This is a genomic window from Peribacillus simplex, from assembly GCF_001542915.1.
GTDB lineage: Bacteria > Bacillota > Bacilli > Bacillales > DSM-1321 > Peribacillus > Peribacillus simplex_B.
Genome location: NZ_LNNH01000012.1, coordinates 57,672 through 173,014, shown reverse-complemented (window position 1 = coordinate 173,014; position 115,343 = coordinate 57,672). Strand labels below are relative to the sequence as shown.

The following is a 115,343-nucleotide window of genomic DNA, read 5'->3' as shown; positions in this document are numbered from 1 at the left end:
ATCATCGCCATTCGCCCTTTGAAAGATGGAGTCATTGCCGATTTTGATGTAACAGAATCGATGCTTAAGCATTTTATCAATACATTGAATGTCAAGGGCTTCCTTTCCAAGCCGAGGATTCTGATTTGCTGCCCGACAAACATAACGAGTGTCGAACAAAAGGCAATCAAAGAAGCTGCTGAAAAAAGCGGCGGGAAAAAAGTATTTCTTGAAGAAGAACCGAAAGTGGCTGCAATCGGCGCCGGCATGGATATTTTTCAACCGAGCGGCAATATGGTCGTGGACATAGGCGGAGGTACGACGGATATTGCCGTACTGTCAATGGGTGACATCGTTACATCTTCTTCCATTAAAATGGCCGGTGACAAATTCGACAACGAAATCCTGCATTATATCAAGCGGAAGTACAAGCTTCTGATTGGTGAGCGTACAGCGGAAAACATCAAGATCCAGGTTGCGACGGTATTCCCAGGTTCACGCAATGAAGTCATCGACATTCGTGGCCGTGATATGGTGTCGGGCCTGCCTAGGACCATATCTGTCAACTCCGAAGAAATCGAGGAAGCTCTTCGCGAGCAGGTTTCCGTCATTGTACAAGCTGCCAAAAGCGTGCTTGAGCGGACACCGCCTGAACTTTCGGCTGACATCATCGACCGCGGCGTCATCTTAACGGGCGGGGGAGCCTTGCTTCATGGCATCGATTTACTGCTTGCCGAAGAACTTAAAGTCCCTGTACTGGTTGCAGAGCATCCAATGGATTGTGTAGCAATAGGAACTGGGATCATGCTCGATAATATGGACAAGTTGCCAAGGCACAAATTCAACTAAAAAGCGGATGGAAATCTGCATCATAAGATAAGGGTCTAAGGTTCAGACAAACATGGGGCATAGTGAAAGTGCGTGCGGTTCTAGTACTGATGAGCAATAGGCCCTCTTCTTTTATATCGGGTATTTAACACCATTCCTTTAAATCTGACCTAACCAATATTATTTCTGCCTAAAGCTTTTCATTTTCCTTAAGATACCGATGTTCATGTCCGATAAGAAAGATATGAGGAAATGAACGGCAGGAGTCTTTAAAGAATGAGGAGTGAAGAAGATGCTAAGAGGATTTTATACAGCTGCTTCCGGGATGATTGCCCAGCAAAGGCGCACTGAATTACTCACAAACAATATGTCCAATGCCAATACAACAGGGTATAAAGCCGATCAAACGAGTGTAAGGTCTTTTCCAGAATTGCTCATCAGCAATATGGGGAGCAAGACGGTTCCTACTGAAAATAAATTGGCCATCCCTGGATTCTCCAAGGTCGGGGGGCTTAGCACCGGCGTTTACGTACAGGAGGCTAACCCGTTATTCACCCAGGGTACATTGGAGGAAACGGGACTCCATACCGATATGGCCCTGGCTGATGAGAACCTGCCGATCAATGCAGATCGACGGAAAGGTTCCGTGCTTTTTACTGTCCAGAATGAGGATGGCGGGCTCCGTTATACGCGTAACGGCAGTTTTACCCTGGATGGGCAAGGCTATTTAACCACTCCTTCAGGTCAATATGTCCTGAATGAAAATAAGGAACGGATCAAGCTTGAGAGCGACCGTTTCAGCGTTACGGATGACGGTGTCATTTTAGAGGGGAATGTTCAAACCGCACGACTGGGCATCGGTTATTCAAATGATCCATCTTCACAGCTGATGAAGGATGGGGAAGGCCTGTATAAGGCTGTGGATAATGAGGAATTACCTAGCGCATATGCGGCCGTAGATGGCGGTTTTTCTACCAAGCAAGGCTTCCTGGAGGGCTCGAATGTCGATCAATCGAGGACGATGACGGAAATGATGTCCGCATATCGCTCATTTGAATCCAGTCAGAAGATCCTTCAAGCCTATGATAAAAGCTTGGATAAAGCGGTCAATGAAGTTGGCCGGCTTTAAGTGAACATAAGAAGAAAAACGTCACTGGAAAATTGACCATGTAAGGGGAATAGTCATGAATCGGACCATGATGACAGCGGCAAATACGCTGAACCAACTTCAAAGCAAAATCGATCAAATAAGCAATAATATCGCCAATGTTGATACGACTGCCTACAAAAAGACCCAAACAAGCTTCAATGACTTATTGATACAGAGTTTCAATAATCAACCGAATGAGTCCAAGGAAAAAGGCAGGCTGACGACACCGGGCCTTCGGCAGGGAACAGGCGCTATGCTGAGCCAATCCCAATTGGTGCTTTCACAGGGAGCGATAAAGACGACAGACCGTAACCTTGATGCCGCATTGACCAAGGAAGACCAATTCTTCACTGTGAGCGTTCAGGACGGTAAGGGGGTCAATACAAGGCTAACACGGGATGGGGCATTTTACTTATCTCCTAACGCGAATGATCCGGACCAAATGATGCTTGTTACATCTGCGGGGCATCAAGTGCTTGATGAAAATGGTGATCCCATCCAGATTGACGGGAATATTACAGACATTAAGATTTCGGAAGATGGAGTTCTGACGGTGAATACTGAAGAATATGGAAGGGAAAGCTTCGGACTTGGCGTCGTCTCGGTCACGAAACCGCAATTCCTTGACCGTCTAGGCGGAAATTTACTTGGCCTGCCCGAAAACATCGATGGCCTTGATGTAACCGTCGACGATATCATGACTGCACTGACAGGTGATTCCCGAAATCAAATAGCCGTCCGCCAAGGTGCCCTCGAGTCCTCCAATGTCGATTTATCAAAGGAAATGTCGGATTTGATCAATGTTCAGCGATCTTATCAATTTCAATCCCGGTCCATCACGATGGCAGATCAAATGAACGGATTGATCAATGGTATCCGTTAAGATATCTGGAAATTAAAATGCCTTCCTGCGGATTTACAGCAAATCGGTTATAATGGATTCATGACAATGAGAATCGTTTGGGGCTATCATTTTGCATAGTTGCCGAATTCCTGGAGTAAAGGGAAAATAAATCGGCGAGTTTTCTTAGGTAAAGGAGCTTTCACATTCTATATGGAACAAAATCGTGTAATGAGACAACAAATTGAAGAAGAGATAAATGAAGTCGAGACGAAACCGCATCGCAGGATCAAGGTCCGTCTTTTGCCAATTTGGCTTCGTTTACTAATTGTTATTGGATTGATATTCATTGCTGTATTATCAGGGGCGCTTTTAGGCTATAGTGTCATTGGGGGAGGGCATGCCCTGGATGTTTTCCAAAAATCGACATGGACCCATATTATTGACATAGTGAACAAGGACGCGTAATTTTCCCTTTCTTGGGGTGGGAATTACGCGTTAACCGATTTAATTACTGGGTCACTGCACCGCCTTCAAGGGCATGGGCGAGCCTTGTCATGTTTATAAAATGAATTCGCAGGAGGAACGAATATGCTTGATATCACACAAATTAAAGAAATCATTCCGCATCGCTATCCATTTTTATTGGTGGATCGGATTATCGAAATAGATGAAGGGAAACGGGCGGTAGGATTGAAGAATGTCTCTGCCAATGAAGAATTCTTCAATGGCCATTTTCCTGATTATCCAGTTATGCCTGGGGTTTTAATCGTTGAAGCTTTGGCACAGGTCGGTGCTGTAGCCGTTTTGAAACAAGAAGAATATAAAGGACGGCTTGCATTTTTTGCCGGAATCGATAGCTGTCGCTTTAAAAAGCAAGTGAAACCGGGCGATCAACTGCGTCTTGAAGTTGAAATAGTGCGGATGAGAGGATCGATGGGCAAGGGGAAAGCGGTCGCAACTGTAGATGGCGAAGTAGCATGTGAAGCCGAAATCATGTTTGCCTTTGGTGACAAATAAATCATCCACCGTTTTTTAAAAAGATGGTTTAAGCGGCCACTAGGCGGTGTATATAATAAAGAGCACTGCTTGCTTTTGAACGCAAACTGAATTTCAGACCCTTTTTTTATTCTCCCTTTGAAGGCTGGACATTTTATGTCCGGCTTTTTTTTGATCGATTTCGGATGTGGCACATTTTCTTTTTAAATTTTAAATAGGACGCAAGTTATTTTCACATTCGGGCAAAATAGCTAATGATTAAGAAAGAAGGGAGGTTGCCAAAAATGATGAAGAGCAGAATTTTAGCACTAATTGGGGGATCTTTATTATCCATAATGTTCCTTGCCGGATGTGGAACGAATGATAATGATAACAATCCCGCGCCAGAAGATGACAACAACATCATGGAAGATGATAACAATGGCGTAAATGATAATGACGGCGGCACAGATGATACCGACATGAATGATAATGATGTGAACGATCTGGATAAAGATGATGACGGTATGATGGAAAACGATGATACCGACATGAATAACGACGACGATGACTTAATTAAAGATGATAAAAAAGATAACAATAAGTAATAGCAAAAAATGATAAAAGACTGGCTAGTGAAGAAGGATGTATATCCTTTCATCTATGTCAGTCTTTTTTATGTGTATATTCGGTTAGGGGGTTAAGGGGCAAATTCTTTATTTATTCGTTGCCAATTTAGGCTTCGAGCGGATTTTTTGTTTGAATTCATTTATCAATTCATCACCGACAAGACCTTTTTCGACCAAATCTTCAAGCAGGAGTTCTGCATATTTGCTGCGCGTCTTCTGGATATGACCGACGAATAAGAGGCTATAATGGTTACCTACCTTTCTAATCGTACGCAAGGCGGTGTGAAATAAAGCCGGTTCATTATCTTTTTTTGTAATGACGGCCTGGATATAGACCTCACCGTCTATATTTGGAAGCGATGGCTCAAGCTCCTTGAAGTGATTTTCATCCACAAAGGCTTCCAGCAGCCAGGTCCTGGCATCGTTTTCCTTATTTATTATCAGCCCGTCTGTTAATGCAATATCAATCAAGTGTAAATTCTCCGTAACAATTTGCAGCGAGATCAATTTAAACGATTTCATCTAATTCCTCCGTTTCTTGCCAAAAGAGCGGAATATACCCCTCTCATACGTGATTTTTAATCTATCCAAAATGACCTTTGTCGATTAATCCTTATAAAGGTAATTATATCATACTAAAAGACGGCCCCTTAATGAAATGAAAACCCAGCAATTGTCTAAATTATGAAGGATAGGATAAAAATTTGCAAAATATTTAATTTTGTTAACTATTTGGTTATTAACTTATTTTAAGCAGGATAATTAGATTTTTAATCGATTTACATCCTTTTCAAGAAGGTTAAGGCTGAAATTAGACCGTTTCCGCCATTTTTTTATTGAATGAAGAACGAGTATGATTAAAGCATCTTAAAGGGAGGGAGAGAAAAAGACAAGATGATTAACCAAGTAACCCTTGTCGGCAGGCTTACGAAGGATCCCGTGTTAAGGTATACCCCCGACGGCAAGGCTGTTTCCAACGTCACTTTAGCGATCAACCGTAACTTCCGTAATACGGTTGGTGATTACGAAGCGGACTTCGTACAATGTATCATATGGAAAAAGTCGGCTGAAAATACTGCCCAGTATTGTAAAAAGGGGACACTGATCGGCATCACGGGCAGGATACAAACGAGGAGATACGAAAACAAGGATGGCAAGAACATATACGTAACGGAAGTGGTTGCAGAGATGGTTCAATTCCTAGGGCCTAAACAGCAAGAAGTGAAGCTAAAAGATTTCGAGCATATTGGCTTATAGACTTGGAGGTTGAGCAATTGAGCGAAGAGTGCAAGGTGTGCCATGGAAAAAAAGCTTCATTATATAAAATTGTGCAGAACAATAAGCGGTTGGAAGAACGCGTTAGCATTTTAATTGGCCATGTGGCAAGGGCGCAGGTGAGAAACTGGGATAATGAAAATGAATGACGAAAGGTCAAAGTGTCGCTTACTGGAATGAATTACAAAACAAGTATTTATATGACCATAATGAAAAATTAGCGGAAAGGATTTCGGCCCTCGAAAAAGGTGAAGGATTTTTAGGTGACAGAAAGAAACTTCGCAACGCTTGAGGGTGATGGCAAGCTCTCTCCCCCCATGATGATCCCCCTATAGCTAATACAGTTTCCCCGCTTGATACTCCGTTTTACCTCATCCTGGAATCAAGTTAGTTGATTCCCCCTCTTTTAGTGACTGCGAAAAGCAGTCTTTTTTTTATGCCAAAATACGCATTTTTCACGAAAATAAAAATATTATTCTGTTAAATTAGAATTTTTAGAAAACATGTTGTAAAATTTTAATTTTGATGCAATAATAAACCAAATAATATAATGGTAAAAAAGTTATATATAGGAAGTGATATGATGGTCGAACCGATTATAAAGGTGAATGGGCTGCGAACCAGTTTTCGTACGGACGATGGTGTCATTCCTGTTGTGAATTCAATCGATTTTCACGTCAATCCCGGTGAGGTGTTAGGGATTGTAGGGGAATCGGGATGCGGGAAAAGCGTAACTTCTTTGTCCATCATGGGACTGGTTTCTTCGCCGACTGGCAAGGTCGAAGGAGAAATCCTGTTTAAAGGGGAGAATATCGCGAATGCCTCTGAAGCGAAAATGAGGAAGATTCGCGGGAATGACATAGCGATGATATTCCAGGAACCGATGACAAGCCTGAATCCTGTGTTCACGATTGGCGACCAGCTGGTGGAGACGCTCCGGATACATAAAAAGTGGAGCAAAAAACAGGCCAGGCTTAGGGCTGTTGACATGCTGAAGCTGGTTGGGCTTGGCCGTGCCGAAGAATTGATCAATGAATATCCCCATCAGCTTTCGGGCGGGATGAGACAGAGGGTCATGATCGCCATGGCCATGATCTGTGAGCCGAAACTCCTTATCGCGGATGAGCCGACAACGGCCTTGGACGTGACGATTCAAGCACAAATCCTTGAGTTAATGAAGAACTTGAATAAAGAAACCGATACGGCCATCATGATGATCACCCATGACCTTGGGGTTGTGGCGCAGATGTGTGAACGTGTCATTGTCATGTATGCCGGCAAGGTCATAGAGGAAGGGAATGTGCAAACGATTTTCCAAAATCCAAAGCACCCTTATACCGTCGGACTGCTTCAGTCGATACCGGACATGCGAATAAAGAAAGAGCGCCTTTACTCGATTCCCGGCAATGTCCCAAAACCTGGGACAAGCAATCTTGGATGCCAGTTTGCGCCGCGCTGCTCCCATGCCATGGAGCAATGTGTGAATGAGACCCCGTCTCTATTGGATTTTGGCGATGGTCAGCAAGTCCGTTGCTGGTTGTATGAAGATGGGAAAGGAGCAGCCATGCATGAATCAAACATTGGTTAAGGTGGAAAACCTTAAGAAGCATTTTCCGATTAAAGGCGGTGTTTTAGGAAAGACGGTTGGCGAGGTCAAGGCAGTCGATGGCCTGTCGTTTTCCATTTATAAAGGGGAAACCTTGGGACTTGTAGGTGAAAGCGGTTGCGGGAAGTCGACGACGGGAAGGCTATTGCTTCGATTGCTCGAGCCGAGTGAGGGGAATGTCTACTTCGAAGGGAAGGACCTGACTTCCTTATCCTCACGGGAAATGAGAAAAATGCGCCGTGAAATGCAGATGGTGTTCCAGGATCCATTCGCTTCCCTCAATCCTAGACACACCGTTGAAAAGATCTTGGAAGAACCGCTTATCGTTCATGGCGTAAAAGATAAAAAGGTCCGTAAGGCGCGTGTTCAGGAGCTGCTCAAGGTTGTCGGCTTAAGCGGTTACCATGCGAAAAGGTACCCGCACCAATTCAGTGGGGGCCAGCGGCAGCGCATCGGGATTGCCAGGGCACTTGCCGTTAACCCAAAGCTGATCATCGCCGATGAGCCGGTATCCGCACTGGACGTGTCCATTCAGGCGCAGGTCTTGAACCTCCTGCAGGATTTGCAGGAAGATTTTGATTTGACGTATCTTTTCATTGCCCATGATCTTGGCGTCGTGAGGCATATCTCTGACCGTGTCGGTGTCATGTATCTGGGACATATAGTCGAATTGACGGAGAGCGAGGAATTGTATGAGGATCCTCTTCACCCGTATACACAGGCTTTATTATCGGCGGTGCCGATTCCCGATGTGGAGTACAAGGGAGATAGGGTGATCCTGCAGGGCGATGTTCCAAGTCCTTCTAACCCTCCAAGCGGCTGTCCGTTCCATACGAGGTGCCCCAAAGCGATGCTGGAATGCAAATCGGAAAAGCCAATCTTGCATGAACATAAACCTGGTCACTACGTTGCTTGTCATTTATATAACTGACATGACGGCGTATACATAAATTCTCGAAAATAAGGGGGAAGAAAATGAAGAGAACATTAGCTTTATTGTTGACTTGTATCCTGGCCCTTTCACTGGCGCTTGCTGGATGCTCCTCGTCCACATCAAAAGAGGACGGCAAAGGGGGATCGGATGAAGCGAAAGGCGGTACATTGATTTATGGTAAAGGCGGGGATGCGGTCGGTCTTGACCCAGCTATCGTAACCGATGGCGAGTCATTCATCGTCACTCAGCAAATCTTTGAAACGCTCGTAAAATACGGGGAAGACAATACAGAGATAAAACCTGGTCTTGCCGAATCTTGGGAGGTGTCTGATGACGCAAAGACCTATACATTCAAATTGAAAACCGGCATCAAGTTTCATGATGGTACGGATTTCAATGCAGATGCGGTCGTGAAAAACTTTCAACGTTGGTCACAAAGCAAGGATGAAGGGAAATTTGCTTACTATGCCTCCATGTTCGGAGGATTTGAAGGTGATGAAGGTCATGTCATCAAGGAAGTGAAGGCCGTCGATGCCAATACGGTGGAATTCACATTGAACCGCCCACAGGCGCCTTTCCTGAAAAACCTGGCGATGCCTACATTTGCCATTGCCAGTCCGGCTGGATTGGAAAAAGAGGGCGACAGCTTCACGAAGAACCCTTCTGGAACAGGTCCTTTCAAATTTAAGTCTTGGAAGCCAGGCGATACGATCGAAGTGGTGAAAAACGATGACTATTGGCAAAAAGGTCTGCCAAAGCTTGATGGAATCACGTTTAAGGTCATTAAAGATAACTCTGCGCGTTTAAATGCTGTAATCAAAGGTGAAATCGATCTAATGGACGGCTTGAACCCAAGCGATATCAGCAAAGTTACAGGAGATGACAAACTGCAGTTATTCGAACGCCCATCCATGAATGTCGGTTACTTTGGATTCAATGTAGAGAAAAAGCCTTTCGACAAGAAAGAAGTACGTCAGGCCATCTCTCATTTGATCAACAAAAAGGAAATCATCGATAACTTTTTCGAAGGCACAGCGGAGCCTGCAAAGAATCCAATGCCGCCATCCGTTTCTGGGTATAATGACAACATTGAAGACTATGATTACAATGTCGAAAAAGCGAAAGAACTTCTGAAAAAGGCCGGTTATGAAAAAGGATTCAAAATGGATCTATGGGCAATGCCAGTACCACGCCCGTATATGCCAGATGGCCAAAAAGTGGCCGAGGCCATTCAAGCGAGCTTAAAGCAGGTTGGCATCGAAGCAAATATCGTTTCATACGAATGGGCTGCCTATTTAGAGAAAGTGCAGGCTGGTGAGGCTCAATCCTTCATGCTAGGCTGGACAGGCGATAATGGCGATGCAGATAACTTCCTTTATGCCTTATTGGATAAAGATAATATCGGCTCGAACAATTATTCCCGTTATGCAAATGATGAAGTGCATGATCTATTGATCGAGGCACAGTCCACGGCAGATGAAGCCAAGCGAAATGAGTTATATGGCAAAGCCCAGGAAATCATCCATGATGATGCCCCGTGGGTTCCGCTAGTCCACTCATTACCGCAGCTAGCCGGATCGAAAACAGTCAAAGGGTTTGTTCCACATCCAACTGGTTCTCAATCCCTTATTAACGTTTCTTTAGAAAATTAACCGTAAGAACCGGGTAGTATGTAGTTTTGCATGCTTCCCGGTTTTGTTATGGAATGCATTTCAAAAGAATTGAGGGTGCTCAAAGGACCCTTATGCTAAAGGAGGGAGATTGTCATGTTTTCCTATACCGTACGACGTTTAGGATCTCTCATTCCAGTACTGCTCGGAATGGCATTTATTGTATTCATGATGATTCGGGCGATTCCAGGTAATCCGGCACAAGTGATTCTTGGGCAGCAAGCAACAGAAGAGGCTGTTACGGCCATGACCAAGCAACTTGGACTGGATAAACCTTGGTTCGTTCAATTTTGGGATTATTTATCGGGGTTGGTCCAGGGGGATCTCGGTATATCGCTAAAAACGAATAGTCCCGTTTCCGAGGAAATTGGGCCCTATTTAATGGCTACGATAGAGTTGGCATTGATTGCGATGATCATCGCTGTCGTCATTGGGGTGAATGCCGGAATCATCTCGGCTTGGTTCCAAAATTCATGGTTTGACTATGTGGCAATGGTGATTGCGTTGGTTGGCTTGTCCATGCCGATCTTCTGGCTTGGATTGATGGAGCAATACATCATTTCCATTCAATGGGACTTGCTTCCGACGACAGGGCGGGATAATATCAGGGATCCCGTCGAGGCCATAACCGGCCTTTACTTGATTGATACACTCATGAATGGCAGGATTGATCAGTTTTTTGAAGTGATCAGGCATCTTATTTTGCCGGGATTGGCGCTTGCAACGATTCCAATGGCGATCATTGCAAGGATGACACGTTCATCCATGCTTGAAGTCATGAGGTCGGATTTCATCCGTACCGCCCGTGCCAAGGGAATGAGGATGTTTTGGGTCGTTTACAAGCACTCCTTGAAAAATGCCTTGATTCCTGTAGTGACGGTCATCGGGCTGCAGACAGGATTGCTGTTGGGCGGAGCCATTTTAACGGAAAATATTTTTGGCTGGCCAGGTATCGGTACATATATTTATGATGCAATCCTATCCCGGGATTATCCGGTCATCCAGTCCGGGATTCTTGTCATCGCCTTTTTGTTTGTCATGATCAATCTAATTGTGGACTTGTTGTATGCAGCGATCGATCCTAGGATCAAGTATAAATAGGGAGGGAAACTCATGCCTGAAATAGCAACGAATACATCGCCAATCCTTCCTCATAAAGAGGTAGAGGATAAAGTCATCTCTCCCTGGAAGGAAGGGTGGAAGAGCTTTAAGAAGAACAAGGTGGCCCTGGTCGGTTTGGGTATCGTTTTATTTTTCATCTTGATCGCCATCTTCGCTCCCCTCATTGCACCATATTCATTTGAGGGGCAAAAGCTAAGTGATAAGCATTTGGCGCCATCTGCAGAACATTGGTTTGGAACGGATGAATTCGGGCGTGATATTTTAAGCAGGGTCATTTATGGCTCCCGGATATCAATCGGAGTCGGCTTTTTATCTGTAGCCGGATCCGTCGTGGTCGGATCCTTCCTTGGAATCATCGCCGGCTATTATGGAAAATGGCTGGATACGATCATTTCAAGGATCTTTGATATCATATTGGCGTTTCCCAGTATCTTGCTTGCCATTGCCGTAGTAGCGGTTTTGGGACCTTCCCTTCGTAATGCCTTAATTGCCATTGCCATCGTCAATGTCCCGATATTCGGGCGGCTTTTACGTTCACGGGTGTTAACGGTGAAAGAAGAAGAGTACGTTACGGCTGCAAAGGCCATTGGGATGGGGGATGGCCGGATTCTCCTTCATCATGTCCTACCGAATAGCCTTGCGCCGATCATCGTGCAAGGGACCTTGGCGATTGCCACGGCCATCATTGAGTGTGCAGCACTCGGCTTCCTCGGTCTAGGGGCACAGCCGCCAGCGCCAGAGTGGGGGAAAATGCTGGCCGATTCTAGATCCTTCATCATTCAGGCCCCGTGGACGGTCCTTTTTCCCGGATTGGCGATCATGCTTACGGTCCTCGGCTTCAATCTAATGGGCGATGGCCTTCGCGATGCTTTGGATCCACGAATGAAAAATTAGCGATGAAAGGGTGATGTTAGTTCCAACATCACCATCTTTTTGTCGTTCATAGTGTAAATCTATTAAAATATGAAAAATTAATGACAATATACTAGTTTCAAATAGGAAAATAGTGACTATTATCTCTTAAAATCACCCCAAAAGTTGTGATATTTTTATATACAGTAAGAAAATTCCAAATATTGATGATTTTAGAGGAGGAAAAGTTCATTGATTAAACGCAGCTTGTCCATTCTAGCAATCTTTCTATTAGTATTTACTGCAAGCGTTTCCGCAGCCAAGCTTCCGAACTCACCGAGCGGCTCTGGTGAAGGGAAGAAGAATCAGCAAAGTATCCTGAAGTTGAAGAAAGATGATATCGGAAAGAATTATAAAAGTGACGAGAAGGTCAGGGTCATCGTAGAGATGAAGGAAGCGCCCGCGATTGAGATAGCTTCCAAGGAAGGCAAGCTGTTTAAACAGTTATCGAAAAGCAAGAAACAACAATTAAAATCCGAAAAGCTGGCTAACCAGAAGAAATTGAAAAACAAGGTGAAAGAGAAGAAAATCGCGTTCAAGGAACTTGAGAGCTTTACGACAGTAGTCAACGGGTTCAGCGGTGAAATTCAATATGGTGAAATCAAAAAGGTCGAGGCCATGCCAGAAGTTGCTGAAGTACATATTGCGAACGAATATGAGCGGCCGATGGAAAAGCCCGATATGATTTATAGTAAAGAACTTGTCCAAGCCCAGGAAGCTTGGCGGGAATATGGTTATAAAGGAGAAGGAATGGTCATCGGGATCATCGATACGGGAATTGATCCATCACACCGCGATATGGTCCTGAACGATGATAATAAGGCAGAGCTGAGTGAAAGTGAAGTAAAGGGGATGAAAAAGACAAGCCATCTATTAGGCAACTACTTTACTCCTAAAGTTCCATATGGATATAACTACATGGATGAAAATGAAGAAATCCTTGATCTTGGTGAAGGTGCCTCGATGCATGGGATGCATGTCGCAGGAACGGCTGGCGCCAATGGAGATGAAGAGCACGGCGGAATTAAAGGGGTTGCTCCAGAAGCCCAGCTGCTTGCTTTGAAGGTATTCGGAAATGATCCTGCCATGAAGACGACATGGGGCGATATTTATATCAAGGCAATCGACGATGCCATCATTTTAGGGGCGGATGTACTGAATATGAGCCTTGGCTCGACTGCAGGCTTTGTATCAGAGGACGATCCCGAGCAGCAGGCGGTATCGAGAGCTGTAGATAACGGGATTCTCATGTCGATCTCGGCAGGAAACTCGGCTCACTTCGGTAATGGATTTGCCAATCCATCAGCCTCCAACCCCGATATTGGCGTATCAGGTTCACCTGGTGTTGCTTATGACTCGGTCCAAGTGGCATCCGTCGAGAATAACTTTATGGATTTGGATGCGGTGACCTTTAATATTAACGGACAAGAAGGCAAGGCTCCGTTCATGTCGGCATCAAGCGTACATCCGAATGCGTTAAAGGAAAAAACGTATGACTTGGTTGCTGCAGGAATCGGGTCGCCAGAGGAGCTTGCGAAAGTTGATGTGAAAGGCAAGTTTGCCCTCATAGAGCGCGGCACGCTTTCTTTTATCGATAAGGCTAAGAATGCCCAGGCAGCAGGGGCTGCCGGCGTAATTATTTTTAATAATGCCGATGGGTACATTTCGATGCAGACGGATGCAAGCATAACGATTCCCCAGCTGTTCATGCTGAAATCAGATGGAGCTAAGCTGAAAACGGCCATAACTGCTGGAGAAGAGGTTAAGGTCAGCTTCAATGGCGATAAAACAAAATCGGCAAACCCGGAAGCGGGAAAAATGAGTGCCTTCAGTTCGTGGGGCGTTGCGCCGAATTTGGACTTCAAACCAGAAATCACTGCTCCAGGCGGGCAGATATACTCGACGTTGAACAATGATGAATATGGGATGATGAGTGGTACCTCGATGGCGGCACCACATGTTTCCGGCGGCTCTGCCCTTGTTCTGGAAAGAGTGGATAAAGACTTTAAATTAACAGGACATGCACGAACCAATTTGGCTAAAAACCTGATGATGAACACGTCAAGACCAGTGAAGGATCAAGGGGTCGTCAACAAGGCACTTGGTTGGGAAAATCCTTATTCGCCACGCAGGCAGGGAGCTGGAGTCATGCAGCTTCATTCAGCATTGTCCACGCCAGCCGTCGTGACGGAGGCATTCACGAAAGAAGCGAAGGTAGCCATGAAAGAGGTTGGCAATACGTTTGCTTTTAGCTTGAAGGTCGAGAATTTCAGCAACAAAGCAGTCAAATATGATGTAAAAGGAAATATTCAAACGGACTACGCCATCCAAGGTCAACTCGGCTATTCCGCTCATCAGTTGGAAGCCCAGGAAATTAAGGACGCTTCAATCAAAATCAATAATAAAGATACAAACAAAATAACCGTACCGGCGAAAAAGTCGGTAACCTTTGAAGTGAAAGTCGACATATCCAAAGCAAAAGTGCTTGGCGATGATCTTCAGACGCTTGTCGACATTGACAAGGTTTTCCCGAATGGATATTTTGTGGAGGGGTTCGTTACTTTGAAGGATCCAGCAGACACCAACCCGGAGCTGCATGTACCGTATGTAGGGTTCAAGGGAGAGTGGGATAAGGCACCGATCCTTGATGGGACGGTATATGATAAAAAGTCTTTCTATGGCGCGGCGGGCGCAGTAACGACAACAGGTAAAGATTTCGATTACCTTGGCCGTGACCGTGTAGCAGATTCATTCGACAGCAAACGCATTGCGATTTCCCCGAATGGTGATGGCGCACAAGATGACTTCGTGCCGCTTCTATCATTCTTGAGGAACGCAAAAAAGGTAGAGTACAGCATCCTGAATGGTGAAAACAAACAAGTAAGGAAACTTCGCACCGAGAATAATGTGAGCAAGAACTATTATGATAGCGGGGAAGGAACTGCTTATACACTTGATCCAGCCCGGAAATGGGATGGGAAGGTCAATAATGCATTGGCCAAAGATGGTGTCTATTATTTTGAAATTAAAGCGATGATAGATTACGAGGGTGCAAAATGGCAGACATATAAAATGCCGATCAGAATCGATACGGTAAAGCCAACTGTCAGGATTTCGAAAAAGGGTAATGTGTTGACGATCCAAGGTAAAGATAATCTGAATGGTTCGGGAATAGCTTATTATGATGTACAGGTCGACGGAAAATCAATCGTGGAAAAGCCGCTTCCGGCGACTTCGAAACAATTCACCCTGCCTGATCTACGAGGGGAAAAGGTACAGGTGGTGGCGATTGACAATGCAGGCAATGAAAAAGCGGCCGAAACGGAATTAGCCAAGGATTCGGCGCCAATCGATAACTATGCACCGGCTGTGAAAATTAAAAGTCCTGAAACCTTAAGCATGAACAATAAAAGTAAAATCAAAATAACGGGGGAAATCGAGGAAGCATCGAAAATCAAGGAATTTAAAATCGATAACCAAACGGTCCCTGTAACGTATAACAAAACGAATAAGAAATATGAATTCTCTTATGAAAAGAAATATGCAGATGGCGTCCAAAGCATGACGGTCAAAGCGACAGACAATTGGGATAACACGGTATCGTTTAAAAAGGTGTTCATGGTCGATACGACAAAACCAGGCTTGAAGGTTAAAGGCGTGCCGGCAACTGTGGGAGCAAAAGCGAAAAATCCGAAGGTGGACGTGACGGTGGAGGATAATTTCGATGAAATCCGCCTTTACTTGAACGGAAGTGAAGTTTTCTATAATGAGTTCAAGGAACCATACAAAATGAGGGCTTTTAAGAAAGAGATAAAGAAATTGGAACTGCCGCTCAAATCGGGCAACAACAAGATCGTGTTTAAAGTGACCGATCTTGCCGGCAATGAATCGAAGAAGGAATACAACATAGTCAAAGCAAAGAAATAAATCCCATACTGTAGACAAACTCGGGTATTAATGGAGTTTGTCTACAGTTTTTTTGGTTTTGATACGTGAAAGTTGGAGGAATGATCCCTATGAGCGTTCCATTGCCCTGCCGGCGCTCCGGGAATGTCCTACCCTGGAGGGAATCCCGATGATCCTATTTGTAGCTGGCGGGAAACGGTACAAAAAGCATGTAAAAGTGGAAAACCTGCCTCAAATTCGATGCAAAGACTGAACTCGCTAGTAAAAGCTCGAAAATCACGAGTAAAGTCGTTAAATTCGCGAGTTACTTTCCTTAGACCCTCTCATTACACTGCTGGAACTCGGCTTATCGTGGCGGTCCTTGAGCCATCTTGATAGGCGACTGCGGTGTCTTCCCTGGACACGAATTCCAGCAGGAGTTTCGCACCCTTCGTTCCAATCAGGTAACGATTCGTGCATAAATCGGAGAGAGGATTCAATTGCTGACAAACTTTTTTGTTTGGAGCAGTTTTTAAAACCGTTTATTGGGTTATATGAAAATATTTTTATAATTTAGCAGGTAAATGGAACGAGAGAAAAGAATTAGGTATAAAGAACCAATGAAAGGAGGGAGTTTATGAATTATAAGAAGGACTCGAGCAATAAGGAGGGTGTTCGTGGAATTACAGTGAAAATTGAAAGAAGGAACAGGGCCCCGGCTTCCCTGGCAAAACCGAGTTTTTTTGATGCGCTTCAACATGTCAGTTCTCCATTTGAAAGAAAGCCCCTCTCGGATTCAACTTATCAAAATTTTCCACTATGTCAATTAGTAACTCTTTCTTTCTTCGAAAAGGGCGCCAAGACATCCATTAAATATGACCCACATAAAGAAATGATCACGATTGAAGAGATTCCGGAAGAATATCAGGTGAATAAAGGCAGCGCGCTAACTGCAATTCTGGAGCATATCATGATCGATCATGGAAAACACCATTCCTTTTTCATCACCAATTTGAGTGAGAAAATCATAAAAAGGTGAGCAGCTTCTCCGTAGGGTCATCTTTAGTTTAATTAGGAGAGGGCTGCCATGGCAGCCCCTAAGTCATGTCTAAGCAGATTTTCCTGGGCTCAAATCAATCGCCGGATGATGTTCGAGAGGGTTTGAATCCCATAAGCCAGTTGATCCTCGGAGGCATATGAGTACGAGAGCCGAAGATGTGTATGGTTATTTGGTTCATATATGTACCCAGGATTGATGAGCAGGTGCTCTTTTATCGCTAGCTTGAAAAGGGTCGGGTTCACAATTGGTTTGCCTAATTCTACCCATATATAAAATCCGCCTTGAGGTGTTTGCCATTTGGCAATCCCTTCAAAATATTGATTGAGTAGAGCCAGTGTGAAGTCCCTGCGTGCCAGCAATTCACGGCGCAGCCAATCTAAATGTTTCGAATAAAGGCCCTGTGATAACCATGTGGCTACAAGGTGCTGCGAAAGTGCACTCGAGCCGTAGTCCATTTGCATTTTTATATCTGCCAGACGTTCAATAACAGGCATCGGACCAGCAATCCACCCGATGCGCAACCCTGGGCTCAATGTTTTCGACATACTGCCGATGTGCAAGACCAGGCCATCGGCATCAAAGGATTTTAAGGGTGGCGGTGGTTCTTTTTCCAACCATAAATCACTATAAACGTCATCTTCAATAATGGGGATTTGCTCCTTTTTGCATATGGATAGAAGATCCAACCTTTCTTCTTTTGTCCAAGTCGCATTGGTTGGGTTGTTAAACGTTGGGACCGTATACAATAGAGACGCTTTCCGCTTCCTGTTGATCCGCTTTATTTGATTCGGGATAGTTCCCCGGCCTTGTTTGGATAGGCCGGCCAAATGCATGCCCGCAGATTGAAAGGGGTGAACCGAATTCAAGTAAGAAGGTGATTCATGTAAGATCAACGATCCTTTTGGAAGCAAGCCAACTGCGATCAATTGGAGTGCCTGAAGCCCTCCGGAGACGATCATGAGCGAGCCGGGACTTACGTTTACTCCTTTTTCCTTTAAATGATCACTTATGCTTTGCCGCAGTCTTTTATCGCCCTTCGGTTCGGAATAGCCTAATGAATATGCATCAAAAGCGGTGGATTGCAGCGTCTGCTCGATTTTTTTAACAGGCAAAAGCGAGGGGGAAAGCTCGCCGGTTCCCAATCGGATCATGGCAGTGTCCGCTTCATGAAGGTTAATGTCTTGAATCGTCTGTATATTGGGTTCATGCAGTCCGTTCCGGACATATTTTCTCCAGTCGGGCTGCTTACTTGCGGCTAGCACGTTCCAAGTGTTATTGGAAACGAATGTACCGGATCCCACCTTCGTTTCCAATAGTCCGTCTGCAATCAGCTCATCGATAGCTGTAATGATCGTACTTCGGTTTACTCCAAAAGAATCCGCCAATGAGCGCTGCGATGGAAGCTTGGTGGCCACTGGCCATTCCCCGCTTGTTATTTGCTGTTTCATCCAATCCACTATTTGCTGGTGAAGGGATAGGCTTGAGTTCCGGTTTGGTCTCCATTCGATAACGATAAGGAAAACACTCCTTTCATATACGATTCATTATTGATTGGTTGGGTGAAAGCACTCCCGAATGGATGGTCAATTCCTTTGCCTTTTTCATTATACTGAAAGTGAAGGAGGAAGGTATTCGTATGGGACCATTTTTTCATGGATTGCTATTGGCATTAGGCCTGATCCTGCCATTAGGCGTGCAGAATGTATTTATTTTCAATCAGGGAGCAATCCAGCCGACCATAAAAAGGGCTTTGCCTGCAACGATCACTGCTGCCATTTGTGATTCGGCACTCATTCTGTTGGCCATCTTCGGCGTTTCGTTGATTGTCATGCAATATGATTGGCTGCATCTGGCATTGATCATTATGGGAATCACATTTTTATTGTATATGGGTTTTCAGATTTGGTCTTCCGGTGCCACTCCACAAGCAGATGCGGAAACTAAGCAAATGTCAGCAAAAAAACAGATAATTTTTGCTTTATCGGTATCATTGCTCAATCCACATGCAATCTTGGATACGATCGGTGTAATCGGATCGAGCTCGCTTGTATATTCAGGAACGGATAAAGTGATTTTCACGGTTACGTGCATCGCAGTGTCATGGTGCTGGTTCCATGGACTATGTTTGGCGGGACGATTGCTGAAAAAGGTTGATACTACTGGTAAGTTCCTTGGTATGTTAAATAAAGTATCGGCCATCATCATCTGGATTACGGCTCTTTATTTATTGAGTTCGATTTTTTAGAATCGATTTTCACTCCATCAAACGGAAAAAGGAGAATGCCGATTCGATAGGCATTCTCCTTTTGTTCCTTATTGAAGAGCGACCAGGTCCTTGATTTCCTCTGTGGAAAGTTCGGTGATCCAGTTGTCACTGCTGATGATTTCGTCGTTCAATGCTTGTTTTTTATCGAGCATTTGATCAATCTTTTCTTCCAGTGTCCCTGTACAGATTAGCTTATGAACATGAACGAATCGCTGCTGTCCAATTCGGTAGGCACGATCCGTGGCTTGATTCTCGACAGCCGGGTTCCACCAGCGATCATAATGGATCACGTGGTTTGCTTCCGTTAGGTTAAGACCGGTGCCGCCAGCCTTTAATGAAAGAATGAAGATGGGGAATTCGCCATCTTGGAAGCGTGTAATCATATCATCGCGCTGCTTCTTGTTTGCACTCCCGTTCAGGAATGGAACTTCGATGTTATACCGTTTTTCCAGCAATTCTTTCATCATGTTGCCCATCCCGATATATTGGGTGAAAATGAGACAGCTTTCATCTTGTTCGCGGACGGCATCAACAAGCTCGGTAAGCTTCTCGAGTTTGCCAGATCGGTTAGCCGCCTTCAGGATGTTTTCCTTATCCATTTCTTTTAAATAAAGAGCTGGGTGATTGCAAAGCTGCTTCAGCTTGTTCAGCATCTGCAGGATGATGCCTTTTCGTTCAAAGGCTGATAGTTGTTCGATATCTGTGAAGGTATCCTTGATCAGCTGTTCATACAACGATGCTTGTTCGGTAGTAAGCGGGACGAACTCCTTCTGCTCCTGCTTATCGGGAAGGTTGAGTGCGACATCTTTATCCCTTTTTGTACGACGGAGCAAGAACGGCTGTATTAAACGCTGCAATTCCTTGATTTTATCTTTTTGTTCATCCCGTTCGATGGTGGCCACATATTTTTCCTGGAATTGGCCCAGCGTTCCAAGATATCCTTTGTTAATGAAATCGAAAATCGCCCATAGCTCACTTAAGCGGTTTTCCATGGGGGTACCCGATAAAGCGATATGATGCTGGCCATTGAGCTTACGGACTGCCTTGGATTGCTTGGTTTGGGCATTCTTGATGTTCTGTGCTTCATCGAGGATGACGCTGCTCCATTGGATGGAGGAGAGCTCGGCGACATCTTGGTGCGTCAGGCCATATGAGGTTAACACAATATCGTGCTGTGCCGCATTTTTGGCGAAGGCCTCGCCTTTTGAACGATTCGATCCGTAATGAAGGTGGACTTTAAGTGTCGGCGCGAATTTTTCCAATTCCTTCTGCCAGTTGCCAAGGACCGACGTAGGGCAGACGATGAGCGCAGATTGTACGGATATAGGTTCAGGAGTGGGGACAAGGGGATCTTCTGCATCACTGACCCCTGGGCCGACTTCCTCTTCGACGATGATCGTTTCACTCTTTTGTTCGTCACTTGATGTGACGGGCAGCTCTTTACCGGCTCCTTCTTTGTTTTTGACATGAAGCAGGTAGGCAATCATCTGGACCGTTTTCCCCAGCCCCATATCGTCGGCTAGGCAAGCGCCAAAGCCATGCTCCCTTAAAAAAAGCAGCCAGCTCATGCCCAGCTTTTGATAGGGGCGCAGGTCGCCTTGAAGTTCGGTAGGGACGGGAAGGAGGGATATGTTTTTGGCTTCCCTGAGCCTTCCGATCATCTTACGGAGCTCCTGATTCAATTCAAATTGAATTCGGAGCATATCTTCATTTTCCGCATCGATATCTCCACCTTCATCTTCTCCATTCAATAATTCCTGCTGCAGCAGGTCTGACAGCTGTATTCCTTTTTCGTTGGCTGTTTCCATCAGTACCTGAATTTGTTTAATGAAAGCCGGATCAAGCTTGACCCATTGACCGCGAATGAAGACGAGCCGCCTTTTTTGGTCGACGAGCTCCTCGAACTCCGCCTCGGTGAGCTCCTTGCCATTCAATGAGAAACGCCAATCAAAATCCATTAAAGCCTTCAGCCCTACGTAAGAAGGACCGCGGTTGGATTGGCTCTTTACTTTGGCCTTCACCTTCAAGGAGGACTCCTTCAAGGCTAACCACCAGGAGGGAAGGAGGATTTCAACGCCAAGGAAAAGAAGTTTTTCACTTGCATCGGTCAAGAACTCCCAGGCGTCCGTTTCCGAAATCTCCCTTTTCAACCTTCCGTTTTCTCCAAGCCAAGGCACGACGAGCTGCCAGCGTTTCGTGGCCCGCACCACTTCGCTAGCATATTTGTTCCAGCCGCGCGGCAGTTTTTTTCCGGTATAGGTTTCAACGATATTTTCATCCCTTTTGGAACGGAGGGTTACGTCGAGCACCCAGGGCCCATTGCCGTCAGGTGGCTCCGTTAACCGGAGTCCAATAGTGAAAGGCTTCGGATCCGGCTTTGTCCCTAGCCATTCCTGCCAGCTCTCTTTGTCAAAAAAGGCCTGCAATTCTTCCGGAGATAGTCTTGAATCCTTTAATGCGCCGACGGCTTCGCTCCATTTATGGTGCATGGGTGAATAGTTCTTTAAATACATGTTAGCGGCACCGTTATACCACTTCTCGATGAATGTCCGATTCGTTTCCGCTTCTGGAGAAGGTAGATCCAATGCAATGCTTTCTTCCCAAAAGGAAGGGACGAATTCCTCCTCGACTTCTTCCGGCAGCTTCCAGCCGATGGAGTCCAGCTGCAGATTGGTGAAATCGGGCACTGGGATGCCCGCCTCGATGGATTCATGAAGGACGGGAGCCGCTGCCAGGCAAAGCGATGATATCTCGGACCATTCCCATTCGATGAAGGAGTTGAAGCTCTCCTTCGCAAAAAAATTGAGAAGTCCCCACGCATCAAGAATGAATACAGGATTTCCATCCATGGTATCGGTAGCCATTTTCGTGCCATAAAAGCTTGCGTCATCCCAATTGAAGAGCAGCCTGCGTATATGATTCGTGTTGAGGAAGGCATTGTCCTCATTGACGGCACCAAGGGCGTAGGATCCGTTTTCGAGAGCCGCTATTTTGATTTTTAATTTCCCTGGATTAAACATCGATAAGCTTACCCCTTTTTAATTCTTCTTGGAAAGCGCGAAGCCGTTTAGTTGAATCGGCTACATATAAAATATAGCGTTCGAAGGTGTCTTCCTTTTTCGTCTTTTTATAGATGGTGCGCATCTTTTTTAAATAACGGACGGCTTGCTTATAGGCAGGCCTGTTTTTTAACGACACCTTTTCCTGTACCGCATGATAGTACAGGGGCAGGATTAGCTCTGGCTCTTTAGAGACCACTTCTTTGATGGACTCACTGCTGATTAAGTCAATGCTGATTTCAGAGTATATATGCATCTCCACCCATTTTTTGTAATGTCCTTGTTCAAAAAGGAAATTTGCATAGTTCCAATAGCTGTGCGGAAGGGTGGCTCTGTAAAACTTCTCGAGTAAATCCGTTCGCTTCAATTTATAGCAGCAACTGCTGATTAAAGTCGTAAACGTCCTTACGAAATCCACCCGCTGATAATAATCGGATAAATCTGCGAGGAACTCCTGGACATTCGCGATGATGAATTCAATGAATGGGATGCCGCGTGACCGGTTGTCTGATTCAGACAGGAGATTCAGCCAATAGAAAATGTACGGACAGGCATCCTTCTTCAGTTCATGAAGAAGCTCAATGGCCTGTTTATCTTGATTCTCCAGAAGGGACAGGTGAATGGCTGCGAGGGAGTAGGACGTCCTCTCCGTCGTGCCCGTATACTTGTCTGGAAGTTCTTCCTTGATTCGTTCAAGCTCCTCTTTGCGCCACGAGGAGTTGGAGAATAAGTAGCTCCATATTTCCCGGTAGAGATCGATTTTTTCATATTCAAGACCGAATCCGCCGTCCAGCAGCTTAGCTACATCCTCCTTGATGCTGAAAACGAAGGGGTCAAAGGCAAATGGCCGCGCTTGCCGGCTAAGCGGCTGCACGGTTTCATGCAGTTCTTCCGCAAGGTCGACAGCAAGTGCATAAAAGACCCTGATCGTCTGGGTCTGGCTTTTATGTAGCTGAATCATTCTCAGTGTCAGCTGCATCGTGCAAAATTGCGTAACGAATTGGTAGAGCAGTTTCCATTCCCTTTCCATCGGAGCTTTGGAACTAAGGCGTTTAAAGTATGTTTGTATATGGTTTTCAATCATATAGTTTGGCTCGCCAATATGGGGCTCGACATGTTCCGAGAAGGTGACGTCCACGAACTGCTTCCAAGATGGATAGCTTTTATCCAGAATGATGGGAGTTTCCTCCGCTTGTTTCAGTAATTCACTTGCCCGTTTTACTTGCTGCAGAGCCTGGGCGGCTGATTCGATCTTTGGTGCTTTCCATTCGTTAAGCCAGTCGGAAACGCTAGCGTGTTCGGAGTACACTGCAAAGAAAACGGCCATTTGATGCCTGCAAATGAATCTTGAATCACATGTACAGCTGCCCTCTTGAGGGAAGAGGAGATTCAACCTGGCCTTATGGCGCGTTTCGTCCTGTACCTCGGCCGCTACCGTATCTGCCGCTTCTTCTTTAATTACAACAAGCCCCTGACGGTATAACTGGAGTCCTTGATTCACCACGTCCGAATCTTCTGGATTCCCGGCCTCCAACAATTCCGCCAGCCGCTCCCCAACTAACAACAACTCCCGCTCCATACTCTCCTCCTTTTAGGGTCCATCCCTGTTTGCCAATATTATATTTTTGCTGATCATGATGATCAGTGCGTTAACAATCGTATTATGCCTCGTTGAATCGAGGGTTTGGCATCTTGGCCTCATTTAGGCTGCCTTTTTCATGACCATTCCCTTACCGGATTATTCCTTAAGGATGAACGAATCATTCACATCGGCAAGCCGTACTTTCGTTTAACTCCCGTAAAAGTCAATATCGTCAAAAAAGCCCTTGAATATAAGTGGTCTCGATATATGGACTTCGGCCGGGAATGCCCCGGATCCATTTTCCCCATGCCATAAAAACTAAAGCGGCGGGTGCTGGGGCCCTTTTTTATAAGATGATTTTTGAAGCATCTCTTTATTATACTTCATTTTGACGTGAAATTTGAAATGTAGATACAGGTTTTGAAGCTGAAGGGCGAGAGCCAATTGTGAAGTGAAGGGAAAGAGCCATTCCCGCGGGAATGGCTTTGAAATGAAGAATCAGTTTATTTTCATTTCATTTTTCCAGCTTTCCAACTTTTTGTTGATGAAGGTAACAAAGGCATGATTTTTTTGCAACGAGAAGAGGAAGGCTGACTTCTCCAAGTAGTCTTTACCTTCTTTAAAATTGCCCACCAGTTCGTAATTGTAGCCTAAATGATAATGTAGATCGGCCAAAGCATATAATTGATCATGTTCAAGGCACCATTTGATGGAATCCTGACAGCAGGCAATCGACTCTTCAAAGCGGCCAAGGCGTGTTAAAACCCTGCAAAAATTGTAGGACAGGCGGGTCTTTAACGTCTTATCCGTCATGAAGGGGATTGCCTTCAAGTGATCCAAAGCTTTCTTTAGCAGGGCATAAGCATTTTCGTATCGTTCCTCGGCCACATACATGACACCAAGGCTGCTTAAAATTTCAAGCTCGCGTTCCGAATAGATTTTATCCGTAGTATGAGTAATGGCGATGGCCTTGGAAATAAATTCAATGGCTTTTTCCAAGTCTTTATTTTTTTCGTATTCGTAGATCCCTTTGTGCCAAAGAATCAGCTGATGGTTCTTTTTATTCTGAAGAAAAAGGGGATTGTTTTCCTCCGCCTTGACTATTTGCTGCATTTCCTCATAATTTCGTGTCCGTCTGGCTATCTTTAATTGATAAATCACTTCTTCCACGTAATCCAGCCTAGGTGTCATTCCGATATCGAAAAAATAGTTTACATCAACACCTAACCGTTGGGAAATCAAGTAAAGGGTGGAGGCATATGGATAGACATCGCCTTTTTCGATCTTGCTGATCTGTGCTTGTGTACATATACCGGATGCTAACTCTTCTTGGGAAAGTCCGATTTGCTTACGTAGCTCTTTGATCTTTTGTCCAACTGCAAAAAAATCCATTATGATTCTCCTTAAAATATGCCTAGAGTTATATTTTATCATGAAAAATCGGTGAAAACTGTATGTACATGCCCTTAGCGGTTTAAATAGATTATTTAGTCGGAATATCCAGTTTTATGAAGTGTGGTTAAATATAACTATAGAATTAATTTCTATTTTAACCAATATTTTTTAATAAGAAAAGGAGGTTTGACCTATGAAAAAAAGTACTAAAGCATTAGTCGTATCTTTTCTTCTCATCGCTGCGATCGTAATCGTTCCTACTGAATTGCCAGGCCTTTACGCAGAACTTCCAGGTTTATATAAATAATAAGAATTGAAGCTTTCATTCAGACCTTTGAGCATCTTCTTATGAAGATGTTTTTTTTATTCCGTTGACGATTATTCTTTTGCGCATATTCCTCTAGTTATAATTATCCATGCATGGGGGATATAAGGTCCATTTAGAAGGTGTGGAAGAAATGGGAGTGTAGTTTGGAACACCTATTTCCCTTTCTGAATTTTGTTATAGTGTATTTAACAAAAGGGAGAGAGGTGTAAGGTTAATGATTGATATTAATATGAAAGTTCAACCCTCTTTTTACGATGATGAATGTGCCATTGTGTTTTCTTTTTATTTTGATAGGGCGACCAGGAAAATCGGTGAAGCTGTGGTGTACACATGCGAAAAATCAAATGAAAAAGAATGCGATCAAGATCATATAGATACAAATGTCCAGGAAAAAATCGCTTATATTAAAGAGTTCTCGATTGTTGATGAATATCAGGCAACCTCCATGAAGAAAATTAAACATTTTTTGAATGTAATCGGTATCAAAAAATGTGTAAAGTACAATCTGCAGGGAAATGAAATCAAATTTTAATCGCAAAAACTCATGACCTTCTATTGTGTCATGAGTTTTTGCCATTTAAATGGGAGTTCCGCCCGTTCATCTTCATTTTTTTGATGAATTCACTCATTTGTTTCCTCTCGGTAGGTTTTGAATGATTTGCTTTTTGGAAAAACTTCAAGGGTTGTTTATTGCTATCGGATTTCATGATGTTCTCTCCTTTTCTTTTTTTTATTTACCCTTTCCCGCCCTTATAAAACATGGTTCCTAAAGTGACTGAGCAGACGCTTTTCATTATTCCTACAGTTATAAATTCATTTGCCAGTCTCTGTCTATGAGGATTTATTGGCCGTTAATACGGTGTGAAGGCCGAATATGAAGGAATTCGGTGTTTTATCATCTTCGCATTACATGCTAAAATGGTCCGAATATCGGATTTTTCATTAGAAACATCAGTTTCTAGTACCCTAAAGTGAAGAGGGTTGAAGAACCCTTTTCGATGGCCCCCGAGCAAAAGCTCGGGGGATCTTTTTTTTTCTGTTTTCAATTGTCCATTTTATTTCTATAATATGTTCCGTTTTGTTTACGTATACTTGGGTAAAGATAAGGAACAAGATGGTTCGTAACTTGAACACCGCAGTTTAATCGGAGGAATATAATTATGGAAGTGAAGCTAGAAAAAAATGATTCAACGAAGCGAAGTTTCCAACAGTATCTATTTCCGTTCACGCTCGAAGGGAATAAAATTGAAACATTTGTGCAAACGTTGCTGGAAGACCATTTCGTTTTCTTGAACTTGAGAGATATGGAACAGCAAGGCCAATTTTACGGTGAGCATAAGATTTCACACCGCAATTTGGAAAAGTATTTCATGCCCTATATCGAACCGATCCTATTTCCAGCGAATTTGAAAGAAAAAGAAGGATTGCGGCGTTTTACGAAAAAGCTCGATATTGATTGTACCTTCGAATCCCCCTTTTTAACTACCTCATTCATCATTAATTCTGTTGATATCTTCATATGCCCATTTCATATTGGCATGATGAACCTGCGTGTTACATTACCTGAAGGGCTTTCGTACGATGACGTGCTATATTTTGCCGATACTTTTCGAATTCTCGAACCGATTGCTGAAGATGAACAGAAGACAAAAGTCGGCTGCAGGAAAAACGAGTATGAACAAGTAAAGGATTTCATCTTCAACGAACTAATGCCGCCAATGGAGGAATTTATCGATGAGGAGCAGACAGATCCCACTTATTTCGGAAGTTTGCCCTTCTTTATCGATGAACGAATGTATGTCGTCAGTTATATTGAATTGCCTGAGGATCATGTCATCAGTAAAAATGATTTATTTCGGGCAAGTGAGCTGAATGGATACGACAGTGATGGGGAGCCATACATCGGCGCATTGAACCCCGCTTATATTGATAAGTATTACAAGGAGCGGGTGTATGACAGGTGGGGGGAAGAAACTTTCTATGTTACGAGCATGTACCATTTTGCTTGTGTCACGAAAGCGAAAGGGAAGCTGCAGTTGCAATTGGCAAATGAAATGTACGGCCAAAACTTCTATTCGATATTGCTTTTCTTCTACTATAAAATTGTGCTGCTAAAGCTGGTTCATGAGCATTCCCAGATAGATATCGAAAAAGATCAATCCAATACGGAGCAACTGATCTTCATGATCACGGAGTTTACTACGAAGTATTTATTTACTGAAGTTAATAGCACGGCGTCAGGCAAAGAGCTATTCAAAATAACGGATGAAACCTTCAGGATTGCGCCGCTCTATAAGGAGGTAAAAGAAACGCTTTCTTACCTCTATCAGAATCAGGATAAACTCTCTGGTAAGAGCAGTAATTATCTCTTACAGATCCTGACGATTTATACGGTCGTCTCAGGAATATTCGGGATGAATCTTTACATTGAAGATTGGAAAAAGAGATTGCCTTGGAAGGCGTATATGGATTATACCTTATATGAATGGGTAGCTGTATTCGTTACGACAAGCGGTCTTATCATTTCATCCATCTTAGGCTTCTTCTTCTTGAAGAAATGGCTGCATGAGAAAAAAAGCCGAAAAAAAAGAATGCTATAGTCCATATTCAAAAAATTAGGCCGTAGGCAGCTCGATAATGGAGCTGTCTGCGGTTTTTTTGTTTGTAAGATCCGGCTGTTTCGTATCATTCCACTTAGCGTGATACAAATATGATGGTTGTTGTTTACCATGTTTTGGATTTGCGCTTTATCAGTTCGGTTTCACGGCAGGGGCTTAGCTTTCCGCGGGCGGTGGACATGTGGATAGCCCCGTTTTTTTCTACAATCTGGTTCCTGTATCCAGGACTTATGCTTTAGTAAAACTATGATAAAGTAGCAAAAAGAAGAAATTGGTCATACAAATTCCCCCATTCCCCTAATATTTTGATAAACTATACGTATATCATTCTAACTATTCATTAGGAGGAAATCATGAAGAAACTGGCTTTAGTTTCCAGCTTATTGTTGATGAGCGTACTGTTCCTGGCCGGCTGCTCGGATGAGCCAAGTCCGGAAGAGCGCTTTGCGGCATACACCAAACTTTGGAATAAACAGGATTTTACGAAGATGTATGACTACCTGTCACCTGAAACAAAGAAAGAAATCAGCGCGGATGAATTTGCGGAGCGTTATGAAAAAATCTATAAGGGCATAGAAGTCGACCAGTTAAAGGTGAATTATAAACAGCCCAAAGAAGAAAAAAAGCATAAAGATGGAGAAGAAGTAAATCTTGCTTATACCGTTGATATGTCAACGCTGGCAGGGGCGGTCAATTCCGATCATCAGGCGACCCTTATCAAGGGAGGGGAGGGTGACCAGGAGAATTGGTACATTAAGTGGGATGAAAGCTATATATTCCCCCAGCTAAAAGCTGGTGAAAAGATATCGGTTCAAACCTATCCAGCCATTCGCGGTGAAATTGTCGACCGGAATGAGCGCGGACTTGCCATGAATGGAGCAGTCTCCGAAGTGGGGATCGTGCCAGAGAAAATGACCAACGAAACCGAAACGGTCAAAAAGGTCGCTGGGATGCTTAATATGTCCACTGACGAGATAGATAAGAAGTTAACGCAATCTTGGGTGAAGCCAGGTTATTTCGTGCCCATCAAGAAAATGTCCAGTGATGATACGGCAGCATTGGAAAAGCTATTGGCCGTTCCTGGGGTATCGGTCAATAATACGGAAGCCCGGATCTATCCATACAAAGAAGCTACGGCCCATCTCATCGGATATGTCGGTGCGGCATCTGCCGAAGATTTGGAGAAATTGCAAGGTAAAGGGTATACCGCAAGCGATGATATAGGCAAGCGCGGTCTTGAGGAAGTGTTGGAAGGTCGCTTGAAAGGAAAGCCAGGAGGCAAGATCTATATTAGAACAGAAGCTGGCGAAGAAAAAGTGATTGCTGAAAAGCCTGCTGAAGAGGGAGAAACGATTACATTAACCATCGATGCGGAGCTTCAAAAGGATATCTTCAAGCAATATAAGAACGAAGCTGGATCAGCAACGGCTCTTGATCCGGTAACGGGCGAAACGCTTGCACTTGTATCAAGTCCCTCCTTTGACCCCAATAAATATATTTTTGGGATAACAAAGGAGGAGCAGAAAGCGCTGGAGGAAGATTCCCGGAAGCCATTGCTTAATCGCTTCAGTTCGACCTTCGCACCGGGCTCGACGATAAAGGCCCTCACGGCGGCAATCGCCTTGAAAAATGGAGTCGATCCGAACGAGGCGATCAAGATCCAAGGGAAAACGTGGGCTAAATCGACATGGAAAGACCATTCCATCACAAGGGTCTCTGACCCGGGTGTCCCCATCGATATGGAGAAAGCATTAATTTATTCGGATAATATTTATTTTGCCCAGAGAGCATTGGGGCTTGGTAAGGAAAAATTCACAAGCGGACTCAAAGCATTTGGTTTCGATGAACCATTGAACTACGATTATCCGATTAAAGCATCCAGCATCGGTAAAATCGACAGTGAAGGTCGTTTGGCTGATGCCGGTTACGGCCAGGCGCAGGTCCAAATGAGCACGCTTCACTTGGCCATGGCCTATTCAGCCTTCTTGAATGAAGGAAACATCATGAAGCCGACCTTGCTGACAAGAGAGAAAAATGAAACGGAAATATGGAAGAAAAATGCCGTTTCTGCCGAGCAGGCGAATGCGATCACCAAAATGCTGACACAGGTGGTGGAACACCCTAAGGGGAGCGGCCATGGAATAAATGATCTTGGCATCAAAATCGCAGCCAAGACGGGAACGGCTGAAATCAAGGCATCCAAAAATTCTGATGGAACGGAAAATGGCTGGTTTGTAGCCATGGACACGGAAGATCCGGAGCTTCTTATGGCCTGGATGATAGAAGATGTTAAGGGAAGGGGCGGCAGCCATTTGGTTGTCGATCATATGAAGCCCGTTTTGAAGAAGTATTTGAAGTGAACGGTATAAGCCTAATCATCATCATAAAAAAGCTGGACGTGGTTTTTTCCATGTCCAGTTTTTTTCATGCGAGTACGGCTTGGAAGTTGTGATCGTGAATGAAGGATTATAAGGAAGATATCCAGAATGTATAAACGAGGTTTATTTATAATGAGGAAAAATAAGGATTCAATCATGGAAGCTATTGAAAATTCTTTAAAAGATATAGGATAGGAAAGAGGTTGAAAGGGATGGGAAATTTAAAGGGTTTATTTCTGGCTTTCTTTATCATTTTCGCTATATTTCCCTCTCTAGAGGCAAACGCAGCTAAAGAAAATGCAACGATGGAAGTGAAATTGAAGAATTACTTGGGAAATCGAACGAGTGTCAAAATTACGGCAACAGGGGACTATCAGACTTCCGGAGGAGAGATATTCATCAAGGCAGGAGAAGAGATGAAATTGAACGTGGAATCAGGAAAACTTGCCGTGTATAAAGATTCGGATAAAGTAGGAACATGGGCTTCATTAACAATCACTCCGGTTAAGGGTGATGCCCTGTTATCCCTAAATGGCCGGCCGTATCATGGCTCATTCTTATTTACGGTGGCGGGAGGTTACATTCGACCCATCAATCATGTGCATATCGATGATTATGTAAAGGGTGTGGTCCCGAAGGAAATGCCTGCCCTTTGGCATCCTGAAGCATTGAAAGCTCAAGCAGTCGCCGCCCGTACATATGCTGCTCACCATCAATCGAAATTGATCGATGATACGATTTCCTATCAAGTGTATGGAGGAGCGGAAGGGGACAGCCGTACGGATTCAGCCATCGAACAGACAGCAGGCTTGGTTCTCAAGCATGATGGTGAAATAATCGAGGCGTTCTTTTCCTCAAGCAACGGGGGTGTGACCGAATTGAATTCCAATGTTTGGTCAGTCGGAAATCCTCTAGGCTATTTATCTATCCAACAAGATTCCTATGATCCGAAAACCAAATGGGCGATCAAGCTTGATAAGCAACAAATCGACCTGTCAAACAAAGACTTATCCAAGCCGGATGAGTGGTGGACGAGTGTGCAGGAAAAAGATAAAACGGTTGTACCTCATCTTAAGGCTTGGCTGAAGAGGAATGGCTATGCGAACAGGGATATTAAAATAACGAAGGTTCCCGTTTTAAGCTTTGCTGGTAAAAAAACGGGCGGACGAGCTACGAAGGGGTCCATTAAACTGAATTTCTTTGTAAGGGGTCTTGTTGATAAAAGCGGAAAACTTTCCGAGCAACAAATCGAGCTTACTGATGTACCGGCTTCGAAAATCAGGGGCATGGTCGGTAGCGATGTGATGAAAAGCTATTTGGTGGACGATTCGGCTTCCGATTCTTCCAGAATTGATGTTGAAGGGTCAGGTTACGGACATGGAGTCGGTTTAAGTCAGTTTGGCGCGAAGACAAGAGCGGAGGCAGGTCAAACATATCAGGAGATCTTGGCATTTTATTATCCTAACACGACTATCGCCAGGGAATATGGCGAAGCATCAGGGATAATAGAAGAGGTTCACATCAATAATGCGGCATCCATTGATATGAAAGCGGATCTTGATTATGTGAATGATAAAGTCACGATCACCTACTCACTTAAAGAAGATGCAGCGGTATCACTCCTGATTAAAGATGGTGAAGGCAAAACGGTGGCTACGCCAATCAGTGACCAATCATTGAAAAAGGGAAGTCACACGGCGGTCTGGAAGGCGAATGATGTGCGCACTGGTACGTATGCAGCGGTAGTTTCTGCAAGGGACCGAAGCGGGAATGAAGCAAGGGGAACACTGGGAATCAACATAAGTAAGGGGTCAGCACCCATGATTACCGATATCGAAACAATGGGAGACTACAGTACAGAAAAAGTGAATATAGCATTTACGATAAATGAAGACTCGAAAGTGGCAGTGGAAATCAAGAACAGCCAAGGCAAAATGGTGGGGGTCCTTGCCGAAAGGCAGTTCACCCAAGGGAGCCAATCAGTTAATTGGGATTTTGGCAATATATCCAACGGATTGTTCACGGTGTCGATATCCGCCAAGGATGGGGGAGGCAACCGGAAAACCGTCTCTGCACAAGTCCAGATCAGGAAGACGACGGGCATCGTGACAGCAAGAGAATTACGTATAAAAGAAAAGGCAAATTCAGCTGCTAACACCATCGGGACGCTTTATGAGGATCAGGCACTAACGATATTGGCTCAACAAGGGAAGTGGTATAAGGTGAAAAAGGGAAGCCAAGTCGGGTTTGTGCCCAAAAAACATGTAAAGAAATGAATAGGAAAGGTACTGCCTTTGGTGTCATCCATGAATGGAGTAGATGCAGGCGCTTTGCCTTCCGGAAGCGGTTGGGGAGCCTCCTCGGCGCTTGCGCCTGTCTTTACCGCAATTCCCGCAGAAGTCTCGCACCTTCCGTTACATTTCACTCTGCGTAAAAACGCCGATATAGCTGCCCATGCCTGCATTTTGGCGGCCATCATAAGCGAGGGATGTATTCATTCCTCGTTTTTTTCTTTATGCAATCCGGGTGTGAAGGGGACACCGGCAGCTTTTGTGATGATTTTTGAAATATCGGTATTTTCAAGGACGCCGTCAATGGCTTCACTGCCTGGGCCTGCCGCAAACACGGGAATCATATTGGCCGTATGGCCTCCCGTCGAACTGGCAGCCCGGATGCTCCTTTCAGCGACACCGGCTTTATGGTGCCTGGCGATGGTGCTGCCGATTTCCCAATCGATCCGATGCTGCGGGTAGACGAGCGTCCGGTTCTTTCTAACATTGTCGATGAATTGAACCACTTCCTGGTCTGTAAGGGATATATGGGCATATTTCTTGAATGCGGAAGCGACACTTTCCGGATTGATTTCGTTATTTCCATTGAATGTAAGCTGTTTGGACATATATTCAGTCGATACCCTGATCTTTTTCAATGCCGCGATATCCATCGTTTCCGAAGCGGAAATTCCCATGGTTTCATGGTCAGCCAGCACAACGATCAATGTATCATTTCTGTTTTTGGCCCAATTCACAACCTCTTTCACGGTTTGATCGAATTCGATCGTTTCCTTCCATATTCCTGTGAAATCGGCTGCATGCTCCATCGAGTCGATCCGTGCGCCCTCTGACATCAAGAAGAAGCCCTTATCACCTTGTGATAAAATTTGGATCGCTTTGGCGGTCATTTCGGGCAGTGATGGTTCTTGGGAATTCAATACTTCCTTATCAAGCTTGAAATTCATATAAGTGGGGTGAAATAGCCCTAATAGTTTTTTTGTTTTATCCATGGAACTGAGTTCGTCTTTAGTCGTCGCAATCCCATAGCCCGCATTTTTGAATTTCTTGATTAAGTCCTCGCCGTTCTGCTTATCTTCGCCAAAATAGCTGGCACCTCCGCCGAGAATGACATCAATTCGGTTGTCGAAGAGCTGCCTCGCGATATGGGCGCCGCCTGTCCAACGGTTCGGTACACTTGCACCAAAGGCCGCTGGGGTCGCATCGACGACCATATTGGTCGAAATGATCCCGACTTTTTTGCCATCGTTCTGAAATGCATCCAATACACTATCCACCTCATTGCCATTCACATCGACGCCGATTGACTCATTGTTGGTTTTAACGCCAGTCGCAATCGCGGACCCGCCTGCAGCGGAGTCGGTCACGTGATTATTGGCGGAATAAGTGCGCATCAAGGCTACGTGCTCCAGTTTTTCCAAATGTAATGCACCTGTTTTCCCGTACTCCAATTGCCGGGCAATTTCGATTGCACCCAACCCCATGCCATCGCCGATTAGCAAGATGACATTTTTCGGTGTGTTTTTCGTTTCAGCCTGAATGGGGTGGGAGATGCCGATTAAGCAGGAAAGAATGAGTAACCCAATGCGCTCGGGCTGGAAAAGTTTTTGAAGTACTGATTTTTTAGATATTTCCATTATCTGTAACCCTCCGTTCGATAGGTGTCTCCCTATTATTTGTAAAAGTCCATAAAAAATCCCCTCCTGATATTCAGGAGGGGATGGGCGTTATGCTTCCATATGTGCTTGTTGCGAAGTGCGCCTTGCCTTGAACCAGATCGCTGTTAGCGAAAGAAGCGTAAACACGAGAAGGAAAGCGCCAAGAACGCTTACACTTGACCAAAATAAATCATGATTGTTTAAGGATATGATTGATTTAAAGCCATTGATTGAATGCGTAAGCGGAAGAAAATGACTCATTCTTTCCAGGTTTTCAGGAAGCATTTGCACAGGCAAGCTTGAACCAGTTGTGGATAGTTGTAAAACCAGGAATACAAAAGCAATGAATCTGCCTATATTGCCTGCCAGTACGACTAGGAAAAACACGATCGCCAGGAAGGTTAAGCTGACGAATATCGAGAATAAAACCAGCATGAGGCCATTTGTAAACGTTGATTTCAAATAAAAAGACGCGAAAATGGAGGCGATTAGCGCCTGTGCCGCGGCAAACGCCGCCATCGTTCCTAGCTTATTGGCATACCATCTGAAGGCCGAGATTTCTGTAATGGCCGGCTTTTGTAAGTCGAAAAGACATGCCATGACCAAAACACCTACAAATAGCGCTAATGAAAGGATATATGGCGCATTAGCATAGCGATATTTAGGGAATGCATGGATGGCCTTCCCGCTCAATTGGACGGGTGCGGCGAACATGTCGATATTCGGTTGGTCCGCGTGGATGTTACTCAATTTACCGGCGCCGCCTGAAAGTCCAGCCGCCAGCTCCTTGCTGCCATCTTTGATGGCACCTAAACCGCCATCCACTCGATGGACACCATCAGCTAAAGGGCCCTAACCAGTTTTTACGGTGTTCGTACCGTCACTTACCTGGATCATCCCCTCATTTAGCTTGTTTGCACCCGCTGTTAACTGATTCCAGCCAGCCATTACGGTTTGGTTACCGGCAGCTACGGCTCCGGTTCCGGCTGCAAGCTCACCTGTTCCGTCAGCCAATTTGCCTGAACCACTTGCTAGTTCATTACTTCCGGAAGCTGCCGAACCGATCCCATCGGAAAGTGCTGCCGAGCCTTCGGCCAGTGTGCTCGTGCCTTCAGCCAATGCTTTATTGCCATCAGCCACCGAACGGGTACCGTCGGCAACCGCGCCTGAGCCAGCAGTCAAGGCTTCACTTCCTTCAGCTACTGAACGGGTGCCATCGGCAAGTGCTCTCGAGCCGTTTGCCACAGCGCCTGAACCATCAGCCAATTTCTTATTTCCTGAAGCCACACTGCTTGTCCCATCGGCAACCTTTTCGGCACCATCTGATAGTTGGTTTGCCCCTTGGACGACATCTTGGGTTCCTCCATATACCCGTTTTTGCCCTTCCAGCAACCCATTCAGTCCCGCCTCTAAATCAGTCGAGCCCTTTAAAGCGTCTTTTAGTCCCTGTGAAATTTGGTCCGTTCCCCCAGCCAAGGTTGGGGTTTGGCCAGCCAAATCGCTCAAACCTCCCGCGACCCTTTCACTTCCAGCTACTAACTGCTGATAATCAGGGCTGTCTTTTAGGCCTGGAACTTGTTCTCCAAGCTTTTTGATACCTTGCACTACATCCTTTGAACCCGGGGCCAACTGGCCAACTGCTGCATCCACGGCAGCCGCTCCTTTGGCAGCATTGCTACTGCCAACTTCCAGTTGTGATAAACCGGTCTTCAGTTCATTGCTGCCTGATTCAGCATGTTCCAAGCCATCCAATACTTGCTTTGCTCCTCCATTCAGGGATGTTGCCCCAGTGGCTAAATCTTTCACGCCTTTATTTAACTTTTGTGCGCCATCATTCACTTGATTGGCGCCCCCGGATAATTCCTTTGCCCCGGTATAAAGGGAGCCTGCCCCATCCTTTAGGTTTTGTGCGCCATCATTGACTTGATTGACGCCTCCGGTTAACTTCCTTGCCCCTGCATAAACGGCATGAGCGCCATCATCCACCTGACTGGCCCCGCCGCTAAGCTTTTGCGCTCCCGTATTGGCATCATTAAGGCCGCCGTTGAGCCTTTGGGCACCGGAATTCAATTCGGTCATGCCGATATTCAATTTTTGGATGCCTGCATCTAATTTCCGGGCGCCGCCGTTTACCTGCTGCATACCGGTATCGACTTGGTTAGCCCCATCCGCCAATTTACCGATATCCGCTTGCTTACCTGCCAATGAGTTATACATGGTTCCCGTTCCGACCTTTAATTGGGCTGCCCCCCCTGCTAGCTTGTCGATATCAGGCGCTTTTTGCTGCAAGGATTCGAGGATTTGGGCCGTACCGCTTTTTAGTTTCCCAGCTCCGTCATTGATTTTTTGTGAGCCGCCAGCTCCGTCGTTGAAACCGTTTTCAATTCCGGCCATTTGCGAGAGAAGGGCCGTCGTATAACTGGCCGTCACTTTATTCGACAGATTTTCACGAATGCGTTCAGTGGCGCTTTTTGTGACTTGAGCCGCCATGTAATGCAGCCCTTCGTTCTGAATATATGTTAATTCAGGTTTAACGGGATTTTCGTCTAAGACCGTCGTTACATTTTGAGAGAAGTTTTCCGGAATTTCGATGACCATGTAATAGTCTGTATTCTGAAGGCCTTTCTTTGCCGTTTTATCATCGACAAAATCCCAGCCAAGGGTATCACTTTTCCTTAGCTCCGCTACTAAATCTTTACCGACATTAACCGGTTTATCTCCCAACGTACTACCTGCATCCTTATTGACTACGGCAACCGGCAAATTAGACAAATGATCGTACGGACCCCACTTAGCAGTTAGAATGAGTGCTGCGTAAATGAATGGAATGAATAAGACTGCTAGTATGGCAATGATCCAACCAGCCCTATTTGTGGAGCCGCCAAACCGTAACCCTGAACCTTTCATACATTACCCCCTATATGCTTTGATAGTCATGAATGGGGTGGGAAATGTCCCGCCTAATTCATAACACAGTATATTCTGACTAGATTTGCTAAATCCTCCTTCGATTTTACAAATATTTTCAAGTTTTTTCGGCCTAATTAGTTAGAAAGTTTCAAAGAATAATGATTCGTTTGTCTAATAAACGCTTCTTTAGTCGGATGTGAAAATGAAAAGTCAATATGAATGGGTGTTCATTCATTATTGTTCTACGAAAGTAAGGAAGAAATATTATACTGTTTTTGAAAATCGAATAGTAATTTTTATTTTGAAAAAAGGCTGTTTCGTTAAGGTTGTAGTTTTTAAAACGAGACGATTTAAGGTTGGTTGGAGCGGAGCAGCGGACTCCTGCCCGCCGTTGAATGCCCCAACAACCTATACGAAATCAGTCTAAAAAAAGAAAGAATGCACATCTTGGACCCGATAGCGGGGGAAACGGAAAAAAAGATTTACTATTGATTGCAATATATAGATGATTTTTAATAAACAGTAAATATATAACTGATATACTTTCAGTAGAGTTCAATTGAAATAGTAGAAGAGGGGACCATATGCTAACGGGTATGAAAAAGTTCTTCAAGGAAAGCTCCAAAGATCTAAAGCGAATATATAAATTGGCAGATGCTGTGAACCGGCTTGAAGGTGAATATGAAAGATGCTCAGATCAAGAGTTAAAGCGAATGAAGGATAAATTCAAATGCGAATTGGATGCCGGAAAAAATATGAGCGAGATTCAGACCGATGCTTTCGCGGTCGTTCGGGAGGCCTCTAAACGGGTGTTGAAGCTAAGGCACCATGACGTTCAGCTAATGGGCGGCTTCATCCTGAACGAAGGGGGCATAGCCCAGATGAATACGGGTGAGGGAAAGACGCTTGCAGCAACTTTACCTAGCTATTTGCAGGCGCTGGAGGGAAACGGTGTCCATATCATTACGGCCAATCAATATTTGGCCAGACGAGATAAAGAGCTGATGGGTCAAATCCATGAATTTTTAGGGCTGACCGTTGGTTTGAATATATCCGGCATGGAGGCCGCTGAAAAACGTGAAGCCTATGTGGCAGATATCACGTATGGAACCGCAACCGAATTCGGCTTCGATTATTTGCGTGATCAGATGGTTTTACGGAGAGCGGAAAAGGTGCAAAGAGGCCACAACTTTGTCATTGTCGATGAGATTGACAGCATCTTGATTGATGAAGCACGGACACCATTGATCATTGCGGGTCATTCCGGTGAAGGGACCGCGCTTCACGAAATCACGGCACAATTCATGAAGTCCTTTATAAAAGACGAAGATTATGAGGTCTCGGTGGAATCAAGTGCCGCCTATTTTACCAATCAAGGTGCATCCAAGATTGAGCGGGCCTTTGGCATCGACAATCTGTATGACCTGGAACATCGGGAGCTATTACACAATATATCACAGGCGCTTAAAGCCCATGCGATCATGAAACGGGATGTAGACTACATCATCATCGACCGTCGGATTTCCTTGATCGATAAGTTCACGGGCAGGGTGATGGAGGGACGAAGCTTCAGCGATGGTCTTCAGCAAGCCATTGAAGCAAAAGAGAACCTCGAGATTTCCGCAGAGAATGAAACGCAGGCTGCGATAACGCTACAAAACTATTTCCGTTTATATCAATCAATGTCCGGGATGACAGGCAGTGCCATGCCATCCAAGGCGGAATTCTGGGAAACCTATCAGCTTCCTGTGATTGAAATCCCCACCAATAAGCCGATGATTCGCTCGGATGAGCCGGATTTGATTTATAAGGATGAAATCGGCAAAATCAATCAAATCGTCACGGCTGTAAAACGAATTCATGAAGAAGGAAGGCCGATCCTAATCGGGACGACCTCAATCGAGCAATCTGAAAAAATATCGGTTCATTTAAAGCGTGTGGAAGTTAAGCATCAGATCCTTCATGCGAAGACGGAAAAGGATGAGGCTGAAATCATCGCCAAGGCCGGGAGAAAAAACGAGGTGATGCTGGCAACGAACATGGCTGGAAGAGGGACCGATATATTACTCGATGAAGCTGTAAAGAATCTGGGAGGTCTTCACATCATCGGTACGGAGCGGCACGAAAGCAATCGGATCGATATGCAGCTTAGAGGACGTGCAGGCAGGCAGGGTGAACCAGGGTCCACTCAATTCATCATTTCCTTGGAGGATGAGTTGTTTGATTACTACGATGAAGAAGAAATGGAACGGTACTTAAAGAAAATCAAAACGGATGAGACAGGGTTGGTGGTTAGCCCTGCACCTGATAAATTCGTGAGGAAGGTTCAGGAAACGATCGAGCAGCAGCATCAAGCAAGCCGTACCCATTTATTCAAGCTGGAGCAAGCCCTGAATGAACAAAGTACAATCATTTACGCAATGAGAGATCGAATTCTTGATTTGGAGACGGAACGGCTGCATACTGCTTTACTTGAATATATCGAAAAATACATTCGCAGGCTCGTAGTGAAATATTATCCTGAGCATACGGATGAGCCTGGGCCTTCCGCCTTGATTGAAGAGCTTTCCTTTGTTTTTCCTTCCTTGGACTGGCAGGTAAGTGATTTTGGCAAATTGGATGTTCATCTAGTTGAAGCCAAGGCGATGGGGGCTTTAGCTGAAATGAAACAGAGGCTGGAAATCTTTCAGGACGCTAAAGACTGTGGAAACCAGCTGCGTACTTTCATCCTGCACCATATTGATGCAAATTGGAGGAATCATTTAGACGAAATGAATGGTTTGAAGGAAGGGGTTGGCTTGAGCGGATATGGTCAACAGGATCCGTATATGTTGTTTGAGAAGGAAGCGCTTAGTCGATTCAACATGATGCTAAGAACTATCGAGGAGGAAATCAGTATTCATTTTTTGGAATATATGGAGAGCGGCCATGAGGAGAGTGGTGATGGATGAGTTTATTTAATAAAGGAATCAATGAAAGGAAAGTTTGGTTAGCTTCGAATGAAGATGACGTAATCAAGGAGGCTGACGCTGTTCAAACTGCGCTGCTATTTCATGAGGACTGGCACATTTCAAAGCAAGAGGAATACGTCTATAGGTTTCACCATCAGCAGCTGCCCTTGTTGAAGCCCAATCAAATTTCGATATCCGGGGTGAAACTTGTAAGGGAAGAGGAAGATGTCATTGCCATCGCTTTTTTACGAAATTCATTGGAACAACCGATCCGGTTTGAAGTCGTGAATATATTGTTAGTGGATGGGAGCGGAAGAGCATTGGCAAAAAAGGCATTTGATCTTTCGGTGCTCGGTGAGGTGCCTGCACGTTCAAGCATAGCGTGGCAATTCCTTTTCGAGGAACATGATAGGCTGACGGAATTGATTCCTGATGATTGGCAGATTGTGTTTGAATGGACATGAACGTAGGAAAACCTGCACATGTTCTGGACAAAGGGGTTCTCCTTTTTTTGCCTGCCTGTGAAATGCGAGAATGAAGAAGGAGTTTAGCAACAAGGAAAGCCCTCATCCATTGATGGAGGCTTTTTTTTATGCCAATTATTTATCCTGTTTTATGTTTTCTGTCTGCAAAGTTTCATAAATGGCAACGCTAAGTAATATTTATAAGAATCTTCCGTAACCAGGCCTGACCCTGGAAATCATGAAGAGGAAAGTGGCAGGAGCATGAAGGATAACGTTAACCAGCGATTGAAGGAGAGGCTATTAGAGATTTTGTCGGTTTCAATCGTGACCATGCTTTTCATATATACGAATGCCAAGATGGGCAATCATCTCTCTATAGGAATAATCACGATCATCGTAGGCATTGCCGGCTTTATTGTTTATCTGAAGGAGTGGGTATCGAACAGGGTCGTGAAAGGAGCGTTTTTTTCACTGTCCTTACTATCGATCATGGCCTTTTTCCTTGCCGATATTTGGTTTTACCGTTATTACGCGACACCCATGAATTCTTATTTGTGGATGCAAAAAAGTAATCTGAATGGGCTGGGTGAGAGTATATTCAGCATGATGGAAATCAAGGATGCCCTCTTTCTTCTGGTGGGCATTCCAATCGCCGAGTCGTTCGTGAAAAAGAAATATCCCCTCAAGCACATGGCGCTTATACCGGCACTGCTATTTCTGATGGTCGCGGGGCTTAAGCCGGTAAAAAATATTTTCATCGACAAAGTCGATATCACCCGGCGCTATGAGGCGAATACGTTTTTGCGGAACTGGGGTCCGATTGGACATCATGTATTGGATACGTATGCCTACTTTGCGGATTCAGGAAAGCATGTGATGTCTGCGGATGATAAAAAAGCCGTTTCCGATTACTTCAATAAAAAGACCAAGCCGTTTCATGCCTTATCTGGCTCGCTGAAGGGGAAGAACCTCATCCTTATCCAGGTGGAGTCATTACAGGCATTTCCGCTATTTCAGAAGAGTGCCGGACAGGAAGTCACGCCCTTCATGAATGAACTTGCCAAAGAAGGATTGTATTTTCCGCATGTATATCCCCAGACAGTATTCGGGAATTCGTCTGATGGTGAGCTGATTACGAATACGGGTGTATATCCTTTGAAGCAAGGTGCGACATTTTTTCGGTTCCCTTATAATGACTTTCCTGGCCTTGCCAAAGAGTTAAAAAAATCGGATTATCAAAGCTTTGCTTTTCATGGAGATGAGGAGGACTTTTGGAATCGTCAGCATGCGTATCCTTCATTGGGGTTTTCCGAATATTATTCGATAGAGGATATGCAGCAGGATGAAATCATATCAATGGGGTTGGGAGACCGCAGTTTCTTCAATCAAAGCTATAAGATCTTAAAAGATAAACAAGATCCGTATTATGCTTTTTTTGTGACATTGACCAGTCATGTTCCCTTTTCGCTGCCAAAGGAAAGAATAACGTTGAAACCTGAAGCAGGAAAGGAAGAAAGTTACCTGACTAAATATTTTGAGGCCATGCATTATACGGATTCGGCGATCGGCGGATTCGTTAAGAAGCTGGAGGATGCTGGCAAGCTGAAGGACAGCGTGATCGTCCTTTACGGTGATCATGATGGGCTTTTTTTAAAAGATAAACCCACGGTTGAAGCGTACTATGGACGTAAGATTAGCGATGACGAGTGGATGGCCAAGTATATGCCCATCCCGGTCATCATGTATCAGCAGGATATGGAAGGAAAAACGATTGATAAGGTAGCGGGGCAGGTAGATATTTTACCGACCCTTTATGATTTGTTTGGTATTAAGAGCTCTACATACTTTGGCGAAAGCATGCTGAATGGGAAGGAGGGGCGTGCCTTGATATTGAAAGGAGATTATGGCTCCCAAATGAAAATAAATGCAGAAGGCAAGGTCGAAGAATTCTCACCAAAAGACCAAAGGGAAATTGATCTGAGTGATCAAGTGATCATTACCGACTATTTTAAACAATCGGGGGATTGAAGAAAGGATGTAGACAAACTCGGGTAACAATGGGAGTTTGTCTACAATCTTTGTGGGACTGGATTTCCAACATATGTTTAATTGCATTCTGTGTGAAAACAGAGCTAGGATATCAATTGCCTACAGTATTGGGGGGATTTGTAAGTAGACCGTTTCATTTCCTGCAGGCGCTCGCTTATCCAGAGGCGGTCCGTGAGCCAGCCTTTGCTTTCCGCCTGTGGGGTCTCACGTAGACACGCAATTCCCGCAGGAGTCTCGCTGCCTTGCGTTCCCTTGCCCTATGCGTGGGGATTGAAATGGAGCTTCAGCCCACAGTTTTGGAGGGTTTGTAAATTGGATGTTTCGTTTCCTTTAGATGTAGCACAGAGATGGCTTGCCCATTGCTCAACAGGAAGGCTTAGGAAAGAAAACGGATTCGGTTCCAGGGACAGTTGGTTGCCGATGATGATCTAGATAAGTATCTGCTTAAATGAAAAGGGCTTCGGAATGAGATCATTCCGAAACCCTTTTTTTGTCTGAAGTCTGAGAGGATGGCAATTAAGTCATCCTCTTTCGGTTATAATCCCAAATGTGTTTTGATCCGGTTTTGGGCTTCGAGTTTTTTATCGTCGGGGACAATGTTGTAAAAGATGCCATTCACCCTTTGATTGTCACCTTGAAGTGTATATTGTTCAATGTTCTTCAGTGAAGATTTATAGTTATTCTGGATGCTGAGCATTTCGTTGAAGGTTAAATTGGTTTCAACGTTTTTCCCTAATGCTTTGAAGATATCATCATAATTGGTGAGTGTCGAAAGGCTTGAACCCTTTTTCATGACAGCTTGGATAACCTGGCGTTGCCGCATTTGGCGTCCATAATCACCGCGAGGATCTTCCTTACGGATACGGGAATAAATCAAGGCTTCTTTACCATTTAAGTCAATCGTGCCTTTTTTGAAGGTATAGCCTTTATAGGCAAGGTCCATATCATTATCGACGGTGACACCGCCTACCGCATTCACGATATCTTGGAAACCTTCCATATTCATTTTGACGTAATAATCGATTGGAATGTCTAGATACGCTTCGACTGTGTTGATCGACATGGAAACTCCGCCGAATGCATAGGCATGGTTCATTTTATCAGTCGTACCTTTACCGATGATTTCGGTGCGTGTGTCTCTTGGCAAACTCAACAATTCAATGGATTCTTTTTTAGGATTGACTGTCATGACAATCATCGTATCTGATCGGCCTTTGTCATTTTTTCTTTCATCCACACCAAGGATAAGGATTGAAAAGGGATCTTTGCTTTTGAATTTAATATCATCTACACGCTTATCCGTTTTATGCTCCGTTCCCTGCATCGTGTGAATTGCGCCTGCAAGGGATTGATAAACGGAGGCTGCATAAACGCCTGCGCCTATGAAAAGGATAAGTAGGGTAAAGCCGATTATTTTAAACGTTTTGCGTTTCTTTTTTTTCTTTTTATGTTCAGATCTCATCTAAATTCCTCCCTGAACCATCCAACAAAAATGGAAGGTATGAAAAAGTGCCTAGCCCTAACTATACCTTTTTTCTGTTAAAAATAGAATAGTATCTTTTTGTAGGTAGAGTGCATTTTTACCTATTTTCACTTAAAAAAACGAAGGATGTCAGGTTGTACTGATCCCTTCGCCGCCGATTTTTTTATTCTAAGGAATGAGGATGTGTCGTTTTGACATGAAAATGTCCAGGCCATAAGTGAAAGCCTGGACATGGCAATTTATAAACTTTTATAACCGATGATCCTGCTCTGGAAATAAGAGTTTGAAGTAGAAGTGATTGTTACGCCCTTACTTGACGAGGCGTGGATGAACTGACCTCCGCCCAAGTAGATGCCCATATGGCTAACTACGTGTTTATTTGAACCGGTTGCAAAAAAGATAAGATCACCGCTTTTAGGTGAGGTCACCTTTTTGCCCATATCATAGTATGTGGAGGATGAAAGCCTGGAAACCTCATATCCGGCCTTCTTAAATGTATAGTAAATGAAACCGCTGCAATCGAATCCTGATGGCGAGGCGCCTGCCCACGAATAAGGCGTTCCTATCAATTTCTTCGCTTCGGAAACGAGCTTGGTTACTTTACTTCCTGAATTCGGTGCTTCTATCTTGTCATCATTTTTCCCTGGATTGGCAGAAGTGGATGTTTTGCTTAATTTCAGTTTTTGACCCACTATGATTAAGTCCGAGTTTAACGAGTTGGCCGCTTTAAGCTGCGCTACTGATACATTGGTCTTTCTGGAAATCCCTGAGAGCGTGTCGCCTTTCACCACAATGTATGTAGCCGAATTCACCGGGGGCTGTGTATCATTGGATGGCTTGGAGCTGTTGGGTAATTCAACGGTAGTGGTTGTAGTTGATTTGGATACGATAAGTTTGGCGCCTGCATAAATTCTGTCGGATTTAAGGTTGTTCATTTTCATCAATTCAGCTAGTGTCAGGTTATGCTTGTTCGCTATCCGGGTTAACGTATCGCCAGAGACTATGGTATATGTGGTATTCTTTGTTTTTTTCATGGAAACCGAAGAATGGTTTGATGTTGTTTTGGAGTTTGATGTCAATAACTTTTGATTGATTTTCAAAAAGTCGGTTTTTAAATGATTTAGCTGTTTTAAGTCTTGTACCGTCGTATTATGTTTCTGTGCGATCTTGCTTAGCGTATCGCCGCTTTTCACTGTATATGTACCGGCAAGGGCAGGAGAAACGAAAGTTGAAGATAAAATGGCTATTGTCGAAAATGCGACTACACTTTTTTTCACGATTTTCCACCTCTAATATGTCTTTTTCCCTATTCTAACAAAATAATCCTGCGAAAAAATATTACATTTTTGTTACAAGGGGAAAATAGTAGTATTATACTGGTTTATATTGGTTTGGAAATGGTGATTAAACCAACAATATTTTCTATATTATGAGTCTTTTTTCATATATGTCTGAAAAATCAAAAAGTTTGTCACACGCTGTTAAAATACCCTTTTTTTACAAAAAAAATGACGGTTATACGAACAAAACCCCCTTCATTCATGAAGGGGGTTTTTGTTATTTAAAAAGATAATCAACTACATTTCGGCTTGAGGCTCCTGCCGAGTATTGGTTCCATTTTTGGTTAAAGGGAGCGATCTTCACTAATGAGCGATCGGAGAAACGGATTTCCCTCAGCAGCTCCTTCGTGGTGGATACCACCGGTCCGGGCATGGATGTTGTATAATCCTCCCAAAATCCCCGCTCTTGTTCATACTCGGCTAAATCATAGGCAAAGAAAATCATCGGTCTATTTAAAAAGGAGAATTCAAACGGAATGGAAGAGTAGTCAGTTATTAAAAGGTCTGTACTTATAAGCAGTTGATTGACATGAAATTCACTCGTTACAGAATAAACGAACCCAGGGAATTTAATCTGAAGATCATGATCTGCTTTAACAGCGGGATGCAGTTTAAGCAGGATGGCATAATTTTCATCGTGCAGTTCTTTATACAGTAATTCCAAATCGAGTGCAATCTTCCCATCATCCAATCCATCATTACGGAACGTAGGGGCATATAGCATGATTTTTTTGTGCTCCAGTTCCGGAAACTTGGCAAGAAACGCACGGCGTGCCGTTTTTTTTGAATCTTCATCGAAAAAGAAATCGGTTCGAGGTATCCCGGTCCTTAGGATGCGTGATGCTGGCAATTGAAAACTTTCTTGATAAATTTCTGCCATTCTGTCTGAACCTGCCGTAACATAATCGAATGTATCATAGACCTTTAAAAACCTTTTACGGGCAGCGGCAGAACGGTTTTGAATGGAAGGGTCTTTTGCGCCGAATTGTTTAACGGCACCTGCCGCATGCCAAACTTGAACACACTTTACTTGCTTCTTGAATGAAATCGCAGAAAGAAAGCCAAAATAATTATCAATGATGATCCATTTGGAAGTAGCGATATGGTAAATCGATTGGAATAAGGCCATGATATTTTTAGATTCAAACGGAAGGACGATGGATTTCCCACCGTCCTTCACATGTATAAGACTGCTCGGCTTCATTAGAAACACTTTTTGAACAGGTATGTCCTGCTTGTCCATTTCATCTGCAATATATTGGCAATTATCCCCGAATGATGTGACAAAGGTCGTTTTGTCTTGTAAAGGGAAGAGTTTAAAGATAGAGAATAAAATCTTGAAGCATAAAAGATAAATCCCTATCGCGAATTCTTTAGCCATTGGTAACTTGTAAAAGGTCATCTTTAATTTGGGAAGTCGAAATGCCGATCGTTCTTGGAAGGTAGACCACTTCACAAACTTCGGATAATTCATCGAATTTGCCTTTCCAATCATCGCCCATTACGAAGATATCCACGCCTTCACGAATGATATCTTCCTTCTTTTGTTCCCATTTATCTTCAGGTATGACTTCGTCCACATAGCGGATCGATTCAAGAATCATTTTTCTATTTTCAAAGCTATGATAAGCCTTTTTATCTTTTATAGCATTAAATTCATCAGTGGAAATGGCAACGATAAGATAATCTCCTAAATCTTTTGCGCGTTTCAATAGATTGATATGTCCCCAATGAAGCAAATCAAAGGTACCATAAGTGATTACTTTCTTCATTTTTATTCCTCCTGTAAGACCCTTTATTTCTCTTTACATATGATGAGTCATAATAATATATAGTTGGACCATTAGAATACTATATGAAATGTTTGCCTCTGCGGCAAAACCAAAAATGTCTTACCTCACTAATTATAACTTAATAGCTTTACAAATAAACAACAATTTATTTACAATTAAACCACATTTTTTTACATCGATGTTCCTTATAGATAACACTATTAAGTTAAGGTTACATGTCGACTACATTGTATTCTTCTTTAGGGAACGTTAATTATAATGTACCTATGGAGAGAGAAGTATATTAAAAAGTATACAAATATAATATCAAACTCCAATCACTCTTATCTTATGGTCTCGAGAGATCATATATGAATCACATTTTATCATGTTTAGGAGGGAACAACTAGAGTAACTCCAGGAGGGCTTACCCGTTAGGAATGGAGGGGGACAGAGGGGCATCATGTATAGGCTCCAAATCTGTCGGTTACCATTGTAAGACACCTTTATTAAATGGAAGGAACCTGCTTTGAAATCGAACATCTATCATTCGATATGGCCATTCATGAATGGGGTGATGGGCCACCCAACCGATTTCAGCCAGTCAACGGACATTCTGCTGAGCAATAAGGATTGGGTGGTAATATATGGGCGGTTCAATTATCGGTTCCATGATATTGAGTCTACAACCAAAAAAGATTATGATTTTAACGTACAATATAGATTCATCTTATTTAAATAATTTGTTATAGGTGGTTTAAAATGATAAAGAAGCTTCTTGGAAAAAGAAAAGCAACAAAAACTCCTAAAATTAAGCTTAAACAAGTTCTGACCATTGGGCAAAAAGACAATATGTTGTTTATAAAAGGTGCATTTTCAAAAGAACATTATTTTGCAAAAGAAATATGGATATTTTCTAGAGACCATGAAGATAAAAAAATAAAAATTGCTGAAATTGCCGGTTCAGCCAATTTTGAGTTTGGCATAAATCTCGCGGATTTAATACGGAAATTAGAAGGCAGCGACCCTTCTGTTTATGACTGTTATATGAAGATTTCCGTTCCAGTTGAGAAGCTAAGTAAAAAAACAATCCTTAATATCGAGCATAAAGCTGAATATGTAGAAGGATCTGAACAGATCCATATAGAATATCCGATTCGTCTAGGCCGCTTTCAGGAAACGCACATTGAAAATCTGAATTTCTACTCCTTTGAAGATAATCAAATGATTTTTTCGATAACTAATAAAGGGAATTTATCTCTATATGTCAATAATCCCCCTAAAGTAATGATTAAGTCTCAAATTGAAAAAATAACCAATAAATCGAAAATGTTGCATATTAATGGGCAAATTTTCACCAAGCACTCAAAGGTCATAAAAGGTGAGGGCATCATCAGAGGAAGGCAAAGCGGCAAGGAATACAAAGCGAATATGTCTTTTATCCATAATCGTGAAATGCATATCATAAAGTATGGGCTGAATCGTTACATATATAAGATGATGCTGGATTTGGAACAACTGGTCAGTGCCGATTTGCAAGATGATATATATGATATTTACATGAAATTACATTTGCATGATCAGGAAGTGCCGAAATTGGTACGCGTAGGGCGTCCGACGACCAGAGCTAAGCTATTCACTAAAAAGACCGACGTCAGGTCGGATCAAACGGTGGCTATCGTCAACCCGTACTATACCTTTAAAGCATCCAACTTGTCTTTGGAAGTGTTCAATTTCCCTAAAGAAAGTTATCGATATTTAAAAAGGATGATGGGGTGGAGGCGAATTCTCGGTTCATTTAAAAAGAAAAAAGATGTCTGGTTGGTTGGAGAAAGAACGTATAAAGCCCAGGATACCGGCTATCATTTTTTTAAATATATGAGGGAAGAACATCCTGAAAGGGAAGTTTATTATGTAATAGAAGAAAATTCCGTCGAAGCCAAGAACGTCGAGCCCTTTGGAAATGTACTATATTTCAAATCAAAGGATCATATTAAAAAGACATTGGAGTCCACACGCATCATTGCTTCACATCATCCAGACTATTTATATCCTTTAAGAACATCTGAATTTAAAAATCGGGTTAAGGGTGTTAAGGTGTTTCTTCAACATGGTGTTATGGGTACGAAAAACATGGTGGCGAACTATGGAAAAAAGGCCACTTCCGGTTTTAATACGGATGTGTTCCTAGTAAGTTCAGAATTCGAAAAGGATATGATCGTAACCGATTTTGGATATAACGAAAAAGAAGTATTCGCAACAGGACTATCTAGGTTCGACTCACTGTTCAAGGACGACGTTTTAATGAAACGGCAGCTGTTGATCATCCCGACCTGGAGAGATTGGATCACTTCCGATGAAATATTTTTGGAAAGCGAGTATTTTGAAAGGTATCAGAAATTGGTGAATCATCCGGTTTTACATGAATTATCTGAAGAAAATGGGTTTGAAATCATTTTTTGCCTTCACCCTAATATGCAGAAATTCACTGCTTATTTTAAAGATGCGCCAGTTAGGGTAATAAGTCAGGGTGAGGTGGATGTCCAAAGATTGATCAAGGAAAGTGCGATCATGATCACGGATTATTCAAGTGTCGCTTTTGACTTTAGTTTCCTGCATAAACCGGTGATTTACTATCAATTCGATAGGAATCGTTTCATAGGCAAAAGGCCATCACATTTGGATTTGGATAACGACCTTCCCGGTGAAATCGTTAATGAATTGGATGAATTGCTGGATAGGTTAGCCGAATATGCCAAAAATGATTTTGTCATGAAGCAAAAGTATATCGACAAGGCTGACCGCTTCATAAAATATCGCGATGTACATTCCAATTCGAGAATATTCGAAGTGATTCAGCATGCAAAAAAGGATCAAGATACGTTCATTAAAGTGTATAACCATCCGTTCCTTAAACTTGTTATGACTCGATTTAGAAAAAGTGAATATTATTTCCCTGTGATGAAAAAAGCATATAAAATGATGTCTAGACTTCTCCCTGTCGATAAGAACCTCATTCTGTTTGAAAGTGGAATAGGCAAGCAATTCGCAGACAGTCCGAAGTATATTTATGAAGAGTTAATTAAAAGGGACAATAAACATAAAAAAGTTTGGGTCTATAATGGCAATTTACCTGTAAAAGGGAAGAATACGAAGCTGATAAAGCGCCTAAGCCCGGAATACTATTATTATTTAGCCAGAGCAGGATACTGGATAAATAATCAAAATTTCCCTACCTATATAAGCAAAAGGAAGGAAACGACTTATATCCAGACTTGGCATGGCACCCCCCTGAAAAAAATGCTATTCGATATAGAACAGATACAGGGAAGGGACGAAGGTTACTTAAATCGGGTGCATGCGGCGACCAAAACATGGGATTACTTAATATCACCGAGCGAATACGCATCCACGGCCTTCAGAAGTGCCTTTAAATATGAGGGGGAAATATTGGAAACGGGGTACCCGAGAAATGATCTGTTTTATAAGGAAGACGCTTCCATCATTGCCGAATCCGTTTCGGACAAGCTGAAGATTCCAAAAGGGAAGAAAGTCATCTTATACGCCCCTACATTCCGGGATAATCAAACATCGAAAAATAATAAATTCGTTTTCGAGTTGAAATTCGATTTGGAAAGAATGAAGCAAGCGCTTGGCGATGAATATGTCCTATTGTTGAGGATGCATGTGGTCATAAGTAATAACCTCAGCATACCGAGCGAATTCGGGGATTTCGTCATGAATGTATCCAATTATTCAGATATACAGGAACTATACCTGATTTCTGACATATTGATCACGGATTATTCTTCAGTCATGTTCGACTATGCGAATACTGCCCGGCCGATTCTGTACTATACTTATGATCTGGAGGATTACCGAGATAACATCCGCGGATTCTATATGGATTTTGATAAAGAAGCACCAGGTCCATTTTTGAAAACGACCGAGGAGCTTATCGATGCCATTACCAATATCAATGGAATAAACAGTGAATATAAAGAAAGATATCGTCTATTCAGGGAAAAATATTGCGGCATAGAGGACGGTAAAGCTACAAAGCGAATCGTGGATAAATTTTTCGAAGATTGATGACTTAAAGGGTATTGTTCTTTTAGTATCTGGTGAACGGGCTGCCTAATCGAAACATGCACCTCTACACATAGAAGGAGAGGATTTCGAATGAATATCTTGGTACGTCAAAAAGCGAGGGAACTTTTAAAGGGCAGTGCTGTAAAAATTAAAAATAATCCGTCAAGCTTAAGAAATAAGTTTTTAGGAAAAGAAAAAAAAGTCACGATAGTTACTGCTGCTTATAACTCTGGAAAATTCATCAGGAAAACGATTGAGTCCGTCATAAATCAATCCATCGGGATCGATGAGATCGAATATATAATCATTGACGACTGTTCGACTGATGATACTTATACAATCATTCAAGAGTATGCGGCTAAATATAAAAACATTTGTTCAGTGTCCCTTCAAGAAAATAACGGGTCCCCAGGGACCCCCAGAAACATCGGAATTGAATTGGGAACAAGCAAATATATAACCTTTTTAGATGCAGATGACTGGCTTGCGCCTGATGGACTGGAAAGCCTCTATAACATCCTGGAGGAAACTGGTGATGATTATGCAGTGGGCAAAACGGTTAAAGTCGAATCCGAGTCAGAAAGTGTTATCGGTGAGTTCGCTTCGGTTAAAGAAAGAAGAAGCATTACCCCACTGGATGTCCCGCACTTTTTCTATCACATGGGTCCTACGGCGAGAATGATGAATCTGTCGATGGTTAAAGAAAATGAAATTGGTTTTCCCAATATGAAATTCGGTGAAGATAAATGGTTCTTCACGGATGTTTTCTTTACGGTCGGAGCGGTTTCGACTACTAAAAAACCTATTTATTATGTCAATAGGACTTCAGAAAATCCAGCTTCTTTAACGCGCGTTACAAGTGTGCTGGACAAAAGAAAAGCGGATATTGAAATCATAAAGCATATTCAATCCAAAGACATTGCCCCTGAATTGAAAAAGATCGCTCTTAACCGGATTTATGAGTACGATTTAGTCAAATCGTTCGACAGCCAAATTTTCGTTAAATCCAACAACAAAGAAGATTTCATTGAAATATTAAGGGAAGCTGTTGAAACTGCGAAAAACTTGCCATATGATTTTCAGGATGAATTCAAAGTGCCTATTTATAAATTGGCGCTTGAACTATTCATGGAGGATCGGATTGATGATTTCGTAAGGGTATTTCAATGGTTAAAACAAGATGCCAATAAAAAATATCATATCGAAGATGGGTTGCCTTATTATGAACTTCCATTTTTGGAAGGGACATATCGCTTCGTCAGGATCCCGATGCTTGCTCGTGCAATAGATTCCTATATCATCGATAATGTCTACCACCAAAGCTTTGAAATATACGGTGATGATATAAACAGCATCGAGTCTGTATTAATACGGGATAGAAAAAGGATCGATAATGAAATCACATGTGACGTACAAATAGAAGGCAATCGAGGGCATTTCACTGTTTCGCTGGATGACATCGATAAAATGGAAAAGTCCCTATTTACAGTGTTTATTCGATATAATGAATATCAACTGATCAATATTAAAAGAATCCTCAAAAATAAGATGACGTATAATAAGAAGAATGTGGAGTTTTATACAACGGTGGCAAATAATTTGGGGCTGGCAATTAAGTCTTTGGAGTAGCTGTTCGAAGTACGCCAAAAAAGCTCCGCCTTTTGTTGGGCGAGCTTATTTTTGGTGTATGTGAGGTCGGGGATGTGTCTCGATAAGCGGGAATGACGGTGCTCCATGGTTCATTTATATCAGCAGTCACCATTATTAATTAATAAAAGGGAGATCGGATATGTCAAACGAAAAAACGGAAACCTCAAAGAGACCTTCCTTTCTATCGCTATTTAAACGCATCGCCAAAGCCATTATATTAAGAGGATATCAAATGTTCTTCGCAATGGCAGGCAGGGTATTGCCGGTGGACCAAAAGCTGGTCATGTTCGAGAGCTTTTTGGGCAAGCAGTATAGCTGTAATCCACGAGGGATTTATGAATACTTGCAGAGTCACCATCCTGAATATAAAATGTATTGGAGCGTGGATAAAAGGTATAAGGCTCATTTCGAAGAGGCAGGCATTCCATATCTCCATCGTTTTTCGTTAAGTTGGCTGCTTAAAATGACCAGAGCCCGCTATTGGGTAACGAACAGCAGGCTCCCGCTTTGGATTCCGAAGCCGAAGCACACGATCTATTTGCAAACGTGGCATGGGACGCCACTAAAGAAGCTTGCGGCCGACATGGAGGAAGTTCATATGCCGGGGACGACGTCGGAAAAATATAAAGAAAATTTCCATGCCGAATCAAGCAAATGGGATTATTTACTATCGCCGAATGCTTATTCAACGGAAATATTCGCCCGCGCCTTCAACGTCGATCCTACTAAAATTCTGGAAACTGGTTATCCCCGTAATGATTTACTTTACAATGGGAATAATCGTGATACAATCGACTCATTGAAACAGAAGTTGGGTATTCCCTTAGAGAAAAAAATCATTTTATATGCTCCCACTTGGAGGGACGATGAGTTCTATGATAGGGGAAAATATAAGTTTGAACTAAAGTTGGATCTGAATCGAATGCAACGGGAATTGGGAAACGAGTATGTCATCTTGCTCCGACTTCATTATTTGGTTTCCGAGAACATGGATTTATCGGCGTATCAAGGGTTTGCCTATGATTTATCCAGTTACGAAGATATAAGCCATTTGTATCTTATTTCGGATTTATTGATTACCGATTATTCATCCGTATTCTTTGATTACGCAAATCTGCAGCGTCCGATGCTCTTTTTTGTATATGATATCGAAAAATACAGGGACAAGCTTCGCGGGTTTTACTTTGATTTCGAAAACAATGCACCTGGTTCGTTAGTAAAAACATCCGATGCGGTCATTGATAGTATCAAGAAGATTAAATTTGAAAATACGAATGATATCAATCATTTTCACGAACGGTTTTGTGCACTTGAAGATGGCCAGGCTTCACGCCGTGTCGTAGAAAAAGTGTTTTTAGGAAGGTCTGTGTAATATATGAGTTCAGCTTTGACCGTTTTAAAAGAACAAATCAACAATTTTTATTTAGTCAGGCGCTTATCCGTCTATGAGGTAAAAAGCGCCAATAGCAATAACTATCTTGGAATCCTATGGGAAATCATCAATCCGATGATCCAAATCTCAATTTATTGGTTTGTGTTCGGTTTCATCATCTTAAATCGCGGTGACAACTTCCTTCCATGGCTGATGGCGGGAATCGTGGTCTGGTTTTTTGTGAATCCGGCTACAACCCAAACATCCAAATCGGTCTATTCCCGACTGAATATGGTATCCAAGATGAGTTTCCCGATGAGTGTCATTCCTTCTTATGTCATCTTTGCTAAACTGTATCAGCATCTTATGCTGCTTGGAGTCATCATCATCCTATTAAGCTTCACGGGATATTTCCCTACAGTTTATATCATACAACTTCCGTATTATGTTGCCGCAACGGTTGCGCTCTTGTTTTCATTTGGCTTGATTACTTCAACGGTATCAACCATCATTCGTGACGTTCATAATCTAATCGTGTCCTTAATGAAAGTTTTGTTTTATTTAACGCCAATCCTCTGGGTATTGGATGCCAAGGAGCACCCGCTCATTCTCAATATCATGAAGCTGAATCCGCTCTATTATATTGTGGATGGGTATCGCGCTTCGTTATTGGGGGAATCATGGTATCTGATCGAGCATTGGGAATATACGCTTTATTTCTGGGCAGTCATTATCATTTTGTTTATGATAGGTTCCTCGCTGCATGTTAGATTTAGAGATCGCTTTGTTGACTTTAAGTAAACAGGAAGTGAGAAAAGTTGGAAAAATCTGTAATTGTAAATGATGTAACGAAAAAGTATAAATTATATAATAAAAACTCGGAAAAATTATTGGACCTCCTTTTGCCTAAAAGCTATGGGGAGGAGTATTTTGCCTTGAGGAATGTAAGTTTTGAAGCGGAGAAGGGCGATGTAATAGGATTTGTCGGTGTGAATGGATCCGGGAAATCCACTTTGTCCAATATCATTGCCGGCATTATCCCGCCTACTGACGGAAATGTCCAAACGAACGGGAAAACGGCTTTGATTGCCGTTGCCTCGGGCCTGAATAATCAATTGACCGGCAGGGAAAACATTGAGCTGAAAATGCTGATGCTTGGATTCGATAAGCAGCGGATCAAAGAACTTGAACCTGAGATCATCGAGTTTTCCGAGCTAGGCAAGTTCATTGACCAACCGGTGAAATCTTACTCAAGCGGTATGAAATCGAGGCTCGGTTTTTCCGTTTCCGTGCATATCGACCCTGATATCCTGATCATTGATGAGGCCTTATCTGTCGGGGATAAAAACTTTGCTGAAAAGTGCTTGGAGAAAATGAACGAATTCAAGGAAAAAGGCAAAACGATGTTCTTTGTCAGCCATTCAATCGGTCAGATGAAGAAATTTTGCCAAAAGGCTTTATGGCTTGAGTATGGGGAGCTAAAGGCGTATGGTCCCATGAAAGAAGTCATGCCGCAATACGAAGCATTCTTGAAGGAATATAACGCCATGTCCAAAAAAGAACAGAAAAAATACCGCGATGAACAAATGAAAAGACGAAGTTCACAGCTCGTATGAAAAAATAAGCAGCCCCAATTCATTGGGACTGCTTGTTTTTTTTAGAGCACTTCATTGTAAGCGGTCTCGAACCGCTTGGCTGCGGAGAGGTGCGAATATTCACTTTCCATTTTTGATCGTGCCCTCGAAGCTAACGTGGATGCATATGGAGGATCATGAAGCAATTTTAAGATGGATTGTGCAAGTGCCTTTGTATCCTTCTCCTTTACAAGAAGGCCATCCTCACCATCCACAATGATTTCCTTCAAACCTCCGATTGCACTGGCAATGACGGGGGAGCGGCAGCTCATCGCTTCCAATGCAGAAATGGAAGTAGCCTCTTCCACCCCGTGCGAGTGTACGCTTGGGATGAGGACGACATCTGATGCTTCATAGAGATGATGCATATTCTCGAACGGCACGGACCCGATGAATCTTACGGAATCGGTTAATTGGAGACTGGCTGCCGTTTCCTCGAGCCGGGCGAGCTGCTCCCCTGTGCCGGCATAGACCAATATCGTTTCCTGATGGGCTTTGAGCACCTCCGGCAGGGCAAGGAGCGGATAAATGACGCCGTTCTTTTCTGTCATCCTTCTAGGCACGAAAAGCATCTTCTTATGTAGGGGGATCTGGAAATCCTGACGGGTTTGCTCCCGTTTCGCGCTTTCCGGTGCAAAAGCTGACAGGTCAATGAAGTTTTTGATCGCTTCCGCCTCGATATGGGCTAAATGGTGTATATAATCTTTGATTCTCTGGTCGACCGTCACGACTTTTGCTGCGGATTGATAAGCTTTTCGTTCAAGCTCCCGAATGGTCAAATCTTCTGCACTATCCGGGAGGAGCGCCCCCCTGCTGACTGCCTCGAATGAATAATACCCATGGACAGTTTGCACCGTTGGAATTCCGGATTCAACGGACGCGAGCGTAGCGAAAATATCCTGTGCATTAATGACATCATAGTGCTTATTCAAGCTTTTTATCGAAGAAGCCAATAATTTTTGGCGTTGTCTGTCATTGAAGAGCTGGCCGCTTCCTTGTTTTACTTTGTTCAATAAAAAACCGGGTGCCTGGGCGAGCATTTTCTTCTTGAAATGGGGTAATTGGGAGAAAGATAATACGTCTACCGTATGTCCCCGTGATATCAGCCCTTTCTTCAATGTCGTGATATGACTGGAAAGCCCCCCTTCGTGAGGGTAGTCGAATATCGTTGTAATCAATATGTTCATGATCGGCACTCCTTTTCCTTCATTTCGATTTGAGCCTGCTCCATGATTTCAGGCTGCTCACTTTAAAAACCATCGATAATCCGAGGTACAGTCCAAATACCAATAACGAGATGAACACTAGTTCCACAATGATGGGGAACGCCAAAGCAAGCGGGTGAAGCCATCGGGCAAGTCCGTAAATGATGGCTCCGATGATGAGCAGCTTGCCGCTTTCGAGCAAGACATCCCTGAAAACCGCGGTGTCCTTCCTCCCGTCAGCCTTCAGCCAAAGGCAGCAAAACAGGTAGAGCGATTGAAGGAGCATGGAAATCCCTGTAGCCATGGCAATGCCGCCGACTCCGAGATGCCGCGATAGGAACCAGCTGAGCATGACGTTAAGGAGTACGGCGAACAAGCAGGAATACATGGCCGCTTTTGTTTTTTTTAAGGCATAGAAGGCGTTCATCAAATAATCCCTAAGTGCAAAGAAAGGGAGGGCGGCTGAATAAAAGAAAAATGCCGTATAAGTCGTTTCGGTAGCCGAAGCATCAAAAGCCCCGCGTTCAAAAGCCAAGGTAATCAAGCCATTTCCGCTGACTAACATGACGATCACGAAAGGCACCGCCAAAAAAACAAGTGATTTCATCCCTCTTAAGGTCAATTCGAGGAAAGCATTGTAGCTGATGAGCGCCCGTTCGACGATGGAAGGATACAAGACGGTAATCAGCGGTGTGAGGACAATGCTTAACGGCAGCCATAATAGCCGGTTCGCATAGTTCAGCGCCGCTACGCTCCCGGTTTCGAGCGAGGTGGCGATGATCCGGTCCACGACACTATTCAGCTGGATGGCCAGAGCAGCGATGATGATCGGATAAAAGGTGGACAGTGTTTGGACGATCTGCCGCTTATGAGGCAGGAAAGAGAGGACGGGCCGGATGCCGTATCTCTTCAATGACGGGTATTGAATCAGGAATTGGCTGGCTGCACCGAATACAAAGCCCCAGGCCAACCCCTCCACCCCAAAGGGGGCAGCACACAACACGGTGGCCACTATAATGACCGTGTTTTGGGCAGTGGAAGTAAGCGCCGGCAGGATGAAACGCTTATTCGCATTCAGGACGCCGGTTGCCATGTATGAAAGCGTAAAAAATAGTAAACTAGGCAGCATGATCCGGGTCAGTGATTCCGTCAGCTCAAGCTCTGCACCTGAAAAACCGGGCGCAACCAGCATCACGAGCGGCTTTGCGAAAATCATGCAAACAATGGTCATGACTCCTGCGGCCAGCATGAAGAAGGAACCTAATAGACTGATGAAATCATCCGCCTTGATTGGATTTTCCGCTTTCTTTTCCAAATAAATCGGGATGACGCCAGCCTGGAGCCCGCTGCCGAGAGCCGTAAACAATATGGTGGGAATGAGGCTCGCCACGAAAAAAACATCTGCCGTGGATGAAGCCCCGAAATAGGCGGCTATGATTGACTCCCGGCCAAAGCCGAGAACTTTCCCGACGGCTGTGATGATGGTGACGAGCCCGACCGATTTAAGTACATGTGAACGAGTAGGCATATTTTCAATCCTTTAAAATGATGTCCTTTTGTAAAGTGATTCCCAAACAACTATAAAAAAACAAGGTAAACGTTTTATCCTCGAGAATATTGTAAAAAAGTCCGGCTGTTAAGGCCGCCAGCAACAGGCAAGCGGTGAAGGCTCCAAAGATCCCCTTTTTCGATGTCGCGATCTTGCGGAAGGAGACAATGATGAAAGTGAGAATGGCAAGAAAACCAAGCATGCCTGTCTGAACCAGGATCTGGATATATTGATTATCCGTATACATCTTTTCTCCTATTTGATATTCACCATAGATCGGCGAAGGGAAGGAAAGGGTGGCGGAATCCCCGAATGTCGCAAGCCCCGTACCTATGATGGGATGGTCCTTGAAGATTTCGATGCCCTTGAACACGACATATAAGCGTCCCCATTCCGTACTCTGGTGAAGAATCTTATCTGAAAACATTTCCGAAAAACGGCCGGACAGGGCCTGTTCATGATCGGAAGCGGTGTTGCTCCCGATCACCAGATTATCCATCGGAACGGCAGCGGATAGCTCGACTTTATTTGAAGCGAATATAACTGGGTAGTAAATGAAAAGCAGTCCCAGCAAGCATGCCCCTAATGAATAGGTAAGAAATGATTTATTTCTCGTCCAAAATACGAAGACGAGCGCCGCGAACCCAAATGCAATCATCGTCCCCCGCGAATAGGTGAGCAATAGCGTCCCGGCAAGCAAGATTGATGCCAGAAAGACGAGGACTTTGTATTTTTTCAGCGAGCGAAATAGGAAAAAGCTTAGAAACAGCTGAATGCTTAAGTAAAGGGCGAACACATTAGGGTTGGCAGCCGCCCCATAGATTCTCATCTTGTTCGCAGAAGAGAGGTTCCACATTTCCCATGCATGGGGAAGCAGGATCGTACGCGAAAAAATTTTCTCGATAAGGCCATGAAGGCAAAGGATGACCGTAAATACTAGGGTTGCCTTCAAAAAGTGAAAGATATCCTTTCTTTCTAGATTTAATTCACCGATAATGTAAAGAAGCAAGAATGTTATAAGCAAGGCCCGGAGTTCAAAGGAAATGGGCAGGATTCCCACGCCGGTTATGAGTGCAGCTACTGTACCCACCAAGCAATAAAGCCAAAAGGACAAGGTGAAATAATATTTCGAAAATGACCAATCGTTCTTTTTGAACCTTTCCAAAATCAATGAAAAGAATAAGGTGAGTATGATCAGGTCACCAGAATAGGTTAGGCCGCCATTCAGTTCCATGAATAAGGGACGGGCCGGGAAATAAATGAATAAAATGAATAAGAGACTTTTTTTATTTATACCGACAAAAACGAGCATCAACGCCGTCGCTAAGTAGCCAATGATGGGGTGAGGCACTGCAGCGGCTACGAGCAGGCAAAGTATAAGGATGGGTAAAGCATATTTTTCTGGAAGCTTCAAATGAGTAACCACCTTTGAATCGATAATCAGGTTCTATGATGTGTATGAAAAAATTTCTTGAATAATACCCCACCCTTTAGATGTATAGTACATATGAAAGGCTGAAGTGAAATGACTGAAAAGTTTGTTGAAATACTCTCAATTCCATTCGTCGATAGCAATATGGATGAATTTGTGAATAGTATCATCTATCCAAGAATCATGAACCAGGAAAAAACGTTTGTCGTTACGGCAAACCCGGAAATCGTTGAATATGCCAATGAGCATCAGGATTATAAGGACATCATTCTATCGGCGGATTACATCACGCCCGATGGCGTTGGTATTATTATGGCCTCTAAATGGCTAAATCAACCTTTGGAAGAGCGGATTACAGGATTCGACTTGATGAATGAACTATTTCGGATCGCTGATGGAAAGGGTCTGAAGATATATTTGCTTGGGGCGGAGGAAGATGTGATTGAAGCAGCCGCCCTTAAAGTGAAACGGCAATACCCGGGAATCGAGTTGGTTGGATATCACCATGGTTATATTGATATAAAGGACGAACGCTTGGCTGTGTCCATTGCAGAACTCGAACCTGACATCATTCTGACTGCATTGGGGTTTCCTCGGCAGGAGAAATGGGTTTCAATGCACGATCCCTTATTTAAAAAAGGGGTATTCATGGGAGTGGGAGGAAGCTTCGACGTCCTCGCAGGAAAAGTGAACCGTGCCCCGGTTTTTTGGCAAAAGATGCGTCTGGAATGGTTGTACCGACTGATCCAGCAACCTTCCCGGTGGAAACGGATGCTCGCACTGCCGAGATTCGTTTTCAAGGTTAGGCGGTTAAGGAAAAAGGTGCAGCGTTCCTGAACATAAGGAGTGGACTGGATGAAAGTCTTGCATTTGAATGCTGGTAATGAAACGGGCGGCGGCATGTTCCATATTATGTCCTTACTTGACCAATTGAAAAAAGAGGAGTGCATGCTTGGGGTGTTCGAAGAAGGGGAACTCTACCGGCGGTCGGTTACGGCCGGGATAAAAACAGAACTTTTTCATCAACATTCCAAATATGACCTATCCGTTTTGAAACGTTTACGGGACTTTATTCGTCTAAATCATATAGACATCATCCACACCCATGGGCCGCGGGCGAATATATACGGTGCTTTATTGAAGCGCCTCATAAAACGCCCTTGGCTACTTACCGTTCACAGCGCGCCCCATCATGATTTCCTGGGCCAGGGTATAAAGGGAAAGCTGTTTACTGGCCTGCATGTAAGGTCATTCCAACATGCCGATCATATATTGGCGGTTTCCGACCGCTTTAGACAGGACTTGATCGATCAAGGAATCGATCCGTCCAAGGTCACGAAGATCCTGAATGGGATTGACTTCGAAAAAGAAATGCCGATTCCCTTTCAGAGAGGTGATTTCGGGCTTGGGGAAGATGACTTCATCATCATCATGCCTGCAAGACTGGAACCGGTGAAAGGCCATGAATATGCGTTGAAGGCATTGAAAACCGTGGTTTCCAAGTCACCGCATGTTAAACTAATGCTTGTAGGGGACGGGAGCAGGCGGAAGACCTTGGAAACGATCGTCCTCGAAACCGGTTTATCCGGTAACGTCATCTTTTTGGGGCATCGTGCAGATATGGAAAGAATTTATCCATTGGGGGACGTCACATTGCTGACATCCTTAAGCGAGAGCTTCCCGCTTGTTCTGCTTGAAGGGGCAAGGTCAAGCCTTCCTGCCATCACGAGCGATGTTGGCGGTGTGAAGGAATTGATTCCCGATGGGAGCAAGGGCTGGGTTACGGAAATCGGAAATGCCGGTAAACTTGCAGGAGCCATCTTTCATGCTTTGGAATTGAAGGAATCCGGGAAACTGACAAAGATAGGGTCGGATTTACAAAAATTTGCAAAAAACAACTTTTCTATAGAGATTTTAGCTGAAAACGTATATAATGTTTATTTGAGGATGAAAAATTAAAATAACCATTTATATATAGGTTTTCTTATAGATCGTTACGGGTATTAGATTTTTAGTTGAATTGAGGTGGTTCTTAATGTTAATTGGGGCCTTGTTGGTATCCTTTTTATTATCCATTTTTTTGACTCCTTTTGTCGGAAAACTGGCCTTTAAATTAGGAGCTACCGATAAACCGAATGAGCGAAAAGTGCATAGTAAAATTATGCCGCGAATGGGCGGTTTAGCCATATTTTTGAGTTTTTTCATTACTTTTTTACTCTTTACGAAAGATTTCTCGGGACAATTGCCACTCCTGGTCGGCGCTCTCATAATCATATTGATCGGCATGGCTGACGATATTTATGAATTAAGGGCTGCACCGAAATTTCTGGGCCAGATCCTGGCTGCCCTCATCATCGTATTGTGGGGCGGTCTTGAAGTGGAATTCATCAATTTACCGTTCTTTACCGATACACTGGAATTTGGGATGTTAAGTACACCGATCACCATTTTGTGGATTGTCAGTATCATCAATGCCATCAACCTAATAGATGGACTGGATGGACTTGCGGGCGGTGTTTCGACCATTGCATTAGTGACGATCGCAACGATGGCGCTTATCAAAGGCGATTTATTCGTTGCCACGGTAGCCTTGATCGTAATTGGAAGCACTCTTGGCTTCCTGAAATATAATTTTCACCCGGCAAAGATCTTCATGGGGGATACAGGAGCCCTGTTCCTTGGTTATATCATTGCCGTCCTGTCCCTGCTAGGGTTCAAAAACGTTACGATGATCTCCCTGATCGTGCCGATCATCATCTTGGGCGTGCCGATTTCGGATACATTTTTCGCGATTATCCGCAGGCTTGTCAATAAGCAGCCGATTTCCGCTGCTGATAAATCCCATCTGCACCACTGCTTAATAAATTTGGGGTTCACTCATAAACAGACCGTTTTGCTCATCTACGCCTTAGCTGCTTGCTTCGGCTTGGCAGCCATCATTTTCTCGTTTGCCACAATGTGGGGGGCCTTGATCCTTGTGACGGGTCTGCTGCTGATCATCGAGATTTTTGTCGAGAAGATCGGTTTGGTCAATTCAAACTACCAGCCGCTGCTGAAGATGCTCAATTTTAAAAACAAACCATGATAGATGAACAACTAGATTACTAGATTCTTGCATGAATTGTTGAAAAAGCTCCAACCGTGCCTGTACGCGGTTGGAGCCTTTTTTTGTTTAGGTTTACAGAAAAAACCCCACTTTTACAAGTGGGGTTTTTTATCATTCTTCTATTTGTGGCTGGACGGCTTCGGTTTGATTGGTAACTTCTTTAGGTCCCAAATTCAAATGTGATTGAAGCAATAGCTTTGTATTGGCTACGGATGTTTCATTCAGCTGATAATAGTAGGTTCCGTTAATGGTGGAATCCTGTCCTTCAAGCTTGAGCGTCTCAAGATTAAGGCCGTTATCGCCAGTTACATATTTTATGAAACCTTTAATTTGTGAGAATTGTAGGTTCGTTGTCATATTGTCACCGACAGCTTCCATTACGTCTGTATACTTCGTTAAAGACCCAGCGGATGTTGCCTTGGAGATGATGGCTTTAAGGACTTCCTGCTGACGCTCGCCGCGTTGGATATCACTGTCCTGTTTACGTGTCCGGGCAAAGGCAAGGGCTTCTTCACCATCAACCGTTTGAATTCCTTTTTCCAGATGGATCGCATTCTTTTTGTCATGTGAATCCATTTCGTGCATTTCGTATGGTACGTCCACTTCGATTCCATCCAATGAATCGACAACATCTATGAAAGCATTGAAGTTCATGCGGACATAATAATCGACAGGGACATCAAATAATTCCTCCACGGTGTCCATCGTCGCCTTTGGACCTCCGGCTGCATGGGCCGCATTGATTTTTGTGGTGACTCCCTTGGCAGGTACATACACATATGAATCACGTGGAATGCTTAAAAGTTTAATCGACTTTTGATCTTTATTGAATGTAGCCAGGATTAGCGCATCCGAGCGTGAATTTCCTTGATAGTCACGTTCGTCACTATCATCGATTCCTATGAAGAGGATCGAGAAATTATCTTCGAGAGGATCGACGGATGCACTCCGCTTCGCCGAAGCCTCCACCGGATCATACGAATCATGGAATACATTCTGTGCCTTCATATATAGAGTTGCAGCATAAGTGGAAGCGCCCAGGCCCAGTACAAGCAGGGGCACCAGGAATATCCACAGCCTCTTTCGCCTTTTTTTCTTTGTCTTTTTTATTTTATAGACACGCCTAGTAGTAGACATCTTTTCTTCTCCTTTTAAATAACGAACTTCAGACATAAATCGCTATTTTTCGAATCTATCTATTTATATTTCGTCATATATTAACCCTAATTTTACAATGATTTAATAAATTCGTAAAATAAATATTTCTTTTCAATTGTATTACAACCTAAAAAAGGAAAAAAATGCAGGGGGAAATCAGGCGAATGCCTCTTCCAAATAAAGCATTTCGCCTTCTGCGATCTGTCCTTGACCATTTGTCAGCTCTGTCATCCAGGAGATATAGGATTCTTTTTGTGCCTCTTCCGCGTATACGAGGATCGTTACCTGATCGAGGTATTGAATTTCCTTTATTTGATAGATGGAAGAACGTAATTCGTTCTCCAATTTTCCAAGCCACGTATAGTCGATCGTTGTCGAAATGACCCGCATTAACTTTCTGATGACGATGCCAGTGGCATTTATCCCTTCTGAAGTCGATTTGCTATAAGCGCGGATGAGACCTCCGGCACCTAGCTTGATGCCCCCGAAATATCTTGTGACCACTACGGCGGTGTCCTTCAAATCTTTTTTCTTAAGAACCTCAAGGATCGGGACGCCTGCCGTGCCGCTTGGCTCCCCATCATCGAGGGCCTTTTGGATTTGGTTTTGTTCACCGATCATATAGGCTGAACAATTATGTGTAGCATCTTTATGCTTTTTCTTGATTTCCTGGATGAATGCCTGGGCGTCTTCTTCCGTTTCAGCTCGGGTAATGTGCGAGATGAAGCGGGATTTCTCGATGATGATTTCATGTTCCCTGCGTCCTGCCACCGTTAAATATTGAGTGAGCATACCTATTCCACCTTCGTACTTACTATTAGTTGATTCATTATAAGTCTTTGTGTAAAAAGTGGCAATCATGTTTCGTTTTTGGGGCAGATGTGTAAAGAAACTTTAATATAAGAAAAAGAAGTCCGTGTTATAATTAGTTCTATTGCCTGTCATGTGTGCAGCGAATATTATGCTTAAAAGAATAACATTTACGAAAAACAACGGGTTTTGGTCACAAGTCCTCGCTTGTTCCGATCGTGCCCGTTCAATTCGATGATTTTGCCATTTAATAAATCGATCTGTTTCATATAATAATCAATGGAGTGGAATACTCGATTCGATTGAAAAGGATCATTTGTATTGGGCTAATGGGAATGGATTTGCCTTTAAAGGGTATGGTAGACTACCAATTCGGCCATAATACCTATAACCGGGAGATATGTACCATATATGTACATTTCGTAAAAATTTGACAATGAAATTAACGTATTTTTCTTCTTTTTTTGGTACAATATGTTCATGAAGGTTACTGCATATTAACGTTTCCTGAAATAACCATTCATGAAAAAGGAAAGAACTTTTTTCCATATACATAGTCTTTAAGACAATAAATTTTTTAAGTCTTTTGATTTAAGTGGAGGGATCTTAATGTCCATAAAAAAGGTTGACGCTAAGGCATTGGACAAGATCTTAGAAACAATGGTGAGCACTGTTAGTGAAAGCAAGGATGAAGTCTTTGACATCGGCGAGCAATGCCGCAAAGATTTTGAATCATTAACAAAAGAGCTTGATGATGTGAAAATCAGGGTTGCCATTGTAATAACCGACAGCGATGCACTGGATTCAAAAGCCAGATTTGCTCGAAAAAGGCTTTCCGAGGTCAGTATGCACTTCAACCATTTTTCTGAAGAGCAGGTACGGGATGCTTATGAAAGGGCACACAAGCTGCAAGTCGACCTGCAAATAAACCGGCAATTGGAGAAGGAACTTCGAAATCGCCGGGATGAACTTGAATTAAGGTTACGGGCCCTGCAGCAGACGATCGATAAAGCGGTACATCTTGTTTCGCAAATATCGGTCGTACAAAACTATTTGACCCAGGACCTGAAATTCGTAGGGGAAGCATTGCAGGAAGCGAAACGCAAACAAGACTTCGGCTTGAAGATAATTGAAGCCCAGGAGCAGGAACGCAAGAAGCTCTCGCGGGAAATTCATGATGGTCCAGCACAAATGCTCGCGAATGTCATGATGCGTTCAGACTTGATTGAACGTGTCCAGCGGGAGAGAGGTCCTGATGAAGCGCTCGTGGAAATCCGCAGTTTGAAGGTCATGGTAAGGAATGCCTTATATGAAGTGCGCAGGATCATTTATGATCTTCGTCCCATGGCACTTGATGATTTGGGCCTTGTTCCTACCCTCAGAAAGTACCTGCAAACCACCGAAGACTATAATGATGGCGTGCATTTGAATTTCGTCAATCTTGGACAGGTCAAAAGGCTTCCTTCTGACATGGAGGTCGCATTATTCAGGCTCGTGCAAGAAGCCGTACAAAATTCTTTGAAGCACGCGGAGCCAAAACAGGTTCAAGTTAAACTGTCCATTTCGAAAGAGATGGTGACCGTTGTCGTCAAGGATGACGGAAAAGGGTTTGACAGTTCCATTCAAAAAGAAGGCTCATTTGGCTTGGTAGGAATGAGAGAGAGGGTCGAGCTGCTTGAAGGTGAAATGACGATCGATTCACAGCCAGGCGCAGGCACTTTGGTATTTATACAAATTCCCTATCAATTATAAATTATAGAGAATAGGCATTTTAAATAGAAACTAGGAGGAAGAAGCCGTTGAAGACTAGTATCATCATTATCGATGACCATCAGCTTTTCCGTGAAGGCGTAAAGCGCATATTAGATTTTGAATCATCATTCGATGTTGTTGCCGAGGGTGATGACGGAAGTGAAGCAATGGATCTCGTTGAGACACATAAACCAGATGTTGTTATCATGGATATCAACATGCCGAATATGAATGGGGTCGAAGCAACCAAAATGCTTGTGAACCGCTACCCTGAAACAAAGGTCATCATCCTTTCGATTCATGATGATGAGAATTACGTCCAGCATGCGTTGAAAACGGGAGCCCAAGGTTACCTATTGAAAGAGATGGACGCCGATGCGTTGATCGATGCCGTTCGTGTAGTAGCGGAAGGCGGTTCATATCTTCATCCGAAGGTTACGCATAATTTGGTTAAAGAATATCGCCGCTTGGCTGCCGACGAGGGTACCGATCGTGATTCCGTCCATACGATAGAAATCAGGAGACCGCTTCACCTCTTGACTCGCCGCGAATGTGAAGTGCTTCAACTTTTAGCTGACGGAAAAAGCAACCGCGCCATTGGCGAAACGCTATATATCAGTGAAAAAACAGTCAAGAACCATGTAAGTAACATTCTTCAGAAGATGAATGTGAATGACCGTACACAAGCGGTTGTCCTGGCTATTAAAAACGGCTGGGTAGAAGTGAAATAATTCTTCCGATTATATCCGGCTCTTCAGTTTTCGCAATGCGTACTGAGGAGCCGGACTTTTTTTACTTGTATACTTTTACAAATTTTAGGTATTGGAAAAGCTCTTTAATGCAAATGGAGGCATTTTCAGCTAAAATGTTGAATATGAACAAAAAGAGCAAATTTTTATAAGGATGGTACTCATTATGAAAACGGCAGTCGTAACAGATAGCACTGCATATATACCTAAGGAAACGCGTGAACGTTTACATATACATATGATGCCGCTTAACGTCATTTTCTCCAATGAAGCTTACCGGGAAGAAGTCGATATTACTGCGGATGAGTTTTACGAGGAAGTGAAGAGGCAGGAGAAATTGCCGACGACTTCACAGCCTCCGATCGGACTGTTCGTCGAAAAGTTTGAGGAGCTGGAAAAGGAATATGATGATGTCATTTCGATTCATTTATCGAGTGGCATCAGCGGCACGTATCAAGGCGCAGTATCAGCCGGGGAGATGGTCGAGGGAATTAATGTTCATGCCTTTGATTCGGAGATCAGCTGTAGCGTCCAGGGATTTTATGTTCTGGAGGCGGCAAAGATGGCCCTTGAGGGGAAAGGTGCAGGAGAGATCATGGCCAGGCTCGAAGAAATGAAACCGTCCGTTAAGGCATACTTCATGGCGGACGATCTATCCCACTTACAGCGTGGGGGACGGTTAAGCAGTGCCCAGGCTTTGATCGGCAGCCTGCTTCAAGTGAAGCCGGTCCTCCATTTCGTGGAGAAGGTCATCGTCCCGTTCGAAAAAATCCGCACAAGGAAAAAAGCGATGAAGCGGATTGCCGATTTACTTGGAGAAGATGCGGCAAGCGGTGCGAAGTATAAAGCCGTCATCATTCATGCAAGGCGGGAAGCCGAAGCCAAAGACTGGAAAACCGAGCTTGAAGCACGATTCCCGAATGTGGAATTTGACATCAGCTATTTCGGTCCTGTGATTGGAACCCATCTTGGTGAAGGCTCGATGGGAATGGGCTGGTATAAAGTATGAACAACGGCGTCCTCCCCGAATTGGGAGGCGTTTTTTTTATGGAGAGACAGGAAACGGTATGGCTTATATCGAATGATAGGGAGAGTAAATCCATGACGAAAGAAGGGTGCAAATTGAAACACTCAAGCATTCCCCGGCCTTTTTCTCCCGAACTTCAGAACCATCTCTCTGGAAGGCACCTGCTGTCCTCCGAAATCCCCTTTTCCGAAGCAATGATCGTAGAGCATCTCAAAAATGGGCATATCTCGCATACAAGCGGCGTGCAATCCGGAAACGGTAAGTTTACCTGTCTGCGCTGCGGCAACAAAGATCAAGCCATGTTTCATACCATCCCGTGTAAGGTCTGCAATCGAGACTGCGCTTACTGCCGCTCTTGCATCATGATGGGGCGTGTCAGCGAATGCGCAAGATTGTATCAATGGATTGGCCCCGGCTTGTTGTATGCCATTCCTGACCCTGTCATGTGTTGGGACGGCAAGCTATCTGACGGGCAGAAAACGGCCTCGCAACGTGCAGTCGGCGCGGTGAATGAAAAGGAGGAGCTCCTGGTATGGGCCGTCTGCGGTGCCGGCAAGACGGAGGTCTTATTTCCAGCCATCAAGACAGCCCTGCTTGCAGGGAAACGAATCTGCCTGGCAACACCGCGGACAGATGTCGTTCTCGAGCTTTCACCAAGACTGAAAAAGGCCTTTCCGAAAATCGATGTCGCCGCCCTTTATGGAGGCAGTGCAGAGCGGCATAAATCCTCACAGCTTATTATCTCCACGACTCATCAGCTTTTTCGTTTCATTGAAGCCTTTGACGTGATCATCGTCGATGAGGTCGATGCGTTTCCCTACTCCGCGGATGATTCCCTGCAATATGCGGTCAATAAGGCGAAAAAATCCTCTGCCGCAACCATCTACCTGACCGCCACGCCCTCGAAGCGTATGCAGCGATTGTATCGAAGCGGTAAATTGAAAGCCGTGACCATCCCGGCCCGTTACCATCGTCAGCCAATTCCTGTCCCGGAAATAAAGTGGTGCGGGAACTGGAGAAAAAAGTTTCTTGATAAAAAGATGCCCCCCGTAATTAGCAGGTGGGTAAGTGAACGTCTGAGGCAAAACATCCCCTTCCTCTTGTTTTTTCCAAGTATACAAGTGCTGGAGCAGGTCATGCCGCTGTTTCAAACATTGTCTCCTACCTTGAAAATCGTCCACTCACAGCATCCAGAGCGAAAGGAAAGGGTGTTGGCATTAAGGAAAGGGGAGGTTCCTGGGTTATTGACCACGACCATCCTGGAACGCGGCGTCACAATCGAACGCCTGGAGGTAGCCGTAATCGGCTCGGAGCATGAAGTGTTTTCAGAAAGCGCCCTCGTCCAGATTGCCGGCCGGGTTGGAAGAAGCTTGGCCCACCCTTGCGGCACGATCACTTTTTTTCACTATGGTAAAAGTAAAGCGATGATCGAGGCGATCCATCACATCCGAATGATGAATGAGGCTGCCCTGAAAAGGGGGTTGCTCGATGCGTAGATGCCTGGTTTGTGATGAAGTCATGAAGGAGGCCCTGACATGGGGAACATTGCTTAAGCGGGGCGAGGCCAAGGCGATCTGCAAAGGATGCGAGGCGAAACTGGATAAGATAACCGGGGAGAGATGTTCATTGTGTTCAAGGGGGCTGGCCGGCCATTACAGCAGTGGAGGCACCTGCTTCGATTGCTCAAGGTGGGAAAGGGATAAGGAGTGGTCCGGCTATTTGTCCAAGAATATATCGCTTTTTCACTATAATGAACACCTGAAAGAAATCATCGCCAAATATAAGTACCGCGGGGATTATGCATTGGCAGCGATTTTCGTTCCCTATTTGAGGGAGGTGCTGCAGGACATGGAGCATGACCTTGTAACGTGCATCCCGCTAAGTGCTGAACGGCTTAGGGAGCGGGGGTTCAACCAGGCACAGGCTTTGGCGGATGTTATTGGCATTCGTACGGTCGAGGTACTGACTCGGATCGATACGGAAAAACAATCAAAAAAATCAAGACATGAAAGAATCACGCTGCCGCAGGTTTTCCAGGTCATCAATGAGGAATTGCTGCGGGATCGATCGATTTTGGTCATCGATGACATTTACACAACCGGCACAACACTCAGGCAGGCTGCCAAAGCCTTGAAAAACGCTGGGTCGAAAGCCGTATCATCGATCACTTTGAGTAGGTGAAATAGCACAAATTTAAGGAACATCCTAAAGTATCGTACGTATTATTCGATATATACAGTACAAATCAATAATCGGTGTGATGGTGAAGGAGGGACCTTGATGGATATATCCAACTGTCCAAGCTGTAATTCGTTATTCGTTATGACTAAATTCCGTGATGTTTGCGATGCCTGCCATAAAGAGGAAGAAGCTAACTATGATAAAGTGTATGCCTATATTCGCAAGAAAATAAATCGAACGGCCTCCATGATGCAAGTGGTAAACGATACTGGTGTGGAAGAAATGCTCATCATTAAATTCGTGAAAACAGGTAAGCTAAGGATTTCGCAGTTCCCTAATTTAGGGATTCCCTGTGAAAAGTGCGGCACCCCTATCAAGAGCGGAAGGCTATGCGGCAATTGCAGCGATTCCCTGCGTACGGATTTGCAGGAATTCGAAGATGAAGAAAGGCGCAAGGCCTTCGGGAATGAGAAAAAAAATACTTATTACATGAAGGATGATCAAAAAGGGTAATTCATGGAAACATGCTGCATGATTTGCTAAAATATTCGATATTGAGAACAATTTTCGACAATAGATGTCGGACGAAAGATAACAGGAAACCATAAAAGATATCCAATCCTTGTCGATAATAATGATAGGGAGAATGATGCGGTCCATAGCCACTTCAATGGCCTGTCTGGGAAATCGTAATTTGGGATGGAAAAATCGACCGAAGGAGAGGATCTGGAATATGAAAATCAATAACGTCGGTGTGACAGGTGTTAACCCGTATAATCTTCAAGCCAATAAAGCAGGTAATATCAAGGAATCCAAGGCGAATGCCAAGGATAAAGTCGAAATTTCCTCAGCGGCAAAAGAAATGCAGCAATTATCTCCGATTCCTGCTGCAAGACAAGCAAAAGTGGATGAACTGAAGAAGCAAGTGGAGAATGGAACTTATAAATTGAATGCGCAAGCGACGGCTAAAGGTCTGATCGATTTTTACCGGAAATGATGTTTAAAAGATGATTGCATTGGACGGAAGGCATCAATTTCCGTCCCTCATTCATGAGGAGAGGAGGCAGCAAAATGTCTGTACGGAACATCATCGAGTCGCTTGAAAAATTGATCAAGCTCCATAAAAGCTTCAATCAATTGGCGATAAGAAAAACGGACCTTTTGAAAGCGAATGATACCGAAGCGATAACGGAACTGCTGATTCAGGAACAAAAGCATATGAAAGCGATCAGTCAAACGGATAAGGATAGAGAAGGGGCTGTCGCGGAATTTCTTCATGCAAGTGGAAAAGCGGGGCAGCCTGCCTCCATCCACACCGTAACCGAACTGACAGGCCCGATCGAAACGGAAAAGCTTGCCCGGCTAAAGGGGGAATTGATTGAAGAAGTGGCTAAGCTGAAGGAGCGGAACAGTTTAAATCAGCAATTGATCTATCAGTCGCTTCAATTCATCAACGTCTCTTTGGATATGTTCAGGCCTCGGAATCAAAACCTTAATTACGGCAACCCGGTTAAAAAACCTGCCAAAAGCGGCATGGCGATGTTTGATTCAAAAGCTTAGGAAATGGAAGAAAAGGAGGCATGAGTAAATGATTTCAACCTTTATGGGTCTTGAGACGGCCAAGCGTGGATTATCTACCTCACAAGGAGCCTTGTACACAACAGGAAATAACGTAGCCAATGCCAATACATTAGGGTATTCAAGGCAAAGGGTCAACCTCGTCCAGACGCCGGGCTTCCCCACTGTCGGGATGAACAGCCCGCGGGTGGCAGGCCAAATCGGGACGGGCGTAGCGGCTGAAACGGTGCAGCGTATCCGCGATAGCTTCCTCGACGCTCAGTATCGGACACAAAGCAATAAAATCGGATATTACGGGGCGATGAGCGAATCCTTGACCAAAATGGAGGGGGTCATGAACGAACCTACCGACAGCGGATTGGCTGCCACGATGGAGAAGTTCTGGAATTCACTGCAAGGGCTGACGGCGAACACGGAAAACTCAGGAGCGCGTGAAGTCGTTGCCTCGACAGGCGTCATGGTCGCAGATACCTTGAACTACTACTATAACTCGCTAACCAGCGTCCAAACGGATATCGGGAATCAGATCAACGTCAAAGCGAACGAAATCAATACGCTCATCAGCAGCATCGATCAGCTTAACCAACAAATCAGCAAGGTCGAGCCGCATGGCTATATCCCCAATGACTTGTATGATAAACGTGACGTTCTGGTCGATAATCTCTCGCAGCTTGTCAGCATAAAAGTGCAAAACGTCATTCCGACGGATTATGGCAGGGCCAGCGATGTAGCGACAGGACTGTACAATATCGAATTGATGCAGGAGGACGGTTCTTCCTATAAGCCCCCTATCAATTTGATCAGCGTTAATCAAACGGGGATGGTGGGAACGTCGAAAGTCGAAGTCGGCTATGACAAAACGACAGGCATGGTCGATGGAGTGAAAGTCGGGTCAAAAACATTGACGGACTACAAGTTTTCAGGAGAACTGTCGGGCTTGATCAACAGCTTTGGTTACAAAAAGGCTGATGGCACGATCGGCGGAGCTTATCCGGATATGCTGAAAAAGCTCGATAATATGACGGCTGCCTTCGTGAACGAGTTCAATGCCATCCACAAACAAGGGTATGCATTGGGCGACGGCAACCAATCAGTCCTGAACTTCTTCGAGATCGAACCAGGTAAGAGCGCTGCCCAAAGCATCAAGGTGAATGGCGAAATCATAAAAGACCCGTCGAAAATTGCCGCAGGCGGTAAAAGCGGCGGAGCATCCGGCGACAATGAAAATGCTAAACTGCTGGCGGACCTGAAGAAAAAGGCGTTTAGTGAGTATTCGACGAAGGACCAAAATTCAAAAGAATTGACGGGAAGCTTCGACACATATTATGCCGGTATCATCGGCAAGCTTGGGGTCGATTCCCAAAGCGCCCAAAAGAACCTATCCAACTCGGTTGTGCTTGCCACTTCCGTCAATCAAAATAGGGATTCCGTCAGCTCCGTATCGCTTGATGAAGAAATGACGGACATGATCAAATTCCAGCAGGCATACAACGCTTCTGCAAGGATGATGACGATGATGGACGAAATGCTCGATAAGATCATCAACGGAATGGGCACGGTAGGCCGATGAAAGGAGTGAATGAACATGCGGGTAACGCAATCGATGCTAACCAATAATATGTTAACCAACTTAAGCGGCAGCTACGAAAAGATGGCCAAGCTGCAAGAGCAGGTTTCCTCTCAAAAAAAATTCTCCAAACCATCCGACGATCCCGTTGCGGCCATGATGGGCATGGGATACCGGACCAATTTGAATCAAATCGGACAGTATCAGAGCAATATTTCCGAGGCGACAAATTGGATCGACAGTACGGATGATACCATTTCTGAAGCCGTTTCCGCGATGCAGCGGATTCGGGAGATAACGGTTCAAGGAAGCAATGGCACGTATGAAGGCGATCAACTGAAGAACGTTGCCGAGGAAATCAAGCAATTGAAGGAACATCTCATCACACTCGGAGACACACAGATCGGCGGGAAGTATATTTTCAACGGTCAGGATACGAATGTGAAGCCTTCATCCGTTAAAGACGCGAATGGGAATATCGTATATGGCAAAGGGGACATAAACCTTGAGGTGTTTTCCGGGATTTCGTTGAAAATCAACACGGACGGCTCGAAGGTTTTTGGAGAAGCACTCGCAAATGGCGGGAGCATCGATAAAACGATCGCTGCACTGGAAAGCGGCGGAGATGTGACGGGGACGCTTGGCGGGCTTGATGCAACGATCAATACCTTCTTAGGCCTGCAGGCCCAGGTCGGCGCCAGGCAAAACCGGATTGAGCTGATGACGGACCGTCTTAAGCAGCAGGAGGTTTTTGCCACCTCGATCCTCTCAAAAAATGAGGATGTCGATATCGAAAAAGCGATCATGGATTTGACGACCCAGGAAAGCGTCCATAGTGCCGCTTTAAGTATCGGGGCGAAAATCATGCAACCGAGTTTATTGGATTTTCTTCGCTAAGCTATTCTTAAATGGATAGCTTTTTTCTATAAGGAGTGATGATGATGCATATTCCGCAAATTAGATTGCAATCCGCCCCAATGAAGATCGGGTTGGATATCGAACAGCCAGTACAGCAAATCGAACAAAAGGCGGCGGTTCAACGAATCGAACAGCCGCAGGCCATTTTGGAAATCCATACGACCCCAGGCAAGCTGACGATCGATCAGACAAAGGCCAGGGAGGATATGGACTTGAAAAGCCTCTCCAAACGAGTGGAGGAATTCGCCCAGCAAGGGTACCAGGATTGGCTAGCAGGCATGGCTCGGCGTTCGCAGCAGGGGACGGAGCTGAGGCACATTGAAAGAGGCGGCAGTCCGCTCGCCGATCAGGCCAAGCAAAACAGCAAAGGGGCCGAAAAGCAATTCAATCTTGGCTGGATTCCCTCCTATTTTAGCGTGCAACTTGACTACGATCCGGCACAAGTGGAGATCGAAGCGACCGCCCAGAAGCCGATCATTGATGCCCAGATCAACAGGCCGGAACATACTTACACACCAGGCAGTGTGGATGTGGAGATTTTACAAAAAAATACGTTGGATATCAATTTCATTAATGTATATCCCGATGAGTCAGGTGAGTGAAAACGGAGATGAATGTACAAACCAAATTTCATGGCGAAATTGAATTAATGGCGAATGAAATCTATCGATTCGAAAGCGGGCTGCCGGGCTTTTTGGAGGAAAAACAGTTTTGCCTGCTTACATTGGATGATACACCCTTTTTCGTCCTGCAATCGACAAAAACAAAAGAGGTTGCCTTCATTGTGACGAACCCTTTTGATGTATTTCGTGATTACGAAGTGAAGCTTACGGATGAAGTGCTCGAGCTTTTACAAATAGAAACGGAGCAGGATGTCCTTACGTACGCGATCTTGACGATTTCGGATCCCTTCAATGAAACGACAGCGAACCTTCAGGCCCCCGTCATCATAAATGGCTCAAAGAAATTGGGTAAGCAAATCATCATGAATGGCAGTGATTACCGCACAAAACATAGGCTGATCGAAACCCCCACAGAACAGGGGGCGAAATGATGCTCGTATTGACCAGAAAACCGAATGAAGCGATCATGATCGGCGATGATATCGAAATCACGATCCTCTCGATTGAGGGAGAACAGATCAAGCTCGGGATCAATGCCCCGAAAAACGTCGAGATCCATAGAAAGGAAATCTATCTATCGATCCAGCAGGAAAATAGTGAAGCCACCCAAACGGAATCACATCTTCTGCAAAACATAAATGACTATTTCAAGAAAAAATCGTAAAATCCGCTAAATATGTTTCCGAGCATGTCGATATTAACTATACAACGATGGGCAGTGATATAGGCGGCCGACTTATTCACTGCCCACCGTGATGAACCACATGGATGTGGGAACTTAAAACTCAAGGAGGAAACATAAATGATCATCAATCACAATATCTCAGCTCTTAACACACACCGTCAATTATCAAGTGCAACAAACGCTCAATCCAAATCAATGGAGAAACTGGCTTCAGGTATGCGTATCAACCGTGCTGGTGACGATGCAGCTGGTCTAGCAATCTCTGAAAAAATGCGTGGACAAATCCGCGGATTGGATCAAGCTTCCCGTAACTCACAAGATGCTATTTCTCTTATCCAAACGGCTGAAGGTGCCTTGAACGAAACGACTGACATCCTTCAACGCATGCGTGAACTTGCTACTCAAGCAGCAACAGATACAAATACAACAAACGACCGCGGCGAAATCCAAAAAGAAATCAATTCTTTAACATCTGAAATCAACCGTATCGGTAACACGACTGAGTTCAATACACAAAAACTTTTAAATGGTGAAAAAGATGGGGTAGCTAAAGCAGCTGTTCACAAATTAGCATCAAGTGATATTAGTTTTGCGGATACAGAATCAATGACTATTGGTGGTAAATCTTACACAGCTGATACTACTGATAATGGTATTACTGGATTAGTGAAAAAAGTTAATGCTGATACTACTAATAAATATACTGCTACTGAAAATACTGATGGCTCACTTACACTTACTGCTAAAGCAACAGGTCCTGATACAGTAACTGCAGGAGACTTTAAAAAAGGTGCAACTAATGTAACTCAAACAACAGTCTCAGCTGGGAAGGATACTGACCCTGATAAGAGTCTTAAATTCCAAATCGGAGCTAATGAAAAACAAAGTTTGACTCTTGATATTGGAGATATGAGAGCAGAAGCTTTAGGTATTTCTACTAAAGGAACTGGAAATGCAGATTTAGCAGTGACAGACGGAACTAATAACGTAACAACTGAGCAAGCATTGAATGTGGGAACACATGCTAGTGCTGCTGAAGCAATTACAAAAATTAATGACGCAATTAATACAGTATCAGCAGAACGTTCTAAATTAGGTGCTAACCAAAACCGTTTAGAGCACACGATCAACAACTTAGGTACTTCTTCTGAAAACCTGACGGCTGCTGAATCACGTGTACGTGACACAGATATGGCTAAGACGATGATGGAGCAAACTAAAAACTCCATCTTGGCTCAAGCATCACAAGCAATGTTGGCTCAAGCAAATTCCGCACCTCAAGGAGTTTTACAACTTCTAAGGTAAATTTGAAGGGCGTTTTATCCAGTAATGGATAAAAGGATGACTGGGTGAATTGCTGGAACTTCCTAAAGCTTCATCAACCACAACGTAACTGGAAACGGTAAGCGTGATGGTCTGAAAATGATGGAGATGACACAATGGACAATCAGCAGCCAAGCTCCTTTGAGGAAACTCTGGAGAAGGTTCAACGACTAGGATATACAGTCTAAGGCTAAAAAGCTATGACCATGAAATCCGTAGGGTGGCAGCAGCCATTCGAAGTGCCCAGCCCCTTATAAGACAAGGGTGAAGATATAGTCTATTCTATGCTCGAAAGACATAGTCGCAAAGCAAGCGAACCAACAACCACAAGGCGTTTTACAACTTCTACGTTAATAACTTGAAAGAGACCCTAGTTTTGCTAGGGTCTCTTTTTTTATAAAGCAAACGGATAGATATTATCATTTTCCACGGAATGCTATCAAGAAGTGGTGTTAGTTTCGTTTTTTAATATCTTGCCATTTGTAGGTAACGGACCAATAACTTCTTTTTAGCACCTTTGCTATTTCATTTGTCGAATAACCAATTTCTTTGAGTTGATTTAATAATTTGATTTCATCTGGAGAATAGGGTTTAGAGCGATCGGAACTGCTGGTAACAACCGTGTAGTCAGGATACTTCGATTTCCATTTCATTATTTCTTTTTGATATCTAAAATCCCAAGAGGTTTTGTATAACATAGAAGAACAAGTTTTAGTCACAGGTTCGATTAGTTCAAGGAAACGAAACGTTTCCTTAACAGAAGTGGTTTTTAGGATAAATCCATGTCCATCCTTACGAGCACTCAGTCTAAAAGATAACTCATAGGTGGTAAAAATATGGTCCTTTAACTTCTCTAATTCGTCCTTACGATAACACTGAAGGTATAGGTAAATATGAGGTGTGAGGTAAATAATTTTCTTAATAGGATTTACCCTAAATGAAATACTTAAAGAGCCATCATCCATGTATAGAATAGCTATGAAATGGGGTAATAGACAATTTTTGATTAATGTGAAAGGAAGATATTTAGTTCCATCTTTTCTGTAAAAATGAGGGAATAAATTAGTGAATAATTCTAAAGATGCGGAACGTACACATTGGCTTGCCGGAGTGATATACAATAGTCCATCAAAGAAGGCGACTTTCCATTTTCGGTACTCTTCTTGAGATATACCGTAGTGCTCTCGGTAGCTATTGTTCTTTCTCCTGCTATTTTTATAAATTTTCGTGATTTCCCCGTCACTTATTATGCTGGCGTATAATACATTTCTTTGAATTTCAGTAAGCATCATCATGGACACCTCCTTAATAAAAGTATGAAAGCCCTTCTTCCATTTCCTTTTTTATAATGTTATCTCCTCCATTAACAGAATGTTTGTTCTCTTTATAATGATAAAACCTTTGTATGAACACTGTAAAGTTCAATTTCAGAACCGATATAAAAAATAAAGACATCATATTGGGGGCTATTAAGATGCTGGAGAGTTTGTCCACGAATATTCTTTCCTCACAACTCAGAACAGCCATCTCGGATGGAATCAGTTCTTATTATCAGCGTGAAATGAATACGCTGGCCTATTCGGAACAAAGCGCCGAAAGCAGTCAGCCTACGAAGGAAAAGGTTCAGGAAGTGGTGGAGAGCTTAAACACCTTCCTCAACCCGATACATACGGCGGTCCGCTTTGAGTATCATGAGAAGCTCAATGAGTATTATGTCAAGGTAGTGGATGACGTAACGGATGAGACGATCAGGGAGATCCCGCCTAAGAAGCTATTGGATTTCTATGCGGCAATGACGGAGTTTGTCGGGATCATGGTGGATGAAAAAATATAAGTGGGTGATGTATTGTGGTACGGATCAGTGGTTTGGCAAGTGGAATGGACATTGATGAATTAGTTAAAAGCATGATGCAGGCGGAACGGGTGCCTTTGGATAAATTGACACAGAAAAAGCAGTACTCCGAATGGCAGCGCGATGATTACCGCTCGATCAATACTTCATTATCGGAATTGGATACGCTCATCCGTGATGGAATCGGAAAGCAATCATCCTTTGTTAAAAAGAAGGTATCGGTTTCGAATCCAGAAGCGGTATCGGTGAAAAATGTAAGTTCGACTAGTGACTTTACAGGAAATATCAAGGTGAACAGTCTTGCCAAGGCAGCAACCATGGCCAGTACGGAAAAATCGGCTGTTACGGATGCGAAAAAGAAGCTGTCGGAATTAGGCATTACGGCACCTCAGGAGATTACGATACTGGCTCCAAATAAAGAGGGTGCTTTCAATACGGAAGTGAAGGATGGAGTAACCAAGGAAAAGCCATACACGCTTACGCTCAATGCCGATGATACGTTGGAGAGCGTCATCAATAAAATTAATGCGAACTCGGGTGTCACGCTATTTTTTGATCAAAATTCGCAAAACTTTTCGATCACCGCTAAAAATACGGGTGATGTCAAAGATCGTCCCGAAATTGAACTAGGGGGAACCGGTGATTTTTTTGCTGCGTTAAAACTGAGCAGCAACAATGAAGAAGCTGGCGGCACAAAAGGGGAAAATGCAGCGATCACGTATAATGGCCTGGACATTTCCCGCCCTTCGAATACGTTCCTCATCAATGGAGCGGAAATAACGGTAAAGCAGAAAACGATGGATACCGTCTCATTCTCTTCAACGGCCGATGTGGATGCGATTCTGGACACGGTCACGCAGTTCGTGAACAAATACAACGAAATCATTAAAAAGGTACAGGATAAAACAGGTGAAGCGAAATATCGCTCCTTCACCCCGCTGACTGCCGAGCAAAAGAAGGAAATGACGGAAGATGAAGTGAAGCTTTGGGAAGAGAAGGCAAAAAGCGGAACACTGAAAAGCGATTCGACGCTTAAGAGCCTCTTAACCACGATGAGATCCTCCCTATACACCGCAGTGGACGGAATCACTGGGAAAAACAATCTCAGCAGCCTGGGCATTACCACGACGAAGAATTACTTGGAGGGCGGCAAACTGACGATTGATGAGGACAAGCTTCGGGCAGCGATCAGCGAGGATCCCAATGCGGTTTATAATATGTTCATGGCTGATGGAGCGGAAAAAGGTGAAAAGGGGCTGGCACGCCGTTTGCGTGATGATATACAATCTTCGATGAAGGTCATCACCGAAAAAGCCGGGAAGGCTGGATATGTGAATAATAATTTTACCATCGGGAAAATGGTCAATGGGCTGGATACGAGGATCTCGGCATTCGAAACAAAGTTAGCGAAATTGGAATCCCGCTATTACAGCCAGTTCACGGCCATGGAAAAGGCGATTCAAAAGGCAAATAGCCAAAGTTCATCGTTAGCATCTTATTTTAGTTAAGGCAATCGGGAGAGGAAGATAAATATGGCGATTAATAATCCCTATCAGTCGTATCAACAAAATTCGGTCAATACAGCGTCCCCGGGAGAGCTGACATTAATGCTATACAATGGCTGCCTGAAGTTCATCATGCTTGGGCGGAAGGCGATTGAAGCAGGAAATATCGAAGCGAAGAATACCAACATCATCAAGGCGCAAAACATCATCCATGAATTGATGGTGACGCTGAACATGGATGTCGAGGTGTCGAAGGAAATGATGAGTCTGTATGATTTCATGAATCGCCGTCTGATAGAGGCGAATATGAAAAATGATGTTGCTGCCTTGGACGAGGTGGAAGGACTCGTCACTGAATTCCGTAATACGTGGAAGGAAGTCATTCAGATCAACCGCAAAAAACAATTCAGCCAAGGCGGGCAAGTGTAATGATTCAGGCTTTTCACGACTTGACTGCCGAATTACTTACCGTTCTGGAGGATCGGATGATTGCAGAACGTGAGGATAAAATAGAAAGGATCACCGAGCTGATTGATCGGCGGGATGAAGTCATTGCCCAAATCAAGCCGCCCTTCACTGCTGCTGAACAACAGGTAGGCCGCAGAACGATGCTGCTCAATCAACAGGTAGACAGCTTGCTGAAGCTTCAAAAGCAGGAAATACAACGGGACATCCAGGAAATAAACAAAAAGAAAAATTCCTCCAATAAATATATGAACCCATATGAAAGTCTATCAATCGATGGCATGTTTTACGATAAAAGAAAATGATAACCCAGCCGTTTGGTTTCCAAACGGCTATTATGTTACATTTATTTAAATTTTCTGTAAATAATTAAAGCTTAAATTTTTCTTTATCGCCAGGCATTTGTTATAATGAATGTAGGGTAGACATCAACCCTTTCCAAACCTTCCGACAGTTGTTTCATAATTTCGACATATTTCATAATATGTTTCCAAAGGGAACCGGAGGGGTATTGTAGAATCTAACTGTTATAGTCTTAATTTAAGGAGGACTCACTTTATGAATTACAACGTACGCGGTGAAAACATTGAGGTAACTCCAGCAATTCGAGAATACGTCGAAAAGAAAATTGGCAAGTTAGAACGATATTTTAACAATACACCTGATGCAAATGTGTTAGTTAATTTGAAAGTTAACAATAATACATCCAAGGTCGAAGTGACGATTCCTATGCAGAATTTGGTTCTTCGTGCTGAAGAGGAAAATGCGGATATGTATGCTGCCATCGATTTGATCAATGACAAGCTTGAACGCCAAATTCGTAAACATAAAACGAAGGTCAATCGTAAATTCAGAAACAACTTATCAACGACTCCGGAAGCATTCGCTTTCAACACGGACGTTGACGAAGTGGTAGATGAATTCGAAGATGATAATGATGTTGAAGTGGTCCGCAATAAGCGCTTCGATTTGAAGCCGATGGACAGTGAAGAAGCGATTTTGCAAATGAATATGCTTGGTCACAGCTTCTTCGTTTACACGAATGCAGATACTAACACAACGAACGTGGTATACCGTCGTAAAGATGGTCGCTACGGTTTGATTGAACCTAGCTAAATCTTAATCTATGAACTAAAGCACAGCCCAGCATTTGGGTTGTGCTTTTTTGCATGCTACAAGATTGCGGTCAGGCTTTGGGTGGTTTTTTATAAAGAACGATTCGTGTTCTTTAATAAGATAAATAGTTAATATTACCTATTCTATTGAATCTTCCCTTTGTACTATACTCAAGTTGTTGGTTCTTTAAAAAGAACATAGTGTTACTTATAACAAACGAATTGATTAAGGTGCAAAGGGGCTGGATATTTTGTATCAAAAGAATTGCCATAAATGCAATCGGTCTTCTTTTAGCAGTGCAGAATATGGAGAGTGGCTTTGCCCGACCTGCGGTGACGACCTGACTGTGCAAAAAGCCTTGGATCCACTAGTGGTGGAGAGGGTGAACCTGCAGCATAAACTGAATGGGAAAAGCACGATTTACTATTACGTAAAAAGGAGAAAATGATAAAAGGAAAGCGTTTTTTTGAATTTTCTTAATATTGTAATATTTTGTCGGATAAATTTTTTTGCATTTTGTAAGTTTGGCGACATAATATAACAATATGTGATGCAAGTATCCGATATAATATGTTTATAAGCGATGTATTTGGTAATTAGTACCATGACAAAGGCAAACTTATTGAAAGATAAGGGCGCAAAGGCACAGGTCTAAGGTCCGCTCGACTAAGATGGCTGGTCTGCCTGAAATACAAAGGTATTTTAGGAGGTAGAAGAGGTGGCTAAAATGGAAATCGATCAAGAATGGGTGGATTTAATATCAGAAGCACGGAGCTTAGGTTTTAAAAAAGAGGAAATTAGTGCTTTTTTTGAACGGAAATGCCTTGAGGTTTTGCTAGAGGAGAGCGAGCGAAGCTAATTACCAAACACACCCCTATAAACAGAGGCTGACCTGGCTGATTATAGGGGTGATTATTCGTATTGGATTTCTGTAAGTCCAGCATTTTCAAGCTGTTTACTCCAGGATTATGTAGGTAGACTATTAAACTTCTACTCTTCTTTATCTTTTCTCCATTTATTGAATTCGATGAATTCCCTGAATTGTTGTTTCGACACGCCGGAATTCATGGCTTCCTCCACGATTTTCATCCAGTCATTGTCCAAGGTTTCCTTGTTTGGTGCATCGTAAAGGAGGGCATCAACAGGAATGTTCAGCACGGCGGAGATTTTTTCGAGAAATTGAATGGAAGGGTTCGTTTGCAAGTTACGCTCTAGCGAACTTAAGTAAGACTTTGCCACACCGGCTTTGTCGGCGAGTTCAGTCATCGACATCTTTTTTTCTTCACGCAGTTTTTTTACACGTTCACCAATCATAATACCACCTCGAAACATGTTCTATTTATCTTCTACTTAAAATGTTAGTAGCCCACCTTTAAAAAAATTCAAACATGAAATCTGGTTGGATTACCTTGGCAGCATCAAATGATGGAAGGTTATGGATCATTCACATTTGCTTTTGGAATAGTGGGGAGTTTCCATGAATTATTTATACTTCCATCTATTTTAACAGTTTTACTCATGATTTATCCATTGTTTTTCGCAAGAATTGAATTCGGATCAATAGGCATGGAAGTGACATGAAGTTGTACCTCTAGGATAGAAGTGGTAAAATTAAGCGTGGATTAGGAATAACAGAAGATGCATTTCTTCTTACTTATATGAATTTTGTCATGGAACGATCATTACCATAATAGAGGAGCGTTATTGAATGCTTAATATATTAAATAAAGTTTTTGATCCGAATAAGCGAGAAATTAAACGTCTGGAAAAGATTGCTGACCAAGTCGAAGCGCTGGCTGATGAGACGGCCGCATTATCGGATGAGCAGCTTCGTGCCAAAACGGGCGAGTTCAAAGAGCGCTACCAAAACGGGGAGACCGTCGATGATCTGCTCGTCGAGGCTTTTGCTGTTGCCCGTGAAGGAGCGAAGCGTGCCCTTGGCTTATATCCTTACCGTGTTCAAATCATGGGTGGGGCCTCACTTCATGACGGCAATATCTCGGAAATGAAGACAGGGGAAGGTAAAACATTGACATCGACCATGCCGGTTTATTTAAACGCGCTTACTGGTAAGGGCGTCCATGTCGTTACAGTCAATGAATACTTGGCCCACCGTGATGCCTCCGAGATGGGGGTATTGTTTGACTTCCTTGGTTTGACCGTCGGTTTGAACCTGAACAGCCATTCAAAAGAGGAAAAACAAGAGGCGTATAATGCCGATGTTACCTATAGCACGAATAATGAGTTAGGCTTCGATTACCTGCGTGACAACATGGTGTTATATAAAGAACAAATGGTCCAGCGGCCCTTGCATTTTGCTGTAATCGATGAAGTCGATTCCATTTTGATTGATGAGGCGAGAACGCCGTTGATCATTTCCGGTTCGGCACAAAAATCGGCCCAGCTTTATATCCAGGCCAATGCGTTTGTCAAAACGCTGCAAAAAGAAAAGGATTATACGTATGATGAAAAGACAAAGGGTGTACAGCTGACGGAAGAAGGCATGAACAGAGCCGAAAAAGCGTTCAATATCGATAATTTATTCGATATCACCCACGTTACTTTGAATCATCATATCAATCAGGCGTTGAAGGCGCATGTTTCGATGCATTTGGATGTGGATTATGTCGTTCAGGAAGGCGAAATAGTCATCGTCGACCAATTCACTGGCCGTTTGATGAAAGGCCGCCGTTACAGTGAAGGCCTCCACCAGGCCATCGAAGCGAAAGAGGGTCTTGAAATCCAAAATGAAAGCATGACTCTTGCGACGATCACGTTCCAGAATTATTTCCGGATGTACGAAAAACTTTCCGGTATGACCGGGACTGCCAAAACGGAAGAAGAGGAGTTCCGCAACATTTATAATATGCATGTCATTGCGATCCCTACAAACCGGAATATCATCAGGGATGACCGGGCCGATCTCATTTATGCGTCAACCGATGGTAAATTCCGGGCTGTTGTCGAGGACATCGCCGAAAGGCATGCAAAGGGGCAGCCTGTGCTTGTCGGAACGGTTGCCATTGAAACATCCGAAGTCATTTCAGCCTATTTATCCAAAAAGGGGATTCCGCACGATGTCTTGAATGCGAAGAATCATGAGCGCGAAGCGGAAATCATAGCCAATGCTGGTAATCAAGGCTCCGTTACGATCGCTACGAATATGGCTGGCCGTGGTACGGACATCAAGCTTGGTGAAGGCGTCAAGGAGCTCGGCGGTCTTGCCGTCATCGGAACGGAGCGTCATGAAAGCAGGCGTATCGATAACCAGCTGCGTGGTCGTTCCGGCCGTCAGGGAGATCCGGGGGTCACACAATTCTATTTATCCATGGAAGATGAATTGATGCGCCGTTTCGGCTCCGATAACATGAAAAACATGATGACACGACTCGGTATGGATGATACCCAGCCGATTCAAAGCAAGATGGTGACGAGGGCCGTCGAGTCTGCACAGAAACGAGTGGAAGGCAATAACTTCGATTCCCGGAAGCAATTACTGCAATATGATGATGTTCTTCGTCAGCAACGGGAGATTATCTATAAGCAGCGTTTCGATGTGATGGAAAGCGAAAACCTGCGCGAAATCGTCGAAACGATGATAGCGGCTTCCATCCAGCGCAATGTGGCAGCATTTGCACCAATGGGTGATGAGGAAGGCTGGAACCTGCAAGGCCTTGTCGATTACCTGAACGGCAACTTATTCGATGAGGGGTCCATTTCCGTACCTGATTTAGAAGAGAAAAATGAAACGGAATTGGTTGATTTCATTTTAGCCAAAGTGAAAAATGACTATGACCAAAAAGAAGAAGAGCTATCCGAAGAGCAAATGCGTGAATTCGAAAAGGTCATCGTCCTTCGCGCGGTAGATAGCAAATGGATGGATCATATCGATGCAATGGAGCAATTGCGCCAAGGGATTCACCTTCGTGCTTATGGCCAAATCGATCCGCTCCGTGAATATCAATCAGAGGGCTTCGCCATGTTTGAGGCGATGATAGCCTCTATGGAAGATGAAGTCGCCAAATACATCATGAAAGCTGAAATCCGCAACAATCTAGAGCGGAAAGAAGTCATACAAGGACAAGCGGTGAACCCGAAGGAAGAAGACGGGGGCAAAGTGAAAAAGGCTCCGGCCCGTAAAAAGGATGACGTTGGGCGAAATACGTTATGTCCTTGCGGCAGCGGTAAAAAATATAAGAATTGCCATGGCAGTGTAGGCTAATATTAGGTGTATAATGAGTAAGGGACGGTCAAGTGCAAGGCTTGCCGCCTCTTTTCATGTTTCGTTTGCATAAAGTCGTATATTTGCATATAGTTTGAAGAGGCTTAATTGTACTGAGGCGAATCCCTCTGCAGGGATTTTTTCAACATACTTAATGAGGTGAATGGAAATGGAACTAGGAGAAATTAGAAATGAACTTGAACGGACAGCGCAACGATTAACGGACTTTAGGGGGTCTCTTTGACTTAGATGAAAAAGAGGCACGAATCGCTCAGCTTGAAAATGAGATGACACACCCTGATTTTTGGAATGATCAACAAAAAGCCCAGACTGTCATCAATGAAACGAATGCACTGAAAGAGCAAGTCACCCAGCTCGCTGATTTGAACGAATCATATGAAAACCTGGATCTGACGTATGAACTAGTGAAAGAAGAGAATGATGCTGAACTGTTGGCAGAGCTTGAAGAAGAAATCACGACACTTTCACAAAAGATGAATGATTTTGAATTGCAACTGTTACTAAGCGAAGAATATGACTCGAAAAACGCCATCCTGGAACTTCATCCAGGCGCAGGCGGAACGGAATCCCAGGATTGGGGTTCGATGCTGCTGCGGATGTATACTAGATGGGGTGAAAAAAGAGGCTTTAAAGTTGAAACCCTTGATTACCTTCCAGGTGATGAAGCGGGTATCAAAAGTGTCACACTGCTTTTCAAAGGCCATAACGCATACGGATATTTGAAAGCGGAAAAAGGCGTTCACCGTCTTGTCCGTATTTCTCCTTTTGATTCATCGGGGCGACGCCATACTTCATTCGTTTCTTGTGAAGTCATGCCGGAATTCGATGAGACGATCAATATCGAGATACGTACCGAAGATTTGAAGGTCGATACGTACAGGGCAAGCGGTGCCGGCGGTCAGCATATCAATACGACTGATTCGGCTGTCCGTATCACCCATTTACCTACCAATACGGTAGTAACGTGCCAAAACGAAAGATCGCAAATCAAAAACAAGGCTCAAGCGATGAATATGCTGAAAGCCAAACTTTATCAACGTGAAATTGAACAGCAACAAGCCGATCTGGATGAAATTCGCGGTGAACAAAAGGAAATTGGCTGGGGAAGCCAAATTCGTTCTTATGTTTTCCATCCGTATTCCATGGTCAAGGATCACCGTACGAGTGCGGAGACCGGGAACTTGGGCGCGGTCATGGATGGGGATATTGATATGTTCATCGATGCGTACTTGCGTTCAAAACTATAAGATAAGATGGCCGGACCCGTTCTATGGTCCGGCTTTTTGTATGAAATCATGCATGCCTTACAAGATGCCTGGATAATTTTTACAGCATATGAAAGGGGATGTCATGCTATGATCCGCCAATACTACATAATGATGAATGATGGTTTGAGGAGATAATAAAGAATGAGAAAAAGATACAGGGAGCCGAAGCCCCCTTTGCTGCAAAAGTTAATCGAATATGGATTGGTAATCGTGGGTTCGGCCATAATTGCCATCGGTTTTAATGTTTTCCTGCTGCCCAATCAAGTTGCATCGGGTGGGGTCAGCGGGATCAGTACGATCCTCCGGTCCACTCTCGGCTGGGAGCCAGCCTATGTGCTGTGGGGGTTCAATATTCCTTTATTCATTGCGGGACTTATCATCCTGGGAAGGCATTTCGGAGCCAAAAGCTTGATTGGGACATTGTTTTTGCCTTTAGTGGTATTTCTGACAAAAGATTGGGATGCGTGGACGAATGATGCCCTGCTTGGGTCCATTTGCGGCGGGTTGATGGTCGGTCTTGGACTAGGCATTGTCTTTCGTGGGAAAGGCTCGACAGGAGGCACCGACTTAGCTGCGCAGATTTTTCACAAGTACACCCATATGTCACTGGGGATCTGTGTTGCCATTATCGATGGCATCATCGTATTAAGTGCCGCGATCGTTTTTGATATTGAAAAAGGGCTTTATGCCTTGATTGCATTGTATGTGACAAGTAAAACGATCGATCTTGTCCAAGTAGGGCTGAATCGATCCAAGATGGCCCTGATCATCACAAATAATGAACGTGATGTAAGGGACGCTATCATACATGAGCTGGATCGCGGGGTAACCGGTATATCCGGTTATGGCGGGTATACGGACGACACCCGTCCAATCATGATGTGTGTAATAGACCAGTCCGAATTCACCAAATTGAAACAATTGGTGAAACTCGTTGACCCTAAAGCGTTTGTAATCGTCACGGACGCATCGGAAGTGCTGGGGGAGGGTTTTAAACTGGAATGACATTGGTATAATGTTCTTGTATTGGTAATAGGAAGAGGGGGTAAATTCAATGAAAATGAAATGGGCAGCTTTAGTTTTGGGCACTTCTTTGGTATTGGCTGCATGTGGCGGGAACGATGATGCGTCCGATAAACAGCCGGCAGATACTGATCGTGGTGAAACGACAACGGCAGGTGCCGGTGATGCCGCCAAGATTTATGAAAACAAATGCTCGAGCTGCCATGCGGTGAATCTCGAAGGCGGCGTTGGACCGAATTTGACGAAAGTCGGCTCGAAGCTGACGAAGGCTGATATCGAAAAGGTCATTGCAAATGGGCAAGGTGCAATGCCAAAGGGTATCATCCAGGGAAAAGAAGCCAGCCTGGTCGCCGAATGGCTTGCAAAACATAAGTAAGTGATCGCCGAAACGTTCTGCACCAGCAGGACGTTTCATTAAGCATTCCCCTTATAAATCCCCGGTACCCCTCACATTTAATTCCTTATCAAACAAACAATTACTGGAAATATTACGTAGATGTTGATATATGACCGACTGAAATGAAACTGTAATATTATTAATGCTTAATTTGACAAAATTTGATGTTATAATGTGTCTGTGCTCAAGTAAGAGCGATTCCTGTCAGAATTCAGTGGAAATTGTCGAAAAAGCTGTAATTACATAAAGATAATTCAAGCAAATTAGGTGGTTTTAAAATGATAGAAATGATAGATGTGAAAAAGACATACCCAAATGGCGTCATTGCCATTAATGGGATCAACGTAAAAATCAAGCCAGGCGAATTCGTATATGTGGTAGGACCCAGCGGTGCCGGTAAATCGACCTTCATCAAGATGATGTACAGGGAAGAAAAGCCGACTAGTGGTAATATCTTGGTCAATGGACTTAGCCTGCCAAGTATCCGCAATTCGAAAGTTCCTCTATTCCGCCGCAATATCGGTATGGTTTTCCAGGATTTTAAACTCCTTCAAACATTCACAGCATATGAAAATGTGGCATTTGCCATGGAAGTCATCGAAAAGGAACCGGAAGAGATCAAAAAGAGAGTCATGGAAGTCCTTGATCTGGTTGGCATCAAGCATAAAGCAAGAATGCTGCCTTCGGAATTATCTGGTGGGGAACAGCAAAGGGTAGCGATTGCCAGGTCGATCGTCAATGATCCCAAGGTGGTCATCGCGGATGAGCCTACAGGGAACCTTGATCCTGAAACATCGTGGGAAATCATGAACATATTTGAAGAAATTAATAAACGCGGAACGACACTAGTAATGGCCACCCATAATAGGGACATCGTCAACAATATCAAACGACGTGTCATTGCCATTGAAAGTGGAAAAATCGTTCGCGATGAACATCGAGGTGATTACGGATATGAAATTTAGAACATTGCTCCGTCACTTCCGTGAAAGTTTTAAAAATATTGGCCGTAATGGATGGATGACGTTCGCTTCAGTAAGTGCAGTAACGGTAACTCTAACATTGGTAGGCGTCTTTTTAGTACTCATGATGAATTTGAATCATATCGCGGGAAATGTGGAGAAGGATGTCGAAGTTCGCGCACATATAGATAATGCAGCGAATCAAAACGATATAAAAGCAATCGGAAAAAAAATTACGGAGATGGATGGCATTGAATCAGTCATTTTCTCCCCAAAAGATGAAGAGCTTACGAATTTGATAGATGATCTAGGTGATAATGGCGAAGCTTTTAAACCATTTGAACAGGACAACCCGTTAAGGGACGTTTATATCATCAAAACGAAATCTCCGCAAGATGTCATCAAGGTGGCAAAAAAGATCGAAGGCTTTGATTATATCCAAAGCGTCAAATATGGCCAAGGATACGTCGAGAAGCTATTCAGCTTCGTGAATATTGCGAGAAACATAGGGATCGTCCTCATTGTAGGTTTACTATTCACTGCAATGTTCCTGATTTCAAATACGATCAAAATCACAATTGTAGCTAGAAGAAAAGAAATCGAGATCATGAGATTGGTAGGGGCAACGAACACATTCATTCGCTGGCCATTCTTCCTCGAGGGGCTTTGGCTGGGAATACTCGGCGCAATCGTGCCGATAGGCCTGATTTCCGTACTCTATTACAATCTTTATAAATATGCAGCACCGCAGATTACGTTCAAGTTCGTAGAGCTTCTTCCTGCAAACCCATTTATTTATCAAGTATCGGCAATCCTCATCGTGATAGGTGCCGTCATCGGGATATGGGGCAGCTTGATGTCCGTCAGGAAATTCTTGAAAGTATAAAAGTTGCTCCTTTTATTAAAAAAGAAGCTTGGTATAGATAGAGAGACGTTGCAAGGCAATTGATGTGACGGGATTGAAAGGGGATATGAAACGTTGAAAAAAAATATCATTGCCATGAATGCTTCCATCATGATTGGTTTAGGAAGCCTTCTGGCAGTACCATCCGTTCATGCTGAGTCCATATCGGATCTGGAAAAGCAGAAAGAATCGATTCAGGAAAAACGTTCAGGTGTTGAATCGAACATTTCAGACACGGAGAAGAAAATCGATAACCTTCAGGATAAGCAAATGACTGCAGAAGAACAAATCGATGCAATCGAAGCGAAAATTGCAGAATCCACCAAAAAAATCGATGCTAAAAATGCTGAAATTACACAAACGAAAGACGAAATCGAAGCATTGAAAAAAGAGATTAAAGTGTTGAAGGAACGGATCGCCAAACGTAATGAAGTATTGAAGGAGAGGGCACTTTCTTTCCAGGAAACCGGCGGGGATGTCAACTACCTTGAAGTGCTATTCGGATCATCAAGTTTTGGAGATTTAGTGGACCGTGTCGGAGCTGTAGCAACGATCGCTGAGGCCGACCGGGATATTCTGAAGCAGCATGAACTTGATAAAAAAGATCTTGAAGAAAAACAAAATGCTGTTGAAACGAAGCTTGCTAGTTTGGAAGTGGCAAAAGCTGAACTATTGGAAATCCAAAAGCAGCAAAAACAGCAAAAGCAGGAAAAGGACGCTTTAGTCAAGCAACTGAAGGAACAAACTAAAAAGCATGAAGACGAGAAGATGGGCTTAGAGGAAGAAAAGGCGAACCTTTCCGCTCAGGAAAAAGCCATCAAATCAGCCATCAGCCTAGAACATCAACGTCTTGCGGAATTGGAAGCCGCCCGTAAAAAAGCGGCAGCCGAAGCAAAAAAACGTGCAGAGCAGGAAGCGGCACAAGCAGCTGCAAAAGCAGCATCACAAGCGTCGGAATCCAAGCAACAATCTTCTCCGGCACCTAGCGCAAAAAGCAGTTCAGCGCCAGCTCCTTCGTCCCATGTAAGTGAAGTCCCTGCGGTATCATCGGGTACATTCACAAGACCGAGTGCAGGATATGTATCTTCGACAATGGGTGAACGCTGGAATAAACAGCATGCCGGCATTGATATTGCTGCTAGTGGAACGGTTCCGGTTGTAGCGGCAGCCGACGGGGTCGTAAGCCGTTCTTACCACTCCAGTACATACGGAAACGTCGTCTTCGTTACCCATTCAATCGGTGGGCAGCAATGGACTACGGTTTATGCACATTTACGCTCTAGACAAGTAAGTGAGGGCGCTGTGGTTGCCAAAGGCCAACAAGTGGGCATCATGGGGAACACAGGCCATTCATTTGGACAGCATTTGCACTTCGAGCTGCATAAAGGTGCATGGAATTATAGCAAATCGAATGCTGTCAATCCATTAAACTATATACCTAATTAATACCCCATATTATTGCAGTAAAACAGACCAGGATAAATTCCTGGTCTGTTTTTTTATGTTCATTCACCATTACCCTCAGGGAATATTCTTGCCTGGCGCCACATATAGTGGAATACATATCAGGTCAGAAATGGGGATAAATATGGTCAAAAAATGGGTTCTTCCGCTAGCCATCATCATATCACTAGCCATTGGAGCAGTGGGGGGCATATATTGGACAAACCTCCCGGATAAACAGGAAACAAACCCTGAAAGCCCAGCCGTATCCAAGGATAAGGAATGGGCAAAAGTGGAGCAAGCTTATGGCTTGATCGTCAGTGAGTATGTCGAGCAGGTGGATGGCTCCCGTTTGGTGGAAGGGGCGATCCAGGGCATGCTATCATCTTTGAAAGATCCTTATTCCGTTTATATGGACAAGGAGACCGCCAAGCAATTCAATGAAACCCTGGATTCCTCTTTCGAAGGGATAGGGACTGAAATCGGCATGGAAGATGGCAAGGTCATCATCGTTTCTCCTTACAAGGATTCGCCAGCCGAAAAGGCGGGCTTGAAGCCGAAAGACCAAATCCTTAAGGTGAATGGAGAGAGTGTCGAGGGCTTGGATCTGTATGAAACACGCCTGAAAATTCGGGGCGAAAAGGGCTCACCCGTCAAAATGGAAGTAAAGCGAGCGGGGGTTTCCAATCCCCTTGAGTTCAATATGGTGCGTGCTGAAATACCGCTGGATACCGTTTTTTCATCCGTTAAAGAAGTGGGCGGGGAACAGATTGGCTACATCGAGTTAACCACTTTCTCGGAAAATACGGCGGCAGATTTCAAAAAGCAGATGAAGCAGTTAGAAAAGAAAGGGATTAAAGGCTTGGTCATAGATGTACGCGGCAATCCAGGCGGCCTTCTTTCAAGTGTGGAAACGATTCTTGGAGAGTTCATTACAAAAGAAAAACCGTTTTTGCAAATAGCCGAACGAACGGGCGAAAGGCAATCGTTTTTTACAACCCTCAAGAAAGCGAAAGATTATCCCATTGCAGTCTTGACGGATAAAGGGAGCGCCTCTGCCTCGGAAATCCTAGCTGGAGCGATGCAGGAGGCGGGAGGCTACCCATTGATCGGGGAGAAGACCTTCGGGAAAGGGACCGTGCAGCAGGCTGTACCGATGGGGGATGGCAGCAAGATTAAACTTACACTGTATAAGTGGCTGACACCTTCAGGGAACTGGATCCATAAAAAAGGGATCGAACCGACGATCAAGGTGAAGCAGCCGGAATACTTTAATGCCCATCAGCTTGCGGTCGAAGGGGTGTTCGAGCGCGACATGAACGATGAACAAATCCAATATGCCCAAAGCATTCTGAAGGGACTTGGGTTTGAAACGGGACGCGAAGACGGCTATTATGATTGGAATACGGAAATTGCCGTAAAAGCCTTTCAAAAGCAGTATGACCTGAAAGTGACAGGAAAGCTGGATGCGAAAACCGCAGCCCATTTGGAAAGTGCGATTCTGGAAAAAATCCAAGATGAAGACAATGATATTCAGTTAAGAACGGCTTTGAACTATCTCGTGAAATGATAAAAGGAGGTGCCGCCCCTGAAGCGGTGCCTTTTCTTTGTTTGGTGCCAGCTATTTCCGCATCATGAAAAGAATGCGGAACAAACTTGCGATAAAGCTAATTTTTCTGCATCTTGATAGGCATGGAGGTTACATTTTTGATAGAATAGGAGGTAACTGACAAGAACGAATTGCACAACTATTTAATTACCCATTGAGGATGGTGGAAAGAAATTGACAACGGATTGGCTGACTGCATGCATGATGGGATTAGGAAAGCTATTCCTTCATCCTTTGCTTTATATTTCGATTGCCTATTGTTTATTCATCGGCTATCTTCGCGTTAAACGGGAACGCCATGATTTTAATACGAAGGTCTACAGGATTTCCATGGAAATGCGGTCGTTGTTGCCTCATGGATTGATATGGGGGTTGATTCTTTCATGCTTAACGCTTGCATCAGGAATGACCATTCCATTGGCAGCGATGTTCATCATGGCCGGTGTAACGATTTTGGCTGTACTGACCATGAACAGGAGGGTAATCTCACCCGTATATACAGTGGGAATCACCTTCTTCATCCTTTTCTTTTTATATGATAGGAACATCAAGCTGCCGATATTGCAGGATGCCATGAATCAGCTCGATCGGTCCATCTATCCGACACTTGTTATCTTGATAGGGCTTTTGCTAATTGCTGAAGGATTTTTAATGGTTGGCAACGGCAGCAAAAAGGTCTCCCCTCAGCTGCAGGTGTCAAAGAGGGGGCAGCCGATAGGTGTTTACGTTTCACAAAGGATCTGGCTAATCCCGATGTTCGTCATGATACCGGGAGGACATCTTCCGGCGCCCTTCGAATGGTATCCGGTTTTTTCGATCGGGGATATGGCGATATCGCCAATTGTGCTGCCATTTTTAATCGGTTTCAAGCAGAAAGTTCACGGAACGCTTCCAGAGCAGGCAATCAGGGCACATGGGAAAAAGGTCGGAGCTTTAGGAATGGTGATTACAGGCATGGCCATCATTGGCTACTGGTACCCGGTGCTGGCGGTCATAACGGCCGTATTGGCAATGGTTGGACGTGAATTCCTGCACTACTCCCAGAAGGCGATGGATGAAAGGCTTCCTTTTTATTTTTCAAAAAGCAAGCTCGGTGTCCAGATCTTAGGCGTCATCCCTCAGTCCCCTGCTGATAAAATGGGACTAGTCAAAGGCGAGATCATTTCGAAAATCAACGGGGTCATCGTCAGGGAAGAAGAAGAGCTATACAGGGCGCTCCAAATCAACAGAGCCCATTGCAAGCTCGAGGTCATCGATAATAATGAACAGATTCGATTCGTGCAAAGAGCGTTATTTGATGGCGAGCATTATGAATTGGGCATCCTGTTCGTTGACGATCAACTGAAGGAAAGAGGACAAGCGGGTTAACGGCAAACCCGGCAAACCTGACCGTCCACAGGTAAAATAGGACAGGATGGACTCTTTGAAAATAAAGTTTAACAACTTGAAGGAGATGCTGTCTGTATTTTGCAGGCGGCATTTTTTTTAGGTTCCAACGAAGGGTGAGAGACTGTCGCTTAGGAAATGCGCGTATACGTGAGACCCCAGAGACGAAAGCGCCGAGGAAGTTTTCGGACCGCCTTTGGGTAAGCGAGCGCCTGTAGTGGAAAGAAGCGGTCTAAGTATAAACCTCCAAAACTGGGAGCAAGCAGAATCTGATCATATGGAGTGAAGAGCAATGGAACGGATAAAGTCCGATCCTGCAAAACCGTGGGTAATCGGAAAACAAAAGCACCCTACAGGATAGACTTTTCAAAATGTCTATTCTATAGGGTGCTTTTTTAGCTAGTTTTGCTGGATCGTAATCCTTACTTTTCTAGCATGATTTTTTCTAGATCGTCCAACATTTTATTAGCGGCAATGACTCCACCCGCTGTATTCCATGTTGCATCACTTACTTCGTGGGCATTACCTTTTTTGACTGCATCAAGGTTTTTCCAAAGCGGATCGTTTGTCCACTCTTTTGCAGTGCTAAGAGCTTGTTTGTCTCCTTCAGGAGCGTAAGTGAAGTAGAAGAGGATATCTCCGTCCATTTTAGGAATGACTTCTTTGCCTACCTCTATCGCAAGGTTGCCAAGTTTATTATCAGCAGTGAACAGTTCCTTCTGTTGTTCAGCACGTTTGAAGCCTAATTGGTCGAAAATCACTCCAGAGAATGAATCCGTATAATAAATGCGTGTAGTTCCAGCCATGAAACGGACGATGGAAACTTCTTGATTTACCTTGTCACCCAATTTAGCTTTAAGATCTTCAACGTGTTTATCGAATTGTGCAATGACGTCATTTCCTTTATCTTCAAGGTTGACGGCTTTTGCGTAAAGCTTAAAGTTTTCTTTCCAATCTCCTCTAAGCGTTTCCGAAAAGACGGTCGGGGCGATTGCACTTAATTTATCATAAATCGCTTCTTGGCGGATCTTGCTGCCGATGATCAAGTCTGGTTTAAGTGATGCGATTTTCTCTAAGTTCACTTCATGTTCAACACCGACTACTTCGACCCCATCCATATCAGCTTTAATATGGTCATACCAAGGGTCGCCAAGCCAAGATTGTACGGCACCAACAGGTTTGATTCCTAAAGCGAGTAATGCCTCAGTACCTTCATTCGTCAAAACGACTACTCTTTTTGGCGCTTTTTTCAAATCAGTCGAACCCATTGCGTGCTCGATTGTATAGCTTGTATCCTCTTTTTTATCAGCAGTGTCAGTTCCTGACTTCTTATCTCCCGAGTTTCCGCATGCTGCAAGCAGGAAGACTGCGAATATTGTAAAAATTGTGAATAATGACTTGATCCTGAACATTTATGTATCCCTCCCAATAATAAGCAAATGATAATCATTCGCACTTAACAGCCTCATCATAAAATGAATATACTTTTCTGTCAATATATAATTGAAAATGATTATCAAAATCGTTGACATGATTCCGATGACGCCAGTACAATTAAGTAAACTAGTAAATAAACATGATTGGATAGGTAACTGGATATGTTATTGAAAAATACATGGCAGAAATGGATGGGGCTATTCATTACCATACTTTTGCTGCTTTTTTTACTGTGCTCAAGCATTGTATACGGTTATACGAATACTACATGGCACATGGCCATTGATGCTTTCACCCATTTCGATGGGTCGAACGAACATATCGTGATCCAATCTGTCAGACTTCCGCGTGCCTTGATCGCTTCGGCGATAGGTGCAAGTTTGGCTATTTCAGGGGTGCTGATGCAAACATTGACTAAAAACCCTCTCGCTTCACCGGATATATTCGGAGTCAACGCCGGCGCGGGCTTGGCGGTAGTCACGGGCATCACCATTTTTGGGGTAAGCAATCTCCAAATATTCACCTGGTTATCTTTCATCGGGGCCGCAATCGCGGCAACAAGTATATATATGATAGGAAGCATGGGACGGGGCGGTTTGACACCGATGAAGCTGACTTTGGCTGGAGCAGCGATGTCCGCGATGGTAGCTTCACTGACGCAAGGTCTCCTGGTTTCCAATGAGGCACTATTGGATCAAGTTTTGTTCTGGCTTGCCGGATCGGTTTCCGGCCGGAGTCTTGATAATTTAGTTGCGGTCCTTCCTTACCTTATCGTTGGATGGGGACTGGCCTTGATCGTTTCCGGAAAAATGAATGTGTTATCCATGGGTGAAGATGTGGCAAAAGGTCTCGGATTGAATGTCGTTATTCTAAAATCGGTCCTGGGGCTGGCAATCATCCTGCTCGCCGGTGGATCCGTTGCGGTGGCGGGACCGATAGGGTTCATAGGAATTGTCGTCCCTCATCTTACCCGTTATATAGTAGGAACCGATCATCGCTGGCTGATTCCATTTTCCGGACTACTCGGGGCGGTGCTTTTACTTGCAGCCGATATCCTCTCCAGGTATATCCTGATGCCCAGGGAAGTTCCCGTCGGAGTCATGACGGCGATCATTGGCACCCCATTCTTTATTTACATAGCTAGAAAGGGGTTCGGCAGCCGATGAAGTCATATAAGAGCTTTCGTTTATTTAATGAAAAAATATCATTCTTAATGGATAAAAAAGCGATGATCATTGTTTTCATATTATTTTTGGTCACTTCCTCAGTATTTGTACTCAGCACTGGATTGGGTGAAATGAATATCCATCCATGGAATGTCCTGCAGGTCTTATTCGGAGGGGGAACGGATGGTGATCGCCTGATCATCCAATCCTTTCGACTGCCGAGAATCATCGTTGCCCTTTTGGTAGGGATGGGTCTTGCAGTAGCGGGAGGGATTCTTCAGGGGATGATCCGAAATCCGCTTGCCTCACCCGATATCCTGGGAATCACGGGAGGGGCGACAGTGGCTGTCGTTGGCTTCATGGCTGTTTTTAGCGATAAGAATCATTCTTTGACGGTGAGCATCAATTGGCTGCCGTTAGCTGCCTTCATCGGCGCCACAATCGTAGCATTGCTCGTGTATGCTTTAGCCTGGAAAAATGGCGTTCCCCCGATAAGGCTTGTGTTGATCGGAATCGGGATAATGGCTTTAATGAAGGCGCTCACGACGATGATGATGATTCTAGGCCCGGTCTATCAAGCTAGCCAGGCAAACCTCTGGATTACGGGATCCGTTTCCAACTCTACATGGAATAATATCGCCATACTGGCGCCATGGACGTTTCTGTTTCTGCTGATTGCCTTTCTGTATGCGAGGAATATAAATTTACAGGAGCTTGGTGATGACCTGGCGACGGGTCTTGGCGGGCATGTTCAAAAACAGCGGTTCATATTATTGATGATCAGTACGGCCTTGATTGGCGGTGCCACGGCTTTTGCTGGAGGAATAGGCTTTGTCGGATTAATGGCACCCCACATGGCAAGAAGGCTGGTAGGATCGAGCTTTGGCGTACTGTTGCCCGCATCGGCCTTGCTTGGCGGCATCCTTGTCATGATAGCGGATTTGATTGGACGCACCTTGTTCTCCCCGCTGGAAATACCAGCCGGTGTCTTTACGGCAAGCATAGGGGCCCCATATTTCATATATTTACTTTATCGAACGAGAAATGCGTAAAAAAAGAAGCAGCCGATCAACTAAACTGTACACTATGTAAAGGACATGAAAAAAAGATGATCCCTGTATGGAACGGGATCATCTTTTTTTTATCCCGCTGGCCTCTATACTTATTCCTGCAGTACATTCAGTGTACAAAAAAAGACCCTGAAGGGCAGCCACTTATTTAAGTGTCTGCTCTTCAGGGTACAATTCATTAAGCTTCTTTAGCTGCCTCGATGTCGAGGGTAAGAGTGATCTGATCGCCAATAAGGACGCCGCCCGTTTCCAATGCTGCGTTATAAGTTAAACCATAATCACTGCGTTTAACTTTTCCTTTTCCGCTAAATCCTGCTTTTTCATTTCCCCACGGATCTTTTCCTTGGCCTTCAAAGGTGATCGCAAAGGTTTCTTCTTTAGTCATTCCATTAAGGGTTACATTTCCAGTTACATCGTATTCGTCGTCATCCGTTTTCACGATTTTCGTTGACTTGAATGTTAATGTTGGATTATTTTCTACATGGAAGAAGTCAGCAGACCGCAGGTGATTATCTCTGTCTGCATTACGGGTGTCAATGCTGGCTACATCTACGGTGAAATCGATTTCTGCAGTAGTCAGATCAGTTGGGTCCGCTGAAATGTTTGCGCTGAATTTATTGAAGCTGCCTTTAACTTTAGCGATCATCATATGTTTTACGGAAAATTCAATCGTACTGTGTGTCGGGTCGATCGTCCAATTCGTGTTTGTCATGATTATTCCTCCTAAAAATTAATCTTGAAATTATTTATCTTTAATTTGAGATATTTGAACTTAATGTAATTATAAGAGGTAATGAAGAGGGTGTCAACCGAAATCTTTTCCTGTATTTTGAAAACAAGGGAAATCCCTGTGAATCAAGGTGCGGGGGCTTTCCTTGTGATGCCCTTAAAATTAAATGAAAGTTTCTAGAGTTAAATGAAGGGAATAGGGGAAAGTAAAGAGATATTATGGTTTATATTAACAAAGGAGGGATTTTTTTGTCTAATAAATCCAAAAAAACAAATGACGATTCCAAAGAAACATTGACGAACAGGCAAGGCCACCCTGTAACGAATAACCAGAGCCTTCGAACGGTGGGGAACAGGGGGCCAAGTACACTGGAAAACTACGATTTCCTGGAAAAGATCAGCCATTTCGATAGGGAGAGAATTCCTGAACGGGTCGTGCATGCCCGCGGTGCAGGTGCCCATGGCTATTTTGTTCCGACTGGTAAAGCAGGGGACGAGCCGATATCAAAATATACGAGGGCGAAGGTGTTTCAGGTGGAAGGCAAAAAAACACCGGTATTCGTAAGGTTTTCATCTGTTATCCATGGCGGGACATCCCCGGAAACGTTACGTGATCCGAGGGGGTTTGCCGTGAAATTTTATACGGAAGATGGGAACTGGGATCTTGTCGGGAATAATCTGAAAATCTTTTTTATCCGTGATGCGATGAAATTCCCGGATTTGATCCATGCCTTCAAACCGGATCCGGTCACGAACATTCAAGATGGGCGTAGGATTTTCGATTTTTGCTCGAGTTCTCCGGAAACCTTTCATATGGTCACGTTTTTATTTTCCCCTTGGGGCATTCCAGCCAATTATCGCATGATGCAAGGTTCAGGCGTCAATACGTACAAATGGGTGAATGAAGAAGGGAAAGCCGTACTCGTCAAATATCACTGGGAGCCGAAGCAGGGCATCAAGAATTTGACCCAGAAGGAAGCCAATGAAATTCAAGCAACGAATTTCAATCATGCCACACAGGATCTATATGAAGCAATCGAACGGGGGGAGTTTCCCGAATGGGATCTGAATGTACAGATCATGAGTGATGATGATCACCCTGAGTTGGACTTCGATCCGCTCGATGATACAAAGATTTGGCCAAAGGATGAATTCCCATGGCTGCATGTCGGCACGATGGTATTGGATAGAAATCCGCAGGACTATTTCACTGAAGTCGAACAGGCTGCATTCGGTACGGGCGTCTTGGTGGATGGCCTTGACTTTTCGGATGACAAGATGCTTCAGGGGCGTACCTTCTCATACTCCGATACACAACGCCACCGTGTGGGGGCGAATTACCTGCAATTGCCGATCAATGCTCCAAAGAAGCCAACGGCCACGAATCAGACTGGCGGACAAATGCAATATGAAGTGGGCAGAGGCAACCAAAGCCCCCACATAAACTATGAACCATCAACCGTAGGAGGCTTGAAAGAAGCTGAGCAAACGGGTAAGGAGTATACCCCTTTCGTAGAAGGGAAATTGGTTCGTGAGACAATCGATCGCCAAAGCAATACGAAACAGGCTGGTGAAACGTACCGTGAATTCGAAGATTGGGAAAGGGACGAATTGATCGCCAATTTGGTATCGGCTTTGGCACCGGCAGACCGGCGCATCCAAGAAAAAATGATCTCCCTCGCAAAAGAGGCCGATGAAAATTATGGCCGCAGACTTGAAGCGGGACTGGATTCCGCTTCCGAACATACGGAATCCTCCAAACCGATGGGAGGGACGGATGACCCAGGGGACGCTGCCAGAGAAGGACATGAAGCGGATCCATATTGATCGTGAAAGAAGCGAACTTCCTTTTTTGGGGGTTTGCTTCCTTTTCGTTATGGAGATAATTTTAAAGTGGTTCAAATGTTCTTTTACCGGTCATCGGAAATCAAGCAGGAAATAGATTGGCAAAAAACTTCATAATCATTTAAACTGAAATTACTCTATTTTTCTCTTACAAAGGAGATGAAAAAATGATTAAAATTCTTTCTGCCCTTTTCCTTCCTTGTCTACTTGTCATGCTTTTTTCAAGGGTCACCTACAACAATGTCGTCGGTCTTGTGTTGACGGTTGCCTTGATAACAGCATCTGCATATAAAGGTTATACACATACGAACTTATTGATCATCGTTGATGCATTATCCCTGACAGTTGGATTCTGGCTATCGAAACGAATGATGAAACGAACATCCAAGAGCGCCTGACACCAGAGGTGCTTTTTTTGTACTCGGCTTGTCTTCACATATGAAGCGACAAAGGATATTAACTTAAAAATAGAATGCGTGTTCGCTTATTGCTGGTTTGTTTTGAGCTTGTTGTGGTAGAATGTGTATATATACTTTCTTAAACCGGAATAAATAGAAGGGATAGGAACATATCCCGTTTTTCATATAAAAATATTTCAATAGGAGGCTATGCTTGGTGAAGGATAAGTTTGAGTTAGTCTCAAAATACTCTCCTCAAGGAGATCAACCTGCAGCAATTGAATTGCTTGTCAATGGCATCAAAGAAGGAAAGGACATGCAGACATTATTGGGGGCGACGGGAACAGGGAAAACGTTCACCGTTTCCAATGTCATTCAGCAAATCAATAAACCGACGCTTGTCATTGCCCACAATAAAACGTTGGCAGGGCAGCTTTACAGTGAGTTCAAAGAGTTTTTTCCCAACAATGCCGTTGAGTACTTCGTAAGCTATTATGATTACTATCAGCCAGAAGCCTATGTCCCATCCACCGATACTTTCATCGAAAAAGATGCAAGCATCAATGATGAGATCGATAAACTTCGCCACTCGGCCACTTCGTCTTTGTTCGAAAGGAAAGATGTCATCATCATTGCCAGTGTATCCTGCATTTATGGGCTCGGCTCCCCGGAAGAATACCGGGAGATGGTGGTTTCTCTCAGAACAGGCATGGAAATGGACCGGAATGCCCTGCTGCACAGGCTCGTGGACATTCAATATGAACGGAATGACATAGCTTTCCAGCGCGGGACCTTCCGCGTACGCGGCGACGTGGTCGAAATTTTCCCGGCCTCCCGCGATGAACATTGCGTACGAGTCGAGTTTTTCGGAGATGAGATTGACCGGATCCGGGAAGTCGATGCACTGACCGGTGAAATTACCGGTGAGCGCGAACATATTGCCATTTTTCCTGCTTCCCACTTCGTAACCCGCGAAGAGAAAATGAAAGTCGCGATACAGAATATCGAGCTGGAATTGGAAGAACGCTTGAAGGAATTAAGGGAAGATGAAAAACTCCTTGAAGCCCAGCGCTTGGAGCAACGGACCCGTTATGATCTGGAAATGATGCGGGAAATGGGCTTTTGTTCAGGGATCGAGAACTATTCCCGCCATTTGACGCTCCGTCCGGCAGGTGCGACGCCATATACGTTAATCGATTATTTTCCAGAGGACTTCCTGTTGGTCGTTGATGAGTCCCACGTGACCCTTTCACAAATCAGGGGCATGTTCAATGGGGACCAGGCACGGAAGCAGGTGCTTGTCGATCATGGCTTCCGCCTCCCGTCCGCGAAGGATAACCGGCCGCTGAGATTTGAGGAATTCGAGAAAAAGGTCCATCAATCGATATTCGTTTCCGCGACACCGGGACCATATGAGCTCGAGCATACACCTGAAATGGTCGAGCAAATCATCCGTCCTACCGGTTTGCTTGACCCAACCATCGAGGTTCGTCCAATTGAAGGGCAGATAGATGACATGATCGGAGAAATCCAGGAACGTGTCAAAAAGAATGAACGTGTCCTGATCACCACTTTAACGAAAAAGATGTCCGAAGACTTGACGGATTATTTGAAGGAAATCGGCATCAAGGTTCAATACCTTCATTCGGAAGTGAAAACCTTAGAAAGAATAGAAATCATCCGCGAGCTGCGAATGGGCAAATATGATGTACTCGTCGGAATCAACCTCTTGCGGGAAGGATTGGATATACCGGAAGTGTCGTTAGTGACCATCCTCGATGCCGATAAAGAAGGATTCCTTCGCTCGGAGCGGTCGCTCATCCAAACGATGGGCCGTGCTGCACGTAATGCCAACGGGCATGTCATCATGTACGCGGACCGCATCACGAATTCGATGGAGCTTGCCATCAATGAAACGAAGCGGCGCCGCGAAATTCAGGAGCAATATAATGAAGTGCACGGAATCCTGCCGCAAACCATTCAAAAGGATATCCGTGACTCCATCAGGGCTACACATGTGGCGGAAGAAGGGGAAGAGTACAAAGAAGATCTTGCGCCAAGCTTTGCGAAGCTCCCTAAAAAAGAGCGCCTGAAAGTGATGGAAAGCATGGAAAAAGAAATGAAGGAAGCAGCAAAGGCGCTGGACTTCGAGCGTGCTGCCGAGCTGCGTGATTTATTACTAGAGTTAAAAGCGGAAGGGTGACGAAACATGGCAATGGATAAGATTGTGATCAAAGGCGCAAGGGCCAACAATTTAAAGAATATTGATATCACGATACCGAGGGACAAACTTGTCGTCCTTACTGGATTATCTGGATCTGGAAAGTCTTCCTTGGCCTTTGATACGATTTATGCAGAAGGGCAAAGACGTTATGTGGAATCATTGTCCGCTTATGCGCGTCAATTTTTAGGTCAGGTGGATAAACCGGATGTCGATGCGATTGAAGGGTTATCACCTGCCATTTCCATAGACCAGAAAACGACCAGTCGCAATCCCCGATCAACCGTAGGGACCGTTACGGAAATCTATGATTATTTAAGGCTGTTATATGCACGTGTCGGCAGGCCTACCTGTCCGATCCACAATATAGAAATCAGCTCCCAAACGATTGAGCAAATGGTGGACCGCATCCTTGATTATCCTGAGCGCACCAAGCTTCAAGTATTGGCCCCGATAGTCTCTGGCAGGAAAGGGACACATGCGAAGGTCTTGGAGGAAGTCAAGAAACAAGGATATGTCCGCATTCGTGTGAATGGGGAAATGCATGATTTAAGTGATGAAATCGTACTGGAAAAAAATAAAAAGCATTCGATCGAAGTGATCATCGACCGGATCGTCATTAAAGAGGGCGTTAGGGCCAGGCTTGCCGATTCATTGGAAAGTGCGTTGAAGCTTGGTGAAGGCAAGGTCATCATTGACGTCATGGGTGAGGAAGAACTGCTGTTCAGTGAGAATCATGCTTGCCCATATTGCGGGTTTTCGATTGAGGAATTGGAACCAAGGATGTTCTCCTTCAATAGCCCGTTTGGCGCCTGCCCTGATTGTGATGGTTTAGGAGCAAGGCTTGAAGTGGACCGGGACCTGGTCATCCCGGATAAGGATTTAACCTTGCACCAACATGCCATTGCCCCATGGGAACCGACAAGCTCACAATATTATCCTCAGCTGCTTGAGGCGGTAGCCAACCATTATGGAATCGATATGGATGTGCCCGTTAAAGAATTGCCTGAGGATAATATGGATAAGATTTTAAATGGCTCAGGCAAAGACAAGATTTATTTCCGCTATAAGAATGATTTTGGAAGAGTGCAAGAAGGGTATATTACCTTTGAGGGCATCTTAAGAAACATCGAGAGGCGTTTCAAGGAGACGAGCTCGGATTATATCCGTGAGCAAATGCAAAAATACATGTCAGAGCACCACTGTCCAACCTGTAAGGGCCATCGTTTGAAAAAGGAAAGCCTGGCCGTGCTCATCCAAGGGGTCCATATAAGTGAAACGACCGCTTTATCGGTTGAAGATGCCTTGATATTTTTCGATGAGCTTGATTTGACGGAAAAAGAGGCCGCGATCGCCAGGCTGATTTTACGGGAAATTCGCGAGCGGCTCGGTTTTTTGGCTAATGTTGGTTTGGAATATTTGACGTTGAGCAGGGCTGCCGGGACATTATCAGGCGGTGAAGCGCAGCGTATCAGATTGGCAACGCAGATTGGTTCCCGGTTGACGGGAGTGCTGTACATTCTGGATGAGCCTTCTATCGGACTTCATCAGCGGGATAACGACCGCTTGATCGAAACGTTGAAAAATATGCGTGAAATCGGAAACACCTTGATCGTTGTCGAGCACGATGAAGATACGATGCTTGCTGCCGATTATTTGATTGATGTCGGACCTGGGGCAGGGGCCCATGGAGGGGAAATCGTGGCCGCCGGCACTCCGGAGGAAGTCATGAACAATCCTGACTCGTTGACGGGTCAATATTTGGCAGGGAAGAAATTCATCCCCTTGCCATTGGAGCGCCGTAAAAACGACGGCCGTGTCATTGAAATAAAAGGTGCCAAGGAAAATAACCTGAAGAATGTGAATGTGAAGTTCCCGCTTGGCGTCTTTACCGCCGTGACTGGAGTTTCGGGTTCGGGTAAGAGTACATTAGTGAATGAGATCCTTCATAAGTCATTGGCCCAAAAGCTGAATCGTGCAAAAGCCAGACCAGGGGACTTTCGTGAAATCAAGGGGATTGAGCATTTGGATAAGGTCATTGATATCGACCAGTCCCCGATTGGAAGGACCCCGCGTTCAAATCCAGCCACGTATACAGGCGTATTTGATGATGTTCGTGATGTTTTTGCGACAACGAACGAAGCGAAAATCCGCGGTTATAAAAAAGGCCGTTTCAGTTTCAATGTGAAGGGCGGCCGCTGTGAAGCCTGCCGCGGCGATGGCATCATCAAGATCGAAATGCATTTCCTTCCGGATGTCTATGTTCCATGTGAAGTCTGCCATGGAAAACGGTATAACCGGGAAACGCTTGAAGTGAAATATAAAGGGAAAAACATTTCAGATATCCTTGATATGACAGTGGAGGAAGGCGTCAGCTTCTTTGAAAATATCCCGAAAATCAAACGGAAGCTCCAAACGATATTTGATGTGGGCTTGGGTTATATTAAGCTTGGACAGCCAGCCACGACATTATCAGGCGGTGAAGCACAAAGGGTGAAGCTTGCTTCTGAATTGCATCGCCGTTCGACCGGACGCTCCTTCTATATCCTGGATGAACCGACTACCGGGCTCCATGTCCATGACATTGCAAGGCTGCTTGAGGTGCTGCAGCGCCTGGTTGACAACGGCGATACCGTTTTAGTGATTGAGCATAACCTTGATGTCATCAAAACGGCGGACCATATCATTGACCTGGGACCGGAAGGCGGGGACAAGGGCGGAACGATTGTCACCTATGGTACACCTGAGAAAATATGTGAGGTTTCCGAATCATACACGGGCAAATATTTAAAGCCAGTATTGACGCGTGACCAAATCCGCATGGAAAACTTGATCGAAGCAAAAGAACAAGAGCATGAACATGCATGAAAGGGAGCGAGCCATTAGGCTTGCTCCCTTTTGGTTTTGGGAAGAATCGGCCCAAGGTCAACGTCGCCATGATCTTCGCGTTTTCCTGCAGGCTGCCTGTTATTTTGTAGAAAAATGAAAGTTAGCATTTAATCAATCATTTGATTAAATGCTGGGAAAGCAGAATATTTCCGGGGGAATATCATATTTTCCGTTTCGGAGAATGTCAGTTCACTTTGTCGAATGATGGTAAAAACAGGATTTATGAAACTTTTTAGATATCTAGGCGTATGTATGAATAAAATGATAGAAGAAAGTGAGGAATGTTCATGCAGGAGGAAAGAAAGAAGATTCTAGAAATGATTCAGGATGGAAAGCTATCCGCGGACGAAGCCATGGGCCTATTGGAAGAATTGGAGAAAGCCAGTCAGGAAAGTGAAGCAAAAGGGCAGGTACTGCAAAATGAATTATCGACTGTAGTCGTGGAAAAGAAAAGTGAAGGAAGCACTCAGGATACGTTTAAGAAGAATATCCAGTCATCGAAAGATAAGATTCTTGATTTCGTTGAGAGTGCTTTTAAGAAAATAAAAGATACCGACCTTGATTTCAACTTCGGCAAATCAGTGGAAGTCAGCCATATTTTTCAGCATGATTATGATTTCCTGAACGAAGTGGATGTCGATATAGCAAATGGAAGAATAAAAATCGCGACTTGGGATCAGCAGGATGTCCGGGTTGAATGTCAGGCAAAGGTATACCGGGTGGAAGATATCGAAGCTGCGAGAAAAAGTTTCCTGGATGAAGTGGAATTTTCGATTAAGCATGGAAAGATCACATTCAAGGTCAGCGAAAAAGCGGTGAAGGTCGATACGATGATGTATATCCCCAGGAAGGAGTATGAGGACATACAGGTAAGAATGTTCAATGGTGCCATCACGACTGAGTCCTTGAAATCAGAGAACCTTAAAGCCAAAACCGCGAATGGAGCGATTCATATCCTGCAAGGTAATGGTGATTCGTGTGTACTGGAAACCGGTAACGGGACGATCACCATATCAGATACGAACTTTACTGACCTGGAAGCGGAGACTTTAAACGGCGCGATTAAAGCTGATGGATACTTCAAGAAATTGGATGTCCAAACATTCAATGGCGAAATCGTTTGTCATAATTCAGGAATGGATTGCGATTCCATACATGCGAAGTCAATTACTGGAAAGGTCCAGCTGAACCTGCCGCCGGGTAAGGCGATTGAAGGAGAGCTGAAATCCAATTTGGGCAGTTTTAACGTGACCCTGGAAGGGATGACCATCATCGAGGAGAAAAGTGATGTTGTCCAAAAGGTTCTTAAGTTCAAGACGGTTAAAGAAGAGGTTCCTTTGCTTCACGTGTTTGCAGAAACAAAAACCGCAGCGATCACGGTTTCCTGATGAAAAGCCCGCCAATTCGAATTGGCGGGCTTTTTAGATCGAGATGGGGACTCTGGGGATCGGGTTGAAATAAGGTTGCACCGTGCCGGACCGTTGGATATGATTGTCTAAAGGATAGTTGCCAGTGATAGTAAAGTGACCACTCTTGCATCTGCAAGAGCAACTTAAAATCTATAAAAAGCCTGCGGACTTTGGTGATTCTTACTGACCGATGCGGCAGGGCGTATAAGATTTTTTTAGAAAGGAGAGAAGGATATGGACGTTTTTTCTGAGTATTTGGACAATATCGCTAACCCAGAGCATAGGGTGCGAACGGAAGAGGTTTTGGCTTGGGTAAGTGGGACATTCCCAAATTTAACCCCGAAGATTGCGTGGAATCAGCCTATGTTCACCAATCATGGCACATATATTATCGGCTTTAGCGTAGCTAAACATCATCTGGCAGTAGCCCCTGAAACGGCAGGGATTAATCATTTTTCCAATGAAATTGTAGAGGCTGGCTATGATCATACAAAGCAGTTGGTACGTATCCGGTGGGATGGTCCGGTTGATTTTGCATTACTAGAGAAAATGATCGAGTTTAACATTATGGATAAGGCAGACTGTTCAACTTTTTGGCGGAAATGAAAAACCTCCTCGGTTCGGTCGCTTTAATCGTACCCAACCATATCTAGTCATTTTATCAGGTTACCCACACATTCCGTTCAGGCTTTTTTCAGAATGTGTGGCTCTTTTCTATTGTTTCATCGCTTTATTCAAACCGTATTCCAGACCGGCACTTGAATCATCCCGTACGCTTGCGGGCTTTTTTCGTTTGAAAGTTAAGTGAAACAAAAAAAACGTTAAATAAGATCATGCTTTGTTTGGTTATTAACAGAAAAATGCTAAAATAGTAAAAGTATCTCGAAAAACAGCATCGCTCCAGAAGGAGGAAAGATATATGGCAAAAGTCCGTACAAAGGATATCGTTGAAGCGTTGGGTCTAGAGCTCATCAGTGGGGAAGAAGGAATTAACCGACCGATCGTCACAAGTGATTTATCTCGTCCTGGTCTTGAAATAGCCGGTTTTTTTGATTATTATCCTGCCGATCGGGTTCAGCTTTTAGGGATGACGGAGATGTCCTTTTTTAATCGCCTGAATGAAGCGGATCGTGTACAGAGAATGGAAGAGCTGTGCAGGGACTTTACTCCAGGCATCATCATCACCCGCGGTCAGGAAGTGCCGCAGGAGTTGATTGAAGCTTCTGAACGGGAATCGGTTCCCGTAATGAAATCGAATATGAAGACAACACGGTTATACAGCCGTCTGACCAATTTTCTTGAAAGCAAGTTGGCACCGACCACGGCGGTTCATGGTGTATTGGTCGATATATATGGCTTAGGTGTTTTGATTACCGGGAAAAGCGGTGTGGGGAAAAGTGAGACGGCCCTGGAATTAGTGAAACGGGGGCATCGCCTCGTCGCTGACGATTGTGTTGAAATCCGCCAGGAAGACCAGGATACATTGGTCGGGAACGCCCCGGATTTAATTGAACACCTTCTTGAAATAAGAGGCTTGGGAATCATCAATGTCATGACGCTGTTTGGGGCTGGCGCAGTCCGCAGCAATAAGAAGATATCAATTGTCATCAGCTTGGAGCTATGGGAAAAAAACAAGCAATATGATCGTGTAGGCCTTGATGAAGAAAAAATGAAGATCATCGATACGGAAGTGACGAAAATAACCGTACCTGTTCGTCCAGGTCGAAATTTAGCCGTCATCATTGAAGTGGCAGCCATGAATTATCGCCTGAAGAAGATGGGGGTCAATGCGGCAGAACAATTTTCGGATCGCTTGAATCATGCGATTGCCGATCCGGAACTTGAAGAATTTTAAACGGTATGGAAAAGAGGGGTCATAATGGAACAAGGAATACAGCCGCTGAATCCGATTGCGATCGATCTTGGACCGATCCAGGTTCACTGGTATGGACTGATCATCGGGTTCGGTGTGTTATTGGGACTTATCATTGCTTTGAGGGAATCGGAGCGAAGAGGTCTTGATAAGGAAATCTTTACGGATTTGATTTTGTTTGCCGTCCCGGTCGCCATCATCTGTGCCCGCATTTATTATGTCATTTTCCAGTGGGAGTACTATTCACAAAACCCAGGGGATATCATAAAAATATGGAATGGCGGAATTGCCATTCACGGTGCACTAATTGGATCGGTGCTGACCACTATCGTTTTTGCCAAGGTGAAGAAGGTCTCGTTTTGGAAGCTGGTCGATATTGCCGCTCCGAGCCTATTGCTGGGGCAGGCGATTGGGCGCTGGGGTAATTTCATGAATCAAGAGGCCCATGGCGGAGAGGTAACGAGGTCCTTCCTGGAAAATATGCACTTGCCGGAATTCATCATTAATCAAATGTACATAAATGGTACGTATTATCACCCGACCTTTTTGTATGAATCGCTTTGGAATATCATCGGGGTCATCATCCTTTTAAGTCTGCGAAAAGTGAACTTGCGCAGGGGAGAGCTCTTTTTGACCTATGTATTATGGTATTCAGTCGGCCGTTTTTTCATCGAAAGCTTGCGGACGGATAGCTTGATGCTGACGGAGTCACTGCGAATCGCACAAGTGATCTCCATCGCTTTGGTAGCTGCAGCCTTAGCCCTTATCATTTATCGAAGGGTAAGCGGGAAAGCCGACAAAAGATATATGGATGCATAGGGATCAACAGTAAGGGGAGAGGACATAGTGATAGGGAATTCGGTTAAAAAGGGGCTTCTTTCTGGCTTGAATACAACCTGGTCGTTGGGCAAGGTGATATTTCCGGTCACGCTGATCGTCACCGTGCTTCAATTTACGCCTGTATTGCCGTGGATCATCGGGGTGATAGCGCCCCTGATGAATCTCATCGGTCTTCCAGGGGACGCTGCGATACCGCTCGTATTAGGGAATTTCCTGAACCTATATGCTGCGATTGCCGGTATCTTGACGCTCGATCTGACCGTGAAAGAAGTATTCATCATCGCGATGATGCTATCATTTTCACATAATTTATTGATTGAATCAGGCGTGGCGATGAAAACCGGAGTCAAGCTGTGGATCATCCTGACAGTCCGGGTCGGGCTTGCTCTCTTGTCAGCTATCGTCATTAACCTTGTTTGGCATGGCGGATCAGAAATGGCTCAAGGGATGGCCATCGGGGAAACGGCCGAGGTTAACGGAATGGGCGCAATCCTTATTCACGGCGTCGTTCAGGCACTTTCCGGCATCGCCCAGCTTGCGGTCATCGTGATTCCGCTTATGGTCGTGGTTCAAATCATGAAAGATTTAAAATGGCTGGAAGCCTTCTCGAAAGCACTCGCTCCGTTCATGAAAGTGCTGGGCATGAAGCAGAATGCTTCCATGCCATTCGTGACAGGGCTTACCCTCGGCTTGGCATATGGGGCAGGCGTAATGATCCAAGCAGCGAAAGAAGACAACGTCTCGAAGAAGGATATGACCATTGCCTTCATCTTTTTAGTGGCCTGTCATGCTGTCGTTGAAGACACATTAATTTTCATCCCACTGGGCATTCCGGTCTTGCCGTTGTTAGTTATTCGGTTGCTCACCGCCATCGTTCTAACGATGGTCGTTGCGTATATTTGGAATCGGTCTGACAGTGTACAGAGAAAGGAAGCTGTATATGAGCAGTAACATAAATACATTATTATTCGATCTTGACGGCACTTTGATCAATACAAATGAGTTGATCATTGCATCTTTTACTGAAACGTTAAACCATTTTTGTCCCGGTCAGTTCAAGCGGGAGGATATCATTCCATTTATCGGTCCGACCTTGACCGATACGTTTACGTCGATTGACCCGGAGCGGGTGAAGGAAATGATCGCTTTCTATCGCGAACATAACTGGAAGAACCATGATGCCCTCGTGACACAGTTTGACGGAGTCTATGAAACCGTCCAAACGTTGAAGCAGGCCGGCTATAAATTGGCGGTCGTTACGACGAAGAAACGCGATGTCGTCGAAAAGGGACTGCGACTAAGCAATCTTGATCAGTTTTTTGAAGTCGTGGTCACGCTGGACGATGTGGAAAACGCAAAGCCTGATCCAGAGCCACTAGTAAAGGCGCTCAATCAGCTTGGCTCTGTTCCTGAAGAAGCGATCATGGTTGGCGACAGCTATCATGATATCCTGGGCGGGAAGAATGCAGGTACAAAAACGGCAGGAGTGGCCTGGTCGATTAAAGGCCGGAAGTATCTGGAGAGTCATCAACCGGATTATATGCTTGAAAATATGGCTGATCTCCTGAATATCGTCGAGATTGAAAACCTCACGGAGGCTAAAAGATGAGACGCACGACCCGCCATCCAGTTGAAGGGGCTAACTCATTATGGCATGTGTACAAGACGGTTCCCTTCTGGAAGGTGGTAAAGAACTTTATCGTGATCCAGCTAGCCCGTTATACACCATTTCTAGGCATGAAGAATTGGCTTTACAGGACATTTTTGCAAATGAAGGTCGGAAAGCATACTTCCTTTGCCTTGATGGTCATGCCTGATGTGATGTTTCCGGAGAAAATATCAGTGGGTAAGAATACAGTCATTGGTTACAATACGACGATCCTTGCCCATGAATATTTAATTAGGGAATATCGTCTGGGAGAAGTGATTATTGGGGATGAAGTGCTCATTGGGGCCAATTCGACCATTCTTCCGGGCCTGACCATTGGTGATGGGGCGATTGTCTCGGCAGGAACTCTTGTCCATAAGGATGTCCCGGAGGGGGCTTTCGTCGGAGGCAATCCAATGAAGGTCATTTATACGAAAGAGGAAATGCTTGAGCGTGATCAGCTAACGTCCATATGAAAAGGGAGGACTTGTCCATAAATGCGGCACGTCCTTTTTTTAATTGCATTTAGGGTACAGCGGAGTCAATTCGTTTTTCAGGTGATCCATGATCTCATCGATCGATGCATTCTCCTTGTTCACTGTCGCTTCATAAGTATCTTTCAAAATTTGAAAAAACCTTTCTTGTTGCTCTTTATCCATATTGAGCTAACCCCTTTCAACATAGGGCTGAAAAAACTTCAGCCCCTTCTTTCATTCATTCAATTCAGTTTTCAATAAATCGGCCACCAATACGTATCTTTCCGGTGCACTACCAATATATGAAAATGGGTAGCAGGTTGTTACTGTAAGTGTGGCTTTAGGCTTCGGAACGATTACGGTCCGGTCATCAGCATCGACGATACGGACCTTCCGAACTTTATAGGTAAACGTGCCGGCTTCCGTTTTGGTAATCAGCAAGTCTCCTTTGCCGACTTCACCAAGCTCCCGGAAAATGGTATCCCGATGACCGGATAAAACCGAATTATCGTCTTCGCCGGGCAAAACCGAACCTGCATAATGACCGACGCCCTTTTCGAGTTCATCCTCATCGGTTCCATGGTAAATCGGGAGCGTTGCCTTGATTTTTGGGATGTAAAGCTCTCCCATCAGATCCCCTGTTTCCGGCCGTTGCTCATATAGCTCATGATCATCGGGGACAGCAGCTTTTTTCTCCGGCTTTGAGGGCTTGGCCTGCGCCTGCGCCATTGTCTCCGTTGCTTCGGGCTTATTCCACTTATATATCGCATAACCCTTAAGCAGTGTGTAGGTGTTTGTCGTTGTAAAATAAAAACCGAGGATTAAAAAGCAAGCAGCAGTGACAAGTAACCATTTTTTCTTTTGCGTGGATGGCCTATTTTCGGTCATTTTACTTTGCAAGTCTCGCTTTTCTGATCAATCCGAAAGCAATGCCCATCATCACTAAGCCGATCAACGATCCCAATAGGTAATTGCCGGCTGTCTTAGGAAGCACTCCGCCTTTTTCCGTTTTATGGGTCGGTCGCTTCTTTTTCTTATCTTTTTTTACATCATTTTTTTCTTTTACATCAGCCACTTTAGAAATGACTTGAGTGGACTGCTTAATGTCATTCCCGGTTTCCTTCACTAAATCGGAACCGATCATCTCACCTGTCAAAATGAAATCGAGCAATAGATTGCCTTTTAAATCATAAATGGAAACTAGTAAACTGGCATTATTCAAATCTTTAAGCTTGAATAACGCTTCAAGTGATAGGTTCGTAGTGACGCCGTCCTGGATCAAGGCGAACTTGAATTGAACCTGAAGCAGGCTTTGCAAATCATTATAAATGGAAAGCAATTCTGC

General features: G+C 44.1%; 101 protein-coding genes, 1 pseudogene and 1 riboswitch (2 of these 103 cut by a window edge). Of the genes and pseudogenes, 76 read left to right on the top strand and 26 right to left on the bottom strand.

Translation table 11 applies throughout. The features are described from left to right. The 6 genes from mreB to AS888_RS05915 all read left to right on the top strand — a co-directional run. Positions 1-828, top strand: partial view of a rod shape-determining protein gene (mreB, locus tag AS888_RS05940; protein WP_061141258.1) — the 3' portion only. It extends 174 nt beyond the left edge of the window; the window shows 828 of its 1,002 coding nt (coding positions 175-1,002); its start codon lies beyond the left edge, outside the window; its stop codon occupies positions 826-828. 271 nt (positions 829-1,099) lie between these two features. Beyond that, the gene (locus tag AS888_RS05935; protein ID WP_061141257.1) at positions 1,100-1,936 is read left to right on the top strand and encodes a flagellar hook-basal body protein; all 837 of its coding nucleotides are present in this window, start codon (positions 1,100-1,102) and stop codon (positions 1,934-1,936) included. 55 nt (positions 1,937-1,991) lie between these two features. Beyond that, positions 1,992-2,840 carry a flagellar hook-basal body protein gene (locus AS888_RS05930; protein ID WP_061141256.1) on the top strand — a complete coding sequence of 283 codons (849 nt, stop codon included), beginning with the start codon at positions 1,992-1,994 and terminating at the stop codon, positions 2,838-2,840. Between the two features lie 171 nt (positions 2,841-3,011). Next, on the top strand, positions 3,012-3,266 hold the full coding sequence (locus tag AS888_RS05925; RefSeq protein ID WP_061141255.1) for a DNA-directed RNA polymerase subunit beta: 255 nt from the start codon (positions 3,012-3,014) through the stop codon (positions 3,264-3,266). A 123-nt stretch (positions 3,267-3,389) separates the two neighbouring features. Then, positions 3,390-3,818 carry a 3-hydroxyacyl-ACP dehydratase FabZ gene (fabZ, locus tag AS888_RS05920; RefSeq protein WP_061141254.1) on the top strand — a complete coding sequence of 143 codons (429 nt, stop codon included), beginning with the start codon at positions 3,390-3,392 and terminating at the stop codon, positions 3,816-3,818. 263 nt (positions 3,819-4,081) lie between these two features. Continuing rightward, a complete protein-coding gene (locus tag AS888_RS05915) occupies positions 4,082-4,384 on the top strand; it encodes a hypothetical protein (protein WP_061141253.1) in 303 nt (100 codons plus the stop codon). 108 nt (positions 4,385-4,492) lie between these two features. Here AS888_RS05915 and AS888_RS05910 read toward each other — a convergent pair whose 3' ends face one another. Beyond that, positions 4,493-4,927 carry a YwpF family protein gene (locus AS888_RS05910; RefSeq protein ID WP_061141252.1) on the bottom strand — a complete coding sequence of 145 codons (435 nt, stop codon included), beginning with the start codon at positions 4,925-4,927 and terminating at the stop codon, positions 4,493-4,495. 372 nt (positions 4,928-5,299) lie between these two features. Between AS888_RS05910 and ssb the strand changes: the two genes are divergently transcribed. The 10 genes from ssb (at position 5,300) to AS888_RS05870 (ending at position 16,848) form a co-directional block, all read left to right on the top strand. Then, positions 5,300-5,662 (top strand): single-stranded DNA-binding protein, encoded by a 363-nt coding sequence (gene ssb / locus AS888_RS05905; RefSeq protein WP_061141251.1) that lies wholly within the window; start codon positions 5,300-5,302, stop codon positions 5,660-5,662. Between the two features lie 17 nt (positions 5,663-5,679). Continuing rightward, positions 5,680-5,829, top strand: coding sequence for a hypothetical protein (locus tag AS888_RS26090; RefSeq protein ID WP_185113037.1), 150 nt, complete (start codon positions 5,680-5,682; stop codon positions 5,827-5,829). Continuing rightward, positions 5,826-5,972, top strand: a complete 147-nt coding sequence (locus tag AS888_RS25530; RefSeq protein ID WP_155645400.1) for a hypothetical protein — start codon at positions 5,826-5,828, stop codon at positions 5,970-5,972. Before AS888_RS26090 ends, AS888_RS25530 begins: the two co-directional genes overlap by 4 nt. Before the next feature lie 291 nt (positions 5,973-6,263). Continuing rightward, positions 6,264-7,268 carry an ABC transporter ATP-binding protein gene (locus tag AS888_RS05900; protein ID WP_185113036.1) on the top strand — a complete coding sequence of 335 codons (1,005 nt, stop codon included), beginning with the start codon at positions 6,264-6,266 and terminating at the stop codon, positions 7,266-7,268. Continuing rightward, positions 7,249-8,217 carry an ABC transporter ATP-binding protein gene (locus AS888_RS05895; protein WP_061141249.1) on the top strand — a complete coding sequence of 323 codons (969 nt, stop codon included), beginning with the start codon at positions 7,249-7,251 and terminating at the stop codon, positions 8,215-8,217. Before AS888_RS05900 ends, AS888_RS05895 begins: the two co-directional genes overlap by 20 nt. 44 nt (positions 8,218-8,261) lie before the next feature. Beyond that, positions 8,262-9,872 (top strand): ABC transporter substrate-binding protein, encoded by a 1,611-nt coding sequence (locus AS888_RS05890; RefSeq protein ID WP_061141248.1) that lies wholly within the window; start codon positions 8,262-8,264, stop codon positions 9,870-9,872. Positions 9,873-9,986: 114 nt separating this feature from the next. Next, a complete protein-coding gene (locus tag AS888_RS05885; RefSeq protein ID WP_061141247.1) occupies positions 9,987-10,991 on the top strand; it encodes an ABC transporter permease in 1,005 nt (334 codons plus the stop codon). A 12-nt stretch (positions 10,992-11,003) separates the two neighbouring features. After that, a complete protein-coding gene (locus tag AS888_RS05880) occupies positions 11,004-11,906 on the top strand; it encodes an ABC transporter permease (protein ID WP_061141246.1) in 903 nt (300 codons plus the stop codon). A gap of 210 nt (positions 11,907-12,116) precedes the next feature. Then, a complete protein-coding gene (locus tag AS888_RS27050; RefSeq protein ID WP_155645399.1) occupies positions 12,117-15,851 on the top strand; it encodes a S8 family serine peptidase in 3,735 nt (1,244 codons plus the stop codon). Positions 15,852-16,446: 595 nt separating this feature from the next. Beyond that, positions 16,447-16,848: a hypothetical protein gene (locus tag AS888_RS05870; RefSeq protein WP_061141245.1), complete on the top strand. Its 402-nt coding sequence runs from the start codon at positions 16,447-16,449 to the stop codon at positions 16,846-16,848. Between the two features lie 89 nt (positions 16,849-16,937). Here AS888_RS05870 and AS888_RS05865 read toward each other — a convergent pair whose 3' ends face one another. Further along, on the bottom strand, positions 16,938-18,317 hold the full coding sequence (locus AS888_RS05865) for an aminotransferase-like domain-containing protein (protein WP_260320130.1): 1,380 nt from the start codon (positions 18,315-18,317) through the stop codon (positions 16,938-16,940). Positions 18,318-18,325: 8 nt separating this feature from the next. Beyond that, positions 18,326-18,523 carry a hypothetical protein gene (locus AS888_RS26330; RefSeq protein WP_221408567.1) on the bottom strand — a complete coding sequence of 66 codons (198 nt, stop codon included), beginning with the start codon at positions 18,521-18,523 and terminating at the stop codon, positions 18,326-18,328. Here AS888_RS26330 and AS888_RS05860 point away from each other — a divergent pair. Next, positions 18,506-19,114, top strand: coding sequence for a LysE/ArgO family amino acid transporter (locus AS888_RS05860; RefSeq protein WP_061141243.1), 609 nt, complete (start codon positions 18,506-18,508; stop codon positions 19,112-19,114). The genes AS888_RS26330 and AS888_RS05860 overlap by 18 nt on opposite strands. Positions 19,115-19,182: 68 nt before the next feature. On the opposite strand, the gene AS888_RS05855 is transcribed toward AS888_RS05860, so the two are convergent. The 3 genes from AS888_RS05855 to AS888_RS05845 form a co-directional block, all read right to left on the bottom strand. Then, entirely contained in the window at positions 19,183-22,155 is a 2,973-nt protein-coding gene (locus AS888_RS05855) for a DEAD/DEAH box helicase (RefSeq protein WP_061141242.1), read from the bottom strand. After that, positions 22,148-23,773, bottom strand: a complete 1,626-nt coding sequence (locus AS888_RS05850; protein WP_061141241.1) for an SWIM zinc finger family protein — start codon at positions 23,771-23,773, stop codon at positions 22,148-22,150. Before AS888_RS05850 ends, AS888_RS05855 begins: the two co-directional genes overlap by 8 nt. A gap of 501 nt (positions 23,774-24,274) precedes the next feature. Next, positions 24,275-25,168 carry a helix-turn-helix domain-containing protein gene (locus AS888_RS05845; RefSeq protein WP_061141240.1) on the bottom strand — a complete coding sequence of 298 codons (894 nt, stop codon included), beginning with the start codon at positions 25,166-25,168 and terminating at the stop codon, positions 24,275-24,277. 545 nt (positions 25,169-25,713) lie between these two features. On the opposite strand from AS888_RS05845, the gene AS888_RS05840 reads away from it, so the two are divergent. The 4 genes from AS888_RS05840 (at position 25,714) to AS888_RS05825 (ending at position 32,771) form a co-directional block, all read left to right on the top strand. Beyond that, complete coding sequence (locus AS888_RS05840; protein ID WP_061141239.1) at positions 25,714-26,031, top strand: hypothetical protein; 318 nt, start codon at positions 25,714-25,716, stop codon at positions 26,029-26,031. Positions 26,032-26,659: 628 nt separating this feature from the next. Then, positions 26,660-28,099 (top strand): hypothetical protein, encoded by a 1,440-nt coding sequence (locus AS888_RS05835; protein ID WP_061141238.1) that lies wholly within the window; start codon positions 26,660-26,662, stop codon positions 28,097-28,099. Positions 28,100-28,470: 371 nt separating this feature from the next. Continuing rightward, entirely contained in the window at positions 28,471-30,477 is a 2,007-nt protein-coding gene (locus tag AS888_RS05830) for a penicillin-binding transpeptidase domain-containing protein (RefSeq protein WP_061141237.1), read from the top strand. 230 nt (positions 30,478-30,707) lie between these two features. Then, complete coding sequence (locus tag AS888_RS05825; RefSeq protein WP_061141236.1) at positions 30,708-32,771, top strand: SpoIID/LytB domain-containing protein; 2,064 nt, start codon at positions 30,708-30,710, stop codon at positions 32,769-32,771. Positions 32,772-32,989: 218 nt separating this feature from the next. Here AS888_RS05825 and AS888_RS05820 read toward each other — a convergent pair whose 3' ends face one another. From AS888_RS05820 to AS888_RS05810, 3 genes are all read right to left on the bottom strand, one after another. Then, on the bottom strand, positions 32,990-34,423 hold the full coding sequence (locus AS888_RS05820) for an alkaline phosphatase (protein ID WP_081092329.1): 1,434 nt from the start codon (positions 34,421-34,423) through the stop codon (positions 32,990-32,992). Positions 34,424-34,513: 90 nt separating this feature from the next. Next, a complete protein-coding gene (locus tag AS888_RS05815) occupies positions 34,514-35,269 on the bottom strand; it encodes a YhgE/Pip family protein (RefSeq protein ID WP_061141235.1) in 756 nt (251 codons plus the stop codon). 27 nt (positions 35,270-35,296) lie between these two features. Then, positions 35,297-37,351, bottom strand: coding sequence for a YhgE/Pip domain-containing protein (locus AS888_RS05810; RefSeq protein WP_061141234.1), 2,055 nt, complete (start codon positions 37,349-37,351; stop codon positions 35,297-35,299). Between the two features lie 587 nt (positions 37,352-37,938). On the opposite strand from AS888_RS05810, the gene secA (AS888_RS05805) reads away from it, so the two are divergent. The 3 genes from secA (AS888_RS05805) to AS888_RS05795 all read left to right on the top strand — a co-directional run bounded on the left by secA (AS888_RS05805) (position 37,939) and on the right by AS888_RS05795 (position 42,797). Continuing rightward, positions 37,939-40,305: a preprotein translocase subunit SecA gene (gene secA / locus AS888_RS05805; RefSeq protein WP_061141233.1), complete on the top strand. Its 2,367-nt coding sequence runs from the start codon at positions 37,939-37,941 to the stop codon at positions 40,303-40,305. After that, positions 40,302-40,769, top strand: a complete 468-nt coding sequence (locus AS888_RS05800) for an SLAP domain-containing protein (RefSeq protein WP_061141232.1) — start codon at positions 40,302-40,304, stop codon at positions 40,767-40,769. Before secA (AS888_RS05805) ends, AS888_RS05800 begins: the two co-directional genes overlap by 4 nt. 261 nt (positions 40,770-41,030) lie before the next feature. Further along, entirely contained in the window at positions 41,031-42,797 is a 1,767-nt protein-coding gene (locus AS888_RS05795; RefSeq protein WP_061141231.1) for an LTA synthase family protein, read from the top strand. A gap of 556 nt (positions 42,798-43,353) precedes the next feature. Here AS888_RS05795 and AS888_RS05790 read toward each other — a convergent pair. The 4 genes from AS888_RS05790 to tagD form a co-directional block, all read right to left on the bottom strand. Further along, positions 43,354-44,280 (bottom strand): LCP family glycopolymer transferase, encoded by a 927-nt coding sequence (locus AS888_RS05790; protein ID WP_061141230.1) that lies wholly within the window; start codon positions 44,278-44,280, stop codon positions 43,354-43,356. A gap of 260 nt (positions 44,281-44,540) precedes the next feature. Beyond that, positions 44,541-45,578: a C40 family peptidase gene (locus tag AS888_RS05785; RefSeq protein ID WP_061141229.1), complete on the bottom strand. Its 1,038-nt coding sequence runs from the start codon at positions 45,576-45,578 to the stop codon at positions 44,541-44,543. Positions 45,579-45,858: 280 nt separating this feature from the next. Next, a complete protein-coding gene (locus tag AS888_RS05780; RefSeq protein WP_061141228.1) occupies positions 45,859-47,022 on the bottom strand; it encodes a CDP-glycerol glycerophosphotransferase family protein in 1,164 nt (387 codons plus the stop codon). Beyond that, positions 47,015-47,413, bottom strand: a complete 399-nt coding sequence (gene tagD, locus AS888_RS05775) for a glycerol-3-phosphate cytidylyltransferase (RefSeq protein WP_061141227.1) — start codon at positions 47,411-47,413, stop codon at positions 47,015-47,017. The genes AS888_RS05780 and tagD overlap by 8 nt, the downstream gene beginning before the upstream one ends. Positions 47,414-47,942: 529 nt before the next feature. On the opposite strand from tagD, the gene AS888_RS05770 reads away from it, so the two are divergent. The 6 genes and pseudogenes from AS888_RS05770 (at position 47,943) to tagH (ending at position 56,143) form a co-directional block, all read left to right on the top strand. Further along, a complete protein-coding gene (locus AS888_RS05770; RefSeq protein ID WP_061141226.1) occupies positions 47,943-48,155 on the top strand; it encodes a hypothetical protein in 213 nt (70 codons plus the stop codon). Positions 48,156-48,175: 20 nt separating this feature from the next. Then, a complete protein-coding gene (locus tag AS888_RS05765) occupies positions 48,176-51,505 on the top strand; it encodes a CDP-glycerol glycerophosphotransferase family protein (protein ID WP_061141225.1) in 3,330 nt (1,109 codons plus the stop codon). 90 nt (positions 51,506-51,595) lie between these two features. Further along, positions 51,596-53,134, top strand: a complete 1,539-nt coding sequence (locus tag AS888_RS05760) for a glycosyltransferase family 2 protein (protein ID WP_061141224.1) — start codon at positions 51,596-51,598, stop codon at positions 53,132-53,134. Between the two features lie 187 nt (positions 53,135-53,321). Next, a pseudogene (locus AS888_RS05755) lies at positions 53,322-54,527 on the top strand (CDP-glycerol glycerophosphotransferase family protein); the annotation flags it as partial. A gap of 3 nt (positions 54,528-54,530) precedes the next feature. Further along, on the top strand, positions 54,531-55,328 hold the full coding sequence (locus tag AS888_RS05750) for an ABC transporter permease (protein ID WP_061141222.1): 798 nt from the start codon (positions 54,531-54,533) through the stop codon (positions 55,326-55,328). 17 nt (positions 55,329-55,345) lie between these two features. After that, positions 55,346-56,143, top strand: coding sequence for a teichoic acids export ABC transporter ATP-binding subunit TagH (gene tagH / locus AS888_RS05745; protein ID WP_061141221.1), 798 nt, complete (start codon positions 55,346-55,348; stop codon positions 56,141-56,143). Between the two features lie 41 nt (positions 56,144-56,184). Here tagH and AS888_RS05740 read toward each other — a convergent pair whose 3' ends face one another. Genes AS888_RS05740 through AS888_RS05730 form a run of 3 tightly spaced genes read right to left on the bottom strand, consistent with a single transcriptional unit; the run spans position 56,185 to position 60,329 of the window. Beyond that, positions 56,185-57,348, bottom strand: coding sequence for a glycosyltransferase family 4 protein (locus tag AS888_RS05740; RefSeq protein WP_061141220.1), 1,164 nt, complete (start codon positions 57,346-57,348; stop codon positions 56,185-56,187). 19 nt (positions 57,349-57,367) lie between these two features. Beyond that, a complete protein-coding gene (murJ, locus tag AS888_RS05735) occupies positions 57,368-58,894 on the bottom strand; it encodes a murein biosynthesis integral membrane protein MurJ (protein WP_061141219.1) in 1,527 nt (508 codons plus the stop codon). Between the two features lie 4 nt (positions 58,895-58,898). Then, positions 58,899-60,329 carry an O-antigen ligase family protein gene (locus AS888_RS05730; protein WP_061141218.1) on the bottom strand — a complete coding sequence of 477 codons (1,431 nt, stop codon included), beginning with the start codon at positions 60,327-60,329 and terminating at the stop codon, positions 58,899-58,901. 111 nt (positions 60,330-60,440) lie between these two features. Here AS888_RS05730 and AS888_RS05725 point away from each other — a divergent pair, with 111 nt between their 5' ends. The 3 genes from AS888_RS05725 to AS888_RS05715 all read left to right on the top strand — a co-directional run bounded on the left by AS888_RS05725 (position 60,441) and on the right by AS888_RS05715 (position 63,432). After that, positions 60,441-61,184, top strand: a complete 744-nt coding sequence (locus AS888_RS05725; protein ID WP_061141217.1) for a WecB/TagA/CpsF family glycosyltransferase — start codon at positions 60,441-60,443, stop codon at positions 61,182-61,184. An 18-nt stretch (positions 61,185-61,202) separates the two neighbouring features. Continuing rightward, positions 61,203-62,306, top strand: coding sequence for a glycosyltransferase family 4 protein (locus AS888_RS05720; RefSeq protein ID WP_061141216.1), 1,104 nt, complete (start codon positions 61,203-61,205; stop codon positions 62,304-62,306). Between the two features lie 76 nt (positions 62,307-62,382). Then, the gene (locus tag AS888_RS05715; protein WP_061141215.1) at positions 62,383-63,432 is read left to right on the top strand and encodes a glycosyltransferase family 4 protein; all 1,050 of its coding nucleotides are present in this window, start codon (positions 62,383-62,385) and stop codon (positions 63,430-63,432) included. Between the two features lie 132 nt (positions 63,433-63,564). On the opposite strand, the gene AS888_RS05710 is transcribed toward AS888_RS05715, so the two are convergent. Both AS888_RS05710 and AS888_RS05705 read right to left on the bottom strand, forming a co-directional pair. Further along, a complete protein-coding gene (locus tag AS888_RS05710; RefSeq protein ID WP_061141214.1) occupies positions 63,565-64,590 on the bottom strand; it encodes an LCP family protein in 1,026 nt (341 codons plus the stop codon). A 177-nt stretch (positions 64,591-64,767) separates the two neighbouring features. Beyond that, positions 64,768-65,403 carry a YigZ family protein gene (locus AS888_RS05705; protein ID WP_061141213.1) on the bottom strand — a complete coding sequence of 212 codons (636 nt, stop codon included), beginning with the start codon at positions 65,401-65,403 and terminating at the stop codon, positions 64,768-64,770. Positions 65,404-66,030: 627 nt separating this feature from the next. On the opposite strand from AS888_RS05705, the gene AS888_RS05700 reads away from it, so the two are divergent. The 3 genes from AS888_RS05700 to AS888_RS05690 all read left to right on the top strand — a co-directional run bounded on the left by AS888_RS05700 (position 66,031) and on the right by AS888_RS05690 (position 68,931). Continuing rightward, entirely contained in the window at positions 66,031-67,173 is a 1,143-nt protein-coding gene (locus tag AS888_RS05700; RefSeq protein ID WP_061141212.1) for a sensor histidine kinase, read from the top strand. A 47-nt stretch (positions 67,174-67,220) separates the two neighbouring features. Next, a complete protein-coding gene (locus AS888_RS05695) occupies positions 67,221-67,904 on the top strand; it encodes a response regulator (protein WP_061141211.1) in 684 nt (227 codons plus the stop codon). A gap of 184 nt (positions 67,905-68,088) precedes the next feature. Further along, a complete protein-coding gene (locus AS888_RS05690) occupies positions 68,089-68,931 on the top strand; it encodes a DegV family protein (RefSeq protein ID WP_061141210.1) in 843 nt (280 codons plus the stop codon). Positions 68,932-69,053: 122 nt separating this feature from the next. Here AS888_RS05690 and AS888_RS26685 read toward each other — a convergent pair whose 3' ends face one another. Beyond that, positions 69,054-69,350, bottom strand: a complete 297-nt coding sequence (locus AS888_RS26685) for a hypothetical protein (RefSeq protein WP_260320127.1) — start codon at positions 69,348-69,350, stop codon at positions 69,054-69,056. On the opposite strand from AS888_RS26685, the gene AS888_RS05685 reads away from it, so the two are divergent. The 11 genes from AS888_RS05685 (at position 69,342) to AS888_RS05635 (ending at position 77,806) form a co-directional block, all read left to right on the top strand. Continuing rightward, on the top strand, positions 69,342-70,445 hold the full coding sequence (locus tag AS888_RS05685; protein WP_260320126.1) for an ATP-dependent helicase ComFA: 1,104 nt from the start codon (positions 69,342-69,344) through the stop codon (positions 70,443-70,445). The two genes, AS888_RS26685 and AS888_RS05685, sit on opposite strands and share 9 nt — an antisense overlap. Continuing rightward, positions 70,438-71,130 (top strand): ComF family protein, encoded by a 693-nt coding sequence (locus AS888_RS05680; RefSeq protein ID WP_061141209.1) that lies wholly within the window; start codon positions 70,438-70,440, stop codon positions 71,128-71,130. The genes AS888_RS05685 and AS888_RS05680 overlap by 8 nt, the downstream gene beginning before the upstream one ends. A gap of 99 nt (positions 71,131-71,229) precedes the next feature. Then, positions 71,230-71,643, top strand: a complete 414-nt coding sequence (locus AS888_RS05675; protein WP_061141208.1) for a TIGR03826 family flagellar region protein — start codon at positions 71,230-71,232, stop codon at positions 71,641-71,643. 220 nt (positions 71,644-71,863) lie between these two features. Next, entirely contained in the window at positions 71,864-72,127 is a 264-nt protein-coding gene (gene flgM / locus AS888_RS05670; protein WP_061141207.1) for a flagellar biosynthesis anti-sigma factor FlgM, read from the top strand. Positions 72,128-72,201: 74 nt separating this feature from the next. Further along, positions 72,202-72,690 carry a flagellar protein FlgN gene (locus AS888_RS05665; RefSeq protein WP_061141206.1) on the top strand — a complete coding sequence of 163 codons (489 nt, stop codon included), beginning with the start codon at positions 72,202-72,204 and terminating at the stop codon, positions 72,688-72,690. A gap of 28 nt (positions 72,691-72,718) precedes the next feature. After that, positions 72,719-74,278 (top strand): flagellar hook-associated protein FlgK, encoded by a 1,560-nt coding sequence (gene flgK / locus AS888_RS05660; protein WP_061141205.1) that lies wholly within the window; start codon positions 72,719-72,721, stop codon positions 74,276-74,278. A gap of 15 nt (positions 74,279-74,293) precedes the next feature. Beyond that, entirely contained in the window at positions 74,294-75,172 is an 879-nt protein-coding gene (flgL, locus tag AS888_RS05655; RefSeq protein WP_061141204.1) for a flagellar hook-associated protein FlgL, read from the top strand. 44 nt (positions 75,173-75,216) lie between these two features. After that, a complete protein-coding gene (locus AS888_RS05650) occupies positions 75,217-75,795 on the top strand; it encodes a DUF6470 family protein (protein WP_061141203.1) in 579 nt (192 codons plus the stop codon). Between the two features lie 8 nt (positions 75,796-75,803). Further along, positions 75,804-76,247: a flagellar assembly protein FliW gene (fliW, locus tag AS888_RS05645; protein ID WP_061141799.1), complete on the top strand. Its 444-nt coding sequence runs from the start codon at positions 75,804-75,806 to the stop codon at positions 76,245-76,247. Continuing rightward, the gene (gene csrA / locus AS888_RS05640; protein WP_061141202.1) at positions 76,247-76,480 is read left to right on the top strand and encodes a carbon storage regulator CsrA; all 234 of its coding nucleotides are present in this window, start codon (positions 76,247-76,249) and stop codon (positions 76,478-76,480) included. Before fliW ends, csrA begins: the two co-directional genes overlap by 1 nt. 138 nt (positions 76,481-76,618) lie before the next feature. After that, a complete protein-coding gene (locus tag AS888_RS05635) occupies positions 76,619-77,806 on the top strand; it encodes a flagellin N-terminal helical domain-containing protein (RefSeq protein WP_061141201.1) in 1,188 nt (395 codons plus the stop codon). A 470-nt stretch (positions 77,807-78,276) separates the two neighbouring features. On the opposite strand, the gene AS888_RS05630 is transcribed toward AS888_RS05635, so the two are convergent. After that, positions 78,277-79,113 carry a DNA endonuclease gene (locus AS888_RS05630; protein ID WP_260320125.1) on the bottom strand — a complete coding sequence of 279 codons (837 nt, stop codon included), beginning with the start codon at positions 79,111-79,113 and terminating at the stop codon, positions 78,277-78,279. A 185-nt stretch (positions 79,114-79,298) separates the two neighbouring features. Between AS888_RS05630 and flaG the strand changes: the two genes are divergently transcribed. From flaG to sinI, 7 genes are all read left to right on the top strand, one after another. Continuing rightward, positions 79,299-79,658 (top strand): flagellar protein FlaG, encoded by a 360-nt coding sequence (gene flaG, locus AS888_RS05625; protein ID WP_061141199.1) that lies wholly within the window; start codon positions 79,299-79,301, stop codon positions 79,656-79,658. 14 nt (positions 79,659-79,672) lie between these two features. After that, positions 79,673-81,184, top strand: a complete 1,512-nt coding sequence (locus AS888_RS05620; RefSeq protein ID WP_081092326.1) for a flagellar hook-associated protein 2 — start codon at positions 79,673-79,675, stop codon at positions 81,182-81,184. Between the two features lie 24 nt (positions 81,185-81,208). Continuing rightward, a complete protein-coding gene (fliS, locus tag AS888_RS05615) occupies positions 81,209-81,610 on the top strand; it encodes a flagellar export chaperone FliS (protein ID WP_061141198.1) in 402 nt (133 codons plus the stop codon). Beyond that, entirely contained in the window at positions 81,610-81,951 is a 342-nt protein-coding gene (gene fliT, locus AS888_RS05610) for a flagellar protein FliT (RefSeq protein WP_061141197.1), read from the top strand. The genes fliS and fliT overlap by 1 nt, the downstream gene beginning before the upstream one ends. A gap of 253 nt (positions 81,952-82,204) precedes the next feature. Then, entirely contained in the window at positions 82,205-82,762 is a 558-nt protein-coding gene (gene hpf / locus AS888_RS05605; protein WP_061141196.1) for a ribosome hibernation-promoting factor, HPF/YfiA family, read from the top strand. A 250-nt stretch (positions 82,763-83,012) separates the two neighbouring features. After that, a complete protein-coding gene (locus AS888_RS25525) occupies positions 83,013-83,210 on the top strand; it encodes a hypothetical protein (RefSeq protein ID WP_155645395.1) in 198 nt (65 codons plus the stop codon). A 154-nt stretch (positions 83,211-83,364) separates the two neighbouring features. After that, a riboswitch (cyclic di-GMP riboswitch) is annotated at positions 83,365-83,450 on the top strand. A gap of 39 nt (positions 83,451-83,489) precedes the next feature. Next, positions 83,490-83,621 carry a DNA-binding anti-repressor SinI gene (gene sinI, locus AS888_RS24905; RefSeq protein ID WP_155645427.1) on the top strand — a complete coding sequence of 44 codons (132 nt, stop codon included), beginning with the start codon at positions 83,490-83,492 and terminating at the stop codon, positions 83,619-83,621. 131 nt (positions 83,622-83,752) lie between these two features. Here sinI and AS888_RS05600 read toward each other — a convergent pair whose 3' ends face one another. After that, entirely contained in the window at positions 83,753-84,076 is a 324-nt protein-coding gene (locus AS888_RS05600) for a helix-turn-helix domain-containing protein (protein ID WP_061141195.1), read from the bottom strand. A gap of 394 nt (positions 84,077-84,470) precedes the next feature. Here AS888_RS05600 and secA (AS888_RS05595) point away from each other — a divergent pair, with 394 nt between their 5' ends. From secA (AS888_RS05595) to AS888_RS05555, 9 genes are all read left to right on the top strand, one after another. Continuing rightward, the gene (secA, locus tag AS888_RS05595) at positions 84,471-86,984 is read left to right on the top strand and encodes a preprotein translocase subunit SecA (protein ID WP_061141194.1); all 2,514 of its coding nucleotides are present in this window, start codon (positions 84,471-84,473) and stop codon (positions 86,982-86,984) included. A gap of 169 nt (positions 86,985-87,153) precedes the next feature. Further along, positions 87,154-88,252 (top strand): peptide chain release factor 2 gene (gene prfB, locus AS888_RS05590; protein WP_232732425.1). Its coding sequence is split into 2 segments (ribosomal slippage): positions 87,154-87,216 and positions 87,218-88,252, totalling 1,098 coding nucleotides; the frame shifts between segments, so codons are not numbered across the junction. A 162-nt stretch (positions 88,253-88,414) separates the two neighbouring features. Further along, positions 88,415-89,278 (top strand): YitT family protein, encoded by an 864-nt coding sequence (locus AS888_RS05585; protein WP_061141192.1) that lies wholly within the window; start codon positions 88,415-88,417, stop codon positions 89,276-89,278. A gap of 49 nt (positions 89,279-89,327) precedes the next feature. Continuing rightward, positions 89,328-89,672 (top strand): cytochrome c551, encoded by a 345-nt coding sequence (cccB, locus tag AS888_RS05580; protein WP_061141191.1) that lies wholly within the window; start codon positions 89,328-89,330, stop codon positions 89,670-89,672. A 299-nt stretch (positions 89,673-89,971) separates the two neighbouring features. After that, a complete protein-coding gene (ftsE, locus tag AS888_RS05575; protein WP_061141190.1) occupies positions 89,972-90,658 on the top strand; it encodes a cell division ATP-binding protein FtsE in 687 nt (228 codons plus the stop codon). Next, positions 90,648-91,541, top strand: coding sequence for a permease-like cell division protein FtsX (gene ftsX / locus AS888_RS05570; RefSeq protein WP_061141189.1), 894 nt, complete (start codon positions 90,648-90,650; stop codon positions 91,539-91,541). The genes ftsE and ftsX overlap by 11 nt, the downstream gene beginning before the upstream one ends. A gap of 93 nt (positions 91,542-91,634) precedes the next feature. Further along, positions 91,635-93,005 (top strand): murein hydrolase activator EnvC family protein, encoded by a 1,371-nt coding sequence (locus tag AS888_RS05565; protein WP_061141188.1) that lies wholly within the window; start codon positions 91,635-91,637, stop codon positions 93,003-93,005. A 142-nt stretch (positions 93,006-93,147) separates the two neighbouring features. Then, on the top strand, positions 93,148-94,572 hold the full coding sequence (locus AS888_RS05560) for a S41 family peptidase (protein ID WP_061141187.1): 1,425 nt from the start codon (positions 93,148-93,150) through the stop codon (positions 94,570-94,572). A 213-nt stretch (positions 94,573-94,785) separates the two neighbouring features. Next, positions 94,786-95,979, top strand: a complete 1,194-nt coding sequence (locus AS888_RS05555; protein WP_061141186.1) for a PDZ domain-containing protein — start codon at positions 94,786-94,788, stop codon at positions 95,977-95,979. A 440-nt stretch (positions 95,980-96,419) separates the two neighbouring features. Here AS888_RS05555 and AS888_RS05550 read toward each other — a convergent pair whose 3' ends face one another. Beyond that, positions 96,420-97,409, bottom strand: coding sequence for an ABC transporter substrate-binding protein (locus AS888_RS05550; RefSeq protein ID WP_061141185.1), 990 nt, complete (start codon positions 97,407-97,409; stop codon positions 96,420-96,422). Positions 97,410-97,595: 186 nt separating this feature from the next. Between AS888_RS05550 and AS888_RS05545 the strand changes: the two genes are divergently transcribed. Together AS888_RS05545 and AS888_RS05540 are read left to right on the top strand one after the other, a co-directional pair. Continuing rightward, complete coding sequence (locus tag AS888_RS05545; RefSeq protein WP_061141184.1) at positions 97,596-98,600, top strand: FecCD family ABC transporter permease; 1,005 nt, start codon at positions 97,596-97,598, stop codon at positions 98,598-98,600. Beyond that, on the top strand, positions 98,597-99,652 hold the full coding sequence (locus tag AS888_RS05540; protein ID WP_061141183.1) for a FecCD family ABC transporter permease: 1,056 nt from the start codon (positions 98,597-98,599) through the stop codon (positions 99,650-99,652). Before AS888_RS05545 ends, AS888_RS05540 begins: the two co-directional genes overlap by 4 nt. Positions 99,653-99,848: 196 nt before the next feature. Here AS888_RS05540 and AS888_RS05535 read toward each other — a convergent pair whose 3' ends face one another. Next, positions 99,849-100,382: a YceI family protein gene (locus AS888_RS05535; RefSeq protein ID WP_061141182.1), complete on the bottom strand. Its 534-nt coding sequence runs from the start codon at positions 100,380-100,382 to the stop codon at positions 99,849-99,851. Between the two features lie 266 nt (positions 100,383-100,648). On the opposite strand from AS888_RS05535, the gene AS888_RS05530 reads away from it, so the two are divergent. The 11 genes from AS888_RS05530 to AS888_RS05480 all read left to right on the top strand — a co-directional run bounded on the left by AS888_RS05530 (position 100,649) and on the right by AS888_RS05480 (position 113,998). Next, positions 100,649-102,226, top strand: coding sequence for a catalase (locus AS888_RS05530; RefSeq protein WP_260320124.1), 1,578 nt, complete (start codon positions 100,649-100,651; stop codon positions 102,224-102,226). 185 nt (positions 102,227-102,411) lie between these two features. Beyond that, positions 102,412-102,642 carry a CsbA family protein gene (locus AS888_RS05525; protein ID WP_034309928.1) on the top strand — a complete coding sequence of 77 codons (231 nt, stop codon included), beginning with the start codon at positions 102,412-102,414 and terminating at the stop codon, positions 102,640-102,642. 217 nt (positions 102,643-102,859) lie between these two features. Further along, on the top strand, positions 102,860-104,845 hold the full coding sequence (gene uvrB / locus AS888_RS05520) for an excinuclease ABC subunit UvrB (RefSeq protein WP_061141797.1): 1,986 nt from the start codon (positions 102,860-102,862) through the stop codon (positions 104,843-104,845). A 6-nt stretch (positions 104,846-104,851) separates the two neighbouring features. Continuing rightward, positions 104,852-107,731, top strand: a complete 2,880-nt coding sequence (uvrA, locus tag AS888_RS05515; protein WP_061141180.1) for an excinuclease ABC subunit UvrA — start codon at positions 104,852-104,854, stop codon at positions 107,729-107,731. A 308-nt stretch (positions 107,732-108,039) separates the two neighbouring features. Next, a complete protein-coding gene (locus AS888_RS05510) occupies positions 108,040-109,140 on the top strand; it encodes a DUF4097 family beta strand repeat-containing protein (protein ID WP_061141796.1) in 1,101 nt (366 codons plus the stop codon). A 255-nt stretch (positions 109,141-109,395) separates the two neighbouring features. Next, the gene (locus AS888_RS05505; protein ID WP_061141179.1) at positions 109,396-109,767 is read left to right on the top strand and encodes an iron chaperone; all 372 of its coding nucleotides are present in this window, start codon (positions 109,396-109,398) and stop codon (positions 109,765-109,767) included. Positions 109,768-110,080: 313 nt separating this feature from the next. Next, complete coding sequence (gene hprK / locus AS888_RS05500; RefSeq protein WP_061141178.1) at positions 110,081-111,016, top strand: HPr(Ser) kinase/phosphatase; 936 nt, start codon at positions 110,081-110,083, stop codon at positions 111,014-111,016. 24 nt (positions 111,017-111,040) lie between these two features. After that, positions 111,041-111,853: a prolipoprotein diacylglyceryl transferase gene (gene lgt, locus AS888_RS05495; protein ID WP_061141177.1), complete on the top strand. Its 813-nt coding sequence runs from the start codon at positions 111,041-111,043 to the stop codon at positions 111,851-111,853. 30 nt (positions 111,854-111,883) lie between these two features. Continuing rightward, positions 111,884-112,825, top strand: a complete 942-nt coding sequence (locus AS888_RS05490; protein ID WP_185113054.1) for a nucleoside recognition domain-containing protein — start codon at positions 111,884-111,886, stop codon at positions 112,823-112,825. Beyond that, positions 112,815-113,483, top strand: coding sequence for a pyrophosphatase PpaX (gene ppaX / locus AS888_RS05485; RefSeq protein ID WP_061141175.1), 669 nt, complete (start codon positions 112,815-112,817; stop codon positions 113,481-113,483). Before AS888_RS05490 ends, ppaX begins: the two co-directional genes overlap by 11 nt. Continuing rightward, complete coding sequence (locus tag AS888_RS05480; RefSeq protein WP_061141174.1) at positions 113,480-113,998, top strand: acyltransferase; 519 nt, start codon at positions 113,480-113,482, stop codon at positions 113,996-113,998. Before ppaX ends, AS888_RS05480 begins: the two co-directional genes overlap by 4 nt. 39 nt (positions 113,999-114,037) lie before the next feature. Here AS888_RS05480 and AS888_RS25520 read toward each other — a convergent pair whose 3' ends face one another. The 3 genes in view from AS888_RS25520 to AS888_RS05470 are tightly spaced (at most 51 nt apart) and all read right to left on the bottom strand, a layout consistent with a single transcriptional unit that may run on beyond the window. Continuing rightward, positions 114,038-114,181 carry a hypothetical protein gene (locus AS888_RS25520; RefSeq protein WP_155645394.1) on the bottom strand — a complete coding sequence of 48 codons (144 nt, stop codon included), beginning with the start codon at positions 114,179-114,181 and terminating at the stop codon, positions 114,038-114,040. A 51-nt stretch (positions 114,182-114,232) separates the two neighbouring features. Then, positions 114,233-114,886, bottom strand: coding sequence for a class D sortase (locus AS888_RS05475; protein WP_061141795.1), 654 nt, complete (start codon positions 114,884-114,886; stop codon positions 114,233-114,235). A gap of 1 nt (position 114,887) precedes the next feature. After that, positions 114,888-115,343, bottom strand: the 3' end of a protein-coding gene (locus AS888_RS05470) for a processed acidic surface protein (RefSeq protein WP_061141173.1). It continues 618 nt past the right edge of the window; only the last 456 of its 1,074 coding nucleotides appear in the window; its start codon lies off the right edge, out of view — the gene reads right to left on this strand; it ends in the stop codon at positions 114,888-114,890.

What these genes read in the sequence shown, in the direction of transcription:
- AS888_RS05740 (WP_061141220.1), bottom strand. Translation starts at nt 57,348, where the DNA reads ATGAACATATTGATTACAACGATATTCGACTACCCTCACGAAGGGGGG.
- AS888_RS05710 (WP_061141214.1), bottom strand. Translation starts at nt 64,590, where the DNA reads ATGTCTACTACTAGGCGTGTCTATAAAATAAAAAAGACAAAGAAAAAA.
- secA (WP_061141233.1), top strand. Translation starts at nt 37,939, where the DNA reads ATGCTAACGGGTATGAAAAAGTTCTTCAAGGAAAGCTCCAAAGATCTA.
- hpf (WP_061141196.1), top strand. Translation starts at nt 82,205, where the DNA reads ATGAATTACAACGTACGCGGTGAAAACATTGAGGTAACTCCAGCAATT.
- AS888_RS05665 (WP_061141206.1), top strand. Translation starts at nt 72,202, where the DNA reads ATGTCTGTACGGAACATCATCGAGTCGCTTGAAAAATTGATCAAGCTC.
- lgt (WP_061141177.1), top strand. Translation starts at nt 111,041, where the DNA reads ATGGAACAAGGAATACAGCCGCTGAATCCGATTGCGATCGATCTTGGA.
- AS888_RS05690 (WP_061141210.1), top strand. Translation starts at nt 68,089, where the DNA reads ATGAAAACGGCAGTCGTAACAGATAGCACTGCATATATACCTAAGGAA.
- cccB (WP_061141191.1), top strand. Translation starts at nt 89,328, where the DNA reads ATGAAAATGAAATGGGCAGCTTTAGTTTTGGGCACTTCTTTGGTATTG.
- AS888_RS05545 (WP_061141184.1), top strand. Translation starts at nt 97,596, where the DNA reads ATGTTATTGAAAAATACATGGCAGAAATGGATGGGGCTATTCATTACC.
- AS888_RS05820 (WP_081092329.1), bottom strand. Translation starts at nt 34,423, where the DNA reads ATGGAAATATCTAAAAAATCAGTACTTCAAAAACTTTTCCAGCCCGAG.
- AS888_RS05585 (WP_061141192.1), top strand. Translation starts at nt 88,415, where the DNA reads ATGAGAAAAAGATACAGGGAGCCGAAGCCCCCTTTGCTGCAAAAGTTA.
- AS888_RS05840 (WP_061141239.1), top strand. Translation starts at nt 25,714, where the DNA reads ATGATTGATATTAATATGAAAGTTCAACCCTCTTTTTACGATGATGAA.
- AS888_RS26330 (WP_221408567.1), bottom strand. Translation starts at nt 18,523, where the DNA reads ATGAAAAAATGGTCCCATACGAATACCTTCCTCCTTCACTTTCAGTAT.
- AS888_RS05835 (WP_061141238.1), top strand. Translation starts at nt 26,660, where the DNA reads ATGGAAGTGAAGCTAGAAAAAAATGATTCAACGAAGCGAAGTTTCCAA.
- tagD (WP_061141227.1), bottom strand. Translation starts at nt 47,413, where the DNA reads ATGAAGAAAGTAATCACTTATGGTACCTTTGATTTGCTTCATTGGGGA.
- AS888_RS05600 (WP_061141195.1), bottom strand. Translation starts at nt 84,076, where the DNA reads ATGATTGGTGAACGTGTAAAAAAACTGCGTGAAGAAAAAAAGATGTCG.
- fliW (WP_061141799.1), top strand. Translation starts at nt 75,804, where the DNA reads ATGAATGTACAAACCAAATTTCATGGCGAAATTGAATTAATGGCGAAT.
- AS888_RS05540 (WP_061141183.1), top strand. Translation starts at nt 98,597, where the DNA reads ATGAAGTCATATAAGAGCTTTCGTTTATTTAATGAAAAAATATCATTC.
- flaG (WP_061141199.1), top strand. Translation starts at nt 79,299, where the DNA reads ATGCTGGAGAGTTTGTCCACGAATATTCTTTCCTCACAACTCAGAACA.
- AS888_RS05890 (WP_061141248.1), top strand. Translation starts at nt 8,262, where the DNA reads ATGAAGAGAACATTAGCTTTATTGTTGACTTGTATCCTGGCCCTTTCA.
- AS888_RS05525 (WP_034309928.1), top strand. Translation starts at nt 102,412, where the DNA reads ATGATTAAAATTCTTTCTGCCCTTTTCCTTCCTTGTCTACTTGTCATG.
- uvrA (WP_061141180.1), top strand. Translation starts at nt 104,852, where the DNA reads ATGGCAATGGATAAGATTGTGATCAAAGGCGCAAGGGCCAACAATTTA.
- AS888_RS05910 (WP_061141252.1), bottom strand. Translation starts at nt 4,927, where the DNA reads ATGAAATCGTTTAAATTGATCTCGCTGCAAATTGTTACGGAGAATTTA.
- AS888_RS05930 (WP_061141256.1), top strand. Translation starts at nt 1,992, where the DNA reads ATGAATCGGACCATGATGACAGCGGCAAATACGCTGAACCAACTTCAA.
- AS888_RS05550 (WP_061141185.1), bottom strand. Translation starts at nt 97,409, where the DNA reads ATGTTCAGGATCAAGTCATTATTCACAATTTTTACAATATTCGCAGTC.
- AS888_RS05810 (WP_061141234.1), bottom strand. Translation starts at nt 37,351, where the DNA reads ATGAAAGGTTCAGGGTTACGGTTTGGCGGCTCCACAAATAGGGCTGGT.
- AS888_RS05720 (WP_061141216.1), top strand. Translation starts at nt 61,203, where the DNA reads ATGAAAGTCTTGCATTTGAATGCTGGTAATGAAACGGGCGGCGGCATG.
- AS888_RS05915 (WP_061141253.1), top strand. Translation starts at nt 4,082, where the DNA reads ATGATGAAGAGCAGAATTTTAGCACTAATTGGGGGATCTTTATTATCC.
- AS888_RS05505 (WP_061141179.1), top strand. Translation starts at nt 109,396, where the DNA reads ATGGACGTTTTTTCTGAGTATTTGGACAATATCGCTAACCCAGAGCAT.
- ssb (WP_061141251.1), top strand. Translation starts at nt 5,300, where the DNA reads ATGATTAACCAAGTAACCCTTGTCGGCAGGCTTACGAAGGATCCCGTG.
- AS888_RS05780 (WP_061141228.1), bottom strand. Translation starts at nt 47,022, where the DNA reads ATGGCTAAAGAATTCGCGATAGGGATTTATCTTTTATGCTTCAAGATT.
- AS888_RS05880 (WP_061141246.1), top strand. Translation starts at nt 11,004, where the DNA reads ATGCCTGAAATAGCAACGAATACATCGCCAATCCTTCCTCATAAAGAG.
- fabZ (WP_061141254.1), top strand. Translation starts at nt 3,390, where the DNA reads ATGCTTGATATCACACAAATTAAAGAAATCATTCCGCATCGCTATCCA.
- AS888_RS05925 (WP_061141255.1), top strand. Translation starts at nt 3,012, where the DNA reads ATGGAACAAAATCGTGTAATGAGACAACAAATTGAAGAAGAGATAAAT.
- AS888_RS05845 (WP_061141240.1), bottom strand. Translation starts at nt 25,168, where the DNA reads ATGGATTTTTTTGCAGTTGGACAAAAGATCAAAGAGCTACGTAAGCAA.
- AS888_RS05860 (WP_061141243.1), top strand. Translation starts at nt 18,506, where the DNA reads ATGGGACCATTTTTTCATGGATTGCTATTGGCATTAGGCCTGATCCTG.
- flgL (WP_061141204.1), top strand. Translation starts at nt 74,294, where the DNA reads ATGCGGGTAACGCAATCGATGCTAACCAATAATATGTTAACCAACTTA.
- AS888_RS05680 (WP_061141209.1), top strand. Translation starts at nt 70,438, where the DNA reads ATGCGTAGATGCCTGGTTTGTGATGAAGTCATGAAGGAGGCCCTGACA.
- AS888_RS05865 (WP_260320130.1), bottom strand. Translation starts at nt 18,317, where the DNA reads ATGAAACAGCAAATAACAAGCGGGGAATGGCCAGTGGCCACCAAGCTT.
- ftsE (WP_061141190.1), top strand. Translation starts at nt 89,972, where the DNA reads ATGATAGAAATGATAGATGTGAAAAAGACATACCCAAATGGCGTCATT.
- AS888_RS05825 (WP_061141236.1), top strand. Translation starts at nt 30,708, where the DNA reads ATGGGAAATTTAAAGGGTTTATTTCTGGCTTTCTTTATCATTTTCGCT.
- secA (WP_061141194.1), top strand. Translation starts at nt 84,471, where the DNA reads ATGCTTAATATATTAAATAAAGTTTTTGATCCGAATAAGCGAGAAATT.
- flgM (WP_061141207.1), top strand. Translation starts at nt 71,864, where the DNA reads ATGAAAATCAATAACGTCGGTGTGACAGGTGTTAACCCGTATAATCTT.
- AS888_RS05790 (WP_061141230.1), bottom strand. Translation starts at nt 44,280, where the DNA reads ATGAGATCTGAACATAAAAAGAAAAAAAAGAAACGCAAAACGTTTAAA.
- fliT (WP_061141197.1), top strand. Translation starts at nt 81,610, where the DNA reads ATGATTCAGGCTTTTCACGACTTGACTGCCGAATTACTTACCGTTCTG.
- AS888_RS05855 (WP_061141242.1), bottom strand. Translation starts at nt 22,155, where the DNA reads ATGTTTAATCCAGGGAAATTAAAAATCAAAATAGCGGCTCTCGAAAAC.
- AS888_RS05630 (WP_260320125.1), bottom strand. Translation starts at nt 79,113, where the DNA reads ATGCTTACTGAAATTCAAAGAAATGTATTATACGCCAGCATAATAAGT.
- csrA (WP_061141202.1), top strand. Translation starts at nt 76,247, where the DNA reads ATGCTCGTATTGACCAGAAAACCGAATGAAGCGATCATGATCGGCGAT.
- flgK (WP_061141205.1), top strand. Translation starts at nt 72,719, where the DNA reads ATGATTTCAACCTTTATGGGTCTTGAGACGGCCAAGCGTGGATTATCT.
- AS888_RS05510 (WP_061141796.1), top strand. Translation starts at nt 108,040, where the DNA reads ATGCAGGAGGAAAGAAAGAAGATTCTAGAAATGATTCAGGATGGAAAG.
- AS888_RS05725 (WP_061141217.1), top strand. Translation starts at nt 60,441, where the DNA reads ATGACTGAAAAGTTTGTTGAAATACTCTCAATTCCATTCGTCGATAGC.
- AS888_RS05535 (WP_061141182.1), bottom strand. Translation starts at nt 100,382, where the DNA reads ATGACAAACACGAATTGGACGATCGACCCGACACACAGTACGATTGAA.
- ftsX (WP_061141189.1), top strand. Translation starts at nt 90,648, where the DNA reads ATGAAATTTAGAACATTGCTCCGTCACTTCCGTGAAAGTTTTAAAAAT.
- AS888_RS05650 (WP_061141203.1), top strand. Translation starts at nt 75,217, where the DNA reads ATGCATATTCCGCAAATTAGATTGCAATCCGCCCCAATGAAGATCGGG.
- murJ (WP_061141219.1), bottom strand. Translation starts at nt 58,894, where the DNA reads ATGCCTACTCGTTCACATGTACTTAAATCGGTCGGGCTCGTCACCATC.
- AS888_RS05560 (WP_061141187.1), top strand. Translation starts at nt 93,148, where the DNA reads ATGGTCAAAAAATGGGTTCTTCCGCTAGCCATCATCATATCACTAGCC.
- AS888_RS05800 (WP_061141232.1), top strand. Translation starts at nt 40,302, where the DNA reads ATGAGTTTATTTAATAAAGGAATCAATGAAAGGAAAGTTTGGTTAGCT.
- sinI (WP_155645427.1), top strand. Translation starts at nt 83,490, where the DNA reads ATGGAAATCGATCAAGAATGGGTGGATTTAATATCAGAAGCACGGAGC.
- AS888_RS25530 (WP_155645400.1), top strand. Translation starts at nt 5,826, where the DNA reads ATGACGAAAGGTCAAAGTGTCGCTTACTGGAATGAATTACAAAACAAG.
- AS888_RS05750 (WP_061141222.1), top strand. Translation starts at nt 54,531, where the DNA reads ATGAGTTCAGCTTTGACCGTTTTAAAAGAACAAATCAACAATTTTTAT.
- AS888_RS05475 (WP_061141795.1), bottom strand. Translation starts at nt 114,886, where the DNA reads ATGACCGAAAATAGGCCATCCACGCAAAAGAAAAAATGGTTACTTGTC.
- AS888_RS05885 (WP_061141247.1), top strand. Translation starts at nt 9,987, where the DNA reads ATGTTTTCCTATACCGTACGACGTTTAGGATCTCTCATTCCAGTACTG.
- AS888_RS05900 (WP_185113036.1), top strand. Translation starts at nt 6,264, where the DNA reads ATGGTCGAACCGATTATAAAGGTGAATGGGCTGCGAACCAGTTTTCGT.
- AS888_RS05765 (WP_061141225.1), top strand. Translation starts at nt 48,176, where the DNA reads ATGATAAAGAAGCTTCTTGGAAAAAGAAAAGCAACAAAAACTCCTAAA.
- AS888_RS05715 (WP_061141215.1), top strand. Translation starts at nt 62,383, where the DNA reads ATGTTAATTGGGGCCTTGTTGGTATCCTTTTTATTATCCATTTTTTTG.
- fliS (WP_061141198.1), top strand. Translation starts at nt 81,209, where the DNA reads ATGGCGATTAATAATCCCTATCAGTCGTATCAACAAAATTCGGTCAAT.
- AS888_RS05935 (WP_061141257.1), top strand. Translation starts at nt 1,100, where the DNA reads ATGCTAAGAGGATTTTATACAGCTGCTTCCGGGATGATTGCCCAGCAA.
- AS888_RS05850 (WP_061141241.1), bottom strand. Translation starts at nt 23,773, where the DNA reads ATGGAGCGGGAGTTGTTGTTAGTTGGGGAGCGGCTGGCGGAATTGTTG.
- AS888_RS05895 (WP_061141249.1), top strand. Translation starts at nt 7,249, where the DNA reads ATGAATCAAACATTGGTTAAGGTGGAAAACCTTAAGAAGCATTTTCCG.
- ppaX (WP_061141175.1), top strand. Translation starts at nt 112,815, where the DNA reads ATGAGCAGTAACATAAATACATTATTATTCGATCTTGACGGCACTTTG.
- AS888_RS25520 (WP_155645394.1), bottom strand. Translation starts at nt 114,181, where the DNA reads ATGGATAAAGAGCAACAAGAAAGGTTTTTTCAAATTTTGAAAGATACT.
- AS888_RS05480 (WP_061141174.1), top strand. Translation starts at nt 113,480, where the DNA reads ATGAGACGCACGACCCGCCATCCAGTTGAAGGGGCTAACTCATTATGG.
- AS888_RS05830 (WP_061141237.1), top strand. Translation starts at nt 28,471, where the DNA reads ATGAAGAAACTGGCTTTAGTTTCCAGCTTATTGTTGATGAGCGTACTG.
- AS888_RS05635 (WP_061141201.1), top strand. Translation starts at nt 76,619, where the DNA reads ATGATCATCAATCACAATATCTCAGCTCTTAACACACACCGTCAATTA.
- AS888_RS05675 (WP_061141208.1), top strand. Translation starts at nt 71,230, where the DNA reads ATGGATATATCCAACTGTCCAAGCTGTAATTCGTTATTCGTTATGACT.
- AS888_RS05700 (WP_061141212.1), top strand. Translation starts at nt 66,031, where the DNA reads ATGTCCATAAAAAAGGTTGACGCTAAGGCATTGGACAAGATCTTAGAA.
- hprK (WP_061141178.1), top strand. Translation starts at nt 110,081, where the DNA reads ATGGCAAAAGTCCGTACAAAGGATATCGTTGAAGCGTTGGGTCTAGAG.
- AS888_RS05795 (WP_061141231.1), top strand. Translation starts at nt 41,031, where the DNA reads ATGAAGGATAACGTTAACCAGCGATTGAAGGAGAGGCTATTAGAGATT.
- AS888_RS05760 (WP_061141224.1), top strand. Translation starts at nt 51,596, where the DNA reads ATGAATATCTTGGTACGTCAAAAAGCGAGGGAACTTTTAAAGGGCAGT.
- AS888_RS05870 (WP_061141245.1), top strand. Translation starts at nt 16,447, where the DNA reads ATGAATTATAAGAAGGACTCGAGCAATAAGGAGGGTGTTCGTGGAATT.
- AS888_RS05705 (WP_061141213.1), bottom strand. Translation starts at nt 65,403, where the DNA reads ATGCTCACTCAATATTTAACGGTGGCAGGACGCAGGGAACATGAAATC.